The 86,571-nt window shown below is 71.8% G+C and carries 52 protein-coding genes and 6 pseudogenes; 33 read left to right on the forward strand and 25 right to left on the reverse strand.

All coding sequences use genetic code 11. The features are described from left to right. Both AB0I22_RS32380 and AB0I22_RS32385 read left to right on the forward strand, forming a co-directional pair. Positions 1 to 266 (forward strand): annotated as a pseudogene (locus tag AB0I22_RS32380) (IS701 family transposase); the annotation flags it as partial. Positions 267 to 643: 377 nt separating this feature from the next. Next, positions 644 to 1,699: a ParB N-terminal domain-containing protein gene (locus AB0I22_RS32385; protein WP_363134556.1), complete on the forward strand. Its 1,056-nt coding sequence runs from the start codon at positions 644 to 646 to the stop codon at positions 1,697 to 1,699. A 386-nt stretch (positions 1,700 to 2,085) separates the two neighbouring features. On the opposite strand, the pseudogene AB0I22_RS32390 reads toward AB0I22_RS32385, so the two are convergent. From AB0I22_RS32390 to AB0I22_RS32400, 3 pseudogenes are all read right to left on the reverse strand, one after another. Continuing rightward, positions 2,086 to 2,691, reverse strand: a pseudogene (locus AB0I22_RS32390) (ATP-binding cassette domain-containing protein); the annotation flags it as partial. 263 nt (positions 2,692 to 2,954) lie between these two features. Then, positions 2,955 to 3,092: pseudogene (locus tag AB0I22_RS32395) on the reverse strand (carbohydrate ABC transporter permease); the annotation flags it as partial. Positions 3,093 to 3,388: 296 nt separating this feature from the next. After that, a pseudogene (locus AB0I22_RS32400) lies at positions 3,389 to 3,550 on the reverse strand (extracellular solute-binding protein); the annotation flags it as partial. Between the two features lie 477 nt (positions 3,551 to 4,027). Between AB0I22_RS32400 and AB0I22_RS32405 the strand changes: the two are divergent. Next, a complete protein-coding gene (locus AB0I22_RS32405; RefSeq protein ID WP_363134557.1) occupies positions 4,028 to 4,963 on the forward strand; it encodes a hypothetical protein in 936 nt (311 codons plus the stop codon). Positions 4,964 to 4,997: 34 nt separating this feature from the next. Here AB0I22_RS32405 and AB0I22_RS32410 read toward each other — a convergent pair whose 3' ends face one another. The 4 genes from AB0I22_RS32410 to AB0I22_RS32425 all read right to left on the reverse strand — a co-directional run bounded on the left by AB0I22_RS32410 (position 4,998) and on the right by AB0I22_RS32425 (position 12,301). Next, entirely contained in the window at positions 4,998 to 7,922 is a 2,925-nt protein-coding gene (locus AB0I22_RS32410) for a condensation domain-containing protein (RefSeq protein WP_363134558.1), read from the reverse strand. Further along, a complete protein-coding gene (locus tag AB0I22_RS32415) occupies positions 7,919 to 9,553 on the reverse strand; it encodes a phosphopantetheine-binding protein (RefSeq protein WP_363134559.1) in 1,635 nt (544 codons plus the stop codon). Before AB0I22_RS32415 ends, AB0I22_RS32410 begins: the two co-directional genes overlap by 4 nt. After that, on the reverse strand, positions 9,550 to 10,707 hold the full coding sequence (locus AB0I22_RS32420) for a hypothetical protein (RefSeq protein WP_363134560.1): 1,158 nt from the start codon (positions 10,705 to 10,707) through the stop codon (positions 9,550 to 9,552). Before AB0I22_RS32420 ends, AB0I22_RS32415 begins: the two co-directional genes overlap by 4 nt. Before the next feature lie 364 nt (positions 10,708 to 11,071). After that, positions 11,072 to 12,301 carry an NAD(P)/FAD-dependent oxidoreductase gene (locus tag AB0I22_RS32425; protein ID WP_363134561.1) on the reverse strand — a complete coding sequence of 410 codons (1,230 nt, stop codon included), beginning with the start codon at positions 12,299 to 12,301 and terminating at the stop codon, positions 11,072 to 11,074. Positions 12,302 to 12,441: 140 nt separating this feature from the next. Here AB0I22_RS32425 and AB0I22_RS32430 point away from each other — a divergent pair, with 140 nt between their 5' ends. From AB0I22_RS32430 to AB0I22_RS32440, 3 genes are read left to right on the forward strand one after another with little or no spacing between them, the layout of a single operon-like run. Then, on the forward strand, positions 12,442 to 13,920 hold the full coding sequence (locus AB0I22_RS32430) for a class I SAM-dependent methyltransferase (RefSeq protein WP_363134562.1): 1,479 nt from the start codon (positions 12,442 to 12,444) through the stop codon (positions 13,918 to 13,920). Between the two features lie 57 nt (positions 13,921 to 13,977). Next, positions 13,978 to 14,892, forward strand: coding sequence for a VOC family protein (locus tag AB0I22_RS32435; RefSeq protein ID WP_363134563.1), 915 nt, complete (start codon positions 13,978 to 13,980; stop codon positions 14,890 to 14,892). Beyond that, positions 14,889 to 15,710, forward strand: coding sequence for an SDR family oxidoreductase (locus tag AB0I22_RS32440; RefSeq protein WP_363134564.1), 822 nt, complete (start codon positions 14,889 to 14,891; stop codon positions 15,708 to 15,710). The genes AB0I22_RS32435 and AB0I22_RS32440 overlap by 4 nt, the downstream gene beginning before the upstream one ends. A 162-nt stretch (positions 15,711 to 15,872) precedes the next feature. Here the strand turns inward: AB0I22_RS32440 and AB0I22_RS32445 are convergent, their stop codons facing one another. Both AB0I22_RS32445 and AB0I22_RS32450 read right to left on the reverse strand, forming a co-directional pair. Further along, complete coding sequence (locus AB0I22_RS32445) at positions 15,873 to 17,297, reverse strand: aminobutyraldehyde dehydrogenase (protein WP_363134565.1); 1,425 nt, start codon at positions 17,295 to 17,297, stop codon at positions 15,873 to 15,875. Between the two features lie 73 nt (positions 17,298 to 17,370). Further along, entirely contained in the window at positions 17,371 to 18,624 is a 1,254-nt protein-coding gene (locus AB0I22_RS32450) for a cytochrome P450 (RefSeq protein WP_363134566.1), read from the reverse strand. A 218-nt stretch (positions 18,625 to 18,842) separates the two neighbouring features. Between AB0I22_RS32450 and AB0I22_RS32455 the strand changes: the two genes are divergently transcribed. The 15 genes and pseudogenes from AB0I22_RS32455 to AB0I22_RS32525 all read left to right on the forward strand — a co-directional run. Further along, positions 18,843 to 20,207: a Rieske 2Fe-2S domain-containing protein gene (locus tag AB0I22_RS32455; protein WP_363134567.1), complete on the forward strand. Its 1,365-nt coding sequence runs from the start codon at positions 18,843 to 18,845 to the stop codon at positions 20,205 to 20,207. Next, positions 20,197 to 20,763, forward strand: a complete 567-nt coding sequence (locus tag AB0I22_RS32460) for an aromatic-ring-hydroxylating dioxygenase subunit beta (protein WP_363134568.1) — start codon at positions 20,197 to 20,199, stop codon at positions 20,761 to 20,763. Before AB0I22_RS32455 ends, AB0I22_RS32460 begins: the two co-directional genes overlap by 11 nt. Positions 20,764 to 20,785: 22 nt before the next feature. Beyond that, the gene (locus AB0I22_RS32465; RefSeq protein ID WP_363134569.1) at positions 20,786 to 21,055 is read left to right on the forward strand and encodes a hypothetical protein; all 270 of its coding nucleotides are present in this window, start codon (positions 20,786 to 20,788) and stop codon (positions 21,053 to 21,055) included. Further along, positions 21,052 to 21,918 (forward strand): xanthine dehydrogenase family protein subunit M, encoded by an 867-nt coding sequence (locus tag AB0I22_RS32470; protein WP_363134570.1) that lies wholly within the window; start codon positions 21,052 to 21,054, stop codon positions 21,916 to 21,918. Before AB0I22_RS32465 ends, AB0I22_RS32470 begins: the two co-directional genes overlap by 4 nt. Continuing rightward, complete coding sequence (locus AB0I22_RS32475) at positions 21,915 to 22,391, forward strand: (2Fe-2S)-binding protein (RefSeq protein ID WP_363134571.1); 477 nt, start codon at positions 21,915 to 21,917, stop codon at positions 22,389 to 22,391. The genes AB0I22_RS32470 and AB0I22_RS32475 overlap by 4 nt, the downstream gene beginning before the upstream one ends. Continuing rightward, positions 22,388 to 24,769: a xanthine dehydrogenase family protein molybdopterin-binding subunit gene (locus AB0I22_RS32480; RefSeq protein WP_363134572.1), complete on the forward strand. Its 2,382-nt coding sequence runs from the start codon at positions 22,388 to 22,390 to the stop codon at positions 24,767 to 24,769. Before AB0I22_RS32475 ends, AB0I22_RS32480 begins: the two co-directional genes overlap by 4 nt. After that, positions 24,762 to 26,342 carry a benzoylformate decarboxylase gene (mdlC, locus tag AB0I22_RS32485; RefSeq protein WP_363134573.1) on the forward strand — a complete coding sequence of 527 codons (1,581 nt, stop codon included), beginning with the start codon at positions 24,762 to 24,764 and terminating at the stop codon, positions 26,340 to 26,342. The genes AB0I22_RS32480 and mdlC overlap by 8 nt, the downstream gene beginning before the upstream one ends. Before the next feature lie 71 nt (positions 26,343 to 26,413). Further along, entirely contained in the window at positions 26,414 to 26,692 is a 279-nt protein-coding gene (locus AB0I22_RS32490; RefSeq protein ID WP_363134574.1) for a hypothetical protein, read from the forward strand. Next, positions 26,689 to 32,988 carry an AMP-binding protein gene (locus tag AB0I22_RS32495; RefSeq protein ID WP_363134575.1) on the forward strand — a complete coding sequence of 2,100 codons (6,300 nt, stop codon included), beginning with the start codon at positions 26,689 to 26,691 and terminating at the stop codon, positions 32,986 to 32,988. The genes AB0I22_RS32490 and AB0I22_RS32495 overlap by 4 nt, the downstream gene beginning before the upstream one ends. A gap of 56 nt (positions 32,989 to 33,044) precedes the next feature. Then, complete coding sequence (locus AB0I22_RS32500; protein WP_363134576.1) at positions 33,045 to 33,347, forward strand: phosphopantetheine-binding protein; 303 nt, start codon at positions 33,045 to 33,047, stop codon at positions 33,345 to 33,347. After that, positions 33,344 to 35,671 carry an amino acid adenylation domain-containing protein gene (locus tag AB0I22_RS32505; protein ID WP_363134577.1) on the forward strand — a complete coding sequence of 776 codons (2,328 nt, stop codon included), beginning with the start codon at positions 33,344 to 33,346 and terminating at the stop codon, positions 35,669 to 35,671. The genes AB0I22_RS32500 and AB0I22_RS32505 overlap by 4 nt, the downstream gene beginning before the upstream one ends. 99 nt (positions 35,672 to 35,770) lie before the next feature. Then, positions 35,771 to 36,829, forward strand: coding sequence for a glycosyltransferase (locus AB0I22_RS32510; protein ID WP_363134578.1), 1,059 nt, complete (start codon positions 35,771 to 35,773; stop codon positions 36,827 to 36,829). A gap of 105 nt (positions 36,830 to 36,934) precedes the next feature. After that, a complete protein-coding gene (locus tag AB0I22_RS32515; protein WP_363134579.1) occupies positions 36,935 to 38,326 on the forward strand; it encodes a nucleotide sugar dehydrogenase in 1,392 nt (463 codons plus the stop codon). 68 nt (positions 38,327 to 38,394) lie between these two features. Then, complete coding sequence (locus tag AB0I22_RS32520; RefSeq protein WP_363134580.1) at positions 38,395 to 39,435, forward strand: NAD-dependent epimerase/dehydratase family protein; 1,041 nt, start codon at positions 38,395 to 38,397, stop codon at positions 39,433 to 39,435. 258 nt (positions 39,436 to 39,693) lie between these two features. Further along, positions 39,694 to 40,014: pseudogene (locus AB0I22_RS32525) on the forward strand (TetR/AcrR family transcriptional regulator C-terminal domain-containing protein); the annotation flags it as partial. 160 nt (positions 40,015 to 40,174) lie between these two features. On the opposite strand, the gene AB0I22_RS32530 reads toward AB0I22_RS32525, so the two are convergent. The 9 genes from AB0I22_RS32530 to AB0I22_RS32570 all read right to left on the reverse strand — a co-directional run bounded on the left by AB0I22_RS32530 (position 40,175) and on the right by AB0I22_RS32570 (position 53,532). Further along, on the reverse strand, positions 40,175 to 40,531 hold the full coding sequence (locus AB0I22_RS32530; protein ID WP_363134581.1) for a Fur family transcriptional regulator: 357 nt from the start codon (positions 40,529 to 40,531) through the stop codon (positions 40,175 to 40,177). Positions 40,532 to 40,728: 197 nt separating this feature from the next. Then, positions 40,729 to 43,368, reverse strand: coding sequence for an ATP-binding cassette domain-containing protein (locus AB0I22_RS32535; protein WP_363134582.1), 2,640 nt, complete (start codon positions 43,366 to 43,368; stop codon positions 40,729 to 40,731). Beyond that, positions 43,365 to 44,354: an ABC transporter permease gene (locus tag AB0I22_RS32540; protein WP_363134583.1), complete on the reverse strand. Its 990-nt coding sequence runs from the start codon at positions 44,352 to 44,354 to the stop codon at positions 43,365 to 43,367. Before AB0I22_RS32540 ends, AB0I22_RS32535 begins: the two co-directional genes overlap by 4 nt. Further along, positions 44,351 to 45,970: an ABC transporter substrate-binding protein gene (locus tag AB0I22_RS32545; RefSeq protein ID WP_363134584.1), complete on the reverse strand. Its 1,620-nt coding sequence runs from the start codon at positions 45,968 to 45,970 to the stop codon at positions 44,351 to 44,353. Before AB0I22_RS32545 ends, AB0I22_RS32540 begins: the two co-directional genes overlap by 4 nt. Before the next feature lie 75 nt (positions 45,971 to 46,045). Next, positions 46,046 to 47,887: an asparagine synthase (glutamine-hydrolyzing) gene (gene asnB, locus AB0I22_RS32550; protein ID WP_363134585.1), complete on the reverse strand. Its 1,842-nt coding sequence runs from the start codon at positions 47,885 to 47,887 to the stop codon at positions 46,046 to 46,048. Between the two features lie 60 nt (positions 47,888 to 47,947). After that, the gene (locus AB0I22_RS32555) at positions 47,948 to 49,156 is read right to left on the reverse strand and encodes a cytochrome P450 (protein WP_363134586.1); all 1,209 of its coding nucleotides are present in this window, start codon (positions 49,154 to 49,156) and stop codon (positions 47,948 to 47,950) included. 11 nt (positions 49,157 to 49,167) lie between these two features. Further along, entirely contained in the window at positions 49,168 to 49,962 is a 795-nt protein-coding gene (locus AB0I22_RS32560; protein ID WP_363134587.1) for an alpha/beta fold hydrolase, read from the reverse strand. Positions 49,963 to 50,029: 67 nt separating this feature from the next. Further along, positions 50,030 to 51,754: an ABC transporter ATP-binding protein gene (locus tag AB0I22_RS32565; RefSeq protein WP_363134588.1), complete on the reverse strand. Its 1,725-nt coding sequence runs from the start codon at positions 51,752 to 51,754 to the stop codon at positions 50,030 to 50,032. Continuing rightward, the gene (locus AB0I22_RS32570; protein ID WP_363134589.1) at positions 51,751 to 53,532 is read right to left on the reverse strand and encodes an ABC transporter ATP-binding protein; all 1,782 of its coding nucleotides are present in this window, start codon (positions 53,530 to 53,532) and stop codon (positions 51,751 to 51,753) included. The genes AB0I22_RS32565 and AB0I22_RS32570 overlap by 4 nt, the downstream gene beginning before the upstream one ends. A gap of 807 nt (positions 53,533 to 54,339) precedes the next feature. On the opposite strand from AB0I22_RS32570, the gene AB0I22_RS32575 reads away from it, so the two are divergent. From AB0I22_RS32575 to AB0I22_RS32615, 9 genes are all read left to right on the forward strand, one after another. After that, on the forward strand, positions 54,340 to 61,956 hold the full coding sequence (locus AB0I22_RS32575) for an amino acid adenylation domain-containing protein (RefSeq protein ID WP_363134590.1): 7,617 nt from the start codon (positions 54,340 to 54,342) through the stop codon (positions 61,954 to 61,956). Next, positions 61,953 to 63,053 (forward strand): saccharopine dehydrogenase NADP-binding domain-containing protein, encoded by a 1,101-nt coding sequence (locus AB0I22_RS32580; RefSeq protein WP_363134591.1) that lies wholly within the window; start codon positions 61,953 to 61,955, stop codon positions 63,051 to 63,053. The genes AB0I22_RS32575 and AB0I22_RS32580 overlap by 4 nt, the downstream gene beginning before the upstream one ends. Next, the gene (locus AB0I22_RS32585; RefSeq protein ID WP_363134592.1) at positions 63,050 to 65,467 is read left to right on the forward strand and encodes a bifunctional Gfo/Idh/MocA family oxidoreductase/class I SAM-dependent methyltransferase; all 2,418 of its coding nucleotides are present in this window, start codon (positions 63,050 to 63,052) and stop codon (positions 65,465 to 65,467) included. The genes AB0I22_RS32580 and AB0I22_RS32585 overlap by 4 nt, the downstream gene beginning before the upstream one ends. Before the next feature lie 63 nt (positions 65,468 to 65,530). Continuing rightward, on the forward strand, positions 65,531 to 66,244 hold the full coding sequence (locus AB0I22_RS32590; RefSeq protein WP_363134593.1) for a VOC family protein: 714 nt from the start codon (positions 65,531 to 65,533) through the stop codon (positions 66,242 to 66,244). Then, entirely contained in the window at positions 66,241 to 67,620 is a 1,380-nt protein-coding gene (locus AB0I22_RS32595) for an FAD-binding oxidoreductase (protein WP_363134594.1), read from the forward strand. The genes AB0I22_RS32590 and AB0I22_RS32595 overlap by 4 nt, the downstream gene beginning before the upstream one ends. Continuing rightward, positions 67,617 to 73,100, forward strand: a complete 5,484-nt coding sequence (locus tag AB0I22_RS32600; RefSeq protein WP_363134595.1) for an amino acid adenylation domain-containing protein — start codon at positions 67,617 to 67,619, stop codon at positions 73,098 to 73,100. The genes AB0I22_RS32595 and AB0I22_RS32600 overlap by 4 nt, the downstream gene beginning before the upstream one ends. Positions 73,101 to 73,117: 17 nt before the next feature. Further along, positions 73,118 to 74,461, forward strand: coding sequence for a salicylate synthase (locus tag AB0I22_RS32605; protein ID WP_363134596.1), 1,344 nt, complete (start codon positions 73,118 to 73,120; stop codon positions 74,459 to 74,461). 2 nt (positions 74,462 to 74,463) lie between these two features. Beyond that, entirely contained in the window at positions 74,464 to 76,062 is a 1,599-nt protein-coding gene (locus tag AB0I22_RS32610; protein WP_363134597.1) for an AMP-binding protein, read from the forward strand. Positions 76,063 to 76,072: 10 nt separating this feature from the next. Further along, positions 76,073 to 77,464, forward strand: a complete 1,392-nt coding sequence (locus AB0I22_RS32615; RefSeq protein ID WP_363134598.1) for an HD domain-containing protein — start codon at positions 76,073 to 76,075, stop codon at positions 77,462 to 77,464. A 475-nt stretch (positions 77,465 to 77,939) separates the two neighbouring features. Here AB0I22_RS32615 and AB0I22_RS32620 read toward each other — a convergent pair whose 3' ends face one another. Then, on the reverse strand, positions 77,940 to 79,064 hold the full coding sequence (locus AB0I22_RS32620) for a methyltransferase domain-containing protein (RefSeq protein WP_363134599.1): 1,125 nt from the start codon (positions 79,062 to 79,064) through the stop codon (positions 77,940 to 77,942). A gap of 191 nt (positions 79,065 to 79,255) precedes the next feature. On the opposite strand from AB0I22_RS32620, the gene AB0I22_RS32625 reads away from it, so the two are divergent. Next, positions 79,256 to 80,134, forward strand: a complete 879-nt coding sequence (locus AB0I22_RS32625; RefSeq protein WP_363134600.1) for an MFS transporter — start codon at positions 79,256 to 79,258, stop codon at positions 80,132 to 80,134. A gap of 99 nt (positions 80,135 to 80,233) precedes the next feature. Then, a complete protein-coding gene (locus tag AB0I22_RS32630) occupies positions 80,234 to 80,626 on the forward strand; it encodes a DUF3592 domain-containing protein (protein WP_363134601.1) in 393 nt (130 codons plus the stop codon). Positions 80,627 to 80,648: 22 nt separating this feature from the next. On the opposite strand, the gene AB0I22_RS32635 is transcribed toward AB0I22_RS32630, so the two are convergent. The 3 genes and pseudogenes from AB0I22_RS32635 to AB0I22_RS32645 all read right to left on the reverse strand — a co-directional run bounded on the left by AB0I22_RS32635 (position 80,649) and on the right by AB0I22_RS32645 (position 82,643). Continuing rightward, positions 80,649 to 81,329, reverse strand: coding sequence for a hypothetical protein (locus AB0I22_RS32635; RefSeq protein WP_363134602.1), 681 nt, complete (start codon positions 81,327 to 81,329; stop codon positions 80,649 to 80,651). A 52-nt stretch (positions 81,330 to 81,381) separates the two neighbouring features. Continuing rightward, a pseudogene (locus AB0I22_RS32640) lies at positions 81,382 to 81,529 on the reverse strand (IS5/IS1182 family transposase); the annotation flags it as partial. Beyond that, the gene (locus tag AB0I22_RS32645; RefSeq protein ID WP_363134603.1) at positions 81,501 to 82,643 is read right to left on the reverse strand and encodes a hypothetical protein; all 1,143 of its coding nucleotides are present in this window, start codon (positions 82,641 to 82,643) and stop codon (positions 81,501 to 81,503) included. The pseudogene AB0I22_RS32640 and the gene AB0I22_RS32645, both read right to left, overlap by 29 nt. 278 nt (positions 82,644 to 82,921) lie before the next feature. On the opposite strand from AB0I22_RS32645, the gene AB0I22_RS32650 reads away from it, so the two are divergent. Continuing rightward, positions 82,922 to 83,515: a hypothetical protein gene (locus AB0I22_RS32650; RefSeq protein ID WP_363134604.1), complete on the forward strand. Its 594-nt coding sequence runs from the start codon at positions 82,922 to 82,924 to the stop codon at positions 83,513 to 83,515. Positions 83,516 to 83,593: 78 nt separating this feature from the next. On the opposite strand, the gene AB0I22_RS32655 is transcribed toward AB0I22_RS32650, so the two are convergent. The 3 genes from AB0I22_RS32655 to AB0I22_RS32665 all read right to left on the reverse strand — a co-directional run. Further along, entirely contained in the window at positions 83,594 to 84,052 is a 459-nt protein-coding gene (locus AB0I22_RS32655; RefSeq protein ID WP_363134605.1) for a hypothetical protein, read from the reverse strand. A 23-nt stretch (positions 84,053 to 84,075) separates the two neighbouring features. Next, positions 84,076 to 85,704, reverse strand: a complete 1,629-nt coding sequence (locus AB0I22_RS32660; protein WP_363134606.1) for a restriction endonuclease fold toxin-2 domain-containing protein — start codon at positions 85,702 to 85,704, stop codon at positions 84,076 to 84,078. Positions 85,705 to 85,989: 285 nt separating this feature from the next. After that, positions 85,990 to 86,571, reverse strand: a 582-nt coding sequence (locus AB0I22_RS32665) for a hypothetical protein (protein WP_363134607.1), incomplete at its 5' end; no start/stop codon positions are given.

Genomic DNA, 86,571 nt, shown 5'->3' on the forward strand with positions numbered 1-86,571 from the left:
GCTCGGCCGAAGTACCCACCGGCGCAGGCAAGTTCCGCGCCGATGCCCTGGTGAAGAGGGTGCCGAAGCGGGCCTGGCAGAAGCTCTCGGCCGGATGCGGCGCGAAGGGGCAGCGGTTCTACGACTGGGCCGTCATCGACCTCGCCGAGCCGGCCCCGGGCCGCCACCAGTTGCTGATCCGCCGCAACCGCACCACCGGGGAACTCGCCTACTACCGCTGCCGCTCCACCACACCGACATCCCTGGCCACTCTGATCAAGGTCGCAGTCGCAGGGAAAGGTGCGCGGAATCGAGACGCGCGGAGGCCGACCTCCGGTCCGCCGTGCTGGCATCAAGGTGCCAAGGCCGGTTTGTCTCCCGGCCTCCGCCTTCCCCGCGCCGTGGCCGTTATATGAGCATGTGACGCCGTGGCGGTTAGCTGCGATCGGGCTTGATGGTCCGGCGCGGACAGTGCTGCGGTGCGGGTCGACGGGCGCGGCCGTGTGGACTTGCGTCGACGTAATTGACACAGCAGCCCGGCGTGCGCCATCGGGTACCGATATTGGAGGCGGTTAGAGGAGAGTCGGCTGAGTCCCGTGAGTGCGGCACGCCTGCGGGGTGCGACTCGCCATTCTCCCGTACGAGAAAGGGATATGTCGGGGCGATGAGTTCGACCATGGAGATTGCGCCGGACATGTTGGAGTGTCGAAGCTCGGAGTATCTGATCGCGCTGCGGGACAAGAGCCTCCCGACGGCGCCGGTTGTGGAAGTACCGATCGCTGCGCTGAGACTGACACGGACGCCGCGGCTGGCGGGGGAGGACAGCGAGTACACCCATGAGCTCGCCGAGAAGGAGACCCGGCTGCCTCCGATCCTCGTGCATCGCGGGACGATGTCGGTCATCGACGGTCTGCACCGGCTGCGGGCTGCGGAGTTGCGCGGACAGGACCGCATAGAGGTGCGGTTCTTCGACGGAGTCGAGGCCGAGGCCGACCTCCTGGCCGTGGCGACCAACATCGTGCATGGCAAGCCGTTGTCGACGGAGGATCGGATGGCTGCCGCCGGTCGCGTCATTGCCTCTCAGCCGCAGTGGTCAGACCGGGCGGTCGCCGTTGTCGTCGGCATGTCAGCCCGCAGGGTCGCCCAAATCCGCCGCCAGATGTCGGGCGACGTGTCGGCGTCGGACCATCGGATCGGACTGGACGGCCGGGCCAGGCCGCTTGACGCCACGCGCGGCCGTGAGGTCGCGGGAGCCCTCATCAAGGCGGACCCCAGCGCCTCGCTGCGCACCATCGCCCGGCAAGCGGGCATCTCGCCGGCCACGGTCGCCGATGTACGCAACCGGATCATGCGCGGCGACGATCCCGTGCCGCCGAAATTGCGGGGCATCACGCCCGGTCCGAACGGTACCCCGGAATCCCGGGAACGCGCTGCCGAGCGCTTCCTGAACGCCGTGCAGTCGCCGGAAGAACTGCTCGACGTCTTCAGCTCCTTACGGCGGGACCCCTCGCTGCGCTTCAACGACTCGGGCCGGACGATCCTGCGGTTGCTGGACGTCTGCGCCATGGTGGCGCGCGAACGGCAGACGATCCTCGCCTCCGTGCCGGCCCACTGCCGGGTGCCGATGGCGACGCTGATGAACGGTTACGCGGACCTGTGGCGGAGCCTGGGCGACGAGTTGAGCGGTGAGCAGGCCGTCGACGGTGCGGACGGCTTCTGACCTCGGGGCGGCACGGTTGTTCAAATCGACGTAGTCGGTACACAGGTGGGCGGTGCCCTCCCCCCACGGGTTGTGTTGTAGCGGGTGGTCACGCTTGTTGTTCGACGACGTCGCAGTGGCGGCAGTCGGTCCGGTCGAAGGCCAAGGGAGTTGGTGGCTTGCAGAATGTGCTGTCCGGCGCCACCACACTCTTTGTCGCGTCGGAGGTGGCCAGCGGCAAGGTAATCGGCTCCGCGTACAACGGTGGTTCGACAAGCTGGCTGACAGGGCGGGTACGACGAGGTGTCCACGAAGCCGTCCAGGCGTCGGAGAAAGACATCCACCGTTTTCCCGGGGCTGATCTTCGTCTTCGTGTAGGTCCCGGGGGCAGGAGCCACGCCGGGACGTCAGGACGGGCGGCCCAGATCGGCGTAGTCGTCGTTCCACAGGTCCTCGGTCGCGTCCGGGAGGATCGGCACCCGGTCCGGATTCAGCGCCGCGAGCGCGTGCTCGTCGTGGGCGACCAGCAGCACGGCGCCCGGATAGGTAGCCAGCGCTGCCAGCACCTCGTCGCGCGAAGCAGGGTCCAGGTTGTTGGTGGGCTCGTCCAACAGCAGGACATTGGCGCTGGAGTTCACGAGACAGGCCAGAGCCAGCCGGGTCTTCTCGCCTCCGGAGAGCACCCCGGCCCGCTTCTCCACGTCGTCCCCGGTGAACAGGAACGCCCCGAGCACTTGGCGGGCCTCGCCGTCACCCAGGTGCGGCGCGGCCGATGCCAGGTTGGCGGCTACGGTGGCGGAGAGATCGAGGGTGTCGTGCTCCTGTGCGAAGTAGCCGAGACGCAGTCCGTGCCCCGGCAGCACCTCGCCCTCGTCCGGCTCGGTGGCCCCGGCGAGGATGCGCAACAGCGTTGTCTTTCCGGCCCCGTTGAGCCCCAGGACGACCAGCCGGTTGCCGCGCTCCACCGTCAGGTCGACGCCCGAGAGCGCCTCCTGCGTCCCGTACGCCTTCGTCCAGCGTTGTCCTGCCGGCTCCGTTCCTGCCGACGAGCCCGACCCGGTCGCCGGGCGCGACGTTGAAGAACACCTTCGACAGGAGTAAGCGGGCGCCAGCCCGCACCTCTACGTCGCGTACGTCAAGCATGTGGCAGTGCTCCGGTCGAGCGCGAGGGGTGGGTGGATGCGGAAGTAAGGCGGACCCGGCTGGGCGACCGGCACATTGGCACCAACGTACCCGTCCGGTCGAGCTGTTCGGTCAGACACAGGTCGTGCGCCGGTCAGCTCTTGAGGGCGCCCTCGCCCGTCCCCCGGAAGAAGAAGCGCTGGAGGCAGGCAAACAGGACGTTGAGCGGGGCGACGGCGACGACGCTGCCGACGGCGTCCAGATGCGGGTCCCGGGAGAAGACACTGTGCAGGGGTACAGGCTGAAGGCCGTGACGCCCCCGACGCCGGGCAGCAGGAACAGGCAGGGGCTGATCGCCCGGTGCGCGGCGGGCCGGGTTCGCGCACTGCGTCGACTCATCAACTCTGCCACAGCAGGGCGTTGCACTGTGCGACGGCGTCGTCGAGCGCCTTCCGAGGCGACTTCTTGCCCTGGAGCGCCCTGCTGCAGGATCGTCTTCATCTCGTTGCTCATGATCACGGGCGTGTAGTTCACCGCGCCCTTGAAGCGTGCGGCCGCAGGCTCCTTGTCGAGGTTCGTCAGCAGACCCGCCTTGGCCAAGGGAAAGGCGAGGTCGGGCGCGACATGTACGGCGTCGGGCAGGGTCCCCGCACCGGCTTGGGCGCTGAGCTTGCCCCCGTAGCCGTCGGCGGGTTGGTCGGTCCACTCGACCTGGACGCCTGGATGCTGTTTCTCGAACTCGTCGAGGATTCCGTCAACGTAGTCCTTTTAGTTCGCCCGGAGGTTCCAGGAACGGAAGGTGATCTCCCCGGATATTTTTCCGCTCGCGCTGCTCTCACCGTCGTCGCTTCCGGAACAGGCGGTCAAGGCGGTGAGGGGCAGGAGGGCGATTCCGAGGTCGACCACTTTCGGACAAGACCTGCTGATTGAGGACATGGCCAACAAACTTCTTTGAATCGGAATTCCCGGCGTATGAGAGGGGAGGGAAAATTCCTGTCGCGGCTCCGGGTGTCAATGCTGTTCGACTCGGAACGGCCACCTTGACGCTGTGAACGAGGCGGCTCTAGCGTGATTCGCAATCCAGGGAAGCGAGTGATTACCTTGAAACCGGTCCTAAGGCTGCCCGTAGCCCTGCAGAGGGATCACAACACCTATCTCTCGGGTGCTTTTCCCCTCTGCGTTATCCTTGCGGACCCAGGCATGACCGGATGGTTCTACTCTAGATATGTGCAGCTTTATGCCATGGGCGCGTCGTCCGACGAGCAGACCCTGTACATCGACTTCCTCGATTCGTGGAGCTGTGCGGACGTTCTCGACGTCCGCGTCGTCGAACGGTCGGAGGCAGAGAGGATCGAGTCGTTCGTGGATTTCGCGAAGGACTTCCTCAACGAGGGGTTCTCCTGTGTCATATGGGTCGACGAGTCCCATCTGCGCAGCTGGTCTGAACCCTTCGTCCACGACCTCCTCCTCCACGGATACGACGACCGGACCCGGGAATTCGACGTTCTCGGCTTCGACGGCGACCGTGTCTTCACCCGCCTGCGCTGGGGATACGAGGAGTTCTCCGAGGCTTTCGCCCGCGGGCTCCGCCTCTCCGCGCCAGGCGGGCCCTTCGAGTACATCCATCATCCGATGAGGCTGATGCGCGCGAAGGGCCAGAGTCATGAATTCTCCCTCCCTGTCTTCAGAGGCCAGGTGTGTGACTTCCTGGGGGGTCCCTCCGCGGATCCCACCCGGGACGGGCGGAGCAACTGGTGGTGGACCTTCCATCCGGACCCGGAGAAACTGCCGGACGACTTCTCGACCGTCACCGGGGTGGCGGTCTACGAAAGGTTTCTGTATCAGCTGGGCGAATTGCACCGCAAGGGCAGGGAGGTCGACTATCGATTGTTCCACCTTCTGTGGGAACATAAGGCCGGTATGGTGAAACGCCTAGAGTACGTCTCCGAGAATCTCGGCATGGGGAAGTATCTTCAGGATGTCACGGCGGGCTACCGGATGCTGACCTCCGATCTCTTCAGGCTCCGTATGAATGTCCTCGCCGAAATGCGGCGGGGGAGGGCGGACGGGAACATACCCGAACATGCCGATGCCGTCAGACGGGTATGGCAGCGGGAAGAATCCGTGGCGGAGAAACTCCACGCGGTCCTGCGTGTCTTCTGACCGCACCGGACTTTTCTGCGACCGCACCGCCGGCTCAGCGTGCCGTGGAGAGCGAAGCGGCCAGGCCCGCGACGGTCGGGGCGGTGAAGAGCGAGTCCAGGGGGACCTCCACCCCGAACGCCTCCCCGACCTGCGTCAGCATGCGTAGTGCGTCGAGGGAACTGCCGCCCAGGACGAAGAAGGACTCGTGCAGCGTGATGGTGTCCTCCGGCAGTTCGAGCAGGCCCGCGAAGATCCCCGCGATGGTCTTCTCCTCGGACGTGGTCGGGAACTTCGGCCCGTCGTCCGGCCGGCCCGCGGCGGGCGCGGCCGTCAGCGCGGCCAGGTCGACCCTGCCGGAGGCTGTCAGCGGCATCACCGGCACCTCCACCACCTCGACGGACGGATCCTGCACCAGCGACTCCACCCGAGGGTGGGGATTCTCCGCCCGGCGTCGGCGGGTGACGAGGAGCGTTCGGCCTCCGGCCTCTTCGGCGGCCCCGGGGAGCAGGACGGCGTCGGCGACCGAGGGATGGGCGCGCACCAGCCGTTCCACCGGGTGCGCCGCGGAGAGCCGCTCCACGCTCCCGTCCGGCAGACGCCTTGCCGCGTCGCCGGTCGGGCGGGGGACGGTGCCCAGTCCGCGACCGAGGAACAGCGTGCCCGGAGCGCCCACCGGCGCGGGCCCGCCCGACGCGTCGAGGACCAGGAGTGTGATCCCGGCGGACGGACGGCCGACGCGCCCGGCCCGGCCGTCGTTGGTCCGGCCCCGGTGCATCGCGACCGGCAGCGGGTGCCCGTCGGGCCGGTAGAGGCCCACCAGCTCGCAGGCGGCACCGAAGAGCGCCGTGACGTGCTCGGTGTCCGCGTCCTCCAATGGCTCGCCGTCCAGCGCCAGCAGCCGCACCGTGTGTGTCCGGGCTGGGGGCCCGGCGGCGGCCCAGGACCGTACGGTGCGCGGGGTGGCACCCGTCAGGACCGTCGTCCGGTGGTCGGCGACCTGGCGCGGGACCCCGGTGGAGACGGTTTCTTCCGGAGCAAGGACCAGGAGCGCACCGGTGGCCAGGGCCGCCAGGGCCTGTGCCGCCCACGTGGCGCCGAGCGGCCCCAGGTGCAGCACGACGTCGTGGGAGTCCAGCCCGCAGACCTCGGCGAACTCCGCCGCGCAACGGCACTGTGCGTCGTGCCGTGCAGCGGCGGACGAGTCCGAGGCGCCAAGTTCCGGAAGGCCGCCGTCCAGGCGCAGCACCGGCAGGGCACCGGGCACCGCCAGGTGCGACAGGACCTGATTGGTCGTCAGCAGCGCGCCGGGGCGACCCTCGACAAGGGCGTGGGCCCAGTCGGCCTCGGCGTCCTGCGGGTCGAGAGCCAGCAGCGAGGCGCCCGCCACGGAGACGGCCAGGGCCGCGATGACGGTGTCCGGAGAGGGGGACGCCCACACCGCGACGGTGTCCCCGGCGCCGATACCCTGCCCGGCCAGCCAGTCCGCCACACGGCGGGACCGGTCGTGCAGTTCGCCGAAGCCGAGCCGTCGGCCGTCCATCGACACTGCGGTGAGGTCGGGGGCCGTCCCTGCCCGCCCGGCGACGGCGTGGGGCGGACACCGGGGCCCGCAGTCCGGCGGCACCGCCCGCGGCGTCCGCTCCAGCTCCGCCGCGCGCTCCGCGGCGGTGACAGCGGGCAGCTCCCCCAGCCGGCGGTCGAGGCCGCCGGCGAACCCGTCGAGGACCAGCTCCAGTTGGGCCAGGAACAGAACCGCGTCGTCGGCGGTGTAGCGGGCGTTGTCCCGCGCGATGATCAGTTGCAGCTCGTCGCCCTCTACCACCAGCACCGACAGCGGCAGGTCGTTGCGCTGCACGTACGAGATGTCCTCGACACCGATGGTCTGTCGGCGCAGGCCGGACAGGTCGGTGGGGTAGTTCTCCACGATTACGGCGGTCTCGAAGAGGGGCTGCCCCGCAGGCCGTCCCGCGGCCGACGCCACCTCGGCGAGGGCGACGTGCCCGGCCTGCTGCAATTCGACTTGCTGCGTGTGGGTGGCCGAGAGCAGTTCTCGCACCGACCGGGCGGGATCGGCGTCGACCCGGGTGGGCAGCGTGTTGAGCAGCACGCCGACCATCGCGTCGGAGCCCGCGAGCTCCGGGGGCCGGACGCTCACGGTGGTGCCGAAGACGACCGAGGGTTCGGCCGCGTAACGGGACAGGGTGACTCCCCAGGCGGCCTGGACCAGGCTGCTCAGGGTGATCTGCGCCTCACGGGCCGTGGCACGCAGACGGACCAGCCGGTCCCCGGGGACCGTCGTGCGTACTTCGGCCAAGCGCGCTCCGGCCGGCGCTCCACCGGGACGGCCGGTGCTCGGCAGGACGGTCGGCCCTGACGTGCTCGCGAGCCGCTCCGTGAGACCGCGTAGGGCCGGCGAGCCGGCCTGACGCTGCCGCCAGGCGAGGAAGTCGCGGTAGGGGCGGCGCTGCGGCAGCCGCAGAGTGATGCCCCTGCACTGCGCCTCGTACGCGCTCAACAGGTCGTCGAGGACGAGCTGGGCGCTCCAGCCGTCGATCAGCAGATGGTGGTAGGTCCACACCAGCACGTCGTGGTCGTCGTCGACGGTGACACAGGCAAGCCGGGTCAGCGGAGAGCGGTCCAGCCGGAAGCCGAGGGCCCGGTCCTCGCGCAGCAGCCGCTCCAGGCCGTCCGGCGGTCCCTGGCGCACGTCGTGCGCGGTGAAGGGGGCCCTGGCCTCACGGTGCACGACTTGCACGGGGTGCCTGGCCGTCCCGGCGTGGAAAGAGGAGCGCAGCACCGCGTGGTGGCCCACCACAGCCTCGAACGCCCGGCGCAGTGCCCCGTGGTCGGTCCGGCCGGTCAGCCGGCAGGTCAACTGGCTGACGAACAGGGCGGTGTCGTCGTCGCGCAGGGAGTGCAGCAGGATGCCCTCCTGCAACGGCGCAGGCCGAAACACGTCCTCGACGCCCTGGTTCATCGGTCCGCCTCCTCATCCGTGCCCGAAAGCATCCCGCTCAGCAGGGCGTCGAGATCGTCTTGCGCCAGCCCCGACAGAGCGAACCGCTCGGCGCTCGGCCGTCCCGCGCCGTCGCCAGGGACGGCTTCGGCCAGTTCACCGATCCGTCCGACTGCACGGTCCAGCAGTTCCCGCACGGCTTCCTCCCGTACGCCCCGCGGGTCGTAGGACAGGTCGACACGCACCCGGCCTGCGTCCGGGCGGGCCACGGCGACGAGCGCGTCGGGTCGGTCCGGCTCCGGTGGGGCGTCGCGGAACTCGAACGGTCCGTCGGCCGCCAGGACGTCCGAAACCGGGGCGTCCGGCTGCGGGGCCCAGTGGAGCCGCAGCGTCGGCCGGGGCAGGGCCGCCAAACGGCCCCGTGTCCCCGCGTCGAAGGAGAGGTGGCGCAGCGCGCCGAAGTCCGCGCCCCCGTCGGACACGGCCCTCAGAGCGGTGAAGACGTCCTCCAGGTCCTGGTGCACATCGGCGTCGTGTGCGAGGGCGACCGTGAAGGGGAACACGGCCGTGAAGGGACCGACCGCGGTGGAGAAGTCGAGGTCGGGGGGACACTTCTCGCGGCCGTCGGCGTCGAGTTCGGCGGCGAAGACCCGTGCCGCGACGGCCTCCTGCGCCGGAGGCGCGAACGCGGCCGCCAGCACTGCGGTCATCCGAGCGGCGTCCATGGTGAGGGCCGGCGCGAAGGCGGTCAGCGTACGGGGGCCCACCGGCGGGCCAGAGACGTTCACGGCGACGGGCAGCGGCGGGGGAGAGACCGGCAGCCGCTGCCAGTGCTCCATGCGGCCGGCGGCCTCGTCCCCGTTCGCCCATTCGGTCAGCAGCTCTGCCCACCGGTCGAAGGAGTCCCCGGCGGCGGGCGGTAGGCCGGGCTCGTCCCGCTGCGCCAATTCAGCCGCGTGGACGAGGTCCTGGAGCAGCGCGGGCCAGGAAACGAGGTCGGCGCCCAGCGGATCAACGGCCACCGTCAGCGTTCCGGGGCCGCCCGGCCCGGCGTCGACGAAGGTCGCGCAGATCAGGTCTCCTCGGTCCGGGTTGATCCGGCCGGTCAGTTCCGCGACGGTCTCCCCGGGCTCAGCCGGTGCTTCCCCGGCGACCGTGTCGACGACTCTCAGCACCGATGCCGAGCCCGGCGGTACGGACAGCGCGACCCGCGTCCACCGTCCGTCCTCCCGCACCAGCCGCTGGCGCAGGGACGGATGACGGGAGAGCAGGGAGCGCAGCGCCGTGCGGATGACGTCAGGACGCAGCCCTGGAGCGGTGCGCAGCACCGCCATGCGCGGTGCACGGGGCCGCTTTTCCTCCCGGGCGCGCAGCAGAGCGTACTGCTCCGGCGAGGGGAACATCGTCGGCCGTTCCGAAGCGTTTCCCGCGCGCAGAGCCTCGGTGAGCTCGGCCAGGGTGGGGTGGGTGAACAGCAGTCGGGGGGTAAGCCGAATGCCGACCTCCTGGGCGCGGCGGCAGATCATCATGGCGGTGATGGAGTTGCCGCCCAGATCGAGAAAGTGGTCGTGGTCGCCGATCTCCTCGACGCCGAGCGACTGGGTCCAGATGTCCGCGAGCGTTCGCCCGAAGGTACCGGGTTCGGATTTCATGCGAGACCACCAAGTCGTGATGAGTACAGGGGCGCCGGGCCAAGGGTTCCGGTGATCTGCGGCGGCCAGCCGGCCTCGTCCAGGCCGTACTGGCAGAGGAATGCGAAGGCCAGCCGTTCCAGGCCGAAGCCCATGCAGCCCGAGCGCAGCGTCGAAGTGTCCGCGAACGCGAGGTCGAAGCGGCGGGTGAAGAAGTCGTCCGCGTAGTTGAAGGAACCGACGGCGACCGTCCGTCCGTCACCGATCGGCATCCGCAGTTCGTACTTGGTCTCGGCGAGCGCTTGGACGGCGAGCTGGTCGCCGCGGTCGGCGCCGAGGAAGAAGGGGTCGTTCGCGACCTCTAGGTGAGCCTGCAACCCGAGGCAGGCGAGGAGTTCGCGGACCTCCTCCATCAGCCGCTGACGGGTGTTCCGGACGAAGGTCCGGTCGCCGAAGAAGACCGTCTCCCTGATGGTGAAGTCCCACAGACGCTCCAGGCCGTGCGCGTAGCGCGACTCGTGCCGGAACGACGCGCCGCGGCTGGTGATCACAGTGCCCTTGCCGGGCGCGAACCGGCGGCCGGCGAACTGGTGGTAGGTGTGGAAGCACATCGTCGGCGGCAGACAATGGTCCGCCGGGGCCGCCAGGCCCACGGCGTAGTCGGACACCTCTGCACCCTCCTGCTTGAGACGGGCGAACCGTCGGTAGGAGTCGATGTCGGAGTGCAGCCGGGTCACGAACATCACGAAGTGCGGGAACGAGTCGAAGTAGCCGCACCGTTCCACGACCGAGGTGGGCAGCAGCGTCGGGTAGCGGTACTCCACCGCCGCGAACCGCTCTGTGACCAGGGCGCGGAGCGTGGCGTCCAGCCGGTCCAGGACCCTCAGCAGCGGCCCGCCGATCGCCATCTGCCCGGGTCCCGAGTGGAACACGTCGTCACGATCCAGCAGTTCGAACAGCACGTCGCGCGCTTCGCGTCCCGAACCCGGCAGTTCCCAGATCTTCTTCTGCGGGATGTTCATCCGGCGGCTGATGTCCTCGGCGACCACCTCGCGGACGGCGCGGGCGATCTCGCTCGGCGTCCGGCGGGCCGTCGCGGAGATCCGCAGCGCCAGGCCCGTCAGCAGGCCGTCCGGCGACATGAGGAGGGAGAAGTCCTCAATTCCCTCATCCATGAAGAAGACATGGCGGGTCAGGTCCTCTGAATGCCACGCGCCGAGCGGGGCGTCGAACGTGACCTGGTGCCATTCTCCGTCATCGGACGAGCTCTCCTGTCGGGTTGAAATAGCATTCACCACCAGAACGGGTACCGTGGTCGTCGGATGCGCGACACGATATGCAAGGACTTCACTGTCTGACCACCGCCGCCGTGTTTCGGGAGGATTCCGGACAGTCCCGTCGGCCGCGACGGATTTGCGTACTGCTCGGCGGGATCCGTCAGCGCCGTCCGGGGAGGTTGAATTCCGAATGCGGGAAGGTCTGAGTTGTGTGGCTCATGTTCCGAGATTCACGCCGAGCGGAATCTGGTGTGTCCCGTGTTCAAGTGCGGTCAGGAAACAGTCGGCCGGCGGCGTCCGGTGCATGACGCCGTATCCGGGCCGGTGTGAAGAACTCCTCGATCCGCAGGCTCCCCGCGAAGACCCCCAGCAGGTCCTGGCGCAGCGACTCGTCCTTGGCGGAGGCACGCAGCAGCCCGGCGAAGTCGTCGTCCAACGGGGCGAGGGACGCCTGACGACAGATGAACTCGAACGTCGCCCCGCGCCCCGCGTCCCGCCGCGCCGCGTACCGGGCCAGGGCGCGGGCCATCGGCGTGCGGCCGGCCAGGCCCTGGCCGAGCGCCCGGGACAGGTGGTCCGCGTCGGTGAAGGCGTCCGTGATGCCATGCGCGCCGATCGGGTCCTTGTGCTGGCCGGCGTCGCCCGCCAGCGCCCATCCCGGGCCGTGTGCCTGGCGGAAGAAGTTCGGCACCCGGCCCGCCGCTCGGACCCTGCCGGTCCGTTCGGCCCCGCGCAACCGCCCGGCCACCTCGGGCAGCCGCTCCAGCGACCGCAGGTACAGCCGCTCGGCACCGGTGTGGTGGGCCAGGAACTCGGGGCGCGGGAGCGTCAGCGCCACCACGGTCAGCCCGTCATGGGTCGGCCACATCGCCACCCCCCTACCAGGCCGCACCACCGTCCGGGCGCCGTCGACCGGCAGGTGAGCCCAGTAGGCGTACAGGGTCGAGGCAAGCGCCCCGCGGTCACGGGTCATTGGGGCGGCCACAGCCCGCGCGACCGTGGAGTCGCGCCCGTCGGCGCCGACCACGACACGGGCGAGCCCGGTGAAAGCGTCACCCCGCCGGTCACGGCCGGTGACCCCCACGACGGTGTCGCCCTGCCATAGCACGTCGCGCACCGCGCAGCCCTCGCGCACCTCCGCGCCGGCGGCGCGGGCCGCCCTGACCAGCAGGGCGTCCAGGACATGGCGCCGCGGGGCGTAGGTGGTGGCCGGCGCGCCGTACGACAGCGGGGTGCCGCTGAGCACCATGTCGCCAAGGTCCACGCTCAGCCGCTCGATCGGCGGGCAGCCGGAATTCGCCAACGCGTCCAACAGACCCCAGGAAGACAGGAGTTCGATGCCACCGCGCAGGATCCAGTGGGTCGAGAGCGTGTCGCTGGGAAATTCGGCACGGTCCAAGAGCAGAACCGAACGGCCCGCGCGGGCGAGCAGCATGGCGAGCGGTGCTCCAGCGCACCGGGCACCCACGACGATCACATCGTACTGACTCATGCGGGACGACTGTAGAAGCCCGGCGGGGGTTCGCCCGGTGTTCGATGTGAGCACTCGCACGGCCCTGTGTCTTCATGGATCAGCCCATAGGATCGCCCGACACATCCTGCACGGATTCCCGTTCAAGGGAGGGCACTCGAATGTCGAAGCCCTTTGGAAGGATCGCGCCGGAGCGGACCACGCCATTGGAATGGGCGGCCGCACTCGACGCCCACCCCCGGATTCGGGCGGTGGAAATGGAATACGGGCCCGAGGGAAACCTGTCCCGCATACACGTGGTTCCCCACGAGGACACGTCCGGCCTCGGTACGATCGTCGAGGATTTCGCGGTGGATTCCTGGCGTGCGGTCTTCGAAGACTGCTACGACCCCGCCGGATCCGACGACGAGCTCGAGGACGCGCGCTACCGCGGCTGGCGGGACGGCATTACGGGACTTCCGGTACCCGCCGCCGACATGGCCGAGTGGGCCGACGTCACGGTGGAGCGGATCGCCAGGCGCGCGCCCCGCCGGATCCTGGAGATAGGCGCCGGATTCGGCCTCCTGATGGAGCCGTTGGTGCGGAGGCTGCGCCCCGCTTCGTATACCGCCACCGACTTCTCCCAGCACGCCGTGGCGCGGCTGCGGGAACTGGCGGGCCCGCTGACGGCACAGTCCCCGGACACGGAGATCACTGTGGCAGAGGGCGACGCGCTGGCCCGCCCGCCGGGAGACGGCTACGACATGGTGGTCATCAATTCGGTCGTGCAGTACTTCCCTTCGGTGCTGTATCTGGAGGCCGTACTGCGCCGGGTGCTACCTCTGGTGCAGCCGGGCGGGCACGTCTACCTCGGAGACCTGCGGCACCCCCGGCTCCTCGGTGCGATGACTGCGCTTGGGCACCGCCGGGCCGCGCCGGGCGCAGCCCGTGAAACGCTCGCCGCGCGCGTGGCCCGCGATCTGCGGCTGGACGGCGAACTCGCCGTGGACCCCGGACATCTGCACCAATTGCCGCGGTGCTTCCCCAAGGTGACGGAGGTGGAGAGCGCCCCGCGCCGCGGTGCGGCCCCGACCGAGATGACCCTCTACCGCTACGACGCGGTCCTGCACGTGGGCTGCGCCAAGCCGGACGGTGGACCGGAGTGGGCGGACGGCGGAGAGCTGACCCTTGAACGCGCCGTGGCGGCGTTCGCATCGCCATCGGCCGTCGCGTTTCGCGGCATCCCCAACGCCCGCCTCACGGATGGCCTGCGGGCGTGGCGCGACTGGGGGACATCCCAGGCGGATGCCGGCGGAGCCGAGGCCCACGGTGCTGGAACGTGCGGCACCGCGCTCGACCCCGAACTGCTCTGCACGCTGGCAGAGCAGGCCGGACGGCGTCCGGGACTGCGGTGGACCCCGGAGGGCGACGATGGCCGCTTCGACCTGTGGTGCCCGGAGGAGGACGGCACCCGACAGCCGTCCTGCACGGAGGCACCGGCTCCGGGCGACGACGCGCCGCCCGCGAGGCAGCCCGTCTACCCGCCGGGCACCGAGGCCCGCCGGCGCGAGGAGATCCGCTCCGCGGTCGCCGCCCTGCTCGCGCCCGGGGACGAGCCGCCGGAGGTGGTCTTCGTGTCCTGGCTGCCCGGCGCGCGCTGACCGGCGAGAACCGAAATCCGTGATCCGCCCGACGACATCATTCGAAAGAGGAAGAACATGGTTGCGCACGTCCGGCACGTGGCACTCGGGGTGCCGAATCTCGGTAAGGCCCGCGATTTCTACGAGAAGCGCTGGCAGTTGGAGCTCGTGACCTCCGACGGGGAACTCGACTACCTCGGTTCCGGCTGCCCGGAGAGCCATGTGCTGCGGCTCAGGGAGACCGAGGAGCCGAGGGTGGACCTGCTGTCGCTGGCCGCCGACTCTCCCGCAGAGGTCGACGAGATCGCAGATCGAGTCGGCCGCCACCCGCAGGCACGGCTGGTTTGTGAACCCGGGCCGCGTCACGAACCCGGCGGGGGCTACGCGCTGCGGTTCCTGGACTGCGACGGCCGCACCGTCGAGGTCTCCGCCGACGTGCGGGGGCGGACGTTCCGCCCGGTCGAGGAGACCGAGGTTCGCCCGGTCGGCATCAGCCATGTCGTGCTCAACACCCCGGATGTGCAGGCCGCCAGCACCTTCTACGCGTCCGTGCTCGGCTTCCGGGTCTCGGACTGGGTGGAGGACATCATGTGCTTCATGCGGACTGGCCGCGCCCACCACATCGTCGCCTTCAGCGCGGCACCGCACACCTCGCTCAACCACATCGCCTTCGAGAACCGGGGGCTCGACGAGTTCATGCGGGCTACCGGCGCGATGATGCGCGAGGGGATCGCCCCGCTGTGGGGGCCGGGCCGGCACGGTGTCGGGCAGAACACCTTCGCCTACTTTCAGGACCCTTCATCAGGGTTCGTTCTGGAATACACCACCGCGGCGCAAATCATCGACGACGAGCACGGCTGGACGCCGAAGGTGTACCCGGCCTCGGCCCGCACCACAGATGTGTGGGGTACGGCCAACACGCGTGACGCGCACATCTCCGCCGCCCTGCACGGGCTGCCGGACCCCGGCGTGTGGATGGCGCCGCCGGTATGAGCGATTCCCAGGACACCGAGGCCCCTGCCACGGCATCGGCCGCCGGGGCCCGGGGCACGGCACCGGTCGCCCTGGTCACCGGCGGCTGCTCCGGCATCGGCCGGGCGGTGGCGGAGGACTTCGCGGCGCACGGCCACCGGGTCGTGGTCCTCGACCGGCAGGTCCCGCAGGGGGCGCCCCCGCCTGGGGTGTCGTATGTCGAGGGCGACGTGCGCAGCGCCGAGGACAACGCCCGGGCGGTCGAAGAGGTGGTCGCCCGCCACGGGCGCCTCGACGTGTTCGTCGGCAACGCTGGGGTGCACGACGGGGGAGCGGGCCTGCGTGACCTCCCCGCGGCCGAGCTGGCCGAGGTGACCCGCCGCGTGCTCGACGTCGACGTGCTCGGCTACCTCCTCGGCGCCCGGGCCGCCGTGGAAGAGCTCATCCGGACCGGCGGATGCATGGTCTTCACGCTTTCGGACGCTTCCTTCCTGGTCAGCGGCAACGGTGCCGGCGTGGCCTACGCCGCGGCCAAACACGCCGCACTGGGCGTCGTGCGACACCTCGCCGCCGACCTCGCGCCCCGGGTGCGGGTCAACGCCGTGGCGCCGGGCGGCGTGGTAACCGGGCTGCGGGCGGTGGACGCAGTCACGGACGAGGGCCGGCTGGTGTTCCTGCGCCGGGAGGAGATCGAGCGCACCATCCGCGCGTACAACCCGCTCGGCGTGCTGCTGGAACCGGCGCAGCTCGCGCCGTACTACCGGTTCCTGGCATCGGCCGCGGCTGTGGGGCTGACCGGCGAGGTACTGCGCCCGGACGGCGGGCTCGCGGTCCGCTGAGGGATGGCCCTCAGCGGTGTCGTCCGGATCCCGTCGGACCGAGCGGGCCCGAGGCGCGGCGGCCGTAGCCGGCGCGCCCCATACGACGTCCCCGGGCCGGACGCCCAACTGCGCCGCGATCGCGGTTGAACGTGGTCGGCCCGCGCCCCGGTGTGCGGGACCTCAGCCGCCCACGTGATGCATGACGTGCTTGATCCGGGTGTACGTCTCGAACCCGTACACCGAGAGGTCGTTGCCGTTACCGGAGCGTTTGAACCCGCCGTGCGGCATCTCGGAGGGAAAACCGAGGTGGGTGTTGACCCACACCGTGCCGCAGTCGAGGCGTCCGGTCAGCCGCATGGCCCGGGTGTGGTCCGTGGTCCACACCGCCCCCGCCAGCCCGTACTCCAGGTCGTTGGCAAGCCGTACGGCCTCGTCCTCGGTGTCGAAGGGCTGGACAGTCAGGACCGGGCCGAAGACCTCGGTGTGGACGATCTCGTCGTCTTGGCGCACGCCGCTGACGACGGTCGGGGCGAAGAAGTAGCCCTCGTCGCCCTGGCGCACACCGCCGGTGCGCACGCTCGCGTGCTCGGGGAGCCGCTCCAGGACACCGCTGACGCGCTCAAGCTGGGCGGCGTTGTTGAGCGGCCCGTAGAACGCCTCGGGGTCGGACGGCGGACCCAGGTGCACCGCCTGCGCTGCCCGCACCAGCCGCTCCACCAAGTCATCGTGGATCGTGCGGTCCACCAAGATCCGCGAGGCCGCGGTGCAGTCCTGTCCCGCGTTGCAGAAGGCACCCTCGACGATCTTGGCGGTGGCCGCGTCCAAGTCCGCGTCCGCGCACACGACGACCGGTGTCTTCCCGCCCAACTCCAGGTGGACCTGTTTCAGGGTCGCGGCCGCGCGGCGGGCGACGTCCATGCCCGCGGGCACCGAACCGGTCAGCGAGACCAGCGAGGGCACCGGGTGCTCCACCATCAGTCGGCCCGTCGAGGGGTCGCCGCAGACCACGTTCAGCACCCCGGCAGGCAGGAACTCCGAGGCCATCTCCGCGAAGAGCAGCGCCGTGCCGGGCGTAGTCCGCGCCGGCTTGAGCACGACCGTGTTGCCCGCCGCGATGGCCGGGGCGCTCTTGAGGACCGTCATGAGCAGCGGGAAGTTCCACGGCGCCAGCTGGGCGCAGACACCGACCGGCTCGCGGCGCACGTACGAGGTGTGCGCTCCGTCGTACTCGCCTGCTGACCTGCCCTCCAGCAACCGGGCGGTGCCGGCGAAGAACCGCAACTGGTCCACCAGCAGGGGTACTTCACCCGCCGCGGCGGTGCTTCCGGTGTCACGCGCCTCGACGGTGGAGAATTCCTCGGCCCGTGCCTCCAGGGCGTCGGCGATCCGCAGCAGCGCCTGCTGCCGCTCGGACGGCGTGGTCCGCCGCCACTGCTCGAAGGCGTTCGCGGCCGCCCGCATCGCGGTGTCGACGGCCTGCGGGCCGCTGACCGGGGCCTGCGCCCAAGCCTGGCCCGTACACGGGTCGACCAGTTCGGCGTAGGCCCCGGCGGCGGGCTCGGACCGCTTGCCGTCCACGAAGTTCGACAGTTTCAGAAGGGACATCGCTCTCCTTGAAGGATGAACGCCCCGACCGTTCGCGGCCGTGGCGGAGATTCGGCGGCGGGGGCGGGCGGTGTCAGGCCACGCCGTCCCGCATCCTCAGCTCGGTGAACCCGTGGAAGCCGAGGTTGTTGTTGTAGTTGAGGCTGTCCTGCACCACCCGGAGCGACGGCATCCGCCGGTAGAGCGAAGCCAGCGCGATGCGCAGGGTCTGACGCACCAGCGGGTCGCCGAAGCACAGATGCCGCCCGGCGCCGAAGGTCAGGTGCCTGTTGGGGGCGGGCCGCCCGAGCCACAGCGAGTCGGCCTGCTCGAACTGACCCGGATCGCGGTTGGCGGACGCCACATACAGCATGATCGGCCGCCCGGCGGGCAGCACGATCCGCTCGCCCGCAGCGGTGGTGTAGGGGATGTCGGACTGGGCCACGCGACCGACGAACTGCACCGGGGTGCACAGCCGTAGCAGTTCCTCGACCGCGCCGTGGACCGTCTCCGGGTGCAGGAGCCGGTCGCGCTCGACGACGGGCACGTCGGCGAGCACCTGCACGCTGTTGCCGATCATGTAGCGGATCGAGGCGACGCCGGCGAAGAGCAGCAGCGCGGCCTGCGCTACCACGTCCTTCTCCGAGAAGCGGTGGCCGTGCACCTCTGTGGTGCGCAGCGAGTGGAGTAACCCGCCCTGCTCTTCCGAGTGGCGCATCGTCTCCGGCGAGGCCAGGAACTCGGTGAGTTCACGGGTGCTGGCCTGGGTCCGCTTCAGGTGCTCGACGGTGACCTGAGTGGAGCCGAAGAGGTGCGCGATGTCGTCGGTCCACCGGTTCAGCTCCGGGTGCGCCTCGACAGGCACGCCCAGGACGTCGGCGATCACCATGGCCGGCAGCGGGAAGGCGAACTCCGGCATCAGGTCGAAGCCGCGCGGGTCGACGTCGTCCAGCAGACGGTCGACCAGCCCCTGGATGCGGGGCTCCAGCCACTCGTCGGTGAACGGACGGTAACCGTGGTTCGCCTGCCGCCGGTTGACGGTGTGCTCCTTACCGTCATGGAAGGCGAGCCACCGCTCGTAGACACCGATCATGTCGGCGAACTCCGTGCGCTGCTCCTCCGGCAGGAACCACAACGGCACGGCGGCCCGTGCGTTGGAGAGGCGCTCGTCCTTCATGAGCCGCAGACAGTCCTCGTAGGAGAAGAACAGCCAGGCTCCGCCGAAAATGCGGTCTGACCGGAAGGCCGGACTCTCCACCCGCATCCTCGTGTAGAACGAGAATGGGTCCGGTATGTATTCGAGGTCGTTGTGTGAGAATTTCTGCGCAGAGAGCGCATGAGCCGTCACGGCGATTCCTTTCTCCGGGAGGTGATTCGCTGCTCGCTGCTGATAGCGGCACCGACTCACTGAAACAGGATCGCGTCGTGCTGGCAATGCGCTGATCGGCGGTCGAACAGGGTGATTGACGAGCCGGGTGGACAAGCTGGTCAGACAGCGGCGGGTCGGTCTAGAGTCCGGTGATCTCCAAGAAATGCCGTGCCGATCGCTGAAAAGGCGGAGAGAAGATGACGGATACCGGACGAGCGCCGTCTGCGCCGCAGAGGTTTCGGCTCGATCGCCGGGCTTTCTCCGACGACCAGATCCTCGCGGAGGAAATCAGCCGAGTGTTCCGGCCCACCTGGCAGCTCCTCGGCTTCGCCACCGAATTGCCCGACATTGGCGACTATGTGCTGCGACGGCTCGTCGACGACGGGGTCATCGTCGTGCGCAACGAGGAGGGCGGCATCAGTGTGCTGCTCAACTCGTGCAGCCACCGCGGAACGCAGCTGTGTCGAGCCACCTTCGGAAACAGTGCGCATTTCAGGTGCAGTTACCACGGCTGGACGTACGCGAACGACGGCCGGCTGGTCGGCGTCCCGAGTGTCCGAAAGAACTATCCGGCCAATTTCGAGAAGTCGGAGTTCGACCTTCGGCGGGCCAGGGCCGAAATATATCGGGGTTTCATCTTCGCCACCTGGAGTGAGGACGCCCCGCCGCTGCCGGAATACCTCGGTGAGTTCCGCTGGTATCTCGACGCGATGCTCGACCTCACCGGCGGTGAGTGGGAGGTCTACGGGCCTCCGCAGCGTTCCGCAGTAAAGGGAAATTGGAAGATATCCACCGACAATTTTGCCGGTGATGGATATCATATGGGGACGACCCATCAGGCGGCGTTCGAACAGAGCATCTACGGCAGCAGCCTGGCCGACGGCACGCTGGGCGTGGGCGAACTCGACCTTATGGCCGTCAACATCAGTACCCCGCAGGGTCACGCCGTACGCGCCGGCTACGTGATCGAGAAGGGTGATCCCCGGCTGCCCGAGCGGAGCCCGGACGAGGTCGCGTACCTCGGCTACCCTCGCGAGGAATGGCCCCGCTTCACGGAGAGCCAGACCTACGAGCAGATGCAGTTCAACTCGCACTGCGAGGTCGTCCACGGCACCGTCTTCCCGAACGCCGCCTTCCTGAGCGTCTCGCACGACCACGCCGTCGGACGCACCGACGACCCCCTGACGAAATACTTCGTCTGGCGCACTCACACGCCCCTGGATGCCCGGCACACAGAGTGCACCTACTGGACGCTGGTGCCCACTTCCATGAGCGAGGAGTGGAAACAGCGCTCCTACGCCTTCCAGGCGCGCTCCCAGTCGGCCGGCGGAATCCTCTTCGAGATGGACGACTTCGAGAACTTCGCCCGCATCGACGCGGCGATCTCCGGAAGCGTCGCCGACACCGCCCCGGCCGACCTCTCCCTCGGCCTCGGCCTGGGAACGCCGCTACCCGACTTCCCCGGTCCCGGAGCTGCCGAGCACCTCACCCTGTCCGAACACAACCAGCGTGGCTATTACCGGCGTTGGTCCGAGCTGATGGAGACCCCCGGTGTCAACTGACGAGGGGCCGGTGCAGACCCTGCCAGAGCAGACCCCCTTCCCTGTCCGCAGGGAGCGCCGGCGGGCCATGGACGCGCCGCTGCGCGACTTCCTCACCGGGGAGTCGGCGCTGCTCGACGACCGCGAGTACCAGGAGTGGCTGGACCTGCTCGACCCGGACTTCCTCTACCAGATACCCGTGCCGCTGCTCCGGGAAGACCCGTATCTGGCGCGCCACAGCGACCGGGCGATGCTCTTCGAGGCCACTAAACACATCCTTGAACTCAAACTCGGCCGTGTCGGCTTGAGGCACGCCTGGTCCGACCGCCCCGGCGGAGTGACGCGCCGCTTCCTGGGCGCGGTCCGGGTGTTCACCACCGGGCGCCCCGGCACCTGGCGGGTCGACAGCGGGGTGCTCGCCACCTGGACCCGAGGTCGGGACGAGGCCGCCCTGGCCACCGCCGCCCGAGAGGACCTGGTGACCGAACTCCCGGACGGCATTTACCGCCTGGACCGGCGCCGGGTCCTGCTGGACACCGAAGTGCCCACCCACGAACAGCTCTCCATCATCTTCTGAAGATCAAGCGGCAGGAATGGTCATGAGCGGTCTTGCTTGGAACAGCGCGGAACGACAGGAACACCAACTGTGCCGGATCGTGTGCGAATCCGCCGCTGTACGGGTCTCCGCGTCCCCCACCGGCAATGGCATGCGACTGAAACTCGAGTCGGAACGCTCCAGCACACAGGTGCTCCTCGACGCCACCGTGCTGGACGCGCTGTGCCACCTCACCCCCGAACGCGCCGTCGAACTGGTGCGGGAACGCACCGAGACCGGCGCCCTCGGCCTCCCCGACAGGACGACGCCGTGAAGCCGGCCGCGTTCGACTACCTGGCGCCCACCACCCTGGACCAGGCCGTTTCGCTGCTGGCCACCGCTGAACGCCCCGCGGTACCCCTCGCGGGCGGCCAAAGCCTGGTCCCCCTGCTGAACGCGCGCCGGGTCCGGCCGGCAACCGTGATCGACCTGAACCGGGTCCTCGGACTCGACGGCATCCGGATCACCCAGGACACTGTCATGATCGGCGCGACGACCAGGCTGCACACCCTGGAGACCGACGCCGCCCTGGGCGCCTGCCTGCCGGTGATCGCGCAGACGGTGTCCCACGTGGCCCACCGGTACATCCGGCACCGCGGCACCTGCGGCGGCTCCCTCTGCCACGCCGACCCCGCCGCCCAGTTGCCTGCGTCCGTCCTCGCCCTGGACGCCCGGCTCGTCCTGCTCGGCCCGCGTGGGACGCGCGTGGTGGCCGCCGAGGACTTCTTCCAGGGACCGCACCTGACCGCCCTCGGTCCGGACGAACTGCTGACGTCCGTGGAGATCCCGCGCCGCCCGCACGCTCGCCACCGCTTCGAGGAGGTGCCCCGGCGCGGCAGTGCCAACGGCCCGCTGGTGGGCGTCTGCGTCACCGTCGGCCTCGACGGCCCGGTCGTCACCAGCGCCCGAATCGCCGCGGCGGGCGTCGCCGACCGGCCGCTGCGGCTGCGCGACGCGGAGCACGCCCTGATCGGGCACCCGATCGACGGCGTGCCGGACACCGTCGCGCGAACCGCCGCCGCGTCCGTCGCCCCGTCGGACGATCTGCACGCCGGCGCCGACTACCGAGCCGCGATGCTGCGCGTCGTCATCCGCCGGGCGCTCGCCCGCATGGCCGTCGAAAGGAGTTCGCCATGAGGTCGATGGAGATCACCGTCCTTGTGAACGGCAGGAAGCGCACCGCGCCCACCGAGGCCCGCACCCTGCTCAGCGACTTCCTGCGCCACACCCTGCGCCTGACCGGCACCCACGTCGGCTGCGAGCAGGGAGCCTGCGGCTCGTGCACCGTACTGGTCGACGGGGAACCGGTGCGCTCCTGCCTGATGCTCGCCGTACAGGCGGACAGCAGCCGGCTGGAAACCGTGGAGGGCCTGGCAGGCAACGGCGAACTGACGGACCTGCAGCAGGCGATGCTGGAGGAGCACGGACTGCAGTGCGGGTTCTGTACCCCCGGCCTGTTGATGGCCCTCCATCACGCCGAGCGCACGGGACTGGACGCCGCGACCACCACCCACGAGGTGCTCGACGGCCACCTGTGCCGCTGCACCGGCTACGGAAGCATCCGCGCCGCGATCGAACGCCACTGGCGACGGGTGGACGTGGCCGAATGAGCACCTCACGCGAACCGTTGGTCGGCCAGTCGGTGCCCCGGGTCCACGCGCCGCGGCTGCTGCGTGGAGAGGGCCACTACGTCGACGACATCGACGAGGCGGGCGTCCTGCACGCCGCGGTGGTGCGCAGCACCACGGCGCACGGCCGCGTCACCCGCTTCGACGCCTCGGCGGCACTGGACGGAGACGGGGCGGCGGCCCTCGTGCTGGGCCCCGACGCCATCGACGAACTGCTCTCCCCGATCCCCGCCAGCTGGTGCCTGCCCGGCCAGAGCGCCGACACCGTCGACCCGCAGGCACGGATCCTCCGCTACGTCGGACAGCCGATCGGGCTGGTCGTCGCGGAAAGCAGGGCACTCGCCGAGGACCTCGCCGAGCGGGTCGCCGTGGAGACCGAGCCTCTGCCCGCAGTCACCGGCATCGATGCCGCCCTGGCCCCCGACGCGCCCCTGGTGCACCCGGACGTCGCCGACAACATCGCCGGTGTCATCCACTTCGGCGACCCCCACGAGGAACTGGACGGAGTCTTTGCGAGCGCGCCGCACGTCGTCGAACGGCGCCTGCGCGTCCAGCGGGTCAGCCACAGCCCGATGGAACCCAGGGGCGTGCTCGCCGAGTGGATCCCGGCGACCCGGAGACTCACCGTCCACAGCAGCACCCAGTCCGCGCACGCTGTGCGCCGAGAACTCGCCGCCACCCTGCGTCTGCGGATGGACCAGGTACGCGTGGTAGCCCCCGACGTCGGGGGCTCGTTCGGCGGCAAGGTGACCCTGTACGTCGACGAGGCCCTGGTCTGCCTGGCCGCCACGGTGCTCGGGCGCCGGGTGAAATGGGTCGAGGACCGCACCGAGAACCTGACCGCCTCCTACCAGGGCCGCGGCCAGCAGGCGGTGGCCCGCCTGGCGCTCGACGGCGACGGGCGCTTCCTGGCCCTGCACGCAGACGTCCACGGCGACCTCGGCGCCTTCGCGATCCAGGCGGGCTCCGGCCCTTTCCAGGTCACCGGCCTGGCGCTGGAGGGACCGTACCGCTTCGAGCGGGCCGGAGCCACGGTGACCGGCGTCCACACCAACACCGTGCCCACCGGCGCCTACCGGGGGTACGGGATGCAGGAGGCATCCTGGATCCGCGAGCGGCTGGTCACCGAGGCGGCCCGCGAACTCGGCATGGACCCAGTAGAGCTGCGGCTGCTCAACATGATCGGCCCGGACCTGATGCCGTACACCACCCGGACCGGCCTGACCTACGACAGCGGCGACTACCCGGCCGCCCTGCGGAGGGCCGCCGAACTCGCCGCCGCACACCGCCGGGAGTCCGACGACACCGTGCGCCGCGGCACCGCGGTCACCTCCAGCGTGGAGATCACCGGCTTCGCCCCCACCGCGCTGCTCGAAATGTTCGGCATCGACTGGAGCGGTTGGGAAAGCGCCCGAGTGCGCGTCAACCACGACGGCACGGTCACCGTCTTCGCCGGGGTCGCTGCGGTCGGGCAGGGGATCGAGACGACGCTGGCACAGATCGTCGCCAACCAGCTCGACGTTCCCTTGGACTGGGTCGTGGTCGAACTGGGGGACACCGACACCACCCCGTACTCGGACCTCTCCTCGCAGGCCAGCCGAGCCCTCACGCTGGCCGGCGGGGCGCTGGTACGGGCTGCGGAGCGCATGGAAGAGCGGATGCGCCTGCTCGCCGCCGCCGCCCTCGGCGTCGAACCGGCCGACGTCGGCCGGAAGGACGGGGTGTTCGACGCCGTCGGGCGCACGATCACCTGGGCCGAGGTCGCCGCCCGCGGCTGGAAGGGCTGGGGCCGCCCCGACCGCGACCACATCCGGCTGGAGGAGACTGTCGACTTCGACCCGCCCGCGCTGACCTTCGCCTACAGCGCCCACGGTGCCGCGGTCGCCGTCGACGTGGAGACCGGCCGGGTCGGCGTCGAGGACTACTGGACCGTCAACGACAGCGGCGTGCTCGTCAACCCTGCGGTCGCGGCCGGGCAGATCACCGGCGGAGTCGCCCAGGGGCTCGGCATCGCCCTACTGGAGGAGGCCGTGCACGACCCGGTCACCGGCCACCCGCTGACCACCGGTTACGGCGGCTACTGCCTGCCCGCCGCGGGCGACGTACCACGGGTGCGGATCGAAGACCGGGTCACTGCGAGCGCCATGATTCCGGGCGGGTTCAAGGGCCTGGGCGAGGGTGGCGCCATCCCGCCCCCCGCGACCGTCGCCAACGCGGTCGCGGACGCGATCCCGGGCATCGGCTCCCGTCTGACGGCGACGCCGCTCTCGCCGGACCGCGTCTGGAAGGCCATCGAGGACACGAGGAACGACCGGGACCAACAGGGCCCCGCAGCAGAGGAAGGGATCGTCCGTGGATGACCGGATCCGTCCGACCGTGCGGGAGGTCACGTGGGACCTGCTGCGGACGCTCGGCATGACCACCGTCTTCGGCAACCCAGGATCCACGGAACTACCCATGTTCCAGGGATTTCCCGCCGACTTCCGCTACGTGCTGGGACTGCACGAGTCCGTGGCCCTTGCCATGGCCGACGGCCATGCCCTGGCCACCCGCAACGCGGCCTTCGTCAACCTGCACTCTGCCGCGGGCGTCGGGCATGCCATGGGCAGCCTCTTCACCGCGTACCGCAACCGCGCGCCCCTCGTGGTGGTCGCCGGCCAGCAGGCCCGCTCCCTCCTCTCCGGTGAGCCGTACCTGTTCAACGACGATGCCGCCGCGTTCCCACGGCCCTACGTCAAGTGGAGCCGGGAGCCCGCCCGCGCCGCGGACGTGCCCGCGGCGATCGCCCGCGCCTATCACCTGGCGATGGCCCCGCCCCGTGGACCGGTACTGGTCTCGGTGCCGGCCGACGACTGGGCCGCGCCCGCCGAGCCGCTCGCGCCGCGAGCCGTCAGCACCGCGCTGCGAGCGGACGCCGACCTGATCGAGGAGGTCGGCCGCGCCCTATCCGTCGCCGCCCGGCCCGTGTTCGTGGCCGGGGCCCCCGTCGACCAGGAACGGGCCTTCGCGGACGTGGTGGCGCTGGCCGAACTCCACCGCGCCCCGGTGTGGGCGCCGCCCATGTCCTCGCGCTGCGGCTTCCCCGAGGACCATCCGCTCTTCGCCGGATTCCTTCCGCCGCACCGCGAGGGCATCGTGGAGAAGCTCGTCGGCCACGACCTGGTCCTCTCGCTTGGGGCACCGGTCTTCACCTACCACGTGGTCGGCGAAGGCCCCGTCCTGCCGCCCGGAACCAGTCTGTTCCAGCTCACCGACGACCCGCAGACCGCCGCCTGGACACCGGTTGGCACCTCGGTCCTGACCAGCGTACGGGCCGGATTGCGCGACCTGCTGGACCACCTGCCGCACGCGTCCCGCCCCGACCCCGAGCCGCGCCTGCGCGCCCCGAGGGTGACCGCGGACGGCGACGGCATCCGTCAGGCCCTCCTGATGCAGACGCTGGCCGATGTGCGGCCCCCCGACAGCGTCATCGTCGAGGAAGCGCCCAGCAGTCGCCCCGTTATGTGCGAACACCTACCGAACACCCGGGCGGACAGCTTCTACACCACATCCAGCGGAGCACTCGGCTACGGACTGCCTGCGGCCGTCGGTATGGCCCTGGCCCGCCCCGGTCGACGGGTGATCGCGGTGGTCGGCGATGGATCGGCCATGTACGCCGTCCAGGCGCTGTGGTCGGCGGCCACCCTGGATGTCCCGCTCACCACGATCGTCGTCAACAACGGCGGCTACGCGACCGTCGACCGCTTCGCGGAACGCTTCGGTATCGGCAAAACGGTCGGCACGAAGCTGCCCGGACTGGACTTCGTGGGAATGGCCCGCGCCCAGGGTTGCGAGGCCCACCAGGTCGAGCGGGCGGGGGAACTCGCCGACGCCCTGCGCACCGTTCTGGCCTCCGACCGCCCCCAGCTCCTTGAGGTCGTCACCACGGATTGAACAGGCGTGGCAGCACCGCAGGCAGCGTGTCGGCGACGGACGCCGGCCGATATCAGAGACAGGGATGGAGCATGACCCAGCACACCGAGCAGGACCTGCGCGCGCAGATCCGCGAGATCGTGATCAGCATGGCTCCCGGCGGTGGCAGCGAGTACGCCGACCCGGAGCTGGTAAACGGCCTCGGCTACCACTCGCTCGCGCTTCTCGAACTCGCCTTCGCCCTGGAGGACGAGTTCTCCCTGCCGCCCATCGACGCGCAGACCGCCCGCGCCATCCGCCGGGTCAGCGACGTGGAGCAGTACATCCTGGACCAGCTGAACGACGGTGCGGCCGACGGGAGCGCGTGGTGATCGACGCCAGGCTCGACGATATCGTCGCACGCGTCCCGGACCGCACGGCCGTCGTCCAAGGCGGACGGCGCCTGTCCTTCCGCGAGCTGGGCGACGCGGTCAAGGGATTGCGTTCCGGTCTGCACGGGCTCGGCGTGGGCGTGGGCGACCGAGTCCTGATCGCGCTGCCCAACTGCCCCGAGTTCGTGATCGGCTACTTCGCCACCGCCGGTCTGGGCGCCGAGGTCCAGGCGCTGGACCCGGACCTGAAGGACCACGAGATCCTCGACCGGACACGGGACCACGCCCCCACGGTAGTGGTCACCGAGGTGGCCATGACAGGCCGCATTTTCGCATTGAGCACCCGATGGGGCGCGACGCCCCGGCTGATCACGGTGGACGAACCGCCCGCCGGAGCACACCACTTCGCCACCCTCGCCGCCACGTGTGAGAGGCCGGCCGCTGTCCCAAGGCCGGCCGACGATGCCTGGGTGATCACGCACTCCTCCGGGACCACCGGCGAGCCCAAGCGCGTCCGGCGCAGCCAGCGCAACCAGCTGGCCGAAGCCCACCACATCATCTCGACCGCCCGCATCACGGCAGAGGACGTCGTGCTGTGCCCGGTACCGCTCTTCCACGCGCTCGGACAGTTCTGCTGCATGATCGTGTCCGTCTTCGCGGGCGCCACGCTCGTCCTGGTCGAACCGGGCGAGGAGACCCCGGAGTCCGCGGCCGCGGGCCTCGTCGTCCTGCTGGGCGAGCACCGGGTCACAGTCCTTACCGCGGTGCCGTACGTGCTGGAGGCCCTGGCCGACTGGCCTGCCGACCGGCCGGCCGACCTGTCGTCCGTACGGCTGTGCCTGTCGGGGAGCAACTTCCTCAACCCGGCCGTCGGCGAACGCTTCACCGCGCGGTTCGGGGTACCGGTGCGGCAGACCTACGGCAGCTCGGAGGCCGGCAGCGTCGCCTGGGACTGCGACCCCGGACACGTCGTCCCCGGCTCGGTCGGCCGGCCCCTCGACGGCGTCACCGTGGAGATCCTCGACGAGGGCGGCGAACCGCTGCCGCAGGGCGCGACGGGTGAGATCGCGGTCCGCAGCGCCTCCGTCACCACGGACGGCACGGACGTCCTCCCCGACGGCCGCCACCTCACCGGCGACCTGGGCTTCCGCACGCCGGACGGCCGGCTCTGGGTGACCGGCCGCAAGCGCGTCCTGATCGACACCGGCGGCCAGAAGGTCAACCCGGTCGAGGTCGAGGCCGTCCTCGAAGAACATCCGGATGTCCTGGAGGCCGCCGTGTTCGGCGTGCCTCTGGACGGGGCAGGAGACCTGCTGGCCGCCGCAGTCGTGGCGCGCGGCACGCCGGACGCGCGCGCACTGGCCGCGCACTGCGAGGCCCGTCTCGTCGGCCACAAGGTCCCGCGCAAGTTCACCCTCGTGTCCGAACTGCCCCGCACCAGGCTCGGCAAGGTGCGCCGCGCCGCACTGGCAGCCCTGGCAGGGGAAGAGATGGCGCCGGTACCCGGCGGCGCCGAGGGCATCTGGACGGAGCCCGACTCCGACGTGCGGATCCGGCGAATCGCGGAGCATGTGCTGCGGTGCGCCGCCGAGATCACCGGCGCCGACCCGGAGACGACTGGCGCCGACGCCGTCCTGTCCGACCTGCGGCTCGACTCGCTCGGCGCGCTGCGCCTCAAGATGACCCTCCAGGACACCCTGAGGCGCACCGTCGGCCTGCCCGAACTCCTCGGCCAGAAGACCGTGGAGTCGCTGGCCGAGACACTCGCGCTCCGCGAGCCGTGGGTCCCGCTGACTGCCGCCCGCAGCACCGTGGGCGAATTCCCGCTCTCCGCCAACCAGATGTCGCTCCGGCACGCCGACCAGGCCGACGGCGCCGCGGAGAACCTCGCCTTCGCTGCCCGGATCGTCGGCGGCTGCCGCCCGGAGGCGCTGCTGAGCGCCTTCCAGTCGCTGGTCGACCGGCACCCCGTGCTGCGCACCACCTTCGGCATCCGCGACGGAGAGTCCTTCCAGCGCGTCGCGGCCCACGCCCGGGTCGACTTCCTCATCGACCCCACCCCCTACGACGAGCCGGCCCTCGACGAGGAGCTCGCGGCCCAGGCGCTGCGGCCGTTTGACTTGCGGCGGGAGTTCCCTCTACGGGTGCGGCTCTACACCGGCCTGCCGGGCGGCGACCACGCGCTGCTGATGAACACCCACCACATCGTCTCTGATTTCTGGTCCCTCGTCGTGGTGCTTCGCGACCTCGAAACGGCCTACGCGGCGGCCGCCGACGGCCAGGAGATCTACCGCCCCGTCCCGACCCACACCTACACCGACTACGTCCGGTGGCACGCCGAAACGGTGGCTGGCCCGGTCGGTGACAGGGACTGGGAACACTGGCGCGAGGTGTTCGCCACTCTGCCCCCCGCGCTCGAACTGCCGATCGACAAGCCCCGGCCGCCGGTACAGCGCCGCGAGGGGGCCACGTACTACCACGATCTAGGCGCGGAACGCCTGAAGGGGCTGGAGGCACTCGCGCACGACCGCGGGACCACCGTCTACACCGTGCTGCTCACCGTGTTCCACGTGTTGTTGCACGGCCTGACCGGAGAGCGCGACCTCGCGGTGGCCGCGATCACCACCAACCGCCAGCGCCACGAGTTCCACGACGTGCTCGGCTACTTCGGCAACCCTGTTGTGTGCCGCACCAGCATTCTCCCCGACGAGCCCTTCGATGAGCTCCTCGAACGGGTGCGGTCCGTGCTGCTCGCCGCGATCGAGCACCAGGAGCTGCCCTTCGAGCAGGTCATGACCCGGCTCGGCGTGAAGCGGGACCGGGGACGTTCGCCGCTCGTCGAGGTGGCCTTCGGCCAGAACAAGTCCCACCACGACGACCGTCTGGAGGTCAGCAGCTTCCTCTCCGGCGGGAGCGGCCGGGTGCTGCGCCTGGCAACCCTCACTCTTGAGTCCCTGGACCTGCGCCGGCACTCCGTCGTCTACGACCTGTCGGGAGCGGTATACGAGGCGCTCGACTCGGTCGCCATCGCGTGGGAGTTCAACACCGACCTGTTCGAGAAGGACTCCGTCGTCCAGATGGCCGAGCAGTTCGCCCACTTACTGGACGCCGTACTGCTCGAACCGGGGTCCGCAGTGGGCGGGCTCGACATCAGTACCCCCGCGCAGCAGGCACTTCTGGACACCGCCCTCGACAACGGCCTGGTGCGCGCGGGCATCGCCACGGTGCCGGAGTCGACGGCGCGCTTCGCGCGAGCCGACCCGGACCGCACGGCCGTCGAGTCGGACGGGCGCCGGCTCTCACGACGGCAACTGCACGACGGCGCACGGGAACTGGCCGTCCGACTGCGGGCTTTGGGCCTTCCCGCGGGAGCGACCGTGCTCCTGTGGCTGCCGCACTCGGCCGATCTCGTTGTCGCCGGTCTTGGCACACTGGAGGCCGGCGCCGTCTGCGACCCCCTCTCGGTCGGGAGTGATCCGGCACGGGTACGGGCCGAGGCCGAACGGACGGACGTCCACGCCCTCGTGACCACGGCGGCGGGCCGCGCCCGACTGGGAGCGACGGACACGCCGGTGCTGTGCGTCGACGAACCGGGCGATCCCGGCCCGGAGCCGGAACCGCCCGCCCCGCCCCTCGGGGCGCCCGCCCTCGTCCAGCGCACCTCCGGCGTGACGGACCCGCCGCGCGCCGCGGTCATGGACCATGGGACGCTCGCCGCGTGGTCCGCATGGCTCGGCGACCGGTACGGTGACCTCGACGGCGTGCTCGTGCACGGTGCCCTGTGCGCCGACCGGGCGCTGGCCAGGGCACTGGCGGTCGTCGCCGCAGGCGGAACCGCCGTGCTGACGGCGAACGGTGCCACACCCACCTCACTCGCCGAACTCCTCACCGACGGACGCGACTTCGCCTTGGTGACGCTTACCCCGTCGGAGTGTGCGGCCGTGCTCCCGGCTCTGCGGGAACGGAGCCCGCGCAGCGCCGCTCTCGCCCTCACTGGCGAACGGTTCGACGGCGGCCTGTTGCGCGAACTGCGCGCCGCCGCGGGCCGGATCCGCGTGGTGCACGAGTACGGTGGTGCCGCAACGGCTCCCGTGGTCAGCGCCCATGAGGTCCCGCCGGAGGCGGTGTACACCACCGGGCCGGTGCCCGCGGGGCTCCCCGTGCCCGGAGTGCACCACCGTGTTCTGGACGACACGGGGCGCCGGTGCCCGCCCGGGGTCGCCGGAGAGATCCATGTCGCGGTGGGGACCGGCGCCTTCGGCCCGACCGGCGACGTCGGCCGGGTCCTGCCCGACGGCGGTCTTGTCGTGCTCGGCCGGGCGACGGACCGGATGGCGCACCGCGGTTACCGGTTCGACCCGGCGGCAGCGGAGGAGGCGTTGGCCGGACTCCCGCACGTGGCCCGCGCGCTGGTGTCCGGCGACCCGGCGGGACCATGCGCCTACGTGACGGAGGCCGCCGGCGCCCCGGGCCCCCGGCCCTCCGCCGCTGCTCTCCTCGCCACGCTGCGCCGCATGATGCCCCCCTACATGGTCCCCGCGACCTGTGTCTGGGTGGACGGGCTGCCCATGGCCGGGAACGGCAAGACGGCCCGACACACCGCCCCCGTGGGCGGACAGCCGGGGACGGGAGCCACCGTGCTGCCTCAGGCTCCGGAGCCCTCGCCCAGCGAAGCCGCGGACGGCCCGGCCCTGACGCCCCTGGAGGCCCGGATCGCCGCGATCTGGACCGAGTTCCTGCCCGTCTCCGAAGTGGCGCCGGACGACGACTATTTCGACCTCGACGGCGACTCGATCAGCGGCATGCGCATCGTCGCGCGTGCCGCCGACGTCGGCATCACGATCACCGTGCGTCAGCTCTTCACCTACCCGGTGCTGCGGGAACTGGCCGCCGTGGCGAAGGTCGCGGACGACGCCGAAGCGGTGGACGACACCGGCACCCGGGCACCGGACCGCGCCACGACGACCGGGCCTGGGGTGCCGCCGTCGATCCCACTGGCTCCCGTCCAGCGGTGGTTCTTCGACCTGGATCTGGCCGAGCCCGACCGCTGGAACCAGACACTCCTGCTGAGGACCACGCAACGGGTGGACCGCGGGGCCCTCGCCACCGCCCTGCGCGTGGTCGCGGCCCACCACCCGGTCTTCCGCTACCGGTTCGACGTTGCCCCCGACGGTCCGCGCCAGATCCACGACCCGGACGGCGAACCGGTCCACATCGTCGAGGAGGCCCGGTACCGGCGGCCCGAAGAGATCGCTGCCGAGCTCGTCGACACCACCGATCTCCGGCACGGCCCCGTCCTCACCGCGGGAATCCTGCCGACGGACGCCGATGACGGCACCGCCCAGGTGGTGCTCTCCGCCCACCACCTGGTGGTGGACTTCGTCTCCTGGCAGGTCGTCATCGACGATCTGACCACGGCCTACCGCCAGTTGGTCGGTGCGCAGACAGTTCGGCTGCCCGACTCCCTGCCGTACGAGCAGTGGACACGTCTGCTGTACGAGCGCGCCGGATCGCGGGAACTGCGCGCCGAACTCGACCACTGGGCGCCTAAGGACACGCCCGCGGCACCGGCGCCGCCGACGGCACGGATGCCCGAACGCGACGCCCGGGTTGTGACCGCCGAGCTCTCCGCGCCGGAGACGGCCCGCCTGCTGGAGCGGGCCGGCCGGACGACGGGCAGCCGGGTGCAGGACCTGGTGCTCGCTGCGGTGGTGGGAGCCGTGGGGGAGTGGACCGGTGAACACACGGTCCGGGTCGACCTCGAACGGCACGGACGTGACGGGCTGTTTGACGGCGTCGACCCCGGTCGCACCGTCGGCTGGTTCACCGTGCTGCATCCGGTCCGCTTCGACCTGCCGGACGAGCCGGAGCCCGCCGCCGTGCACGCGGCCGTGCGCCATGCGCTGAACGGCGTCCCCGGCGATGGCCTCGGATACGGGCTGCTGCGCCACGCCGCCCCGGACCCTGAGATCCGACGGCGCATGGCGGCGCTCCCGCCATCTCTGGTCAACTTCACCTACCTCGGCCGGCTGGGCGAACTGCTCGATTTTGACGGCTCGCCAGCGTCTGCCGAGCGGCTCTTCGCCCCCTCGCCGCTCACCGGCGTCGCCGACCGGGCACCCGGCAACGGCCGTCCCTGTCCGCTGGAGATCAGCGCGATGCTCACCGGCGGCAGGCTGCGCGTACGGGTCGTCCACTCCGCCGGGGACGACCGGGCGCGCCCCGCAGCGGGCTTGGCGGCCGACGTCGTCGCCGCCGTCCGGCCCTTGATCGACCTGCTCCCGGCCGGCGGCTGACCGCCTGCCGCACCCAGTTCATCCGTCCGCTCGCCCAAGCCGCCGAGGAGGCCCTCATGCCGCTGGACCCGCTCCCGTCATCGCCCCCGCCCACCGACACCTGTGCTGGCTCCGCTGATCTGATCGAGCACGTCCGCGAAGCCTGGAGCGCGGCGTTGGACGGCACCCGGTTCACGGACGACGACGACTTCTTCGACGTGGGCGGCCACTCGATGCTCGTCGCCGGCATCATGGCCCGACTCGGACGTGTCACCGGCCGCCGGCTTCCGCTGCGGATGTTCTTCGACCACCCCACCGTCAAGAGCCTCACCGAAGCCGTCACGGCGGCCACGGCCGACGACGGGGAGGCTGCCCGGTGACCGGAACCGAACCATGGACACCGCCGGCCGCCTGGAACGACACCGCCACCGACTACCGGCGCGACGCCACCCTGGTCGACCTGGTGCGCGAAGCGGCCCGCAGCCACCCGGGCCGCCCGGCCCTGCTGGACGCCGACGGCACGACCTGGACCCACGCCGAGCTGGGCGACCACAGCGACCGGCTGGCCGCTCTGCTGCGGCAGCGGGGACTGGGACGGGGGGACGTCGTCGCGCTCTACGCGGACCGCACCCCGCATGCCGTCGCCTCGCTGCTCGCAGTCGTAAAGTCTGGCGCCGCCTACGTTCCGCTGGACCCGGCCTGGCCGGCGGCCCGCGCAGTGCGCCTGCTCCGTGACCTCCGGGTGCGGTGCGTCGTCACTGACGCGGCGCATTTGAGGACGGTGCAGGAACTGCGCTGGAGCGTCCCGTCGGTGACCGATGTGGTCTGTCCGGACATCGAGGTGGGCCGCACCTGGGAAGCGGTCCTGGACCGGCCCCTGGTGGAGGAGTTCTTCGACTTTCTCTCCGGTGAGCCCGATCCGCTGGAGGCCGCCGGGTTCAACCTCCGCCGCTCCGAACGGCCCTACACCCCCGACGACGTCGCTGCCTATGCGGACCACGTCGCCGCGCTCGGTCGGGAGGCGGGCGGCACCGCCGCTGACGTGCTGGAAGTGGGCTGTGGATCCGGACTCATCATGGAGGCGCTGGCCCCGCGGGCGAAGCGGTGGGTGGCCGTCGACCCATCGGACGTCGCGGTGCGACGGAACGTCGACACCGCCGCCGCCCTGGGCCTGACCATCGAGGGGCAGGCCGCCTACGCCCACGAGGTCGCCGACACCGTGCGCGGGCCGTTCGACCTGGTCGTCATGGCCAGCACTGTGCAGTTCCTGCCCGACATGGACTACTTGCTGGAGACTCTGGGCTCGCTCACCGGCCTGCTGCGCCCCGGCGGGCGGCTGTTGCTCTGCGACCTCATCGATCCGCAGGTGGAGTCGCACGCAGGTCTGCGGGTGCCCCCGATACTGTTGGAACGGCTCCCGGAATTCCTGCCCGCCGTGGGCGAGGTCGACGTGCGGCGTCGGCATTCGGACCGGTTCGCCGGTGAACTCGCCCACCGGTACGACGCGTTCATCGAGGTCGCCGACCCCGGGCGAGCCTCTCGCGTGGGCGGCCGGGTGTGGACCGCGGCCGACCTGCCACCGTCCGCCCCGCAGCACGGGCAGGGCGATGTCACCGCCGATGACCTGGCGTACGCCATTTTCACCTCCGGATCCACCGGCAAGCCCAAGGCGGTGGCCGTTCAGCACCGCCAGGCGGTCAATTTGATCGAGTGGTTCAACCGTACCCACGACATCGTCCCGGACGACCGGATGCTGTTCGTGACCTCGTTCTGCTTCGACCTGTCGGTGTACGACATCTTCGGCGTCCTCGCGGCCGGCGCGTCCGTCCGGATCGCCTCGCGAGCGGACGTCGCCGAACCCGAGAGCCTGATCGACGCCCTGACGACCGAGCCGGTCACCCTCTGGGACTCCGCACCGGCCGCGCTGTCCATGCTCGTGCCCTTCCTGGCCGACCGGGGACCACAGGGCCGCGACCACCTGCGGCTGGTGGCGCTGAGCGGCGACTGGATCCCGCTCACCCTGCCCGGCGAGATACGCACCGCCTTCCCCCGCGTCCGGGTGATGGCGCTCGGCGGCGCCACCGAGTGCACAGTGTGGTCCAACCGCTTCCCCGTCGAGGACGTCGACCCCGACTGGCCCAGCATCCCCTACGGCAGGCCGATGGCCAACGCTCGCTACTACGTGCTGGACGAGGACATCCAACCGTGCCCGCCGGGCACTCCGGGCGACCTGTACGTCGCTGGTGACTGCGTGGCCCTCGGGTATCTCGGCGACGCGGCGCTGACCGCGGACAAGTTCCTGCCCGATCCCTGGGCACCGGGGCCCGCCGAGCGGATGTACCGCACCGGCGACCGTGCGCAGTGGCTCGACGACGGCACCGTGCGCTTCCTCGGCAGACTGGACGACCAGGTCAAGCTGCGCGGCTACCGCGTCGAACTCGGCGAGGTGCGCAGCGCGCTGGCAGGCTGTCCCGGAGTGCGCGCCGCAGCGGTGGCCGCCGTCGAGGCGCACGGCGGCAAGACGCTGGCCGCGTACTACGTGCCGGCCGTCGAGCGCCCCCCGGTCGCCGCGGAGGTTCGCGCCCACCTCGCAGGGGTCCTGCCCGCCCACATGGTCCCGGCACGGATCAGCGCCGTCGACGCTTTCCCGCTGACCCCCACCGGGAAGGTCGACCTAACCGAATTGGCCGCATGGGCCGGCTGAAGGGGAGGCGGATCCGGCTCCCCTACGGAGCGGACCGCCAGGTAAAGCCGGCCAGCCGAAGAGAAGCAGGGAGAGCGCATCGTGAATCAGGAAAGTCCCTTGCCCGTCAATTTCGTGGCCCATTTCCTGTGTGCCGACGGGTACGGAAGTCTGGCCGAGTACGGAGCCATGGGGATGGCGCGGGCGGGCGCCCGGGTCAACCTCATCCCCATCAAGATCTTCTACGAGGGGCTGGCGCCCGAAGTCCTCGCGCTCGCCGAGAAGTCAACCCCCTACCAGGAGGGGCCGGTTCTGTTCTCGGCTGCACTGGAGCCTGAACTCGAGCTCTACGCGGAGACCGAGCACTTCGTCCACACCATGTGGGAGTCGAGCCGGTTGCCCGCCGACTGGCCGGCCCGCCTGAACCGCGCCCGCGCGGTGATCGTACCCACCCGGTTCGTCGCTGAGGTATGCCGGTCGAGTGGGGTCACCGTGCCCGTCGAGGTGGTCCCCGAGGGGGTCGACCCGGATGTGTACCCGCTGGTGGAGCGACCGGCGCGCGAGAGCGTCACCACCCTCGTCGTGGGCACTGTCCTGCCGCGCAAACACGTCGTCCAGGCGATCGAGGCGTGGCAACTGGCATTCGGCGACGATCCGGACGCCCGACTGATCATCAAGTCCCGGTTCGGGACGGCGAAGGCGTTCGGACTGACCGTCGACGACCCGCGGATCACCGTCATCGACGGCCAGGAGATGGTACGCGGCATCCTGCACTGGTACCGGGAGGCCGACGTGCTGCTCGCGCTGGGCAGCGAGGGGTTCGGCCTGCCCCTGGTCGAGGGCATGGCGACCGGCCTGCCCGTGATCGCGCTGTCCTCTGAGGGCCAGGGCGACGTCTGCACCGACGCGGGCGACCTCGTGCTGCCCGTCCCGCCCGGCAGCTGGGAGGAGGCGGACGAACCGCTCTATGGGCGGTGCGGGGTCCGGGGCGTCCCGGACGTGCGCAAGGTCGCCGAACATCTGACCTGGGTGGCCCGCCACCGCGAGGAGGCGGCCGCGATGGGCGCTGCCGCGTCGCAGTGGGCGCACCGGCACCGCAACATCTGGGAGAAGGGCCCCGCCACGGTCGACGTCATGGAGACGCACATGCGGCCCCGGCGCTCCCTGCGGGCGAGGTGACCACGTCACGCCGGCCGTCCGGGCGGACGGGCACCACCGGAACAACCTGTACGGCATGCGGACATCGGCAACACACCGCGCAGGCGGGAAAGGGACTCGGGGAACATGCGGAACACATGGATTGTGCAGGACGCGGGCGAGACCGACGGCCGAGGCTGTCCGGACGACACGGATGAGCGCATCCCGGGCGCCGTCTGTGTGATCGGCCTCGGCTACGTGGGACTCACCCTCGCGGTGAGCCTGGCCGGCCAGGGGCGCAGAGTCGTCGGAGTCGAACGCAACCCGAAGGTCCGCGAAGACCTGGCAAGGAATCGGCCGCACGTCCACGAGGCCGGCCTGGACCTCGACACCGCCGTACACAGTGGCCGACTCACCGTGACCGACGCCGTCCCATCGGGTCGGACGGTCGACACGTACATCGTGTGTGTTGGCACGCCGGTGGACGAGGCGGGCTGTCCCGACCTGGTACAGGTCGAGGCCGCCGTCCGCGCGGTCGGCGAGCAGGCCGTCGACGGGAGCCTGGTCATCCTGCGGTCCACGGTACCGGTCGGCACCTCGCGCAGGCTGCTCGCCGAACTCCGCACCCGCCACGACATCGACCTGGCCTTCTGCCCGGAGCGCACCGTACAAGGCGTCGCCGTGCAGGAACTGCGGAGTCTGCCGCAGATTGTGGGCGCCTGTAGCCCCCGCGCGGGCGCCAGGGCCGCGGCGCTGTTCCGCGAGCTCACCCCGGACATGGTCGAGACGTCCGATCTGGAGACGGCCGAGATCGCCAAACTGGCCTGCAACGCCTATCGCTACACGGTCTTCGCCTTCGCCAACGAGCTCGCCCGGCTCTGCGAGAGGGTGGGTGTGAGCTACCGCGAGGTGCGCGAGACCGCGTCGACCGGATACTCCCGCGCGGCAGTGCCTGGCGCGGGGCCGGTCGGCGGGGCCTGTCTCCCCAAGGACACGGCGATCCTGTCCCGGTCCTTCGCGGACCACGGCTCACCGGCCTCCGTCCTCCTCGACGGAGTCGTTGGAGCCCACCGCTCGACGCCCGCGAGGATCGCCGACCGGGTGATGGACCGCATGGCGGACCTGGCCGACGGGACACCGCTGGTCGTGGCATTGCTCGGCGTCGCCTTCAAGGGCCGCCCGGAGACCGACGACACCCGGTTCTCGCCGGCGGTCGACATCGTGACGCACCTTCGGGAACGCCATGGAGGTCTGACCGTGCGTTCGCACGACCCCCTGGTGCCCGCCGCGGTCCAGGGGGCCTTCGGGTACGTGCCGTGCACCGAGGCCAAGGACGCCGTCGAGGGCGCGCACGTGGTCGTCCTCGGAACGAACCACCAGTCCTACGCGGACCTCGAACTTCGGTGGCTCACCGACCGCATGGCGAGCCCTGGGGTCATCTATGACGCCTGGGCCTTGCACGCCGACAGTGCCACCTCGCTGGGCGGCGCGGTCGAGTACCTCGCCTTCGGCGAGGGACAGCCGGCGTGGACGTGGTGAACGGGGCCGAGGGGCCACAGAAGACGAAGGCGCGCGAACAGATATTGCTACGGCGGAAAGGCGAAGACGTGAAGGTACTGATCACGGGCGCGGCCGGGTTCCTCGGCGGATACCTCGTCGAGGAACTTCTTGACCGCGGATACACGGTCGTTGGTCTGGACGACCTCTCCAAGTACGGCCGCCCCGCCCGCGAGGCGCCCGTGCACGAGCGCTACACCGCCGTGGTCGGCGACGCCGCGGACAGTGACCTGCTCCACGAACTCTCCGAGGGGTGCGACCACCTCGTCGCCGGCGCCGCCTTGATCGGCGGCGTGCGATACATGAAGGACCTTGCCCACGACATCCTGGTCACCAACAACCGGCTCGTCGGCGCCGCCGCCGAGGCGGGCATCAGGCGCCGGGACGAGGGACTGCGCAAAGTCACCTACGTCAGCTCCTCCATGGTGTACGAGCGCCACGACGGCACCGGTTTCCGCGAGGGCGACGAACGGGAGACGGCACCGCCGGCCACCGCCTACGGCTTCCAGAAGCTCTCGGCCGAGTACTACGCCCGCTCCGCCTGGTCCCAGTACGCTCTGCCCTACACCGTGGTCCGCCCCTTCAACTGCGTGGGCGCAGGTGAACGGCACGCACTGCACTCCAGCACCTCCACCGACGAACAGCAGCGCCTGGTGCGCGGACACGTCATCCCCGACTTCGTCGAACGCGCGCTGCGCCGGGAGAACCCGTTCCGCATCCTCGGCGACGGACGGCAGTTCCGCACCTTCACCCACGCCAGGGACCTGGCCCGCGGCGTAGCCCTCGCCATGGAGTCCGAGGCCGCCCTGAATGAGGACTTCAACCTCTCCGGGAACCACGGCCTCACCATCGCCGAACTCGCCCGCTTCGTCTGGGACCGCGTCAATCCCGGGGACCCCTTTTCGATCCGGCACGAACCGGCCTTCCCGGACGACGTACGCGTGCGCAGGCCCGACACGAGCAAAGCCCGGGAGGTCCTCGGCTTCACGGCGGACACGACGCTCGAAGCCATGGTGGAAGAGGTCGTCGACTGGGCCCGCAGCATCGGACTCGCCACGCGGGACGAGGAGCACACCCCGGTGCCGCGCTAGAGCTTCGCGCTTTCGCGAGGCGGGCTGTCCGGAGACGATCAGAGACACAGAAAACGGCAGGACTGTCCCGGAGCACGCGCTCAACCCGACTCATGAGTTCGGTGGACAGCATCAGGCACGGTGTGGTGTTCTACGGGCCGATCTGCATGCTCCCGGTCAGTTCGGCTTCCTTGACCAGTTGCTGGATCGTCATGCTCTCACCGGGCTTCCATACCTCGATGATGTGGTCGGGCCGGGTTCGTGAGCCCTTGTTCCATCCTGGTCGGCCGGCCCGGCATGACAGCCCTGTTCCGGATCGTCATCGCCGAACTGCCTCGTTTCCCCGAACTGGGACGGATGCAGTTCCAGCTCGGCAAACTGCCCTACTTCACCTCCGTTCAGCACTACTTGGAATCCGAGCACGAGGCAGGCAACGCCGACGTCCCGGACGCGGTGAGCGCCGCGAACCAGTTCCTCGGCATGATCGCCGACTACGTCCTGTGGCCCCGCATGCTGCTGACCGACTGGAACCCAGCGGCCTCCGACATCCACGACGCCGTCGAACAGGCCGTCCAGACCATGCTCGCCAGATACGCCCCGACCCGCCGGCCTGACCCGAAGCCGGAACGTCAACGCTGGCACTGGCGCGCGACGCTCACCATCCGCGGCGCCTCCACTCGGCGACGCATGCCGGTGAACGTCGGTGGCCTCGGCACGCTGCCCACTGGCGGGGCTCCGCCGTCGTGCCTCGTCGGCATGGTCAACGCCGGGCAGCACACCGGTCGCAGACGCCGGTCAGCTCCACCGTGTACTCGACCTCGGCGAAGCCCATGACATCGGCCACGTTCTCCGCCCAGCGTGCGATCACGCCCGCCTCGACCTCCGTGGTGAGGCCGCAGTCGCGGCAGACGAGATGGTGGCGGTGCCCGTCGGCGGGTCGGGGCCGGTAGAGCCGTTCGCCTCGCTTCCCCCGCACCACGTCGAGCCGCCCGGAGCGGTCCAGGGCGCGAAAAGTCCGGTATACCGTGGACAGACCGATGGTGACGCCGTCGGCTTTCAGCGCCTCGTGCAACTCCTGGGCGGAGGTGAATCCGGTGCGTTGCCGCAGAGTGTTCATGACAGCCATCCGCTGCCGCGTCGTGCGCAAGGATGCAGGCAGCCGTGTTGTCGGCGGTTCGCGCAGGCCGCCCACCTCCAAGGGCTCCCGGACGTGAGATCCGTTTCCGTCACGATGGGTGTCAGGAGGCGAGGGCTTCAGCGGAAGGCCGGCGCGCCGCCCGCCTCGCGATGCCGCGGAGCCACTCGGTACCGGCCCTAACCGCCGGCCGTGCGCCACGCCTCGTACCCCCGACCGTCCAAGGAGGGCACGGCGTCGATCAGCGCCCGTGTCACCGGGTGCCTCGGCGAACCCAGCACCGTCTCCTCGACGCTCCCGTACTCGACGACCGTGCCCTGCTCCAGGACGGCGACGGAGCCGCCCAGCCGTGGCGCGACCGTGAGATCGTGCGTGACCACGACCAGCGCCGTACCGCTCTCTCTGCGCAGTACGTCGAGCAGGGCGACCACCGAGGCGGCCGAGGTGGGATCGAGCGCGCTGGTCACCTCGTCGCACAGCAGTACCCGGGGCCGGGCGGCGAGCGCCCGCGCCAGGGCCACCCGCTGGCGCTGCCCGCCCGACAGGGCGGCCGGGCGGCGTGTCGCGTACGACCTGTCCAGGCCGACCGACTCCAGCAGCCGGCCGACCTCTTCGGAGACGGCCGCCTCGTCGCGCGCGATCCCGAACAGCCGCAAGGGCCTGCCCACGATGGTGGCGACGGTGTGGGCGGGGTTCAGCGAGTCGTAGGGGTTCTGCGCGACCAGCTGGACGGCGCGCAGGCTGTCCCGGTCCCGCGCGGCCACGGTCCGGCCCAGCGGCGTGTCCGCCAGCCGCACCTCGCCGTCCCACCTCGGGTGCAGTCCGGCGAGGCAGCGCAGCAGCGTCGTCTTGCCGCTCCCCGAGGCGCCGACAACGGTCAGGCAGCCCGCGTCCGCGACGGTCAGACCGATGTCCGACAGCACGGCCGGGCCCCCTCGGCCGTGTCGTGCCGTGAGCCCCCGCACGCGCAGAACCGGCGCCCCTTCCGGGGAGCCGGAGTCCACGCCGGCCGACGCGTGGACCGGCCTCGGCTCCGAGGGGGCGGTCAGGGCCGTGCCCGAGGCGCGGGCCGCCGCCACCAGTTCGCGAGCCGCGGCGGTGGCCGGCGACCGGATCAGGGACGCCGCCGGCCCGGCCTCCACGATGCGGCCATGGGCCATGACGGCCACCGAGTCGGCGACCTCGGCGGCCGCCGCCAGGTCGTGCGTCACCAGCAGCACGGCAGCACCGGTCTCGGCGGCCAGCCGCCCCAGGTCCCGCAGCAGGGCCGCGGCGGTGACCGGGTCGAGCGCGCTCGTGGGCTCGTCCAGGACGAGCACCGTGGGCCGCCCCGCCAGGGCCCCGGCCAGGGCGACTCGCTGCCGCTGGCCGCCCGACAGCTGATGAGGACGGCGGGCGAGGAACGCGTCGTCGTCCGGCAGTCCCACGAGCCGCAGTGCCGCCCGGGCCTTCTCCACCCGCTCGTCGCGCGGCACTTCGCCGGCCCGCAGCAGCTCCGTGATGTGTGCGCCCACCCGCAGGGTCGGCGCCAGCGAGGTGCGAGGGTCCTGCGGCACATAGGCCGTGCGGTGGGCCCGCAGCGCCCGCAACCGTCGCGGGCCGACGCTGTAGAGATCCGTGCCGTCGAGGAGTACCCGGCCGTCGGTGCGGGTGACGCCCGGCCGGGGCCCGGCCAGCAGGCCGAGCGCCAGCGTCGTCTTGCCGCTTCCGGACTCGCCCACCAGCGCCAGGACGCGGCCCGGCGACAGATCGAGGTCCGCGCCCGCGAGGAGCGTCCGGCCGGCCGCCTCCATCCGCAGACCGCGACAGGACAGCACAGCGGTCCTCTGAGGCACTGTGACCGCCACCGACGATCCCCCGGACGGCGGAGCGCCGACCGGTCCGTCCTCGCGGGAGAGGACGTCCGCGGTCGCCGGCAGCCGGTCCGCCAGGGCGTTCGCCGACACCAGGATCAGCAGCAGCATCACCGTGGGGGCCAGCACGGCGAGGGGCTGGAGCGACAGTCCCGGCTGGTTCTCCAACAGCATCAGCGCCCAGTCCGCGGCGGGGGGCTGGGCGCCGTAGCCGAGGAAGGCGGCGGTGGCGATCGTGAACACCGCGCCGACGAAGCGCACTCCGGCGTCCGCCCGCAGCAGCGGCACGAGGTTGGGCAGCAACTCCCTGCGGATCATGTACCCGAGGGACTCGCCGCGGGACCGCGCGGCCTCCACGTAATCGTGCTCCAGCGCCTGCCGCGTCACCGCGTGCACCATCCGCGTGATGTCGGGCACCAGGATGACGATTGTGGCGCCGGCGATGCCGACCGGTCCCCGCCCCGTCGCCACGACCAGCACACTGAGCAGAACGAACGCGGGCACGCTCATCAGCACGTCGACCAGCCGCATGATGACCGACTCCACCGCGCCGCGGCGCAGTGCCGCCACAGCACCCGCCGGGATGCTCACGGCGTAGGCGGCGAGCAGGGCGCACACCGAGACGATGATCAGTGACCGGCCGCCGGCCAGTACCCGGCTGAGCACGTCGGCCCCCAGCCGCTCGGTCCCCAGCGGCGCGTCCCCGCTGATCGGCGCGTACGGCATGTCCAGTGCCGCGCCCGGATCGTGCGGGGTCAGCCAGGGTCCGACCAGGGCCGTCAGAAGGCTCAGGCAGAGAACCGCGCCGGGGAGCCATACGGACAGCGCGGCGCGGCGCCGCGATCGCCACCTCCCCTGCCGCCGGGCGTCCGGTGCGCCTCGCCCGCCGCCGGGCGCCCCGTCCCCGGCGCCGCGGGGCGGCCGGCCCCCGGCGTCCGATGCCCCGTCGAGCTGTGGATACGTCATGCTTCTCTTCCCCGGACCGGATTGAAGACGACCGACAGCACGTCGGCCAGCAGATTGAGTGCGACCGTCACACAGGTGACGATCATGGTGATGGCCAGTACGACCGGCGCGTCCCGCCCCGCGGACGCCTCCACCAGCGCCGCGCCGATCCCCGGATAGCCGAACAGCGTCTCCGCGATCAGCGTGCCGCCGAACAGATAGGACACGTAGCGGGCCATGACCGGGAGGACCGGGACGACGGCCGTCGGCAGCACCCAGCGCGCCACCACCCGCCACTCGGGGACCCCGCCGAGCCGCGCCGCCTCGGCCGCCTCGCCGCGCCCGGCGCTCGCGGTCGCCTCCCTGACGAGCCGCACGTTCTGCGCCAGGCACGCGGAGACCAGCGTCACCACCGGCAGCACCAGCAGCGAGGGCCGCGCCGACGGACTCTCACCGGCGGACAGCGCCGACACGGCCGGGAACCAGCCCAGGCCGGTGGCGAAGCACAGCACCAGCACCGTGCCGATGACGAACTCCGGCACGCTGACCAGCGCCAGCACCCCCCATGACACGATCCGGTCGGAGCGTCGGCCGGCCCGCAGCCCGGAGAACAGCCCGAGCCCCAGCGACAGCGGGACCAGCACCACCACCGCGGCCACGGCGAGGATCGCCGAGTTCAGGGCGCGGTCGGCGAGGATCTCCGAGACGTTCCCGCCCTGGGCGAACGACACGCCCAGATCACCGTGGAGGGCATCGCCGAGCCAGCGCAGGTACCGCACCACGGGTGAGGCGTCCAGACCGAGACTGTGCCGCAGGGCCTCGACCCGTGCGGGGGAGGCGTCCCCCGCACGGGACAGCCGGGCCGTGGCCGCGTCGCCGGGGGCCATCTCCGTCGCGGCGAAGACCAGGACGGACACGGCCAGCACGACGCCGACGGCCGCGGCCGACCGGCGCAGCACCAGCAGCCCGAGGGCGTGGTTCCCCCGGTCCGCCTTCTTGACGCTCACGCGCTCAGGAACGCGTTGCGCAGAGAGGGGTACTCGGGCCAGCCCAGGGACTCGACCCCCTGCACCTTCGGCGTCGCCGCGGCTGCCGAGGGCATCCGCGCGAAGATCGCGTCGCCGCCGTGGTCGTACAGGTAGTGCTGGACGTCCCCGACGGCCTGCCCGCGGTCCCGGTCGGAGACCGACCGGCGCATGTCGGCCAGCAGGGTCTCCAGACGCTTGGGCGCCTTGCCGGTGAGGGGGAAGACGGCCGAGCCGCCGTAGTAGTTGAGCAGGGCCAGCGGCAGGGGCATGGGGGAGTTGGCGGACGTCTGGATGGGCGTGGACAGCAGTTTGCCCATGTCGCTGTAGTAGTCGGCGGCCGGTACCTTGTCCAGTTCGACCCTCAGGCCCGCCTCCTTGGCCTGCTGGACGAACGCGGAGGCGCTCTCGACCAGTCCGTAGGCGAAGTCGCTGGTGCGCAGGGTGATCGATGTGCCCTCCAGGCCCGCCTTCTTCAGCAGCGACCTGGCGCGGTCGGGGTCGTGCTCACGCTTCGGCAGGTCGCCGGTGTACCAGGGCTGGTGCATGCCGCGCGCGTCGTCGGCGCTCTCCCCGTAGCCCAGGGTCACGGACCTGACCATCGCCTCGCGGTCGACGGCGTACTTGACGGCCTCGACGAGTGCCGGCGAGGTGAAGGGCTTCTGGTCCAGGTTCATGCTGAACGTCAGCTCGGTCCACAGGTCCTTCGGCGGCATCAGCATCCGCAGGGACGTGTTGCCCCGCTCCGCGCGTACGGCTGTCAGCGGGACGCTGCCCGCGTAGTCGAACTGTCCTGCCTTCAGGCCGCTCAGCCGGGCCGCCGAGTCCGTGACGGAGTACAGCTCGATCCCGTCGAGGTAGGGGCCGCCGCGGTCCGCGTCCCAGTAGTCGGGGTTCGCCACCAGGACGCTGCTCTTGCCGGCCTCCCATGTGGACAGGGTGAACGGGCCGCTGCCCAAGGCTTTGGACAGCTTCTTGGTGCCGTCCGGGAAGACGAACATGGACTGGGCGAGCGCCAGGTCGAAGAAGCCGTTCGGCTGCTTCAGCGGCACGGTGAGGGTCCGGGCGTCCGGCACGCGTGCCGCCGCGAAGTCGGCGCCGGCGAGCAGGGCGGACTGGCCGCCCGGGTTCGCCGCGATCGTCCGCAGGCTGAACAGGACGTCCTTCGCCGTGAGCCGGGCGCCGTCGCTGAACGTGACGCCCTTGCGCAACCGGATCGTCCACCGCGAGGCATCGGCGTTGGGTGCGACGGACTCGGCCAGCCGCCATACCGGCCTGCCGCCGTCCAGGTCGCCCAGTGTGTCCCACAGCAGGCGGGCCCGTACGAAGTCGATGACGGTGGCGGTGGCCTGCACGACGCTCGTCGACTCGGTGCTGCCGCCGGTGAACGCGGCCCGCAGTGTTCCGCCGCGGCGCGGCTCGCCGGTGTAGGTGGCGGAGCCGGCGGGCCGGGCCCCGCCGGCGCCGGAGCCGGCGGGCCGGGCCCCGCCGGCGCCGGAGCCGCCGCAGGCCGTGAGGAGCCCGCCCGCGGCGAGGACCGCGGCTCCGCCCGCCGTGCGGGTGAGGAGCGAACGCCGGGATATCTCGGATCTGTTCACTGGATGTCTTTCCGTTCGTGCCTGGCGCGCGTCGGCTGGGGGACGTCGCGCCGTGGTGGTGCTGGGGATTCGGTCTCAGGAGAGCCGCAGCTCGGGGTCGTACATGTCGAACCAGTGGTGGAGGTCGAGGACCCGTTCGATGCCGAGGCGCCCGTCGCCGGCCAGCTGTTCGGGCTCGCGCGCGACGGTCTCCTGGAGCCAGGCCCGGTCGACGAGTTCGAAGACGGGACTGTCCCGCTCGGCCAGTACCTCGCGCGCCTGCTCCTGGAGCGCCTTCGCGTAGCCGGGGTCCTGCGTGGAGGGGTAGGGGCTCTTCACGCGGTCCACCACCGACTCCGGGAGGGCGTCGCGCACGGCGGCGCGCAGCAGGCTCTTCTCCCGTCCGTCCGCGGTCTTCATCGACCACGGCGCGTTGTAGACGTACTCGACGAGCCGGTGGTCGGCGAAGGGCACCCGCACCTCAAGGCCCACCGCCATCGACAGGCGGTCCTTGCGGTCCAGGAGGGCGCGCACCAGGCGCGTCAGATGCAGGTGGCACACGGTGCGCATCCGCCGTTCCAGGCCCGTCTCACCGTCCAGGTGCTCCACCGAGGCCACGGCGGAGGCGTACTGGTCGGCGATGTAGGCGGGGATGTCGAGCCGGCGGCGCACATCGGGGTGGAGCAGGGCCGTACGGTCCGTGGTGTGCGCGTTCTGGAAGGCGAGCCACGGGAACGTGTCCGCGTCCCGGGCCGCCGGGTGGTGGAACCAGATGTACCCGCCGAACAGCTCGTCCGCGAACTCCCCGGACAGGGTGACCGTGGAGTGTTCGCGGATCGCCTGGAACAGCAGGTACATCGAGGAGTCGATGTCGCCGAGGCCGATCGGCATGTCGCGGGCGCGCAGCACGGACCGCCGCAGCCCGGGGTCGGTCAGCTCTCCCGAGTCGAGCACCACCGCGCGGTGGTCGGTGCCCACCGCCCGGGCGACCTCGCGGATGAACGGGCTGTCGGGGGTCTCGCGCAGTTCGTCGGGGCGGAAGTTCTCCTCCAGCCCGGCGAAGTCGACCGAGAAGGTCCGCAATCGCTCGCCCGAGGCGGCGAGATGACGGGCGCTCAGGGCGGTGACGGCGCTGGAGTCGAGTCCGCCCGAGAGCAGCGCGCTCAACGGTACGTCCGACACCGACTGGCGCCCCATCGTGTCGGTCAGCAGCTCCCGTACCCGCTCGACGGTGGTCCCGGTGTCGTCGGTGTGCTCGCGGGTGGGCAGGGACCAGTAGGTACGGCGGCGGATGCCGTCCCGGGTCACGGTGACGACCGTCCCCGGCTCGACCTCGGTCATGCCCTTCCACAGGGACCAGCCCGGCGCCTTGGTGAAGCCGATCAGCTCGTGGAGGCAGTCCAGATCGACCACCCGGCGGGCCCGCGGGTTGGCCAGGACGGCCTTGGGCTCCGAGCCGAACAGGACGCCGTCCGGGGTCGGGTACAGGTACAGGGGTTTGACCCCCATGCGGTCCCGCACGAGGACGAGCTTGTGCGCGCGCTCGTCCCACAGGGCCAGGGCGTACATGCCGTTGAGGCGCTCCGCCATGTGCTCGCCCCACTCCAGGTAGGCGTGGAGCACGACCTCGGTGTCGCTGGAGGTGCGGAAGACGTGTCCCCGGCCGCGCAGTTCGCCGCGGAGTTCGGTGAAGTTGTACGTCTCGCCACTGTAGACGAGGGCGACGCTGCCGCCGGGTGTGCCGGCGGTCATGGGCTGCGCCCCGCCGGGCGGGTCGATGACGGCGAGCCGCCGGTGGCCGAGAGCGACATGGCGGCGCACCCAGGTGCCGCCGTCGTCGGGCCCCCGGTCGGCCAGGGTGGCCGTCATCGCCTCGATGTCGTGCCCGCGGACCGTGAGGTCGTCGTCGAAGGCGACCCATCCGGTAATACCGCACATAACTGATCCTCACTGGTGGAACGGAGGGGAAGGAAAGAAGGAGGGAGGGCAGGCGGCCGGTCAGCCGAGCCGCACGGGCAGTTCCGCCAGCCCGTGCATGGCGGTGCTGGGGCGCCACATCAACTCCGCCTTGGGCACGGCCAGTTCGATGGTGGGGAAGGCTGCGAGCAGCTGTCCGATGCCGATCTCGCCCTCGATACGGCCGAGCGGGGCGCCGACGCAGAAGTGGACGCCGTGGCCGAACCCGAGGTGGCCCCCGGCCGGCCGGGTGATGTCGAGGCGGTCGGGGTCGGGGAAGCGGGCGCCGTCGCGGTTGGCCGACAGCAGGGAGATCATCACGAACTGCCCGGCGGGGATCTCCACGTCCCCGACCCGCAGGGCTTCCTTGGCGTAGCGCGGTGAGGAGAGGTTGTTGGGCGTCTCGAAGCGCAGGAACTCCTCCACGGCGCCGGGCAGCAGCGCGGGGTCCGAGCGCAGCGCGGCCAGCTGTCCGGGGTGGCGGATCAGGGCGAGCACGCCACTGGCGATCAGGTTGACGGCGGTCTCGTAGCCGCCGATGAGCAGGACGAAGCTCATGGCGATCATCTCGGGGACGCTCAGCCGGTCCCCGTCCTCACTGGCGGTGACCAGCCCCGACAGCAGGTCCTCCCGCGGCGACACGCGCTTGGCCTCAAGCAGCTCTGCCAGATAGCGGCCCATGGACTCCGAAGCGGCGCCGATCTCCTCGGGCGGCGCGGTGGAGACCAGTACGTCGGACCAGGCGCCGAACATCTCCCGGTCGTCCTTGGGGATGCCGAGCAGTTCACAGATCACGATCATCGGCAGCGGGTAGGCGTAGTCCCGCAACAGGTCCACCGGCCCGGTGGTGTCCAGCGCGTCCGTCAACTCGGCGGCGATCTCCGCTATCCGGGGACGGAGCAGCTCGATGGACCGGGGGGTGAACGCCTTGTTGACCAGTTTCCGCAGCCGGGTGTGGTCCGGCGGGTCGGTGTTCAGCAGGTGCCGGGCCAGATCCTCGGAGAAGGAGCTGGGCTTGCCGTCCGCGGCCTCCCGCAGCCGTTCGAGCCGGTCGTAGACGCCGTCGCTGCTCAGCCGGGGATCGAGGAACAGGGAGCGTGCCTCCTCGTATCCCGTCACGAGCCAGACGGGCAGGCCGGTGGGCAGGATCACGGGCAGGACCGGACCCTTGTCCCGCAGGACCGCCGCGGCGGCGTGCGGATCGTGCATGAAGGAGTCGTCCAGGCGCAGGTGTTCCACTGGCAAGGTCATCAGGTGCCTCTTCATCGTCGTTCGGTGATGGCGGCGGCGTCGCCGTCCGCCCGGGAGCCGGCCAGCAGGCCGGTGACGGACCGCACGACGTCGTGCGGGTCGTCGGAGAAGTAGAAGTGGCCGCCGGCGAAGGCCAGGAGCCGGAACTCGGAGTCGGTCCAGCGCGACCAGCCCCGCGCCTCGTCCTCGGCGACCTCGGTGTCACCGGTTCCGACGAGTGCCGTCACGGGGCACGGCAGCGTCGTCGGGGCGGGCGGGGCGTAGGTCTCCACCAAGCGGTAGTCGTTGCGCACCGCGGGAAGGATCAGCCGGCGCACCTCGTCCATGGCGAGCAGTTCCGGGTGAGTGCCGCCGAGCCGCAGTAGCTCGGCGGTCAGGCCGTCGTCGTCCAGCAGGTGTACGGCGCCGGGGCGGTGGAACTGAGGGGCCTCCCGCGCTGACACGAACACGTGTTCCGGGGGGCGTGCGCCCTCGGCGACCATGCGGAGCGCCAACTCGTGGGCGACGAGAGCGCCCATGCTGTGCCCGAACACCGCCCACGGGCGGTCCAGCAGCGGCCGTACCGCGTCCGCGAGGGCGGCCACCAGAGCCGGCACGTCACCGGGCGCCCGCTCGTCGACCCGCTCCTCCCGCCCCGGCGGACAGACCAGGACCGGTTCGATCCAGTCGGGCAGCGGTCCGGTCCACGCCCGGTACAACGACGCCGTCCCGCCCGCGTGGGGCAGGCACAGCAGTCGCAGGGAAGGGGCGCCGCCGGGACGGGGGCGGCGGAACCAGCGGGCCGAGGACACGTCGGGATCGGTCAAGGGACTTCCTGTTCTGCGTGGCTGGTGCGGTGGTGCGGTGGTGCAGCGATGTGCGGCGGCGGGTGGCTCAGGTGGGCTTGAGCTGCCAGGCCGTCGCCCTGCTGCGCTCCGCCCAGAGATCCCGGTAGAGGCCGCCGGCGGCGATGAGTTCCTGGTGGCCGCCCAGTTCACAGACCGCGCCGTCCTCGATGACGGCGATCTGGTCCGCGGAGGCGATCGTCGACAGTCGGTGCGCCACCACCAGGACGGTCCTGTCCCGGGCCAGCCCCGCGAGGGCCTCGCCCACCGCCGCCTCGTTCTGGGCGTCCAGGGCCGAGGTCGCCTCGTCCAGCAGGACCACCGCCGCGTCCTTCAGCAGGGCCCGGGCGATGGACACGCGCTGCCGCTCACCCCCGGACAGGCGGGAGCCGCCCTCACCGACCGGTGTCGCCCAGCCCAGCGGCAGCCGGGTGACGACCTCGGTGAGCCGGGCCGCGTCGGCGGCGGCGCGCACCTCCTCGTCGGTGGCGCCGGGGCGGCCGATACGCACGTTCTCCTCGATGGTGGCGTCGAAGAGGTATACGTCCTGGGAGACGATGGAGATCTGCCCCATCAGGGTCTCGCCGCTCATCTCCCGCACGTCGGCACCGCCGACGCGTACACAACCGCCGTCCACGTCCCAGAAACGGGCGGCGAGACGGGTCACGGTCGTCTTGCCGGCCCCGGACGCGCCGACGAGCGCCGTCATGGACCGGGGCGGGCAGGACAGGGAGAACCCGGACAGCACCGGCTGGTCCCCGTACCCGAAGGTGACGTCCTCGAACTCCACCCCCGAGTGCTCCGGTTCGCGCGGCGCGGACGGCTCGGGCAGCGGCGGGGTGCGCACGATGCGGCTGATCCCGTCCAGCGCGGTCCGGGCCAGTTGCACCCCCGTTCCGTACACGGCCAGCAGTGACACGGGTTCGGTGAAGCGGACCGCGAGGATCAGTACGGCGATGATGTCCGGCACCGCGGTGCGCTCGTCCAGGACCAGCCAGGCCGCCGTGACCGCCACCAGGGCGAACGCGGCCTCGACGAGGGCCGTGTACCAGGCGGCGGGTGCGTTGGCCCGGTTGAGGCCGCGCACGGTCGCCGCGCGGTCGGCGCGCAGCGACCGCTCCAGGCTCTCCCAGCCCGAGACGGTACGTCCCGCCGCGCGCAGGACGGACTGCGCGCGGGCGAACTCCAGCACCCGGCTCGACACCTCCGACAGCGCCTCGGCCTCCGTCGCCTGCGAGGTGGCGGAGACGCGCTGGAGCCGCTGGTACAGCAGGAGGCCCAGCGGGCTCAGTACGAGGAAGGCGAGGGTGAGCCGCCAGTCCACGAAGAGGGTGATCAGCGCGATGGCGGCCGGCGCGGTGACGGTCACGGTGATCTGCTGGAGCACCATGCCGGGGAAGTTGCCGAAGCTCTGCGCGCCCGACATCGAGGTGAGCAGGCGGCCGGAGGCGACCTTGGTGAACCAGCCCAGGGGGAGCCGGGTGACGTGCCGGGCCAGCTTCCTGGCCAGCGTCATGCCGCTGCGCTCGACACCGACCGCGTACCCGTTGTTCGAGGTGACCCACAGGACGGCTCCGGCGGCGGCGGCTCCCGCGGCGGCGACCAGCAGCCACAGCGCCGCGCGTGCGGTGTCGTCCGCGAACAGCGCGCGCAGCAGCGGGATGAGAGAGGCGAAGGTGACGCCCTGGCAGATGCCGGTGGCGACATAGCCGGCGACCTGGCCGCGCATCCCGGTCGGTTCGCCGATGAGTTCCTCGGCCTGACGGATGATCACTGTCCGACCTCCTGGTGGACCTGCTGGGCACTCCAGAGCCGGGCGTAGAGCCCCTCGCGCTCCAGGAGCGCCGTATGCGTGCCGCGTTCCACGATGCGTCCGCCGTCCAGGACGAGAATCGCGTCCGCCCCGGCCACCGTGTGCAGCCGGTGGGCGATGACGAGCAGCGTCCGGCCCTTGCCCAGGGCGCTGAGCGCTTCCTGGATCCGGGCCTCGCTGTGCGGGTCGGCGTGCGCGGTGGCCTCGTCGAGGATGACGACGGGGGAGTCCTGGAGGATGGCCCGCGCGATGGTGATCCGCTGGCGTTCGCCGCCGGACAGTTCGCTCTCGCCGTCCTCCAGGAGGGTGTCGTAGCCGTGGGGGAGGGCCATGACGACGTCGTGGATCTGCGCGGCGCGGGCCGCGGCCGCCACCTCCTCGTCGGTGGCGTCGGGCCGGCCGAGCCGGATGTTCTCCCGGACGGTGGCGCGCAGCAGGACCACCTCCTGGAAGACGAAGGCGACCTGGCCGAGCAGTTCCCGGGTGGGGATCTGCCGGATGTCGGTCCCGCCGAGCGTGACGCGCCCGGAGGTGACGTCCCAGAAGCGCGGGATCAGCCGGGCGAAGGTGGTCTTCCCCGAACCGGAGGGGCCCACCAGTGCGGTGACCGTGCCCGGCTCCAGTACGGCGCTGACCCCGTCGAGTGCGGGCGCCCCTCCCTCGCCGTAGGCGAAACGGACGTCCTCGAAGGCGACGCGCGGGGAGTCGGGGGCGGCGCCCTCGGCGGGCTCCGGCAGGGCGGGTTCGGCCAGGACGGCGGCGATGTGGGTGGCGCCGAGCTGCGCGTCGCGGAAGGCGTAGCCGAGCTGTGCCGCCTGCATCACCGTGCTGGGCAGGCCGATGCCCACCGCGAGGAAGGGCAGCAGAGTGGCCGGACCGGCCCAGCCGGCAGCGACGAAGAGGATGCCGGTGCCGGCTATCCACACCAGCATCGAGGCGGGCGAGAGCAGGGTGTTGATGAGGTTCGTGGGCCGGCCGATCGCGGACATCCAGCGCAGGCACACCCGGGTCAGCCGGTCGGCGGCCTCGCTGAACCGCGCGAAGGTGTGCGCGGTGGCCCCGTAGGTCTTGATGACCTCGATGCCGTCGACGAGTTCGACCGACGCCTTGGCCAGGTCGGACTGTGCCACGTTGAAGGCGCCCATGTTCTGCTCGTACGCGCTCTGGAGGCGGGGTGCCAGTATGACGAGGACCAGCACGGCGTAGCCCACCACGACCAGGGCCAGACGCCAGTCCGCCACCAGCAGGTACACCACGGCGGTCAGCGGCATGACGACGGCGGAGGTCAGCTCCGCGGCGGCGTGCGCGACCAGTGTGTGGACCTGCCTGACATCGTCGGACACCGCCTTCTTCACCTCGCCGGACCCGCTGGCGGTGAACCAGCCGAGCGGCAGCGAGCCGAGGTGGCGAGCGAGCCGGGAGCGCGTCAGGTAGCGGAACTCGGCGTCCGCGTAGTGGCAGAGCTGGGTGGCTCCCATGTAGAGCACGCCGCGCAGCACGGCCCCGGCCACGGCCGCGATGATCCATCCCCACACCTCGCCGGGCCGTCCGGTCCCGTGGTCGAGGAGGACCCGTCCGGCCTCGGCGACCGCGATGTACGGCACGACGGCGCAGACGGCCGACAGGGCGGTCAGGGCAACTCCCGCTGTCAGTCGGCCCCTTACCGGCTCGACAAGGGTTTTGAGGGCCCCTGCCTCGACGAGGGGCCGCTGCTCGGCGGGCGTGCGGTCGTCGGTCACCGGGCCGCCTCGGCAGGACGGTGCGCGGGGTCCGCCGGGGGGTGCTCGGCGGGACACGTGGCGGTCATGGGTGGGGCCTTCCTCTTCGTCTGCTTCGTCTGCGTTCGGTTCATCGGGCGTCCGGGTGCGTCGGAATCCGAGCTCGGCAATGGCTTGAGTCAGGTCGGCCCGAGTCGATCGACGGGCGGCCTGTGAGTGGTGAAGTCGCTGACCTGGTGGGCGAGGTGAGGCGTCAGGGCCTCGCGCTCCGATCCGGGGCGGCGATCGTGTCGTTATGGGGGGCGGGCGAGGCCGGGTACGGGGCGGGGTCGCCCCCGGAGGGCGGATGGGCCATCCGCCGGGCGGGGCTAGGAGGCGACCATAATGAAAATGATAATCAGTATGTTCGGTAGGGTACGGATCTGGTCGAAGCAAGTCAACGCGGGGCGGGGGCCGGTCCCGGGGTCGCCCGGGATGCTGGTCGCCCCGGGCGTTTCACTCCCGTGCGGCCCTCGGCTCGCCGGTGGGCGGCTGTCGGTTCGCCGGCGCGAGCCCCATGGGCGGCCGGATGTATGTCCCGGGCGTCGGGACCCTCTCCGTGCCGCATTCGACCCATGGCCACGCGGGGCGTCTCGGTGGCGAAGCCGTCCTGCGGCGCTCACTCGACAGCCCCGAACGGCCTCGCGCCCTCCCGTCGCCGTCTCGGGGTGCCGGTGGGCGGGGGAGGGGGGTTTCAAGTTTTGAACATGATAATCATATCTAGTAATCTCCATATGCTTGCTGACATCCGGCCGTTGACCGGCCGTGTTTTGAGAGGGATGGATCCAGGTGCCCCAGGAACCCGCAGACGGACGATTCGACCTGCCCGCGGCCGTCGGTGAACTGCTCGACCTGCCCACCGGCCATATCGACGAGGACGCCCACCTCATCCAACTGGGGCTGGATTCCCTGGCGATGATGCGGCTCGCCGGCCGTTGTCGCCGCTCCGGCGCGGACATCGGTTTCGCCGACCTCATGGCCGAGCCCACGCTCGCGGCCTGGCGCCGCCTGCTGGAGGAGCGCGGTCAGGACGGCGCCGGCACGGACGTCCGGCCGGTGACGGCGGTCGACGAGTCCGAACCGTTCGACCTCGCGCTCATGCAGCACGCCTACTGGGCCGGCCGCAGCGAGGGCCAGCACCTGGGCGGCGTGGCCGCGCACTTCTACCACGAGTTCGACGGTCACGCGGTGGCTCCCGACCGCCTCGAAGCCGCGGTGCACGCGGTGCTCGGCCGGCACGGCATGCTGCGGGTGGCCGTCCTGGACGACGGCAGGCAGCGCGTCCTGCCCACGAGCCCCTGGCCCGGGCTGCGCGTCCACGACCTGCGCGACCTCGACGCCGGAGCGCGCGAACACCGCCTCGCGGAACTGCGCCGCGAGCTGTCCCACCGCGCTATGGACATCGCCGCCGGCGAGGTCTTCGACGTCCGGCTCTCCCTGCTGCCGGACGGCGCCACCCGGGTCCACGTCAACCTGGACATGGTGGCCGCCGACGCGCTGAGCCTGCGTGTCCTCCTCGCCGACCTCGCCCGCGCCTACGCGGATCCGGCCGGACCCCTGCCCGCGCTGGACTACAGCTTCCCCCGCTACCTCGCCGACCGCGCCGCCGCCGAGCGCACCCCCGAGCGCCGGGCCCGCGCGGCCGCCGACCGGGCCCACTGGCGGGAACGGCTGCCGCACCTGCCCAACGCCCCGCGACTGCCCACCCGGACCGGCGAGTCCGAGGCCACCACCGTCGTCCGGCGCCACCTCCACCTCGACGCCGAGCGCACCCGGCGCTTCGAGGAGAACGCCCGCCGGCACGGGCTGACCCCGGCCATGGCGCTCGCCGCCGTCTTCGCCGAGACGCTGGGCGCGTTCAGCGCCGAATCCGACTTCCTGCTCAACCTCCCTCTCTTCGACCGCGAACCGCTGCACGACGGCGTGAACGCCCTCGTCGGCGACTTCACCTCGTCACTGCTGCTCGCCTGGCACGGAGGCGAGGCGGGCACCTTCGCCGAGCGCGCCGCCCGCTTTCAGGAACGCTTCCACCAGGACGCCGCGCACAGCGGCTACTCCGGTGTCGAGGTACTGCGCGACGCCTCGCGGCTGCACGGCGAACGCATCCTCGCCCCCGTCGTCTACACCAGCGCCCTCGGTCTGGGGGAACTCTTCGCGGACGCCGTGCGGGAGAGCTTCGGCGAGGCGAGCTGGATCATCTCCCAGGGCCCGCAGGTCTGGCTCGACGCGCAGGTGACCGAGGTCGCCGGCGGACTTCTGGTGAACTGGGACGCCCGGGAGGACGCCTTCGAACCCGGCGTGCTGGACGCCATGTTCGGCGCCTACCGCGCACTCATCGACCGGCTGACCGACAACGCCCCGGCCTGGGGCGCACCGGTCCCCGCGCTGCTGCCCGCCGCCCAGATCGCCGTACGCGAGGGCATCAACAGGGCGGCCCTCGCCCAGGCGCCCGTTCCGGTACGGCTGCACGACGTCTTCTTCGCCCGCGCCGCCGGCCACCCCGGCGCCCCGGCTCTGCTGACGGCGGACGGCCCCGTCACCTACGGGGAACTCGCCCACCGAGCCCTCGCCCTCGCCGGCCGCCTCGACCAGCAGGGGGTCGAACCCGGCGACATCGTCGCCGTCACCCTGCCCACGGGGCCCGACCAGGTGACCGCCGTGCTCGCGGTCCTCGCCGTCGGAGCCGCCTACCTGCCCCTGGGCACCGGCCAGCCCGCCGCCCGGCGCGACCGCGTCCACGCCTCGGCCGGCGTGCGTACCGTCGTCGACCACGTCGGCGTACCGGCGGGAACCGCACCACTGGCCGGCCCCCGGCCGGGGACGCCCGACGACCTCGCCTACGTCATCTACACGTCCGGTTCCACCGGCGAACCCAAGGGCGTGGAGATCACGCACAAGGCCGCCGCGAACACCGTCACCGACCTGGGCGAACGTTTCGCCGTCGGCCCCTCGGACCGCACCCTGGCCGTCTCCGCCCTCGACTTCGACCTCTCCGTCCACGACCTGTTCGGCACCCTCGCGGCCGGCGGCGCGCTGGTCTGCCTCACCGAGGACACCCGCCGCGACGCCGCGGCCTGGGCGACCCTGGTACGCACCCACGGCGTCACCGTCGTCAACTGCGCGCCCGCCGTGCTCGACATGCTGCTGACGGCCGCCGCACCCGGCGACCTCGCCACGCTGCGGCTCGCCCTTCTCGGCGGCGACTGGGTACCCCTCACCCTGCCCGGCAAGGTACGCGAGGCCGCCCCCGGATGCCGTTTCGCGGCGCTCGGCGGCACCACCGAGACCGCCATCCACTCGACCCTCCGCGAGGTCGGCGACATCCCCGCCGGCTGGGTCTCCATCCCTTACGGAACCCCGCTGCGCGGCGTCGCCTGCCGCGTCGTCGACCCGCTCGGCCGGGACTGCCCCGACCAGGTGCCCGGCGAACTGTGGATCGGCGGGGCCGGTGTGGCACGCGGCTACCGCGGCGACGCCGCCCGCACCGCCGACCGCTTCCGCGAGCGGGACGGCACGCGCTGGTACCGCACCGGCGACCGCGCCCGCTACTGGTCCGACGGGACGCTGGAGTTCCTCGGCCGCGCCGACCACCAGGTCAAGATCCGCGGCCACCGCGTCGAACTCGGCGAGGTGGAAGCGGCCCTGGCCGCCGCGCCCGGCGTCGACCGGACCGTCGCCGTCGTCACCGGCACGGGCCGGCTGGCCGTCGCCGTGACCGGCGGTGCGGACACCGGCGGGCTGCGTGCCTTCGCCGCCGCGCGGCTCCCGTCGGTCATGGTCCCGGACCACGTCATCGCTCTCGACGGCATTCCCCTCACCCCCAACGGCAAGACCGACCGCGCGGCCCTGGCCCGCCTCGTCGCCCGGGAGGCCGGCGCCCCCGCCCGTACCACCACCCCGCCGCGCGGGGAGCACGAGCAGCGGATCGCCCGGGCCTGGGCCGACATCCTCGACAGAGGCGGCATCGGACGGGAGGACGACTTCTTCGCCCTCGGCGGCGACTCCCTGCTCGCCACCCGGCTCGTCGCCCGCCTGTGCGCCGAGGGCTACGGCGCGGTCCGGCTCGCCGACCTGTTCACCCGGCCCTCCCTCGCCGAATTCGCCGCCGCCCTGAGCCCGGCCGGCCCGCCCGACGGCCCCGGCGACCGGCCGGGCACGGTGCGGGCCGACCCCGCGCGCCGCCACGAGCCCTTCCCGCTCACCGACGTCCAGCGTGCCTACTGGCTCGGCCGCGGCGACGACTTCACCCTCGGCGGGATCGGCTGCCACTTCTACCGCGAGTACGACGTCGAAGACCTGGACACGGACCGGCTGGAGACCGCGCTCAACCAGTTGGTCCGGCGCCACGAGATGCTGCGTGTCGTCGTGGGCCCCGACGGCGAGCAGCGCATCCTGCCCGAGGTCCCCACCCTCGGCGTTGAGATCACCGACGCGGGGGACGACCCGCGGGCCGCCTTCGCCGCACTGCGCGAAACCGCCTCCCACCAGGTCTTCGACCCGGCCGTCTGGCCGCTGTTCGCGCTCCGGGGCGTCCGCCGCGGACGCACCACACGGCTCGCCGTCGGCATCGACAACATCGCCCTGGACGCCCTGAGCATCCTCACCCTGTACGCCGAACTCGCCCGCCTGTACGCCGACCCGGATGCCGCCCTCCCGCCGGTGGACGTGTCCTTTCGCGACTACGTGTGCGCCACCGCACCCGACCCGGAGGCGGTGGAGCGGGCCCGCGCCCACTGGACCGGACTCCTGACCGACCTGCCGCCGGCGCCCGCCCTGCCCCTCGCCAAGGACCCGGCCGCCGTCGGGCGCCCCCGGTTCAGCAGGCGGGAGTCCCGGATCGCCCCGGACCGCTGGCAGGCCCTCACCGAGCGGGCCCGCGAGCACGGACTCACCCCCTCCGGCGTGCTGCTGAGCGCCTTCGCCGAGATCCTCGGCCGCTTCAGCGCCCGGCCCGACCTGACGCTCAACCTCACCCTCTTCGACCGCCGCGACGTCCACCCGCACATCGGCCGCGTCCTCGGCGACTTCACCTCCCTGATGCTCGTCGCCTGCCGCCCCGAACCGGGCGACGACTGGCTCACTCGCGCCCGGCGCGTCCAGCGGGAGCTGTGGCGCTCCCTCGACCACCGCGAGGTCTCCGCCGTATGGGTGCTGCGGGAACTCGCCCGCCGTACCGGCACCCCCGAGACCGTCATGCCCGTCGTCTTCACCAGCGCCCTCGGCGTCGGCGGCGCCGCGGCCGGGGCGCCCTTCGACCGGTACGCGCACGGTGTGTCCCAGACGCCGCAGGTCTGGCTCGACCACCAGGTCACCGAGGACGCCGACGGCGTGTGCCTCAACTGGGACGCGGTGGACGAACTGTTCCCCACCGGCCTGCTCGACACGATGTTCGACGCCTATACGCGCCTCGTCGACGCCCTGGCCGTCACCGACTGGACCCGGCCCGTCGCCGACCCGCTGCCCACTGCCGTACGCGCCGCACGGGTCGCCGCCAACGACACCGGGGCCGGCGTGCCCGGCGTGCTGCACGCCCCATTCTTCCGCCGCGCCGCCGAACGTCCGGAGGCGACCGCGCTGCTGTGGGGCGAGGACGGCCGCACCACCTACGGCGAGCTGTCCACGCGCGCCCTGCGTCTCGCCGGCTCCCTCGCCGCACACGGCGTACGGCGCGGTGACACGGTCGCCATCGCCTTGCCCAAGGGCCCCGACCAGATCGCCGCGGTCCTCGGCGTCCTGGCGGCCGGTGCGCTCTACGTGCCCGTGGGCCTGGACCAGCCGCCGTCCCGGCGCGAGCGCATCCACCGGCTCTCGGGCGCGCGGGTGTGCGTCACCCTGCCTCAGGAGCCGGTCCCCGGGGGCATCACCGCCGTCACCGTCGACGAGGGCCCCGCACTCGGCGTCCCCGCCGCTCCCGCGCCGACCGGCCCGGACGACCTCGCCTACGTGATCTTCACGTCCGGTTCCACGGGCGAGCCCAAGGGCGTCGAGATCACCCACGGCGCGGCCTCGAACACGGTCACCGATGTCAACGAGCGGTTCGGTGTGGAGTCCGCGGACCGGGTGCTGGCGGTGTCGGCGCTCGACTTCGACCTGTCCGTGTACGACATCTTCGGACCGCTCACGGCCGGCGGCGCCCTCGTCCTCGTCGACGAGGGGGACCGCCGCTCCGCCGCGAGCTGGCTGGCCTCCGTACGCCGCCACCGCGCGACCGTGTGGAACAGCGTGCCCGCCCTGCTGGACATGCTGCTGACCGCCGCCGAGAACACCCGGCCGCCCGAGTCGCTGCGACTCGCACTGGTCTCCGGGGACTGGGTCGGCCTGGACCTGCCCGGCCGGCTGGCCGCGCAGAACCCGTGGTGCCGGCTGGTCGCCCTGGGCGGCGCCACCGAGGCGGCCATCTGGTCCAACGCGCACGAGATCACCGAGGTGGACCCCGCCTGGCGGTCCATCCCGTACGGGCGTCCGCTGCGCGGTCAGGTCTACCGCGTCGTCGACCCGTTCGGCCGGGACTGCCCCGACTGGGTGCCCGGCGAACTGTGGATCGGCGGGGCCGGTGTGGCGCGCGGCTACCGCGGCGACCCGGCCCGTACCGGGGAGCGGTTCCGCGAGGCGGACGGCGAACGCTGGTACCGGACCGGCGACCTGGGGCGCTACTGGCCCGACGGGACGCTGGAGTTCCTCGGCCGCGCCGACCACCAGGTCAAGATCCGCGGCCACCGCGTCGAACTCGGCGAGATCGAGGCGGCCCTGCGGGACGGCCCCGGCGTCGGCCGGGCGGTCGCCTGCGTGGCCGGCCAGGGCACGGCGCGGCGCCTCGTCGCCGCCGTCGTCCCCGCTCCCGGCCCGTCCCCGGCCCGTCTGAGCGTCACCCGTCCCGACGCCGCCACCCGCGACTTCAGGGACCGGGCGCGGGAGGCCGAGGCCATCGTTGCAGAAACGTTCCTGCGGCGACTGCTGCATCCGGCCGCCGTCGACGGGCCCCGTACCGCCGACGGGCCCCGTACCGCCGCCGAGTGGGCCGCCCGGCTCGCCATCGCCGACGAGCACCTGCCCGTTCTGCGGCTGTGGCTCGACTGGCTCACCGGCCGCGGGGTCCTGGTCCGCGACGGGGCCGCCTACGCGCAGGCGCCGGCGGACGGCTCCGCGCCGCCGCCGGCCGGGAAGCCCGCGCCGGGACCTGCCAAGGACTCCGCGACCCGCCAGGCCCCGGGGCACCGTGCCTACGGCGACCTGACCGCCCGCGCCGGCGAACGGCTCCTGGCCCGGCTCGACGACTACCGGGACATCCTCGCCGGGCGGGCGCTGCCCGCGCTGCTGCTCGACGACGACGTGCTCGCCCCCGACCGGCTGTCCGCCGCGGACCCCGGCAGCGACAAGGCGCTCGACGCCCTCGCGGCGCGTATCGCGGACCGCGCCGCCACACTCGGCCGGCCCGTCGAGATGGTCCAACTCGGCGCAGGCGACGGCACATCGGCCGAACGGCTGCTGGCCCGGCTCACCCCCGACCAGGTGCGCCACACCCTGACCGACACCGACCCGGAGCTCCTGGCACGTGCGGAGCAGCGCCTGTCCGCCCTTCCGCACCGGCCGGCCGTCCGCCGCCTGTCCGGCGTACTCGTGCCCGAGGAGATGCGCCACCGCTTCGACATCGTCCTGGCCGACCAGTACCTGCACCGCGGCGCCGACCCCGCCCAGGGGCCCGCGCTGGCCGGGGCCCTGGCCGGCCCGGGCGGTCTGCTCCTGGCCGTCGAACGGAGCGAACTCACGCCCGTCGCCCTGCTGACCGCCGCTCTGCTCGACGGCGGATACGCCTCCTTCGACCCCCGGCGCCGGGCCGCCGGCACCCCGGTACTCGCGCCGGACCGCTGGGCCGAACTCCTCGGCGCCGCCGGCTTCGAGGAGGTCGGGCACACCCCCGTGCCCGGCTCCTTCGCCGAGCTGATCGAGGCCGTACGCCCCGACGACGCCGTCGACCCGGACCCCGCCCGGCTGCGCGCCCTGGCCGCCGAGCGGCTGCCCGCGCACATGGCGCCCGAACCCATCGCGGTCCTCACCCGGCTCCCGCTCGGCGCCAACGGCAAACTCGACCGCACCGCACTGGCCGAACTCGTCGGCGCCACCGAAAAGAACGACCCCGACGAGCCGCCCCGAGGGGCGCTGGAGGAGTCCCTCGCCGCGCTGTGGACCGCCCTGCTCGGCGTGAGCGCCGTCGGCCGCCGGCAGAGCTTCTTCGCGCTCGGCGGCGACAGCCTCCTCGCGACGCGGTTCCTGGCCGCCGTCAAGCGTGAGTTCGACGCCGACCTGCCCCTGCGGGCCCTGTTCGCGGGCCCCACCCTCGAACAGGTCGCGGGCGCCGTCGCCGGCCTCCTGCCCGAGACCGGCGAGACCGAGGAGGGCGCGCTGTGATCGGTGTCATCGGCGGATACGGCGCGGTCGGCGCCGCCGCCGCACGGCTGCTCACCCAATGGGGTGCGGGACCCCTGCGGATCGCAGGACGCGACAGGGACCGGGCCGCGCGGCTCGCCGCCGAGCTGAACGGCCTTGGCCGGCCGGCGGCGGCCGAGCCCGCCGTGTGCGACGCCAACGACCCGGCGTCCCTCGCGGCCTTCGTCCACGGCTGCGACCTCGTGGTCCACTGCGCCGGCCCCTCGCACCGCACCTCGGCCCCGGTCGTCGCCGCCGCGCTCGCGGCCGGCGCCGATGTGGTCGACGCGGGCGGCGGCGCCGGGGCGGGGGCCCCCGCCGGGCGGACCGTGCTGTACGACGCGGGCGCCGTGCCCGGACTGACGGGGCTGCTGCCCCGGCACCTGGCCGCCGCGCACTTCGACGGCGCGCACACGCTCACCGCCCACACCGGTGTGCTGGACCGCTTCACCGACACCGGCGCCGACGACTACCTGCACGGAGTCCTCTCACCCGCCGCCCGGCCGCTGGCCGCCTGGCGGCAGGGCGCCCCCCGGCCCGGCGCCCTCACCCGGCGGACCGATCTGCACCTGCCCTTCCTCCCCCGTCCGGTGACCGCCCTCCCGTATCTGGACGCCGAGGCGGAAGGCGTCGCCCGCGATCTGTCGCTCGCCCACGGCGACTGGTACACCGCCGTCGACGGAGAGCACCTGGCCGCCGCCCTCGCCGCCGCCCGCACCGCACGGCGGGCCGACGCGGTGCGGGCACTGCGCCGGGCCACCGCGCTCGACACGGCGGGGCGCACTCCGTACACCACGCTGCTGGTCCAACTGGACGGCACGCGCGGCGGGCGGCCCGCCACCCGCACGGCCGTGCTGCGGGCGGGCCGTGTCGCCGAACTCACCGGGGCCGTCGCGGCGGTCGCCGCGCTCGCCGTCCGGCAGGGCGCGGTGCCGCCGGGTACGTACCGGGCCGACCAGGCACTGGACCCGGCCGCCGCCCTCGCCCGACTGACCACCCCGACCGCCCCCGTGTGCCGCCTCGATGTCCACCGGACGCCGATCGACGCACTCACCGCGGTCGAGGAAGGAGCGCTGTGAATCACACCGACACGACCGGGACTCCCGCCGCGCGGACGGGCCGGGCGCTGCGGACCGTGGTCTGCGGCACCACGTTCGGGCAGTTCTACCTGGCCGCACTGGCCGGTCTGACCGACGAGTTCGAGATCGCCGGTGTGCTCGCCGCCGGCAGCGACCGCTCGCTCGCCTGCGCCCGGCGCCACGGCGTCCCGCTCTACCGGGACGTCGCCGAACTGCCCGACGACATCGACCTGGCCTGCGTCGTGCTCCGCTCCGGCGTGCTGGGCGGTTCCGGCACCGAACTGGCCCAGCGGCTGCTGGAACGCGGCATCCACGTCGTCCAGGAACAGCCGGTGCACCACGACGACCTCGCCGCGTGCCTGCGCCTCGCGCGCCGGCACGCCGTGCACTACCGGTTCGGGAACCTCTACGTCCGGCTGCCCGAGGTCCGCCGTTTCACCGGGGCCGCCCGGCGCCTGGCGGCGCACGGGCCACTCGCCCACATCGACGCGGTCTGCGCCTCGCAGGTCGTCTTCCCGCTGCTGCACATCCTCGGCGAGGCACTCGGCTCCCCGCGGCCGTGGCGGATCCGCGCACTGGACGGGGGAGCCGGCCAGACCTCTTCGGACGGCCCCTTCGCCGTGCTCACCGGCAGCGTCGGCGGCACGCCGCTGACCCTGCGGGTGCACAACGAGGTCGACCCCGACGACCCGGACAGCCACCTTCATCTGCTGCACCGGATCACCCTCAGCGCGGAGGGCGGCAGCCTCACCCTGACCGACCCGCACGGCCCGGTGCTCTTCAGCCCCCGGCTGCACGTTCCCAAGGCGGTCCGGGACCGCTTCGACTTCGAGGCCGAGGGAACCGGACACCTCGCCGAGCCGAGCACCACCGTGCTGGGCCCGGCCCGCCCCCGCGACTACCGCACCCTGCTGCGCGACCAGTGGACGGCCGCCATCGGCGAGGACCTGGGGGACCTGAGCGCCACGATCCGCGGCACGGGCGGCAACGCCCGGCGGAACGACCAGTACCACCTGTCGCTGGCCCGCATGTGGCAGGACGTCACCAAGGAACTCGGCTACCCCGTCCTGCGCCCCGGCCGCACCCACCGGCCGCTGACCGCGGCGCGGCTGACCGCCCCGGCCGAGGAGCGCCCGGCCGGCTCAGGGACCACCCGGGCGGGGGCGGACACGCCTGCCGGCGGCGGACCGGCGCCCCGGCCCGGGGAGCGGGCCGGCGCCCCCGCCGGGACGGCGTCCACCGGTGAGCCGGACGCCGCAGACCTCGCCGTGCTCGTACGCGCGGGGGCCGACGCGGCCGACCGGCACGTCGGGCCCGTCGAGCGCGACGCGTCCGAGACCTTCGTCCGGCTGCTGGACGACGCCGTCCTCGGCTCCATGCTCGCTGCGCTCCAGCAGTGCGGCGCCCTGCGCGACCAGGACGGCGCCCGGTCCCCCGAGGAGATCCTGCACACCGTCGGCGTCGCCCCCCGCCACCGGTCCCTGATCCGGCGCTGGCTGGGCGTGCTCACCGCACACGGCAGGATCACGGCGGACGGGGACCTGCTGCGCGGCACCCCGCCGGTGGACGCGGAGACCGTCGCGCGGGCCTGGGACGCCGCCACGGACCTCTGGTCACGCGCCCTGGGCTCCCGCACCTTCGTCGACTACCTGCGCTCCAACGCCGACTGTCTGCCCCGCCTGATGCGCGACGAACAGCAGGCCGCGCTCCTGCTGTTCCCCGAGGGCCGTACCGACGTGGCGGACGCCGTCTACCGTGACACCGTCACCGCGCGGTGGCTCAACACCGCCGTCGCCGCCGTGCTGCGCTCCCTCGCGGCCCGCCACGGACCGGACCGCCCGCTGCGCGTCGTCGAGGTCGGCGCCGGCACCGGGGCGACGACCGACGCCGTGGCCGCCGCGCTGGCGCAGGACCGGCCGGACACGGGGACCCCCGCCGTCGACTACCTGGTCACCGACGTCTCCTACTTCTTCGTCGCCGAGGCCGAACGGCGCCACACCGGCCGCCCCTTCATCCGCCACGGTCTCTACGACATCGACCGCGCCCCGGCCGAGCAGGGGCTCACGCCGGGCAGCGCCGACGCCGTCGTGGCGGCCGGTGTCCTCAACAACGCCCGCGACACCGACGCCACCCTCCGGCATCTGGCGGACCTGCTCGTGCCCGGCGGCGTCCTGCTGGCCACCGAACCGACCCGGGAACACCTGGAGATCATGGCCTCTCAGGCATTCATGATGACCGAGGCGCAGGACGTACGGCGTGCCTCCCGCACCACGTTCCTCTCCCGCGAGCACTGGACCACCGCCCTGAGCGGCGCGGGCTTCGCCCCGGTCGTCACCGCACCGGGCGAGGACCACGCCCTCGCCCCGCTCGGGCAGCGCCTGTTCGCCGCCGTGGCGCCGCCGCGCCGCACCTGAGCACCGCCGGCCCACCGGCGCCGAAAGACCACCCGCCATGCCACCACCCGAGGGGAACCCACCGTGCTGCGATGCAGCCATGTCTTGTGCAAAGTCGACGATGTCGGAGCTGTCGTGCGGGACTACGAAGCGCTCGGCTTCACCGTCGTGTACGGCAGCGCCCCCGAGCGCGCGCACAACGCCCTGCTCTGGTTCGAGGAGGGCCCGTTCATCGAGTTCTTCCAACTACCTTCCGCGTTCCGCCTGTTGAGATGGCCGATGGCCGCCGTCAACGGCCGCGCGGCGGGGGAGCGGCTGACCCGCTGGGCCCGCCGCGGAGAGGGCTGGCGCGACCTCGCCCTGGAGACCGACGACACCGCCCTCGCCGGAGTCCACACGACCCTGCGCGACGGGGGCGTGCGCGTGTCCCGCGTCATGAACGGGCGCCGCAAGCCCCCCGACGGCGCCCTCGTGCGCTACCAGTTCCTCGCCACCCGCCCGGCGGAACTCCCCTTCGCCGTCTCCTCCTACGACCCGCCGCAGCGGCCCGCCACGGTGCGCCATCCCAACGGTGCCCGCCGCATCGGCCGGGTGCGCTACGGGGTGTCCGACCGCGACCGCGCGGCCTTCGACCGGCTCGCCGTACACCTCGATCCGGGCGGTCCGCTCATCGTCGAGCCTGCCCCCGCCACCGGAGTCCTCGCTGTCGGGATCGACGGGCTCACCGGGCCGTTGGACCCCGGCAGGACGCACGGCGCCGTCCTGAGCGCACCGGCCCGGGAGGGCGAGGAGGGATGACGGCACTCGACGGATTCCGCGGCCGGCTCCTGACCCCGGGCACGACCGGCTACGACCGGGCCCGCCGCGTCCGCAACGCGCGCGCCGACCACCGCCCCGCCCTGATCGCCCGCTGCACCGACCCGGACGACGTGCCGGCCGTACTCGCCCACGCCCGACGGCACGGCCTGCCCGTCGCCGTGCGCGGCGGCGGCGCCAACGTGGCCGGGTGGGGCACCTGCGACGGCGGCGCGGTCATCGACCTCGGCGGCATGAAACACCTCGACGTCGACCCGCTCGCCCGCACCGCCGTCGCCGGACCCGGCCTCACCTGGGGCGAGTTCGACGACATCACCCAGCAGTCCGGGCTGGCCGTACCCGGCCCGCGCAACCCCGACGTCGGCATCGCCGGCCACACCCTCGGCGGCGGAGTGGGAGACCTGTCCCGCCAGTACGGCCTCACCAGCGACAACGTCACCTTCTTCGAGCTGGTGACCGCCGACGGGCGCCAGGTGCGCGCCGACGCCGACACCCACCCCGACCTGTTCTGGGCACTGCGCGGGGGCGGCGGCAACTTCGGCGTCGTCACCCGCTTCGGATACCGGCTCCACCCCGTGGACGGCGTCGTCGCCGGCCCTCTCGTCCACCCCGCAGACCAGGCGCGCGCCGCCCTGCGCACCGCCCGTGACTGGCTCGCCGAAGCCCCCGACGCCGCCTCCCTCGTCACCCTGGTCTGGACGGCCCCTCCACTGCCGTTCATCCCCACCGACCTGCACTTCGAGCGCTGCGTCGTACTGATCCCGAGCTGGTTCGGCCCCGCCGACGAGGCGGACGAGGTGCTGGCGCCCCTGCGCCAGGGCCCGGTCCGCCCGGCCGCCGACGGCGTCACCCGCCTCGCCTACACCGCGTACCAGCGCCTGCTGCCCTCGCCCCCGGACGCGGACCGGCAGCACGTCTACAACCGGGGCGAACTCCTCCCCGAACTGACCGACCACACCATCGACCTGCTCATCGACCACTGGGAGGCGGGCGGGCCGAACTTCTCCGCCGTCGTCGGCGCCCTGGGCGGAGCCATCTCACGGGCCCCGGCCGGCCCCACGGCGTTCGCCCACCGCGACGCCCGCTGGTTCGTGGAACTGTGCGCCCAGTGGTACGGCGACGCGGACAGCGCCGACCACATCCGCCCTGCGCGCAGCGCCTGGCAGGCCCTCCAGCCCGCCTCCCGCGGGCCCTACGTCAACCTGCTGCCCGACCCCGAGGACCAGTGGGTGCGCGCCGCCTACGGCGAGCCCGGCCACGCACGCCTGCGGCGCGTCAAGGCCGACTGGGACCCCGGCAACCTCTTCCGATTCAACGCCAACATCCCGCCGGCCACGGCGAAGGAGTCCGACCGATGACGATCCCCACCTCACACCCGGCAGAACTGATGGCCGGCCTGCGGCAGTCCGGCGTACACCTGTGGGAGGAGGACGGCTCCCTGCGCTACCGCGCGCCCAAGGGCGTCCTGTCCGCCGAGCGGTTGCGGGAACTCAAGAAGCACAAGGACGCGGTGCTGGAGTGTCTGCGTGCCGAGGCCCGCGCGGCCCACCTGGTCGCCGACCCGGACGCCCGCCATGAACCGTTCCCGCTCACCGACGTCCAGTCCGCCTACCTCCTCGGCCGCAACGAGGCATTCGGCTACGGCGGCGTCGCCTGCCACGTCTACATCGAGGTCAACTACCCCGACCTCGACGCCGAGCGCACCGAAGAGGCATGGAACCGCCTCGTGGCCCGGCACGACATGCTCCGCGCCGTCATCGACCCCACCGGACACCAGCGGGTGCTCCCCGAGACGCCCAGGCTCCGCGTCCCCGCCGAGCGCGCCGAGCGCGAGCGGGACGCGGAGCCGCTGCTGCGCCGCGCCCGCGACGAGATGGGCCACCGCGTCTACGACACCCTGGCCTGGCCCCTGTTCGACGTCCGTCTCACCCGCACCCCCTCCCGCGCCGTCCTCCACCTGTCCATGGACTTCCTGCTCGCCGACTGGGCCAGCATCTGGCTGCTGCTCGGTGAGTTCGAGAAGCTCCACGCCGACCCCGGCGCCGCACTGCCCCCGATCGACATCGGCTTCCGCGACTACCTCCTCGCCGAACGGGCGCTGCGCGACTCACCGGCCCATGAACGGGACCGCGCCTACTGGCTGGACCGCGTCGACGACCTCCCGCCCGCCCCCGACCTTCCGCTCGCCGCGCCCCCCGAGGCCACCGGGGCCCCCGGGCGCTTCACCCGCCGGTTCACGCGGCTCGGCGCACAGGACTGGGAGAACTTCAAGGAACGCGCACGGGCCCGTGACCTGACCCCGTCCTCGGCCGTGCTGGCCGCCTACGCCGCCGTGCTCGCCCGCTGGAGCTCCAGCCCCCGGTTCACGCTCAACCTCACCGTCCTCAACCGGCTGCCGCTGCACGAGCACATCGGCCGGGTCGTCGGCGACTTCACCACGGTCAGCCTGCTCGCCGTGGAACCCGAAGAGGGCGCGTCGCTGTCCGCGCGGACCCGCGCCCTGTCCGCCCGGCTCTTCGACGACCTCGACCACCGCCTCTGCTCCGGCGTGGAGGTGCTGCGCGAACTGGCCCGCCGCCGCGGACGCGAGGCGGCCCTGATGCCCATCGTCTTCACCAGCGCCATCGGCCTCGGCGACGACGGCGACGGCGGCCGGGCCGAGGGCCGCCTCGACGGAGCGGGCGTCACCCAGACTCCGCAGGTGTTCATCGACTGCCAGGCCATGGACGACGCCGACGGGCTCCAGGTCAACTGGGACGTCCGCGAGGGGGTCTTCCCGGACGGCATGGCGGACGACATGTTCGGCGCCTTCGAGGCGTACCTGCGGGCCCTCGCCGGCCGTGACGAGCTCTGGGACGGCGAGGAGCCGGCAGCGCTGCCCGCCTGGCAGTCCGAGGAGCGCCGGCGCGCCAACGACACCGCCGCGCCCCTGCCGGACGGCCTGCTGCACCAGGAGGTGTTCGCCCGCGCCGCCGAGGAACCCGACCGCACCGCCGTGATCGCCCCCGGTGTGCGGCTGAGCTACGGCGACCTCGCGGGCCGGGCCGCCGCCGTGGCCGAACGGCTGCGCGCCGACGGCTGCCGGGCCGGCGACCACGTCGCGATCGTCATGGACAAGGGCCCCGACCAGATCGCCGCCGTCCTCGGCGCCCTGCTGGCCGGCGCCGTTTATCTCCCGATGGACACCGACCAGCCGCCGCTGCGCCGGGCGGCCATGCTCGACGGCGCGGGGGTCCGCCACCTCCTGACCCAGTCCTGGACCACCGCCGCCGGGGACAGCGCCGGCGCCGTCGCGAGCGCCGCCCGGAGGGTCATCGCGGTGGACACCCTGGCGCCCGCGCAGGCGCCCACCGCCCCGATCACCGGCCCGGACCCCGACGCCCCCGCCTACGTCATCCACACCTCCGGCTCCACCGGACTGCCCAAGGGCGTCGTCATCAGCCACCGCGCCGCCCTCAACACCCTCGCCGACATCGGCCGCCGCTTCGGCACGACCGGCGACGACCGCGTCCTCGGCCTGGCCGCCCTCGGCTTCGACCTGTCCGTGTACGACATCTTCGGCCCGCTCTCCGCGGGCGGCGCCCTCGTACTGCCCGAACCCGAACGCCGTACCGACCCCTCCCACTGGGCCGAACTGATCGAGGCACACGGCATCACCCTGTGGAACTCGGTACCCGCCCTGATGGGCATGCTCGCCGCATACCTGGAGTCCGGGCCCGGCCACGACCTGTCCACGCTCCGCCTGGCGCTGCTCTCCGGCGACTGGGTGCCCGTCACCCTCCCCGACACGCTGGCCGCCCTGCTGCCGAAACTGCGCACCGTGGCCCTCGGGGGCGCGACCGAGGCGTCCATCTGGTCGAACTACCATGTATGTGACGGAAGTTACGCGGGCCGCCGCAGCGTCCCGTACGGTCTGCCGCTCGCCAACCAGGGATTCCGTGTCCTCGACGCCGAATCACGGGACCGGCCGGTGTGGGTCCCGGGGGAGCTGTACATCAGCGGCGACGGCCTCGCCCAGGGATACCTGGGCGACCCGGAGGCCACCGCCCACCGCTTCCTGACCCACCCCGCCGGCGGACAACGCCTGTACCGCACCGGTGACCTGGGCCGCTACCTGCCCGGCGGCGAGATCGAGTTCCTCGGCCGGCAGGACACCCAGGTCAAGGTCCGCGGCCACCGCATCGAACTGGGCGAGATCGAGACCGCTCTCCAGGAGCACCCCGCCGTCGCCGCGGCTGCCGCCGTGGTCGACGGCCAGGGCGCCGGCCGGGCGCTCTTCGCCGCCGTGGAGCCCGCCCGCACGGCCGCCGTCCCCGCTCTACCGGCCGCGGGGGTCGCCGCTGCCGCCGAAGCCGCCGTGCCGCGCCTCGGGCACGACGAGATGACAGCCCACGTGGACGCCTTCGACGACGCCGTCCTGGCCGCCATGGCCGGCGCCCTCGGCGAGCTCGGCCTGCTGCCCTCGCCCGCCGGGCTCCCCACGGCCGAGGATCTCGAACGGGCCGGCGTCGAGCCGCGCCACCACTGGCTGGTGCGCCGCTGGCTCGACGTCCTGGCCGCCCAGGACATCGGGGCGCCCGAGGCGTCCACAGCCGCCGCACTCTGGGAACGAGCCGAGAAGGCATGGAGTGAGCAGGTCGCCTCGCGTGACGTCCTGACCTATGTCCGCAGCCACACCGACCGCCTGCCCGACCTGCTCACCGGCCGCCAGGACCCTGTCCAACTCCTCTTCCCCGACGGCGACTTCCACACCGCCCACGCTCTCTACCGGCGCAACGCCGCGGCCCGCTACCTCAACCGCGCCGTCGGGACCCTGCTCGTACAGGCTGCGGACGCCCACCCTGAGGAGCGTTCGCTGCGCGTCCTGGAGGTCGGCGCCGGCACCGGCGGCACCACCGAGGAAGCCCTCGAAGCCCTGTCCGCCCGCGACGGCACCTACCACTTCACGGATGCCGCCGCCTTCTTCCTGCCGGAAGCGCGCCGCCGCTTCGGCGACCGCGACCGCCCGAAGCCGACCTTCGGCGTCTTCGACGTCGACACCGACCACCGGGCCCAGGGCCTCGCACCGAACGGGTACGACATCGTGCTCGCCGCCGGTGTGCTGGAGAACGCCCGCGACATCCGGGCCGCCCTGCGCCGGCTGCTCGAACTCACCGCCCCCGGCGGACTGCTGGTCTTCACCGAGCCCACCCGCGAGCACCCCTGGATCCTCGCCTCGCAGGCGTTCATGATGACCGAACCCGAGGACGACCGCGCTCTCGGCGGCACCTCCTACCTCGACCGCGACCAGTGGCTCGGCCTGCTGCGCGACGGGGGCGTGCACGACGTGCTCACCCTGCCCGGCGACGACCACCCGCTCGCCGCGCAGCACCTCCACCTGTTCGCCGCCCGGATCAAGGGCGACCGGACCCCGGTCACCGAGACCGAACTGGCCGCCTTCCTGCGCGACCGCCTGCCCGCCCCCATGATCCCCACCCAGATCCAGGTGGCCGACGCGCTGCCGCTCACCGCCAACGGCAAGGTCGACCGCAAGACACTCGCCGGCTGGCGCACCGCCCCGGCGGACACCGGCACGGCGACCACGGCGGGGGAGGACGAAGGCGCCGACGCACTGGAGACCCGGCTGATCGCCCTGTGGTCCGAGGCCCTGCCCCGAGGCGGCGTCGGCCGCACCGGCAACTTCTACGACCACGGCGCCGACTCCCTCATCATGGCGCGCATGGCCGGCCGCCTGCGCGAGGAGGTCCCGGAGGCGGCCGGTGTCCCCTTCGACACCCTGCTGCGCCACCTCCTCAACCACCCCGCCGTCGCAGCCCTCGCCGCGTTCCTGCGCGAGCGGGACGGGCGGTGGACGGACGAGGCGGTGCCGCAGGCCCGACGGGCTCCGGGCAGCAGGGCGGCCCTGGTGCCCTTCAGCACCACGGGCGACGGCCCGCTGCGGGTGATGTTCCACGCCGGACTCGGCACCATGGACTGCTACCGCCCGCTGGCGGCGCGCCTGGTCGCCCAGGATCTCGGGCCCGTCCTCGGCGTCGTCATCGACGACACCGAGCACTACCTGCGACAGGACCCGGCCACCGTCGTCGAACGCGCCGCCGACGACTACGCCGAACGTCTCCTGGCCGAGGGCCGCGACCGGGTCCAGCTCATCGGCTACTGCCTGGGCGGCCTCTACGCCACCGAGGTCGCCCGACGCCTGGACGAGCGCGGCGTGATCATCGAGGACCTCGTCCTGATCAGCAGCCACCCCGTCGTCGTCGACGTCGAGGACGACCTGATGACCGAGATCCTCTTCGTCCCCAACCTGCACATCTCCCTCGCCGACACCGGCTACGGCGACCCGGGGAGCGACACCGTCGTCCGCGGGTTCATGCACGTCGTCGAGGCCAACGGAGGCAAGGTGCCGCACGGCGCGCTCTCCGAGGTCGGCGGCGACCTCGAACTCGACCGCGCCGGAGCCTTCTTCCGTCACCTGGCCTCCCACACCCGCGACGAGCGGTTCGCCGCGTACGCCCGCGCCGCCACCGCGGCCGGCGGCCAGGACGTGCCGCCGGAGATGGTCGCGGCCATGTTCGCCGTCTTCCGGCAGAGCTTCCTCAGCGCCCGCGTCCACCTGGACCCGTACGCCGGGGACATGCGCTTCCTGCTGCCGGGCGGCGCGTCCGGCTTCGCCCCCGGCATGGACGACACCACCCTCGCCTTCTGGCGGGACGTGTGCCTGGACGACCTGCCCGTCACCGTCGTCGACGGCAACCACTTCAGCTGCATCGAGGAACCGAACGTGGCCCGCGTGGCCGACCTCGTGGCCGCACCGCTGCGCACCCCGCGCCACGGCTGACCCAGGAGAACCCACCCATGACCGAACAGCACCACCACACCTCTGTCGAAGGTCCTCTCGACCCCCTCGCCGCCGCCACCTGCGTCGCCGCCTCGGGACTGCTGGGCGACTACGTCGTCTACGAACAGGAGGGCACCTGGCACATAGCGGGCGACGCCCGCGCCGAGATCCTCGTCGACGCCCGCGGCGTACGCACCCGCGGCACCGGTACGGCCGAGACCACCAGCCCCCTGACCGGCAACCCCTGGCGGGCCATCCGCTCCGCCCTCGACCGGATCGGGCCCGGGGAGTGGAACGCGTACGGCTGGCTCGCGTTCGAACTCGGGGACGGCGGCCTCCACGAGGCATCGTCCCTCCCCCCTGACGCGCCCGGCGCGGACACCCTCCTGGGACACCTGATCGTTCCGGCGACCGAGCTGACCCTCACGCCCCGGGGCGCCACCATCCGCTCGGCCGACCCCGCGGTCATCGGCCGCGTCGCCAAACTCCTCGACGCCGCACCCTGGAAGGACGAGCGGTCACCGGCCCCCGCGCCCGTCGACGTCCACACCCCGCACACCGAGTACCACGACCACGTCTCCCGCGCCGTCACCGAGATCGCCGCCGGCCGCCTGGAGAAGGTCATCCTGTCGCGCACCGTCACCGTGCCGTTCGGGGTGGACATGCCCGCCACGTACCTCGCCGGACGGCGGGCCAACACGCCCGCACGCTCCTTCCTGCTCGACCTCGACGGCCTCCAGACGGCCGGGTTCAGCCCCGAGACGGTCATCGAGGCACCGGGCGACGGCACCGCCTCCACCCAGCCGCTGGCCGGCACCCGCGCGCTGACCGGCGACGCCGACACCGACGCGGTCCTGCGCGCGGAACTGCACCGCGATCCCAAGGAGGTGCACGAGCACGCCATGTCCGTCAGGCTCGCCGTGGAGGAACTGACCCGCATCGGGGCGCCGGACACCACCCGCGTCACGGAGTTCCTCACCGTCAAACCGCGCGGCAGCGTCCAGCACCTCGCCTCCCGCGTCGTCACCGACCTCGCCCCGGACCACTCCGGATGGGACGCCCTGGGCGCGGTCTTCCCGCCGGTCACCGCGTCCGGCATCCCCAAGCAGGCCGCGCGGCGGCTCATCCGGGAGCTGGAGAGCGAGCGGCGCGGCCCCTACGCGGGCGCCGTCCTGCGCGCCTCCAGCGACGGCACCCTCGACGCGGCCCTGGTGCTGCGCGCGGTCTACCAGCGAGGCGGCCGGGCCTGGCTGCGGGCCGGGGCCGGTGTGATCGGCGCCTCGCGCCCCGCCCGCGAGTACGAGGAGACCTGCGAGAAGCTCCGCAGCGTCGCACCCCACGTCGTCCCGAGGGAGGTCTGACCATGCCCGACGATTTCATTCCCTGGCCCGCCGAGTACGCCGAGCGCTACCGCGCCCGCGGACACTGGCGCGGCCGTACCCTCGGCTCCCTGCTGCGCGACCGGGCAGCCGCCACGCCCGATGCGCTCGCCCTCGTGGACGAGAGCCGGCGATGGACGTACCACGAACTCGACGTACGCGCCGACCGGCTGGCGGCAGGACTGCACGACCTCGGCATAGCCCGCGGCGACCGCGTGGTGGTACATCTGCCGAACACGGCCGAGTTCGTCGAACTCTCCTTCGCCCTCTTCCGGCTGGGCGCCGTACCGGTGATGGCCCTGCCCGCGCACCGGGAGGCGGAGATCGCCAACCTGCTCGCGGTGTCCGAGGCCGTCGCCTACGTCGTCCCGGACACCCATCTCGGCTTCGACGCGCGTACGCTCGCCCGCGCGGTACGCGACGGCGCCCCGCGTCTGCGGCACGTCATCGTGGCCGGCGAGGCGCAGGAATTCACCCCGCTGGCGTCGCTGCCCACCGGGCCGCTGCCGCTGCCCCCCGGTCCCGATCCGTCGGACGTGGCCGTCCTGCTGCTGTCCGGCGGCACCACCGGGACCCCCAAACTGATCCCCCGCACCCACGACGACTACGCGTACAACGCCACCGCGAGCGCCGCCGTCGCCGGGGTGACCGCGCGGACGCGGTACCTCACCGTACTGCCGGCAGCACACAACTTCCCGCTGGCCTGCCCCGGCATGCTGGGCGTAGTCGACGCGGGCGGAACCGTCGTCATGTGCCCCAACCCCAGCCCCGACGCCGCGTTCGGGCTCATCGCGCGCGAACGCGTCACCATGACCTCGCTCGTTCCCTCCCTGGTCCTGCTGTGGCTCGAAGCCCTCGAATGGGCCGAGGAGGATGTGTCCAGCCTGCGCCTCCTCCAGGTCGGCGGGTCCCGGCTGAAGGCCGAAGCCGCGGCGCGCGTCACCCCGGAACTGGGCTGCCGGCTTCAGCAGGTCTTCGGCATGGGGGAGGGCCTGCTGTGCTTCACGGCCCTTGACGACCCCGAGGCACTGGTCCTCGACACGCAGGGCCGCCCGCTCAGCCCGGACGACGAGATCCGCGTCGTCGGCCCCGACGACGCGGACGTGCCGGACGGCGACACCGGCGAACTGCTGGCCCGCGGCCCCTACACCATGCGCGGCTACTACCGGGCCGAGGAGCACAACGCCCGTGTCTTCACCCCGGACGGCTTCTTCCGCACCGGCGACCTGGCGCGGCGCCTGCCGTCCGGGCACCTGGTAGTGGAGGGACGCCTGAAGGACGTCATCAACCGGGGCGGCGAGAAGGTTCCCGTCGAGGAGGTGGAGAACCACCTGCTGACCCATCCGGCGGTCTACGACGCCGTACTGGTCGGACTGGCCGACACGCACCTGGGCGAGCGCTCCTGCGCCTGCGTCGTACCCCGCGGAGCACCGCCCACCCGAGCCGACCTGAACGCCCACCTGACCGGGCGCGGCCTTGCCGCTTTCAAACTGCCGGACGAGATAAGGGTGCTGCGCGACTTCCCGCGCACCGCTCTCGGCAAGATCGACAAGGCGGCGGTGATCCGCGGCCTCGCGACCTGACAACGGCGCGGTGTGGGGGCCCGGCAGGCCCCCACGCCGGCCTGCCCGGTCCCGCACGCCGGGGGAAGCTCAGGCGGAGCTGGTGGCCGCCAGGCTGGCGGTGGATTTGTCGGTCAGGGGGGTGTTGCCGCATGGGTGGTTGTCGGGGCGTCTGGTCAACGAGGTGCTGTGCGGCCAGGGGTGGGATGAGGGGGCGGCGGAGTTCGTGGGGCTGACGCTGGCCGGGCATCACGGGAACTTTCCGCCGGTGAACTGGCTGGAGGAGCGGCTGACCCTGAAGCGCCGGGGGGCGGGGGCGTGGCGGTCGGTGCAGGGTGAGGTGTATGAGGCGGCTGTGCTGGTCAGTGGGGCGCGTCCGTATCTGGGGGAGTGGCAGGCGCGGGTGCCGTCGGTGCCGGTGCAGTTGGTGCAGGCGGGGGTGGTGACCTTGGCGGACTGGCTGGCCAGCAACGAGGACCTGTTCCCCTACGAGGGCAGGCTGCCGCAGGGGTACTTGGAGATGTCGGCGGCCCGGGTGCGCCGGGCGGGCGCGGTGATGGGGGTGCGGTCCGCCTGGGTGCCGGATGGGGGCAGTGCGGTGATGGGGGCGGCGGCGCTGTACGGCTCGCGGTTCGGGCAGACGCCGCGGGCGGTGCAGGAGGCGGTCTATGGCGTGGTGTGCTCGGCGCCGGGGGCGGGGTTGTTGCTGATCGAGGCGCCGATGGGGGAGGGCAAGACGGAGGCGGCGCTGGTGGCGGCGGAGGTGCTGGCCGGGCGGCTGGGGGCGAACGGGGTGTTCTTCGGGCTGCCGGCGCAGGCCACGGCGAATCAGATCTTCCGGCGGATCCTGGGGCGGCTGGAGCGGCAGGGGGCCGATACGACGGTGGCGCTGGCGCACGGCAAGGCGGCCCGGCAGGAGGAGTACCGGGCGCTGTTGCAGGGGTCGGTGGGGGTCGGGGAGTGCGGGGCGGGGCTGGTGGCCTCGCAGTGGATTGTGGGCCGGTACCGGGCGTTGCTGGCGCCGGTGGTGGCGGCGACGGTGGATCAGCTGCTGCTGGCGGGGCTGGCGTCGCGGCATGTGGCGGTGCGGATGCTGGGTCTGGCGGGGAAGGTCGTGGTGCTGGACGAGGTGCACGCCTACGACACCTATATGTCCGGTCTGCTGCAGGGGGTGTTGGCGTGGCTGGGGGCGCTGGGGGTACCGGTGGTGCTCTTGTCGGCGACGTTGCCCGCCCGGCAGCGCGCCGAGCTCCTCCAGGCGTACGCCGGCGGTCCGGCGGTGTCCGCGATTGGGCCGGTGTATCCGCGGCTGACCTGGGTGGACGCGCCGCGCGGCGGCAGGCGCGGGGCTGAGCCGGTGGTGGTCGCGGCGGAGGCGGCGCGGAGGCGGCCGGTGGCGGTGACGCTGCTGGAGTCGCGATGATCATGCCGAAAGGTGCTCAGCGACTCCCCGACACGCCGCGAAACGACTCCCGCTCAGAAGATCTGGGCCACTTCTTGTGGTGCTGACGCTGCGCGTGGACGCGTGCCTACGGCAAGGGCGACTGGCCTGCGCAGTGCGGGGGCAGTCGCTGTCTGTCGATGTAGCGGCGGCCGACTCCACAAGAAGTGGCCCAGAGCCCGCTCAGACCTCCATAGCCACCCACAGCATGCTCCAACGGGACTTCGCCTGTGTCCTGGACGTGGGAGTACTGGCCTGGCACCGACGGACCGCGTGTTCAAAGTAGCCGCCGTCGACGCGCACAGCGGCTCCGGCCTCATCGACACCCTCGTCCGCGCCGCCCCGGGCATCGCTCGCGGTTGTGGTCGTCTCGCTCCGATCACCGTCGGCACAGCGGCACGCTGAGAGTTTCGCACCCACGCTGCCCGGTTCCACGCCGTGCCGCAAGCCGCGCGGCTCAGTTACCTGCGGGCACCGTGGTCCACTGCGGGCCCGTTGTCGGGTCGTTGCTCCACACGAATTGCCGGTGCGGTGTGACGGTCATGCCGAAGTCGTACAGCCCCGGCGCGCCGGCCTTCGTCCACTGCTGCCAGGCGTGCTCGATTTCCTTGTCCAGCCGCCGTGGTCCGCCCTGGTAGGCCGTGATGGGTCCGGTGTCCGGCGCGGTGAGCGTGGCCCAGGAGGAGTGGCCGTCGTGTGCCCAGACGGTGACGCCGTCGTCGGCCCGGGTGATGAGCTGCACGTCGGGCAGCGCGACGCGCAGGGCGAACAGAAGATTCCTGTCTTCGTGGAGGGGGCGCGGGTCCCGGTAGAGGGGGTGCTCGGCGGGTGTGCCGGTGCCGCGGACCTGGTGCCAGGACCTGCCCTGATCGGTGCCGCGGCTGGGCATGAACGTCGCCAGGCCCTGCATCCAGCCGGTCGCCGATGCGCCGTCGTCGGCGACGGTGAGCGCCACGTGTCCCAGTCGGCCCCAGGGGGTGACGATCCGGCCGCCCGGCCGGGTCTGTTCCACCCAGGCCCAGGGCACCTCGTCGACCGCGTAGGTGGAGACGACACGGTCGTACGGGGCGGCTGCGGGCCGGCCCTTCGCGCCGTCTCCGGTCTCCACCATGACCTCGGCGCCCGCTGCCGCCAGGGTTCGTCGTGCGGTGGCGGCGAGTTGCGTATCGAGTTCGATGCTGACCACTCGGCCGGGGCCGGCCCGGTGCGCGAGCAGGGCGGCATTCCAGCCGGTGCCCGTGCCGAGTTCGAGGACCTGGTGGCCGGGCTCCGGCATCAGCGAGTCCAGCATGTCGACGACGATCGCCGGGCAGGACAGGCTGGAGGTGGCCCGGCCGTCGGTGACTTGGGTGACGGCTGAGGCGCTGGGCCCGGCGTAGACGAGGTCCGCCCAGCGCTGGGGGGCGGCGGTGCGGTCGACCGCGACGTAATGTTCGCCGGTCCAGTCCCAGAGCCGGTCCGGGGTGAACTCGTGGCGCGGGAGGTCCCGTACGGCCTGCCGGGTCCACGGGGACCGCTCGGGCCACCGGCCGCCGGACGTCATGGCCTCGTCCAGGCGCCGGCGGTGTTCCTCGTAGGGCACGGCGATGCTACTTCCGGTGGGTGCCGCCGGGCGGCGGCGGAGGCTTCACTTCTCCGTCGGTGTTGCCGGGAGGCGGGGTGCCCTGGCCCGGGTCGGGGTCCGGCTTACGGTGCTCTCCCATGATGTGCTCCTCCGCTCGGATGGATCCCCCTGATGATGGCTCGGAGGGATTGTTCGCACACCGGCGCACGGTGGCATACGACCCGCGCGAAGGCGTCCGGTTCCTGTGGCAGCACCGCCTGCTGCGGCTGATGGCGCTCTCCCTCACCGTGCTCTCCGCCTGCTGGGGCGCCTGGCTGGCGCTGATTCCGCTGATCGCCACGGACCGGATGGGCCTGGACGCCCGCGGCTACGGCATCCTGCTCAGCGCCCTGGGCGCGGGCGGAATGCTCGGCGCGCTGACCGTCACCACGATCAACCGGGTGCTGGGCCGCCGGTGGTCGATGTTCGCCGACCTGCTCGGCACCGCCGTCATGGTGGCCACGCCCGTCCTCTCCACCAACCTCTGGGTCGTCTCCGGCGGCGCCTTCTTCGGCGGCATGGGCGGCATCCTGTGGACGGTCAACTCCCGCACCATCAACCAGCGACTCGTCGACGACAGCATGCTCGGCCGCTACAACGCCGCCGCCCGACTCTTCAGCTGGGGCGCGATGCCGGTGGGCGCCGGGCTGGTGGGTGTGCTCGCCGAGTGGTTCGGCATCCGCGCCGCCTTTACGGTCTTCACCCTCGCGACCCTGGTGATCATCGTCCCGTTCCTGCGACCGTCACCCCAAGGCGCTGGCCGACGTGGGCCGGCACTCGGTGCGGGACTGACCGGCCCCCGCGGCGACGCCGCACCCGGCTCTCCCGCACCACTTGCCATAAGGACATTACAAGTCCTTACCGGCCGGCCGCCGGATCTCCTTCCCGCGGTCGACCCCTTAACCTGCCCTCATCACCCCTACGAGGGGTACCAACACGCCGGTGATCTGGTCCAGGAGTCGGTAGATGCGGGTCCTCATCGCTCCTTTGCGGGCCGATCTGCATCAATCGAACCGGTGGGCGGGGCGGCGCCGAAGCGGTTCGTATGATCGCTCGGGACCGGGTGACGCAGCCCGCCATCGCGGAGGTCTCTGGAACGTTCGACGCCGCGGCCATAACTGATGTGAATTGACCTGAAGGGTAGTGGCATGTTGCAGAGGAATCTGGATGGAACCCTGATAGTGATGGCCGTGCTTTTCGTCTGGGTATCTGCCATCTATATACCCAGAGAGTTCCTGAGGAGGCGAGGCGTCCGGGTGTCCGGCACATGCGTAAACCATTCGGCGAGCAAAGACGGGAAAGTCGGCATCCTTATGGAGTTCAATACGGAAGACGGGCGCCGGATCAGTTTCAATGCCGGGTATTCCGAATTTCCCCCGGTGCAGATAGGTGGTATGGCGGACGTGCTCTACGACCGCCGCAACCCTCGGCGTGCACAGCTGGCTCGGAACGTGCCGGCCAATGGCCGTACGGCTCCCATCTTCCTCGCCTGCCTCACACTGATCGCTGCAGTCCTCGCGATGATCCGGTTCGCCGCCTGATGATCCTAACGACAGTTGAATTTCAGATCGTGTCCCGGGCCTGCTGTGGATAGCCGATCTCTGCGAGGTCCTCAGCCAGCTCTGCAAGGGTTACTTTCGCGTTCAGTGATGTCACGAGTTTCTGGTTCAGCGGTCGCAGGTCATACACGTCGCGGACCGTTTCCAGGTCCACGGGAACCTGGTAGTAGTCCTCGGCGAAGCGCTGGAACGCTTTTGGCGAACGGTCGATCAGGAGCTCGAACAGGCCGGTTGCCCCGTCGGGGTCGGAGCAACTGGTGGGGAAGTCGATCGTGCCGTGCTGCCAGTGGTCGTCCGTCGCTGCCCGCCAGAGGCAGGCTGTCACGACGGGGACGTCGTCCTCGTCGGTGAACGCCGGCTCTTCGACGAAGCGGCTGAAGACTTCCGGGACCTCGTCGACCACTCCCGGCCAGGGTTCGCCGTCGTTGGCGTACGGGCTCATCGGTGCTTCGTGGTCGAAGCCGCGGACGTAGGCCCCGGCCGCCGAGAAGACGATGGAGTACTCGTTCCCCGACCCGTTGCGCATCGAGGCCGTCTCCTCGCCGTCGGACCAGCCGGCATTGAAGGAGTAGTACCTGCCTTCCCAGTCCGGACTCAGGATCGCATCGAGCATCGCCAGTGAGCGGCACAGGTTCCGCAGGTCGGCGATGGAGGGCAGTTGGCGAGCTACGTCATAGACCGTCACGTGCTCATCCAACCGGATACCCCTGGCACCCAGGTTCTCCGTCTGGTCAGTGACCGGTGTACAGAACGAAGGAGGACGGCCTGCAGCGTTCTGCGGTCGTCGATGCGTTTGCGGCCCGGAGACCGGTATCGGTGCTGGGGCGGTGACGGCTCGATGAGTGCCCGTAACCCGTCACCGGTCTCCCATGGTTTTGGCCGGGCCGTCCTTACCCCCGAGGAAGGAGATCACCTTCCCCATCCACCGCGCCACACCAAGGTCTCTTTGCAAGGAGTCCTCACCGTGCCGTGCGGGAGGCGGCTCGGGGACGTCGACCGGCTTGGTGGTCAGGTACCAGGAGCCGGTAGGGGAGCCGTCGGAGCAGTCGAGTGCTATGTATCCCGCGCGGGGCAGGCGGAGTGTGATGAGCTCACCGCCTCCGCAAAATTGTGTGTCGAGTGTCCGGCCGGGTATGCCGTCCGGCCAGTCGACGTTCGGGCAGTCGCAGTCGATCCAGTGGCGGAGGCATCCGCATTTGTAGGTGATCGTCCAGGTCGACTGGCCCCGGGTTTGGACGGTGAATAGGGCAGGACCGCCGTCGTAGCGGAGCACTTCGGCGTTCTGGCCCTGGTGTTCGGCAGCCAGGGGAGTGGCGTCGAAGAGCGGCCTGATGCGTGCGATCCAGTGGCGTTTGCCCACGCCCTGGGCCGTGACGCGCAGATGGGTGAGGTGAGGGGGGAGATAATGGCGGCCGTGGTACTCGCGCTGAAAGGAGGTTTCGGCCAGCCTGTATCCGATCGTGGTTTCCTGTTCGGTGCGCACCACCGGTGCGACGTGCAGGTGCTCGTAGCCGAGCACGTCCAGTTCGAGGATGGCCGGCTGGGCGGGCTCGGGCCGGTCGATCAGCACTTCCGTCGGGCCGTTGGTGCGACCGCTGCTGACGTGGCGTTCCCCGGGAGCGGTGACGGGTTGCGGGCGCGGTCGGGAGGCCGGGACCTGAAGCGGCACGGCTTCGATGGGGACGGGACGGCCATCGCGCAGTGCCGCGAAGCGGATCATGGCGACGCGGCCGTCGTGCAACGCGGCCAGCATGCCGGAGACAGTCTGCCCGGCGGAGGCACGCTCGTAGGCGGCCAGGGCCGCCCGGTACTCCTCCAGAACGGCGGGGGTGGCGTGCTGGCCGCTCGGGTCGAAGTCCAGGGCAGCCAGTTCCTCGCCGAAGGCGGTCACCGACTGCCGTGCCGCCTCGGACCTGGGGTCGTCTCGTAACGCCCGCCATCGGAAGAGCAGCGCTCCCGCCCCGGAGCCGAGCAGGAAGCTCACGGCGATCTCGATCACGTGGAAGATGATCGCACGAACACTTCTTCGGGAGCACCGCTGCGCTGTGCTCGCCGACGACGGCATCGGCGATCATGCTTCGGATCCGTTCCGGCATCGCAGCCCGGAACGGATTGCCCGGCCGGAAGATGCAGGTCGAGCACCGCTCGGACAGCACCCGCACCTCGCCGGTCACCTCATCGGCGATCGGGGCGCAATCCGCCGTACCGTCCTCGGAGGGCCTTCGACCGTGCGGAAATTCCCCGACCCCGCAGCGGCAGCTGCGCCACAATCGCCGGATGATCGGCAACAAGACCACTCACCGCACGGTGGACGGTGTTCGCGTACCCGGCACCTGGCGCCACGCCTTCATCCGCAACGGCGGCACGCACTTCCTCACCGACCTGTTCATCTACGCCGACGGGCTCATCGACTGCTGGGAACTGGTCACCCTTGAGGAGTTCCAGAACAAGCTCCGCAGCGGCCGGGTAGCCACCACCCTGCCGGACGGCGCCAAGGCATCCGCGTTCGAACTGGCCAGCTGGACCTTCAGCGAGCCCCACAGCTACCTCACCCCCGACCTGCTGGTCGCCGAGATACGAGACACCATCGACCAACTCAACGGGCGCCCGGATTCGACGGGCACAGCAGCCGTCGAGCACGCGTCCCCGGATCGGCGCCTGGCCGCTCTTGACGCTGCTCTACGCCCCTGGGCGGCCGAGGCCCGCTTGGAGATCGATACAGCCGAGGCCGCCGCGGGATACGAGAGTGTGCGTCGCGATGTCCGCGGCATCCTGGACGGTGACCGGGATCTCGTCCGTCGCATGCTCACCCGTGCTCGCGACCGTGCGAAGAAGATGCTGCGTGCAGCCGAGGCGGCCCCCAGCCCCTGACGCCGGACCCAGACGCCGGCCACAGGTGAATACCGGAAGTCATCCGAAGCGTGCGGGGCCATGCGGGCCGATGGCCGCCTACGCGTTCTCGGCGATCTCCAGGTGGTGCAGCAGTTCCTCGGCGATCTGCTCCCGGCCGCCCTCCGCGGGGATGTGCCAGTCGGTTTCGATGCCCGCTTCCATGGCCAGTTCCGTGGTGAAGAGAATGGAATCGGGCTTGGGCAGGAAGCTGTCACGCAGCCATTCGATGAACACGGCGGCCTGCGGAGCGGCGATGTCGACGAGGTAGAGGCAGTCACGGCCGTGCACGGTGGCGGCCCCGTCGAACACCGTGCCATCATCGGCCGTGGCCCAGAAGGACAGGTAGGGCTCGCCACCGTGGACATCGTCCTGCCGGACTCGGGCACGGGCTCCCGGGAACGCCTCCTTGAGGGCGTCGCCCAGCCGCTCCAGACCGAGCTGCCACGCGTGCGGGTCCGGGCCGGGAGCGTAGGTGAGATAGGTGGTCTCGTAGTCGTCCAGGTCGGAATTCGGCACAGGGTCCTCCTTGCGGCGCGGTTCTACGGTTCGTAGCGGGAGTTGCCCTTGACGCCCTGAAGGGCCATCAAGGTCTGCCAATAGGCTGTGGCGGATTTGTCGTTGGTGATGATCTCAAGGCCGCGGAGCTGCTTGTGTTCGAGCATCGCCTGGCGGTACTTCTCCAGCTCGGACTTGTCCCTGCCGACCAGAACGTCCTTCCTGTTCCACTTCTTCGTGCCGTCGGCCTTGTATTCGTCCTCCTCCTCGAACGTGGAGGGCTTGCGCCAGACGGACTTGTCCTCGCAGTCGGGTTTCTTCACATACTTGGCGTCGATCATCATGCCGTCGTCGGCGCGCATGCCGTCGGCGGAGATCGTCTCCTTCTCGAACGCCTTGGGCAGCGGCACGAGCCGCTCCGGGTACCCGGCCACCCGGAGCTGGTAGGCGTTCTCCGGCTTGGACGGATCTGTGCCGGCGCCCGCGAACCCGGCCGGCTTGAGCGAGTTGACCCACGTCGTGAACTCCTTCCGCTCCGCCGGCGACAGGAGCACGGGCGGAGGGACCGGCGCCGGCGGCAGCGGCGGCACCCAGGGAACGCTGGGGTCGGGGACCTTGTAGCTTGCCGGGACGATGCCCGGCATGCCGCCGGGGGCAGAGGCGAGTATCAGCGGCGCGGGCTGCAGCGGGGGCAGCGCCGGCATCATCGGCGGATGCCACCCCGGCGGCTGGGGCCCGCCGCCCGGCACCGTCACCCGCCCCTGCGAGGCGTCCAGCGCGTGGGCAACGTCGCCGAGGGCGTGGATGTGCGGGTCGCCGGTGACGGCGAGGTGCAGGCCGCCGTCGTCGCCGTTGCCGCCGAACATCGGCGCGTCCCAGGGGGCGTCGATACGGAAGAGGTCCGCCTTGTGGGCGAGGGCGACCCGCAGCGCGGCGTCGATGTGGTCCGCGTACTGGTCGCACGCCTTCGCCAGTTGGGTGCAGGCGGCCACCAGGTTCGCGACGAGGGGCTCGTCCTCCTGGGCGTGCTCGGGCGGGTCGCCGAACCCGACGGTGCGTTTGAAGTACTGGTCGAACGCCGTCGCCGCCTCACCGGCATGCGCTGCGTTCGCGGTACGTGCACTGGCCTGCGCGTCCTGCAGGAACCGGCCCACGAGCCCCGCCGCCCGCCGCCACGTCCCGGCGACCTCCCGGACCCGTCCCGCATCGCCGCGGTAGCGGTCGCCGCCGCCCGGCACGTACTGCTTGTACCAGGCCGTGTCCCCGACGACCTCGGGCAGCTCCTCACCGAGCCGCAGGAACGCCTGGGTGCAGTCCGCCCCCGGGTCGCCCATGCCCTCGGTCGCATCCTCCTGCGCCCCCAGCAGCGCGGCGATCTGCCGGTCGGTGGCCATGAACTCGCGCGCGGTGCGCATCAGGGCCTTGCCGGTCGCCCCCATCACGTAGGCGCTGAAGCCCATCTGGTCGAGCGTCGTGGCCGCCGCGGGCCCGTAGACCCTCGCGAAGGCGTGCCCGGCATCGTCGTCCCCGGCCATGCCCTTCTGCTTCGCCAGCTCGCCGCTGACGGCGATGGTGGTGTCGCGCGTCCCCACCATGACGATGTCGACCATCCCCATCGACGCTTTGATCATCCCTGAGGCCGTCAGCCTCAGCCCCTCCCCGGCGATACTCACACCGACCCCTCCCCGGTCCATGCACTCCGTCGTTTCTCCCCACGGTGATCCAACCGTCGGACGGCGGGCGAAGCAACCGGAAAGGCCGGGATGAGGCAGGCGAGGAGCGGGGAAAGCTCACAGCGGCAGCGCAGGGCCATCGGGTCGGAGGTGCAGTGAGAGCGGAGATCCTGATCTCCAGCGTGTCGGCGGCCGCCGCCTTCGGAGCCTGACCCGCGAGGCATCGCTGTCTGTCGTGCGCAACCCGACCGTGCCGTATCGCCCCCTACTGCCGCTGCTGGGGGTTCAGAGGCCGCTTTGCCCGGTGATGCGCAGCGCGACCGCGATGTGGCTGAATCCGGGGATGGGCGACCCGGCGGCCTTCTCGTAGCGCACGGCGTCAGCGATCCCGAGTTTCTCGCCAGTGGAGAGGGTTCGGTTCACCGTCCACAGGAGCGTGCGCAGGTCCTCGTTCTGGGCGCTGAGGAGCGTGGCGGAAGACTCCAGCGACGCACCGGTGGCAATCCTCCAGGCGGCTACTGCGGCCCAGAAGCTGGTCAGGCTGTCCCAGCAGATCGTGCTTCGGGGGCCCAGCAGCAGGCGCATCTCGTCGGGAGACCGAAACGCGTCGAGGCCGTGGGATACGACGTTCTGGAGGTTCTCCAGGAGTGTGACAACGAACTCGTATTCGGCCTCGTCCTCCAGCAGTTCCTCGATGACCGCCAGAACCTCGGCGGTCGTGCCGCAGTCCTTGCGGGCCGCCCGAAAGGCAATCTGTCGGCAGACGTCCGGGCCGTTGATGTCCTTCGCCGATCCTGGCTCCACACCCGCGAGGTCGAGGAGCCGTCGTGAGCGCCCGGCCTGCCGTCGGCGCCATGGCATTCGCAT

The organism is Streptomyces sp. NPDC050610 (genome assembly GCF_040654875.1).
Taxonomy (GTDB): Bacteria; Actinomycetota; Actinomycetes; order Streptomycetales; family Streptomycetaceae; genus Streptomyces.

Excerpts from the sequence above, each read along its gene's own strand:
- AB0I22_RS32530 (WP_363134581.1), bottom strand. The coding sequence starts at position 40,531 with ATGAACACTCTGCGGCAACGCACCGGATTCACCTCCGCCCAGGAGTTG.
- AB0I22_RS32415 (WP_363134559.1), bottom strand. The coding sequence starts at position 9,553 with ATGAAATCCGAACCCGGTACCTTCGGGCGAACGCTCGCGGACATCTGG.
- AB0I22_RS32445 (WP_363134565.1), bottom strand. The coding sequence starts at position 17,297 with ATGTCCCTTCTGAAACTGTCGAACTTCGTGGACGGCAAGCGGTCCGAG.
- AB0I22_RS32630 (WP_363134601.1), top strand. The coding sequence starts at position 80,234 with ATGTTGCAGAGGAATCTGGATGGAACCCTGATAGTGATGGCCGTGCTT.
- AB0I22_RS32455 (WP_363134567.1), top strand. The coding sequence starts at position 18,843 with ATGACGGATACCGGACGAGCGCCGTCTGCGCCGCAGAGGTTTCGGCTC.
- AB0I22_RS32600 (WP_363134595.1), top strand. The coding sequence starts at position 67,617 with ATGACGATCCCCACCTCACACCCGGCAGAACTGATGGCCGGCCTGCGG.
- AB0I22_RS32650 (WP_363134604.1), top strand. The coding sequence starts at position 82,922 with ATGATCGGCAACAAGACCACTCACCGCACGGTGGACGGTGTTCGCGTA.
- AB0I22_RS32475 (WP_363134571.1), top strand. The coding sequence starts at position 21,915 with ATGAGGTCGATGGAGATCACCGTCCTTGTGAACGGCAGGAAGCGCACC.
- AB0I22_RS32385 (WP_363134556.1), top strand. The coding sequence starts at position 644 with ATGAGTTCGACCATGGAGATTGCGCCGGACATGTTGGAGTGTCGAAGC.
- AB0I22_RS32425 (WP_363134561.1), bottom strand. The coding sequence starts at position 12,301 with ATGAGTCAGTACGATGTGATCGTCGTGGGTGCCCGGTGCGCTGGAGCA.
- AB0I22_RS32490 (WP_363134574.1), top strand. The coding sequence starts at position 26,414 with ATGACCCAGCACACCGAGCAGGACCTGCGCGCGCAGATCCGCGAGATC.
- AB0I22_RS32480 (WP_363134572.1), top strand. The coding sequence starts at position 22,388 with ATGAGCACCTCACGCGAACCGTTGGTCGGCCAGTCGGTGCCCCGGGTC.
- AB0I22_RS32555 (WP_363134586.1), bottom strand. The coding sequence starts at position 49,156 with ATGACCTTGCCAGTGGAACACCTGCGCCTGGACGACTCCTTCATGCAC.
- asnB (WP_363134585.1), bottom strand. The coding sequence starts at position 47,887 with ATGTGCGGTATTACCGGATGGGTCGCCTTCGACGACGACCTCACGGTC.
- AB0I22_RS32605 (WP_363134596.1), top strand. The coding sequence starts at position 73,118 with ATGACCGAACAGCACCACCACACCTCTGTCGAAGGTCCTCTCGACCCC.
- AB0I22_RS32595 (WP_363134594.1), top strand. The coding sequence starts at position 66,241 with ATGACGGCACTCGACGGATTCCGCGGCCGGCTCCTGACCCCGGGCACG.
- AB0I22_RS32465 (WP_363134569.1), top strand. The coding sequence starts at position 20,786 with ATGAGCGGTCTTGCTTGGAACAGCGCGGAACGACAGGAACACCAACTG.
- AB0I22_RS32535 (WP_363134582.1), bottom strand. The coding sequence starts at position 43,368 with ATGACGTATCCACAGCTCGACGGGGCATCGGACGCCGGGGGCCGGCCG.
- AB0I22_RS32410 (WP_363134558.1), bottom strand. The coding sequence starts at position 7,922 with ATGAACCAGGGCGTCGAGGACGTGTTTCGGCCTGCGCCGTTGCAGGAG.
- AB0I22_RS32500 (WP_363134576.1), top strand. The coding sequence starts at position 33,045 with ATGCCGCTGGACCCGCTCCCGTCATCGCCCCCGCCCACCGACACCTGT.
- AB0I22_RS32430 (WP_363134562.1), top strand. The coding sequence starts at position 12,442 with ATGTCGAAGCCCTTTGGAAGGATCGCGCCGGAGCGGACCACGCCATTG.
- AB0I22_RS32515 (WP_363134579.1), top strand. The coding sequence starts at position 36,935 with ATGCGGAACACATGGATTGTGCAGGACGCGGGCGAGACCGACGGCCGA.
- AB0I22_RS32440 (WP_363134564.1), top strand. The coding sequence starts at position 14,889 with ATGAGCGATTCCCAGGACACCGAGGCCCCTGCCACGGCATCGGCCGCC.
- AB0I22_RS32435 (WP_363134563.1), top strand. The coding sequence starts at position 13,978 with ATGGTTGCGCACGTCCGGCACGTGGCACTCGGGGTGCCGAATCTCGGT.
- AB0I22_RS32420 (WP_363134560.1), bottom strand. The coding sequence starts at position 10,707 with ATGGATGAGGGAATTGAGGACTTCTCCCTCCTCATGTCGCCGGACGGC.
- AB0I22_RS32610 (WP_363134597.1), top strand. The coding sequence starts at position 74,464 with ATGCCCGACGATTTCATTCCCTGGCCCGCCGAGTACGCCGAGCGCTAC.